General features: G+C 65.7%; 115 protein-coding genes (2 of these 115 cut by a window edge). 84 read left to right on the top strand and 31 right to left on the bottom strand.

The features are described from left to right. The 3 genes from rpoC to QO033_RS13325 all read left to right on the top strand — a co-directional run. Nucleotides 1-547, top strand: the end of a protein-coding gene (rpoC, locus tag QO033_RS13315; RefSeq protein ID WP_284481472.1) for a DNA-directed RNA polymerase subunit beta'. The gene continues 3,695 nt to the left of window position 1, outside the view; only the last 547 of its 4,242 coding nucleotides appear in the window; its start codon lies off the left edge, out of view; the stop codon is at nt 545-547. Between the two features lie 152 nt (nt 548-699). After that, nucleotides 700-1,506, top strand: a complete 807-nt coding sequence (locus tag QO033_RS13320; protein ID WP_284481473.1) for a glycosyltransferase — start codon at nt 700-702, stop codon at nt 1,504-1,506. Nucleotides 1,507-1,511: 5 nt separating this feature from the next. Further along, the gene (locus QO033_RS13325) at nt 1,512-2,393 is read left to right on the top strand and encodes a DMT family transporter (protein ID WP_284481474.1); all 882 of its coding nucleotides are present in this window, start codon (nt 1,512-1,514) and stop codon (nt 2,391-2,393) included. Here the strand turns inward: QO033_RS13325 and QO033_RS13330 are convergent. After that, complete coding sequence (locus QO033_RS13330) at nt 2,360-3,172, bottom strand: putative rhamnosyl transferase (RefSeq protein ID WP_284481475.1); 813 nt, start codon at nt 3,170-3,172, stop codon at nt 2,360-2,362. The genes QO033_RS13325 and QO033_RS13330 overlap by 34 nt on opposite strands. 405 nt (nt 3,173-3,577) lie before the next feature. Here QO033_RS13330 and rpsL point away from each other — a divergent pair, with 405 nt between their 5' ends. The 35 genes from rpsL (at nt 3,578) to rplQ (ending at nt 27,222) form a co-directional block, all read left to right on the top strand. Then, on the top strand, nt 3,578-3,949 hold the full coding sequence (gene rpsL / locus QO033_RS13335) for a 30S ribosomal protein S12 (RefSeq protein ID WP_005621086.1): 372 nt from the start codon (nt 3,578-3,580) through the stop codon (nt 3,947-3,949). A gap of 12 nt (nt 3,950-3,961) precedes the next feature. Continuing rightward, complete coding sequence (gene rpsG, locus QO033_RS13340; RefSeq protein ID WP_284481476.1) at nt 3,962-4,432, top strand: 30S ribosomal protein S7; 471 nt, start codon at nt 3,962-3,964, stop codon at nt 4,430-4,432. 21 nt (nt 4,433-4,453) lie between these two features. Continuing rightward, a complete protein-coding gene (gene fusA / locus QO033_RS13345; protein ID WP_284481477.1) occupies nt 4,454-6,571 on the top strand; it encodes an elongation factor G in 2,118 nt (705 codons plus the stop codon). Nucleotides 6,572-6,641: 70 nt separating this feature from the next. Next, nucleotides 6,642-7,817: an elongation factor Tu gene (tuf, locus tag QO033_RS13350; protein ID WP_284481426.1), complete on the top strand. Its 1,176-nt coding sequence runs from the start codon at nt 6,642-6,644 to the stop codon at nt 7,815-7,817. A 549-nt stretch (nt 7,818-8,366) separates the two neighbouring features. Further along, nucleotides 8,367-8,681 (top strand): 30S ribosomal protein S10, encoded by a 315-nt coding sequence (rpsJ, locus tag QO033_RS13355; RefSeq protein WP_108838874.1) that lies wholly within the window; start codon nt 8,367-8,369, stop codon nt 8,679-8,681. An 18-nt stretch (nt 8,682-8,699) separates the two neighbouring features. Beyond that, nucleotides 8,700-9,422: a 50S ribosomal protein L3 gene (gene rplC / locus QO033_RS13360; protein WP_284481478.1), complete on the top strand. Its 723-nt coding sequence runs from the start codon at nt 8,700-8,702 to the stop codon at nt 9,420-9,422. After that, nucleotides 9,419-10,036 (top strand): 50S ribosomal protein L4, encoded by a 618-nt coding sequence (gene rplD, locus QO033_RS13365; RefSeq protein WP_284481479.1) that lies wholly within the window; start codon nt 9,419-9,421, stop codon nt 10,034-10,036. The genes rplC and rplD overlap by 4 nt, the downstream gene beginning before the upstream one ends. Next, a complete protein-coding gene (locus QO033_RS13370) occupies nt 10,033-10,329 on the top strand; it encodes a 50S ribosomal protein L23 (RefSeq protein WP_028094075.1) in 297 nt (98 codons plus the stop codon). The genes rplD and QO033_RS13370 overlap by 4 nt, the downstream gene beginning before the upstream one ends. Before the next feature lie 594 nt (nt 10,330-10,923). Beyond that, on the top strand, nt 10,924-11,766 hold the full coding sequence (gene rplB, locus QO033_RS13375) for a 50S ribosomal protein L2 (RefSeq protein WP_284481480.1): 843 nt from the start codon (nt 10,924-10,926) through the stop codon (nt 11,764-11,766). 3 nt (nt 11,767-11,769) lie between these two features. Further along, complete coding sequence (gene rpsS / locus QO033_RS13380; protein WP_008554066.1) at nt 11,770-12,048, top strand: 30S ribosomal protein S19; 279 nt, start codon at nt 11,770-11,772, stop codon at nt 12,046-12,048. A 3-nt stretch (nt 12,049-12,051) separates the two neighbouring features. After that, on the top strand, nt 12,052-12,432 hold the full coding sequence (gene rplV / locus QO033_RS13385; protein WP_284481481.1) for a 50S ribosomal protein L22: 381 nt from the start codon (nt 12,052-12,054) through the stop codon (nt 12,430-12,432). Beyond that, nucleotides 12,432-13,148, top strand: coding sequence for a 30S ribosomal protein S3 (gene rpsC / locus QO033_RS13390; RefSeq protein WP_284481482.1), 717 nt, complete (start codon nt 12,432-12,434; stop codon nt 13,146-13,148). The genes rplV and rpsC overlap by 1 nt, the downstream gene beginning before the upstream one ends. A gap of 13 nt (nt 13,149-13,161) precedes the next feature. Continuing rightward, on the top strand, nt 13,162-13,575 hold the full coding sequence (gene rplP / locus QO033_RS13395) for a 50S ribosomal protein L16 (RefSeq protein ID WP_284481483.1): 414 nt from the start codon (nt 13,162-13,164) through the stop codon (nt 13,573-13,575). Between the two features lie 199 nt (nt 13,576-13,774). Beyond that, nucleotides 13,775-14,395 carry a 2OG-Fe(II) oxygenase family protein gene (locus tag QO033_RS13400; RefSeq protein WP_284481484.1) on the top strand — a complete coding sequence of 207 codons (621 nt, stop codon included), beginning with the start codon at nt 13,775-13,777 and terminating at the stop codon, nt 14,393-14,395. 64 nt (nt 14,396-14,459) lie between these two features. After that, a complete protein-coding gene (locus tag QO033_RS13405; RefSeq protein ID WP_284481485.1) occupies nt 14,460-14,933 on the top strand; it encodes an acyl-CoA thioesterase in 474 nt (157 codons plus the stop codon). 182 nt (nt 14,934-15,115) lie between these two features. Continuing rightward, nucleotides 15,116-15,322 carry a 50S ribosomal protein L29 gene (rpmC, locus tag QO033_RS13410; RefSeq protein WP_284481486.1) on the top strand — a complete coding sequence of 69 codons (207 nt, stop codon included), beginning with the start codon at nt 15,116-15,118 and terminating at the stop codon, nt 15,320-15,322. 12 nt (nt 15,323-15,334) lie between these two features. Further along, complete coding sequence (rpsQ, locus tag QO033_RS13415; protein WP_284481487.1) at nt 15,335-15,565, top strand: 30S ribosomal protein S17; 231 nt, start codon at nt 15,335-15,337, stop codon at nt 15,563-15,565. A gap of 77 nt (nt 15,566-15,642) precedes the next feature. After that, nucleotides 15,643-16,011 (top strand): 50S ribosomal protein L14, encoded by a 369-nt coding sequence (gene rplN / locus QO033_RS13420; RefSeq protein ID WP_005621870.1) that lies wholly within the window; start codon nt 15,643-15,645, stop codon nt 16,009-16,011. Nucleotides 16,012-16,013: 2 nt separating this feature from the next. After that, nucleotides 16,014-16,325, top strand: a complete 312-nt coding sequence (gene rplX, locus QO033_RS13425) for a 50S ribosomal protein L24 (protein WP_284481488.1) — start codon at nt 16,014-16,016, stop codon at nt 16,323-16,325. After that, a complete protein-coding gene (gene rplE, locus QO033_RS13430; protein ID WP_284481489.1) occupies nt 16,318-16,881 on the top strand; it encodes a 50S ribosomal protein L5 in 564 nt (187 codons plus the stop codon). Before rplX ends, rplE begins: the two co-directional genes overlap by 8 nt. 18 nt (nt 16,882-16,899) lie before the next feature. Beyond that, a complete protein-coding gene (rpsN, locus tag QO033_RS13435; protein WP_284481490.1) occupies nt 16,900-17,205 on the top strand; it encodes a 30S ribosomal protein S14 in 306 nt (101 codons plus the stop codon). 13 nt (nt 17,206-17,218) lie between these two features. Continuing rightward, nucleotides 17,219-17,611 carry a 30S ribosomal protein S8 gene (gene rpsH / locus QO033_RS13440; protein WP_284481491.1) on the top strand — a complete coding sequence of 131 codons (393 nt, stop codon included), beginning with the start codon at nt 17,219-17,221 and terminating at the stop codon, nt 17,609-17,611. Between the two features lie 12 nt (nt 17,612-17,623). Then, nucleotides 17,624-18,157 carry a 50S ribosomal protein L6 gene (gene rplF, locus QO033_RS13445; RefSeq protein ID WP_284481492.1) on the top strand — a complete coding sequence of 178 codons (534 nt, stop codon included), beginning with the start codon at nt 17,624-17,626 and terminating at the stop codon, nt 18,155-18,157. 11 nt (nt 18,158-18,168) lie between these two features. After that, entirely contained in the window at nt 18,169-18,528 is a 360-nt protein-coding gene (gene rplR, locus QO033_RS13450; protein WP_284481493.1) for a 50S ribosomal protein L18, read from the top strand. Nucleotides 18,529-18,643: 115 nt separating this feature from the next. Then, nucleotides 18,644-19,222, top strand: a complete 579-nt coding sequence (gene rpsE, locus QO033_RS13455; RefSeq protein ID WP_284481494.1) for a 30S ribosomal protein S5 — start codon at nt 18,644-18,646, stop codon at nt 19,220-19,222. Nucleotides 19,223-19,225: 3 nt separating this feature from the next. Next, the gene (gene rpmD / locus QO033_RS13460; RefSeq protein WP_050931352.1) at nt 19,226-19,414 is read left to right on the top strand and encodes a 50S ribosomal protein L30; all 189 of its coding nucleotides are present in this window, start codon (nt 19,226-19,228) and stop codon (nt 19,412-19,414) included. Nucleotides 19,415-19,571: 157 nt separating this feature from the next. After that, the gene (locus QO033_RS13465) at nt 19,572-20,657 is read left to right on the top strand and encodes a calcium-binding protein (protein ID WP_284481495.1); all 1,086 of its coding nucleotides are present in this window, start codon (nt 19,572-19,574) and stop codon (nt 20,655-20,657) included. A 101-nt stretch (nt 20,658-20,758) separates the two neighbouring features. Continuing rightward, a complete protein-coding gene (locus QO033_RS13470) occupies nt 20,759-21,787 on the top strand; it encodes an LLM class flavin-dependent oxidoreductase (protein ID WP_284481496.1) in 1,029 nt (342 codons plus the stop codon). A gap of 209 nt (nt 21,788-21,996) precedes the next feature. After that, entirely contained in the window at nt 21,997-22,470 is a 474-nt protein-coding gene (gene rplO / locus QO033_RS13475) for a 50S ribosomal protein L15 (RefSeq protein ID WP_284481497.1), read from the top strand. A 108-nt stretch (nt 22,471-22,578) separates the two neighbouring features. Further along, nucleotides 22,579-23,949, top strand: coding sequence for a preprotein translocase subunit SecY (gene secY / locus QO033_RS13480; RefSeq protein ID WP_284481498.1), 1,371 nt, complete (start codon nt 22,579-22,581; stop codon nt 23,947-23,949). Between the two features lie 8 nt (nt 23,950-23,957). After that, nucleotides 23,958-24,536 carry an adenylate kinase gene (locus QO033_RS13485; protein WP_284481499.1) on the top strand — a complete coding sequence of 193 codons (579 nt, stop codon included), beginning with the start codon at nt 23,958-23,960 and terminating at the stop codon, nt 24,534-24,536. Between the two features lie 215 nt (nt 24,537-24,751). Continuing rightward, nucleotides 24,752-25,120: a 30S ribosomal protein S13 gene (gene rpsM / locus QO033_RS13490; protein ID WP_284481500.1), complete on the top strand. Its 369-nt coding sequence runs from the start codon at nt 24,752-24,754 to the stop codon at nt 25,118-25,120. A 14-nt stretch (nt 25,121-25,134) separates the two neighbouring features. After that, entirely contained in the window at nt 25,135-25,524 is a 390-nt protein-coding gene (gene rpsK, locus QO033_RS13495) for a 30S ribosomal protein S11 (RefSeq protein WP_284481501.1), read from the top strand. A 113-nt stretch (nt 25,525-25,637) separates the two neighbouring features. Further along, a complete protein-coding gene (locus QO033_RS13500) occupies nt 25,638-26,654 on the top strand; it encodes a DNA-directed RNA polymerase subunit alpha (protein ID WP_284481502.1) in 1,017 nt (338 codons plus the stop codon). A 148-nt stretch (nt 26,655-26,802) separates the two neighbouring features. Next, the gene (gene rplQ, locus QO033_RS13505) at nt 26,803-27,222 is read left to right on the top strand and encodes a 50S ribosomal protein L17 (protein WP_284481503.1); all 420 of its coding nucleotides are present in this window, start codon (nt 26,803-26,805) and stop codon (nt 27,220-27,222) included. An 80-nt stretch (nt 27,223-27,302) separates the two neighbouring features. On the opposite strand, the gene QO033_RS13510 is transcribed toward rplQ, so the two are convergent. Next, a complete protein-coding gene (locus QO033_RS13510) occupies nt 27,303-27,749 on the bottom strand; it encodes a host attachment family protein (RefSeq protein ID WP_284481504.1) in 447 nt (148 codons plus the stop codon). A 154-nt stretch (nt 27,750-27,903) separates the two neighbouring features. On the opposite strand from QO033_RS13510, the gene QO033_RS13515 reads away from it, so the two are divergent. From QO033_RS13515 to QO033_RS13560, 10 genes are all read left to right on the top strand, one after another. Beyond that, nucleotides 27,904-29,286, top strand: coding sequence for a trypsin-like peptidase domain-containing protein (locus QO033_RS13515; protein WP_284481505.1), 1,383 nt, complete (start codon nt 27,904-27,906; stop codon nt 29,284-29,286). A gap of 3 nt (nt 29,287-29,289) precedes the next feature. After that, the gene (locus QO033_RS13520) at nt 29,290-30,606 is read left to right on the top strand and encodes a replication-associated recombination protein A (protein WP_284481506.1); all 1,317 of its coding nucleotides are present in this window, start codon (nt 29,290-29,292) and stop codon (nt 30,604-30,606) included. A 42-nt stretch (nt 30,607-30,648) separates the two neighbouring features. Then, the gene (crcB, locus tag QO033_RS13525) at nt 30,649-31,029 is read left to right on the top strand and encodes a fluoride efflux transporter CrcB (RefSeq protein ID WP_284481507.1); all 381 of its coding nucleotides are present in this window, start codon (nt 30,649-30,651) and stop codon (nt 31,027-31,029) included. Beyond that, nucleotides 31,026-32,072 carry an RluA family pseudouridine synthase gene (locus QO033_RS13530; RefSeq protein WP_284481508.1) on the top strand — a complete coding sequence of 349 codons (1,047 nt, stop codon included), beginning with the start codon at nt 31,026-31,028 and terminating at the stop codon, nt 32,070-32,072. The genes crcB and QO033_RS13530 overlap by 4 nt, the downstream gene beginning before the upstream one ends. Further along, nucleotides 32,069-32,746, top strand: coding sequence for an HAD-IA family hydrolase (locus QO033_RS13535; protein WP_284481509.1), 678 nt, complete (start codon nt 32,069-32,071; stop codon nt 32,744-32,746). The genes QO033_RS13530 and QO033_RS13535 overlap by 4 nt, the downstream gene beginning before the upstream one ends. Next, complete coding sequence (locus QO033_RS13540; protein ID WP_284481510.1) at nt 32,743-33,447, top strand: ATP12 family chaperone protein; 705 nt, start codon at nt 32,743-32,745, stop codon at nt 33,445-33,447. Before QO033_RS13535 ends, QO033_RS13540 begins: the two co-directional genes overlap by 4 nt. 198 nt (nt 33,448-33,645) lie before the next feature. Further along, nucleotides 33,646-34,662 carry an amino acid ABC transporter substrate-binding protein gene (locus tag QO033_RS13545; RefSeq protein ID WP_284481511.1) on the top strand — a complete coding sequence of 339 codons (1,017 nt, stop codon included), beginning with the start codon at nt 33,646-33,648 and terminating at the stop codon, nt 34,660-34,662. A gap of 131 nt (nt 34,663-34,793) precedes the next feature. After that, nucleotides 34,794-36,062, top strand: a complete 1,269-nt coding sequence (locus QO033_RS13550) for an amino acid ABC transporter permease (RefSeq protein ID WP_284481512.1) — start codon at nt 34,794-34,796, stop codon at nt 36,060-36,062. Nucleotide 36,063: 1 nt separating this feature from the next. Continuing rightward, nucleotides 36,064-37,365 (top strand): amino acid ABC transporter permease, encoded by a 1,302-nt coding sequence (locus QO033_RS13555; protein ID WP_284481513.1) that lies wholly within the window; start codon nt 36,064-36,066, stop codon nt 37,363-37,365. A gap of 9 nt (nt 37,366-37,374) precedes the next feature. After that, nucleotides 37,375-38,166, top strand: coding sequence for an amino acid ABC transporter ATP-binding protein (locus QO033_RS13560; RefSeq protein WP_284481514.1), 792 nt, complete (start codon nt 37,375-37,377; stop codon nt 38,164-38,166). A 56-nt stretch (nt 38,167-38,222) separates the two neighbouring features. On the opposite strand, the gene QO033_RS13565 is transcribed toward QO033_RS13560, so the two are convergent. Genes QO033_RS13565 through argB form a run of 3 tightly spaced genes read right to left on the bottom strand, consistent with a single transcriptional unit; the run spans nt 38,223 to nt 40,244 of the window. Then, nucleotides 38,223-38,720, bottom strand: a complete 498-nt coding sequence (locus QO033_RS13565; protein WP_284481515.1) for a SixA phosphatase family protein — start codon at nt 38,718-38,720, stop codon at nt 38,223-38,225. Next, the gene (locus QO033_RS13570) at nt 38,717-39,376 is read right to left on the bottom strand and encodes a ferredoxin (RefSeq protein WP_407682114.1); all 660 of its coding nucleotides are present in this window, start codon (nt 39,374-39,376) and stop codon (nt 38,717-38,719) included. Before QO033_RS13570 ends, QO033_RS13565 begins: the two co-directional genes overlap by 4 nt. A 4-nt stretch (nt 39,377-39,380) precedes the next feature. Continuing rightward, complete coding sequence (gene argB / locus QO033_RS13575) at nt 39,381-40,244, bottom strand: acetylglutamate kinase (RefSeq protein ID WP_284481516.1); 864 nt, start codon at nt 40,242-40,244, stop codon at nt 39,381-39,383. A gap of 119 nt (nt 40,245-40,363) precedes the next feature. Between argB and QO033_RS13580 the strand changes: the two genes are divergently transcribed. Further along, nucleotides 40,364-41,092, top strand: a complete 729-nt coding sequence (locus QO033_RS13580; protein WP_284481517.1) for an SDR family NAD(P)-dependent oxidoreductase — start codon at nt 40,364-40,366, stop codon at nt 41,090-41,092. Nucleotides 41,093-41,116: 24 nt separating this feature from the next. Here QO033_RS13580 and yihA read toward each other — a convergent pair whose 3' ends face one another. The 5 genes from yihA to ttcA all read right to left on the bottom strand — a co-directional run bounded on the left by yihA (nt 41,117) and on the right by ttcA (nt 46,987). Continuing rightward, a complete protein-coding gene (gene yihA / locus QO033_RS13585; RefSeq protein ID WP_284481518.1) occupies nt 41,117-41,770 on the bottom strand; it encodes a ribosome biogenesis GTP-binding protein YihA/YsxC in 654 nt (217 codons plus the stop codon). Further along, nucleotides 41,767-42,528, bottom strand: a complete 762-nt coding sequence (locus QO033_RS13590) for an MOSC domain-containing protein (RefSeq protein ID WP_284481519.1) — start codon at nt 42,526-42,528, stop codon at nt 41,767-41,769. Before QO033_RS13590 ends, yihA begins: the two co-directional genes overlap by 4 nt. Then, nucleotides 42,525-44,348, bottom strand: a complete 1,824-nt coding sequence (yidC, locus tag QO033_RS13595; RefSeq protein ID WP_284481520.1) for a membrane protein insertase YidC — start codon at nt 44,346-44,348, stop codon at nt 42,525-42,527. Before yidC ends, QO033_RS13590 begins: the two co-directional genes overlap by 4 nt. 126 nt (nt 44,349-44,474) lie before the next feature. Beyond that, nucleotides 44,475-46,022 (bottom strand): putative bifunctional diguanylate cyclase/phosphodiesterase, encoded by a 1,548-nt coding sequence (locus tag QO033_RS13600; RefSeq protein WP_284481521.1) that lies wholly within the window; start codon nt 46,020-46,022, stop codon nt 44,475-44,477. A 68-nt stretch (nt 46,023-46,090) separates the two neighbouring features. Further along, nucleotides 46,091-46,987, bottom strand: a complete 897-nt coding sequence (gene ttcA / locus QO033_RS13605; protein ID WP_284481522.1) for a tRNA 2-thiocytidine(32) synthetase TtcA — start codon at nt 46,985-46,987, stop codon at nt 46,091-46,093. 117 nt (nt 46,988-47,104) lie between these two features. On the opposite strand from ttcA, the gene QO033_RS13610 reads away from it, so the two are divergent. Continuing rightward, entirely contained in the window at nt 47,105-47,695 is a 591-nt protein-coding gene (locus QO033_RS13610) for a LysE family translocator (RefSeq protein WP_284481523.1), read from the top strand. Nucleotides 47,696-47,717: 22 nt separating this feature from the next. On the opposite strand, the gene QO033_RS13615 is transcribed toward QO033_RS13610, so the two are convergent. Beyond that, nucleotides 47,718-49,460 (bottom strand): hydantoinase B/oxoprolinase family protein, encoded by a 1,743-nt coding sequence (locus QO033_RS13615; RefSeq protein WP_284481591.1) that lies wholly within the window; start codon nt 49,458-49,460, stop codon nt 47,718-47,720. Continuing rightward, nucleotides 49,457-51,532, bottom strand: a complete 2,076-nt coding sequence (locus tag QO033_RS13620; RefSeq protein WP_284481524.1) for a hydantoinase/oxoprolinase family protein — start codon at nt 51,530-51,532, stop codon at nt 49,457-49,459. The genes QO033_RS13615 and QO033_RS13620 overlap by 4 nt, the downstream gene beginning before the upstream one ends. A 193-nt stretch (nt 51,533-51,725) precedes the next feature. On the opposite strand from QO033_RS13620, the gene QO033_RS13625 reads away from it, so the two are divergent. The 7 genes from QO033_RS13625 (at nt 51,726) to QO033_RS13655 (ending at nt 58,487) form a co-directional block, all read left to right on the top strand. Continuing rightward, on the top strand, nt 51,726-53,177 hold the full coding sequence (locus tag QO033_RS13625; RefSeq protein WP_284481525.1) for a hypothetical protein: 1,452 nt from the start codon (nt 51,726-51,728) through the stop codon (nt 53,175-53,177). A gap of 102 nt (nt 53,178-53,279) precedes the next feature. Continuing rightward, nucleotides 53,280-54,575, top strand: a complete 1,296-nt coding sequence (locus tag QO033_RS13630; protein WP_284481526.1) for an ABC transporter substrate-binding protein — start codon at nt 53,280-53,282, stop codon at nt 54,573-54,575. Continuing rightward, nucleotides 54,575-55,210 (top strand): LysE family translocator, encoded by a 636-nt coding sequence (locus QO033_RS13635; protein ID WP_284481527.1) that lies wholly within the window; start codon nt 54,575-54,577, stop codon nt 55,208-55,210. The genes QO033_RS13630 and QO033_RS13635 overlap by 1 nt, the downstream gene beginning before the upstream one ends. 7 nt (nt 55,211-55,217) lie before the next feature. Continuing rightward, on the top strand, nt 55,218-56,144 hold the full coding sequence (locus QO033_RS13640; protein ID WP_284481528.1) for a branched-chain amino acid ABC transporter permease: 927 nt from the start codon (nt 55,218-55,220) through the stop codon (nt 56,142-56,144). Then, nucleotides 56,141-57,085, top strand: a complete 945-nt coding sequence (locus QO033_RS13645) for a branched-chain amino acid ABC transporter permease (protein ID WP_284481529.1) — start codon at nt 56,141-56,143, stop codon at nt 57,083-57,085. The genes QO033_RS13640 and QO033_RS13645 overlap by 4 nt, the downstream gene beginning before the upstream one ends. Next, on the top strand, nt 57,082-57,792 hold the full coding sequence (locus QO033_RS13650) for an ABC transporter ATP-binding protein (protein ID WP_284481530.1): 711 nt from the start codon (nt 57,082-57,084) through the stop codon (nt 57,790-57,792). The genes QO033_RS13645 and QO033_RS13650 overlap by 4 nt, the downstream gene beginning before the upstream one ends. After that, a complete protein-coding gene (locus QO033_RS13655; protein ID WP_284481531.1) occupies nt 57,792-58,487 on the top strand; it encodes an ABC transporter ATP-binding protein in 696 nt (231 codons plus the stop codon). Before QO033_RS13650 ends, QO033_RS13655 begins: the two co-directional genes overlap by 1 nt. A 171-nt stretch (nt 58,488-58,658) precedes the next feature. On the opposite strand, the gene QO033_RS13660 is transcribed toward QO033_RS13655, so the two are convergent. After that, nucleotides 58,659-59,090, bottom strand: a complete 432-nt coding sequence (locus QO033_RS13660) for a MarR family winged helix-turn-helix transcriptional regulator (protein WP_284481532.1) — start codon at nt 59,088-59,090, stop codon at nt 58,659-58,661. A gap of 103 nt (nt 59,091-59,193) precedes the next feature. Here QO033_RS13660 and QO033_RS13665 point away from each other — a divergent pair, with 103 nt between their 5' ends. The 5 genes from QO033_RS13665 (at nt 59,194) to QO033_RS13685 (ending at nt 65,770) form a co-directional block, all read left to right on the top strand. Beyond that, nucleotides 59,194-60,036 (top strand): FAD binding domain-containing protein, encoded by an 843-nt coding sequence (locus QO033_RS13665; protein WP_284481533.1) that lies wholly within the window; start codon nt 59,194-59,196, stop codon nt 60,034-60,036. Then, nucleotides 60,033-62,768, top strand: a complete 2,736-nt coding sequence (locus QO033_RS13670) for a molybdopterin-dependent oxidoreductase (RefSeq protein ID WP_284481534.1) — start codon at nt 60,033-60,035, stop codon at nt 62,766-62,768. Before QO033_RS13665 ends, QO033_RS13670 begins: the two co-directional genes overlap by 4 nt. A gap of 109 nt (nt 62,769-62,877) precedes the next feature. Beyond that, complete coding sequence (locus tag QO033_RS13675) at nt 62,878-64,338, top strand: 6-hydroxynicotinate reductase (protein WP_284481535.1); 1,461 nt, start codon at nt 62,878-62,880, stop codon at nt 64,336-64,338. Between the two features lie 3 nt (nt 64,339-64,341). After that, the gene (locus QO033_RS13680) at nt 64,342-65,196 is read left to right on the top strand and encodes a UPF0280 family protein (RefSeq protein ID WP_284481536.1); all 855 of its coding nucleotides are present in this window, start codon (nt 64,342-64,344) and stop codon (nt 65,194-65,196) included. Continuing rightward, the gene (locus tag QO033_RS13685) at nt 65,189-65,770 is read left to right on the top strand and encodes an amino acid synthesis family protein (RefSeq protein ID WP_284481537.1); all 582 of its coding nucleotides are present in this window, start codon (nt 65,189-65,191) and stop codon (nt 65,768-65,770) included. The genes QO033_RS13680 and QO033_RS13685 overlap by 8 nt, the downstream gene beginning before the upstream one ends. 111 nt (nt 65,771-65,881) lie before the next feature. Here the strand turns inward: QO033_RS13685 and hemC are convergent, their stop codons facing one another. Then, nucleotides 65,882-66,841, bottom strand: coding sequence for a hydroxymethylbilane synthase (gene hemC, locus QO033_RS13690; protein WP_284481538.1), 960 nt, complete (start codon nt 66,839-66,841; stop codon nt 65,882-65,884). Nucleotides 66,842-66,940: 99 nt separating this feature from the next. On the opposite strand from hemC, the gene hemE reads away from it, so the two are divergent. Next, complete coding sequence (gene hemE, locus QO033_RS13695; protein ID WP_284481539.1) at nt 66,941-67,984, top strand: uroporphyrinogen decarboxylase; 1,044 nt, start codon at nt 66,941-66,943, stop codon at nt 67,982-67,984. A 114-nt stretch (nt 67,985-68,098) separates the two neighbouring features. On the opposite strand, the gene QO033_RS13700 is transcribed toward hemE, so the two are convergent. Beyond that, nucleotides 68,099-68,992: a helix-turn-helix domain-containing protein gene (locus tag QO033_RS13700; protein ID WP_284481540.1), complete on the bottom strand. Its 894-nt coding sequence runs from the start codon at nt 68,990-68,992 to the stop codon at nt 68,099-68,101. An 88-nt stretch (nt 68,993-69,080) separates the two neighbouring features. Here QO033_RS13700 and pobA point away from each other — a divergent pair, with 88 nt between their 5' ends. Continuing rightward, on the top strand, nt 69,081-70,265 hold the full coding sequence (gene pobA, locus QO033_RS13705; RefSeq protein WP_284481541.1) for a 4-hydroxybenzoate 3-monooxygenase: 1,185 nt from the start codon (nt 69,081-69,083) through the stop codon (nt 70,263-70,265). A 107-nt stretch (nt 70,266-70,372) separates the two neighbouring features. Here the strand turns inward: pobA and QO033_RS13710 are convergent, their stop codons facing one another. The 3 genes from QO033_RS13710 to betB all read right to left on the bottom strand — a co-directional run bounded on the left by QO033_RS13710 (nt 70,373) and on the right by betB (nt 73,996). Further along, nucleotides 70,373-70,801, bottom strand: a complete 429-nt coding sequence (locus tag QO033_RS13710; RefSeq protein WP_284481542.1) for a VOC family protein — start codon at nt 70,799-70,801, stop codon at nt 70,373-70,375. 67 nt (nt 70,802-70,868) lie between these two features. Then, on the bottom strand, nt 70,869-72,527 hold the full coding sequence (gene betA / locus QO033_RS13715) for a choline dehydrogenase (RefSeq protein WP_284481543.1): 1,659 nt from the start codon (nt 72,525-72,527) through the stop codon (nt 70,869-70,871). 11 nt (nt 72,528-72,538) lie between these two features. Beyond that, complete coding sequence (betB, locus tag QO033_RS13720; protein ID WP_284481544.1) at nt 72,539-73,996, bottom strand: betaine-aldehyde dehydrogenase; 1,458 nt, start codon at nt 73,994-73,996, stop codon at nt 72,539-72,541. A gap of 161 nt (nt 73,997-74,157) precedes the next feature. Between betB and choX the strand changes: the two genes are divergently transcribed. From choX to QO033_RS13755, 7 genes are all read left to right on the top strand, one after another. After that, nucleotides 74,158-75,081 (top strand): choline ABC transporter substrate-binding protein, encoded by a 924-nt coding sequence (choX, locus tag QO033_RS13725; protein ID WP_284481545.1) that lies wholly within the window; start codon nt 74,158-74,160, stop codon nt 75,079-75,081. A 210-nt stretch (nt 75,082-75,291) separates the two neighbouring features. Further along, on the top strand, nt 75,292-76,122 hold the full coding sequence (choW, locus tag QO033_RS13730; RefSeq protein ID WP_284481546.1) for a choline ABC transporter permease subunit: 831 nt from the start codon (nt 75,292-75,294) through the stop codon (nt 76,120-76,122). A gap of 3 nt (nt 76,123-76,125) precedes the next feature. Continuing rightward, nucleotides 76,126-77,151, top strand: a complete 1,026-nt coding sequence (gene choV / locus QO033_RS13735) for a choline ABC transporter ATP-binding protein (protein WP_284481547.1) — start codon at nt 76,126-76,128, stop codon at nt 77,149-77,151. 192 nt (nt 77,152-77,343) lie between these two features. Then, the gene (locus QO033_RS13740) at nt 77,344-78,774 is read left to right on the top strand and encodes a circularly permuted type 2 ATP-grasp protein (protein ID WP_407682115.1); all 1,431 of its coding nucleotides are present in this window, start codon (nt 77,344-77,346) and stop codon (nt 78,772-78,774) included. 3 nt (nt 78,775-78,777) lie between these two features. Further along, nucleotides 78,778-79,722 carry an alpha-E domain-containing protein gene (locus QO033_RS13745; RefSeq protein ID WP_284481548.1) on the top strand — a complete coding sequence of 315 codons (945 nt, stop codon included), beginning with the start codon at nt 78,778-78,780 and terminating at the stop codon, nt 79,720-79,722. A 4-nt stretch (nt 79,723-79,726) separates the two neighbouring features. Beyond that, entirely contained in the window at nt 79,727-80,533 is an 807-nt protein-coding gene (locus tag QO033_RS13750; RefSeq protein WP_284481549.1) for a transglutaminase family protein, read from the top strand. A gap of 38 nt (nt 80,534-80,571) precedes the next feature. Further along, nucleotides 80,572-81,318, top strand: coding sequence for a proteasome-type protease (locus QO033_RS13755; RefSeq protein ID WP_284481550.1), 747 nt, complete (start codon nt 80,572-80,574; stop codon nt 81,316-81,318). Nucleotides 81,319-81,325: 7 nt separating this feature from the next. On the opposite strand, the gene QO033_RS13760 is transcribed toward QO033_RS13755, so the two are convergent. From QO033_RS13760 to QO033_RS13780, 5 genes are all read right to left on the bottom strand, one after another. Beyond that, on the bottom strand, nt 81,326-82,180 hold the full coding sequence (locus QO033_RS13760) for an alpha/beta hydrolase (RefSeq protein ID WP_284481551.1): 855 nt from the start codon (nt 82,178-82,180) through the stop codon (nt 81,326-81,328). A 208-nt stretch (nt 82,181-82,388) separates the two neighbouring features. Beyond that, the gene (locus QO033_RS13765) at nt 82,389-82,922 is read right to left on the bottom strand and encodes a MarR family winged helix-turn-helix transcriptional regulator (RefSeq protein WP_284481552.1); all 534 of its coding nucleotides are present in this window, start codon (nt 82,920-82,922) and stop codon (nt 82,389-82,391) included. Between the two features lie 24 nt (nt 82,923-82,946). Continuing rightward, the gene (locus tag QO033_RS13770) at nt 82,947-83,429 is read right to left on the bottom strand and encodes an acyl-CoA thioesterase (RefSeq protein ID WP_284481553.1); all 483 of its coding nucleotides are present in this window, start codon (nt 83,427-83,429) and stop codon (nt 82,947-82,949) included. Further along, nucleotides 83,426-84,997, bottom strand: a complete 1,572-nt coding sequence (locus tag QO033_RS13775) for an indolepyruvate oxidoreductase subunit beta family protein (RefSeq protein WP_284481554.1) — start codon at nt 84,995-84,997, stop codon at nt 83,426-83,428. The genes QO033_RS13770 and QO033_RS13775 overlap by 4 nt, the downstream gene beginning before the upstream one ends. Before the next feature lie 6 nt (nt 84,998-85,003). Beyond that, the gene (locus QO033_RS13780; protein WP_284481555.1) at nt 85,004-87,160 is read right to left on the bottom strand and encodes an indolepyruvate ferredoxin oxidoreductase subunit alpha; all 2,157 of its coding nucleotides are present in this window, start codon (nt 87,158-87,160) and stop codon (nt 85,004-85,006) included. A gap of 504 nt (nt 87,161-87,664) precedes the next feature. On the opposite strand from QO033_RS13780, the gene QO033_RS13785 reads away from it, so the two are divergent. Further along, on the top strand, nt 87,665-88,234 hold the full coding sequence (locus QO033_RS13785; protein ID WP_284481556.1) for a TetR/AcrR family transcriptional regulator: 570 nt from the start codon (nt 87,665-87,667) through the stop codon (nt 88,232-88,234). Here QO033_RS13785 and QO033_RS13790 read toward each other — a convergent pair. From QO033_RS13790 to QO033_RS13800, 3 genes are all read right to left on the bottom strand, one after another. After that, nucleotides 88,231-89,172: an NADP-dependent oxidoreductase gene (locus QO033_RS13790; protein WP_284481557.1), complete on the bottom strand. Its 942-nt coding sequence runs from the start codon at nt 89,170-89,172 to the stop codon at nt 88,231-88,233. The genes QO033_RS13785 and QO033_RS13790 overlap by 4 nt on opposite strands. Before the next feature lie 10 nt (nt 89,173-89,182). Next, on the bottom strand, nt 89,183-90,289 hold the full coding sequence (locus QO033_RS13795) for a beta/alpha barrel domain-containing protein (protein WP_284481558.1): 1,107 nt from the start codon (nt 90,287-90,289) through the stop codon (nt 89,183-89,185). A gap of 242 nt (nt 90,290-90,531) precedes the next feature. Next, the gene (locus QO033_RS13800; protein WP_284481559.1) at nt 90,532-91,782 is read right to left on the bottom strand and encodes an MFS transporter; all 1,251 of its coding nucleotides are present in this window, start codon (nt 91,780-91,782) and stop codon (nt 90,532-90,534) included. Nucleotides 91,783-92,124: 342 nt separating this feature from the next. On the opposite strand from QO033_RS13800, the gene QO033_RS13805 reads away from it, so the two are divergent. The 5 genes from QO033_RS13805 to QO033_RS13825 all read left to right on the top strand — a co-directional run bounded on the left by QO033_RS13805 (nt 92,125) and on the right by QO033_RS13825 (nt 98,739). Further along, nucleotides 92,125-94,236 carry a hydantoinase/oxoprolinase family protein gene (locus tag QO033_RS13805; RefSeq protein WP_284481560.1) on the top strand — a complete coding sequence of 704 codons (2,112 nt, stop codon included), beginning with the start codon at nt 92,125-92,127 and terminating at the stop codon, nt 94,234-94,236. Beyond that, on the top strand, nt 94,233-96,083 hold the full coding sequence (locus tag QO033_RS13810; protein WP_284481561.1) for a hydantoinase B/oxoprolinase family protein: 1,851 nt from the start codon (nt 94,233-94,235) through the stop codon (nt 96,081-96,083). The genes QO033_RS13805 and QO033_RS13810 overlap by 4 nt, the downstream gene beginning before the upstream one ends. Nucleotides 96,084-96,203: 120 nt before the next feature. Continuing rightward, on the top strand, nt 96,204-97,478 hold the full coding sequence (locus tag QO033_RS13815; RefSeq protein WP_284481562.1) for an NAD(P)/FAD-dependent oxidoreductase: 1,275 nt from the start codon (nt 96,204-96,206) through the stop codon (nt 97,476-97,478). Nucleotides 97,479-97,517: 39 nt separating this feature from the next. Then, nucleotides 97,518-97,916 (top strand): Rid family detoxifying hydrolase, encoded by a 399-nt coding sequence (locus QO033_RS13820; protein ID WP_284481563.1) that lies wholly within the window; start codon nt 97,518-97,520, stop codon nt 97,914-97,916. A 100-nt stretch (nt 97,917-98,016) separates the two neighbouring features. Next, nucleotides 98,017-98,739: a maleate cis-trans isomerase family protein gene (locus QO033_RS13825; RefSeq protein ID WP_284481564.1), complete on the top strand. Its 723-nt coding sequence runs from the start codon at nt 98,017-98,019 to the stop codon at nt 98,737-98,739. A gap of 49 nt (nt 98,740-98,788) precedes the next feature. Here the strand turns inward: QO033_RS13825 and QO033_RS13830 are convergent, their stop codons facing one another. The 3 genes from QO033_RS13830 to QO033_RS13840 all read right to left on the bottom strand — a co-directional run bounded on the left by QO033_RS13830 (nt 98,789) and on the right by QO033_RS13840 (nt 100,548). Then, nucleotides 98,789-99,295 carry a MarR family winged helix-turn-helix transcriptional regulator gene (locus tag QO033_RS13830; protein WP_284481565.1) on the bottom strand — a complete coding sequence of 169 codons (507 nt, stop codon included), beginning with the start codon at nt 99,293-99,295 and terminating at the stop codon, nt 98,789-98,791. Nucleotides 99,296-99,443: 148 nt separating this feature from the next. Next, on the bottom strand, nt 99,444-99,947 hold the full coding sequence (locus tag QO033_RS13835; protein WP_284481566.1) for a flavin reductase family protein: 504 nt from the start codon (nt 99,945-99,947) through the stop codon (nt 99,444-99,446). Between the two features lie 136 nt (nt 99,948-100,083). Continuing rightward, the gene (locus QO033_RS13840; RefSeq protein WP_284481567.1) at nt 100,084-100,548 is read right to left on the bottom strand and encodes a TIGR02444 family protein; all 465 of its coding nucleotides are present in this window, start codon (nt 100,546-100,548) and stop codon (nt 100,084-100,086) included. A gap of 66 nt (nt 100,549-100,614) precedes the next feature. Here QO033_RS13840 and QO033_RS13845 point away from each other — a divergent pair, with 66 nt between their 5' ends. The 4 genes from QO033_RS13845 to QO033_RS13860 all read left to right on the top strand — a co-directional run bounded on the left by QO033_RS13845 (nt 100,615) and on the right by QO033_RS13860 (nt 104,370). After that, nucleotides 100,615-101,187 carry a UbiX family flavin prenyltransferase gene (locus QO033_RS13845; RefSeq protein WP_284481568.1) on the top strand — a complete coding sequence of 191 codons (573 nt, stop codon included), beginning with the start codon at nt 100,615-100,617 and terminating at the stop codon, nt 101,185-101,187. Between the two features lie 164 nt (nt 101,188-101,351). Further along, on the top strand, nt 101,352-102,746 hold the full coding sequence (locus QO033_RS13850; protein ID WP_284481569.1) for an aldehyde dehydrogenase family protein: 1,395 nt from the start codon (nt 101,352-101,354) through the stop codon (nt 102,744-102,746). A 12-nt stretch (nt 102,747-102,758) separates the two neighbouring features. After that, nucleotides 102,759-103,142 (top strand): Rid family hydrolase, encoded by a 384-nt coding sequence (locus QO033_RS13855; protein ID WP_284481570.1) that lies wholly within the window; start codon nt 102,759-102,761, stop codon nt 103,140-103,142. 112 nt (nt 103,143-103,254) lie between these two features. Beyond that, nucleotides 103,255-104,370, top strand: a complete 1,116-nt coding sequence (locus tag QO033_RS13860) for a helix-turn-helix domain-containing protein (protein WP_284481571.1) — start codon at nt 103,255-103,257, stop codon at nt 104,368-104,370. Here the strand turns inward: QO033_RS13860 and QO033_RS13865 are convergent. Both QO033_RS13865 and QO033_RS13870 read right to left on the bottom strand, forming a co-directional pair. Beyond that, nucleotides 104,367-105,689, bottom strand: a complete 1,323-nt coding sequence (locus tag QO033_RS13865; RefSeq protein WP_284481572.1) for a protoporphyrinogen/coproporphyrinogen oxidase — start codon at nt 105,687-105,689, stop codon at nt 104,367-104,369. The two genes, QO033_RS13860 and QO033_RS13865, sit on opposite strands and share 4 nt — an antisense overlap. Then, nucleotides 105,686-107,362 carry a thiamine pyrophosphate-dependent enzyme gene (locus QO033_RS13870; RefSeq protein ID WP_284481573.1) on the bottom strand — a complete coding sequence of 559 codons (1,677 nt, stop codon included), beginning with the start codon at nt 107,360-107,362 and terminating at the stop codon, nt 105,686-105,688. Before QO033_RS13870 ends, QO033_RS13865 begins: the two co-directional genes overlap by 4 nt. A 277-nt stretch (nt 107,363-107,639) precedes the next feature. Between QO033_RS13870 and QO033_RS13875 the strand changes: the two genes are divergently transcribed. The 3 genes in view from QO033_RS13875 to QO033_RS13885 are tightly spaced (at most 18 nt apart) and all read left to right on the top strand, a layout consistent with a single transcriptional unit that may run on beyond the window. Next, a complete protein-coding gene (locus QO033_RS13875) occupies nt 107,640-109,280 on the top strand; it encodes an ABC transporter substrate-binding protein (protein ID WP_284481574.1) in 1,641 nt (546 codons plus the stop codon). Between the two features lie 7 nt (nt 109,281-109,287). After that, nucleotides 109,288-110,016 (top strand): aspartate/glutamate racemase family protein, encoded by a 729-nt coding sequence (locus QO033_RS13880; protein ID WP_284481575.1) that lies wholly within the window; start codon nt 109,288-109,290, stop codon nt 110,014-110,016. Nucleotides 110,017-110,034: 18 nt separating this feature from the next. Further along, on the top strand, nt 110,035-110,547 hold the 5' portion of the coding sequence (locus tag QO033_RS13885) for an ABC transporter permease (protein WP_284481576.1). It continues 480 nt past the right edge of the window; only the first 513 of its 993 coding nucleotides appear in the window; the start codon lies at nt 110,035-110,037; the stop codon falls past the right edge of the window.

Consider the following 110,547-nt stretch of genomic DNA (forward strand, 5'->3'; position numbering starts at 1 on the left):
GCAGGACGTCTACCGGCTGCAGGGCGTGAAGATCAACGACAAGCACATCGAGGTGATCGTTCGCCAGATGCTGCAGAAGTGGGAGATCTCGGAAAGCGGCGATACCACGCTGCTGAAGGGCGAACACGTCGACAAGCAGGAGTTCGATCAGGCCAACGAGAAAGCCATTGCCAAGGGCGGTCGCCCGGCGCAGGGCGAGCCGATCCTTCTCGGGATCACCAAGGCGTCGCTGCAGACCCGCAGCTTCATCTCGGCGGCCTCCTTCCAGGAAACCACCCGCGTGCTGACCGAGGCCTCGGTTCAGGGCAAGCGCGACAAGCTGGTCGGCCTGAAAGAGAACGTCATCGTGGGTCGTCTGATCCCCGCCGGCACCGGCGGCGCCACCCAGCGTGTGCGCCATATCGCGCAGCAGCGTGACAACGTGGTGATCGAAGCCCGCCGTGAGGAAGCCGAAGCCGCCGCCGCCCTGGCCGCGCCGATGGCCGACGACATCATCGGCGGTGACGAGTTCGACAATCTGGTGGAAACGCCGGAAAGCCGCGATTGATCATCGCTCTGTCACGATAAGACATCAGACCCCCGCGGCCCGTCCGCGGGGGTTTTTCTTTGCTCCGGGCGGCGCCGGTGGCGCCGATTGCCGCTTTCCTTCCGGCGGGCGGCGGTGTTTTCTGGGGGAACGGCAAGACGGAGTGAGCGGGCATGGACCGGAAGGTCAAGACGGTGGGGCTGGTCAGATTTTCGGTGCTGACGCCGACCTATTATTCCGAACGCTTCAAGACACTCGAAGAGACCGCGGCGCATATCTTCGCGCCTGAGCGGATGGAGCTGCGGTTCAACCTGTTCGAAAAGCTCTGCCTGCCGTCGCTGGTGCGCCAGTCCGACCCCGAATTCGACATGGTGGTGCTGACCGCCGAGTCGATGCCGCCGCAGTATCTGGAGCGACTTCTGGACCTGATCGAGCCACTGCCCAATATCCATTGTCTGCCGGTGGGGACCGAGAACCACTACAAGCTCCTGCAGAAGGGCTATAACGCGGTGTCGAAAGAGGGCTATTCCCACCGCATCCTGTTCCGGCTGGATGACGATGACGCGGTGGATATCGATTTCGTCAAGCGGACCAAGAAGATCGCCACGGCGATGCTGAAGCTGCAGGGGCCGAAAACGCCCTTCGTGATCGCCTATAACCGCGGGTTCTATGTGCGGTCCACCGGCGAGACGGCGGAGATCTTCGATGCCTGCGAACGCGCGCCCTTGTCGACGGGCACCACGCTGGTGGCGCCCTCGGGCAGCAGCTACAACCCCTATCGCTTCAACCACCGCAAGCTGGCGCAGCATTTCAACACCTATTCGGATATCTCTGTGCCGGCCTTCATCCGCACCATCCATGGCGACAACAAATCCAACCCGGCGCAGATGGGGTTGACCCACAAGATGGGCGAGGCGCAGATCGCCAAAGCGCTCAAACGCCATTTCGATGTGACGCCGGAGGCGCTGCGCGCGCTCTGATCCCGATGACACCGAATACCCGTGGGGCTGCCCTGATGATGGGCAGCACGGCCGCTTTCACCCTGAACGACACCTGCATCAAGGCCACCGGCGGCGAGGTGCCGCTGATGCAGCTTCTGACCCTGCGCGGCGGGGTGAGCTGCCTGCTGCTCTATCTCCTGGCGCGGTATCTGGGGGCGTTACGGCTGCGGCTGAGCCGGGGAGACCTGGGGCTTCTGGCGCTGCGCTCGGGGACCGAGGTGGTCGCCGCCTATCTGTTCCTGGTGGCCCTGATGACAATGCCGCTGGCCAATGTCACCGCCGTGCTACAGGTGCTGCCGCTGACCGTGACCCTGGGGGCGGCACTGGTCTTCGGTGAACGCATCGGCTGGCGGCGCCTGCTGGCGATCGGTCTTGGCTTTTGCGGCATGCTGCTGATCGTGCGGCCGGGGCCGGAGGGCTTCAGCCCGCACACCGGCTATGTGCTGGCGGCGGTGCTCTGCGTCACGGTGCGCGATCTGGCCACCCGGCGGATGTCGTCGCATGTGCCGACGATGACCGTCACGGTCCTCTCCGCCTTTGCCGTTTTCGCCTGTGCCGGCATCGCCTCGCTATGGGAGGACTGGGCGCCGCTCGACACCGGCCATGTCGCGCTGATCGGCGGCTCGGCCATCTTCGTGATGCTGGGCTATGTGCTCAGCGTCATGGTAATGCGGGTGGGAGAGGTCTCCTTCGTGGCGCCGTTCCGCTATACCGGGCTGATCTGGGCGCTGGTGCTGGGCTGGCTGGTGTTCGGCCACTGGCCGGCGCCGCTGACCCTGCTGGGCGTGGCGGTGGTGGCGGCGGCAGGGCTATTCACGCTCTATCGCGGGCGTCAGGTGGCGGTGGAGAACACCCGCCGCACCTGATCCGCATCGACGTTATAGGTATCGCGAAACGCTGCCTCCTGCTTGCGGGTGAGTGGCGTCAGCGGCACCGGCTTGATTCCTGGCTTCTGCCGCGAATCGTTATAGTCGTTATGACCGCGCAGCAGCATGTCCTCTCCGGTGAAGCTGATCGCCGGCATCATTCGCGGCAGCTTCTCATGGGCGAAGTTCATTACCGTCAGCTTGACCGAGGGCTTGAACATCAGAGCGAGCGCGGCGGTGGTAAAGGGCCGTTGGGTGGGCGCCGCGGCCAGCCCGTCGGGGCCGGGACGGACGATATGACCCTGGTTGAAGTCGATGGCGAGATGGCGATGCCTGCGGCTGAGCTTGCGCAGATCGGCGGCCGCCTCCCGCAGCCGCTCGACATAGACCCGCGCCACCGCGTCGTCGTCGTCCATGCGGAACTGCAGGCAGGGCTCCTTGTCGAACCGGCGGACGGAATTGATGGCCTCCTGCATCACCTGGCGGTGCTGGCCCGGGGCATGGGCCTGGATCACCGCCTGCGGCAGATCGGCGATCAATGCGCTCAGCCGGTCCATATACTGCGGCGGCAGACTGTCGCCGGTGACGATCAGCAGGGTGAAATCGGGATCGGTCTGCGCCCGGAGCGGCGGCAGCGTCAGCGTCTCGAAGGTGCGGAACCGCTCCTCCATCCGGGCGGGATCGTAGAGAAAGGCGGCGCGGTCCTGCAGGGTGTCGTGTTCGACTTGAAAGCCGCCCAGGCCCAGATAGGAAAACCGGCAAATTCCGATGACCTGCATCGCGCTGCGCTCCTTCGGTGCGGGCAGGGGGCGCCACGCTCTTGCACCTTCGCAGCGCCGGGGGTAGATGGCAAGCCGAGGCCGCCGCCCCACGGACCGAGGGGGCAGGGCAGGCGGGGGCCGCGCCGCGCGATCCCCCCCCCGGTGTTGACACCGGACGCGACTCCCCCTATTACGCGCGCTATCTCGGCACCCGGGGGTCGCCCCAACCGCCGATTTCATATTGTAGTGGTCAAGATCCAGGCAATTTTGCAGCCTCGATCCTCTGATAACCCACCGCGTCGTTCACCTCGGAATGGGAACGATTGCGGTTTTTGCGCTTGCGGACGCGTATGCGCACGAAATTGGAACCGCACGCACATGCGTGCATAGACACATGTGTTGCGAAACGGGGAAAGAACCGGAATGCCAACGATCCAACAGCTGATCCGCAAGCCGCGGCAGCCGAAAGTGAAGCGCTCGAAATCCATGCACCTGGAGCAGTGCCCGCAGAAACGCGGCGTCTGCACGCGCGTCTACACCACCACGCCGAAGAAACCGAACTCCGCTATGCGGAAAGTTGCCAAGGTCCGTCTGACCAACGGATTCGAGGTGATCAGCTACATCCCCGGTGAAAGCCATAACCTTCAGGAGCACTCGGTGGTCCTGATCCGTGGCGGCCGGGTCAAAGACCTTCCCGGTGTTCGCTACCACATCCTGCGTGGTGTTCTGGATACCCAGGGCGTCAAAGACCGTAAGCAGCGCCGCTCGAAATACGGCGCGAAGCGTCCCAAGTAAGGAGAGAGCGAGATGTCCCGTCGTCACGCCGCCGAGAAGCGCGAAGTTCTGCCCGACGCCAAATATGGCGACCGCGTTCTGACCAAGTTCATGAACAACCTGATGATCGATGGCAAGAAATCGGTCGCAGAGAAGATCGTCTACAACGCGCTGGATCGCGTTGAGACCAAGATCAAGCGCGCCCCCGTCGAAGTCTTCCACGAAGCGCTCGACAACATCAAACCGGCCGTCGAAGTTCGTTCGCGCCGCGTTGGTGGTGCCACCTACCAGGTTCCGGTCGAAGTGCGCCCCGAGCGCCGTGAAGCGCTGGCGATCCGCTGGCTGATCACCGCAAGCCGTGGCCGTAACGAGAACACCATGGAAGAACGCCTGGCCGGCGAGCTTCTGGATGCCGTGCAATCGCGTGGCTCTGCTGTTAAGAAACGCGAAGACACCCACAAGATGGCAGAGGCCAACAAGGCCTTCTCGCACTATCGCTGGTAACCTTCTCAAGGGCTGAAACCAATGGCACGCGAATATCCCCTCGACCGGTACCGCAACTTCGGTATCATGGCGCATATCGATGCTGGTAAGACCACCACGTCGGAACGCATCCTGTATTACACCGGCAAATCCCACAACATCGGTGAGGTGCACGATGGTGCAGCCACCATGGACTGGATGGAGCAGGAGCAGGAACGCGGCATCACCATCACCTCGGCTGCGACGACCACCTTCTGGGAACGCACCGAAGACGGTGAAACCGCGCAGACCCCGAAGCACCGCTTCAACATCATCGACACCCCCGGTCACGTCGACTTCACCATCGAGGTGGAGCGTTCGCTCGCCGTTCTCGACGGTGCGGTTGCCGTGCTGGACGCCAACGCCGGCGTTGAGCCGCAGACCGAAACCGTGTGGCGTCAGGCCGACCGCTATGAAGTTCCGCGGATCGTCTTCGTCAACAAAATGGACAAGATCGGCGCCGACTTCTTCAACTGCGTGCGCATGATCGAAGACCGCACCGGCGCCCGTCCGGTTCCGGTCGGTATCCCGATCGGCGCCGAGACCGAGCTGGAAGGTCTGCTGGACCTGGTCCTGATGAAGGAATGGCTCTGGAAAGGCGACGACCTCGGCGCATCCTGGGTGCTCGAAGACATCCGTCCCGAGCTGCAGGAGCAGGCCGACGAGTGGCGTGGCAAGATGATCGAAGCCGCCGTCGAAATGGACGACGACGCGATGATGGCCTACCTCGAAGGTGAAGAGCCCGACGTTCCCACCCTGCGCGCTCTGCTGCGCAAGGGCTGCCTGTCGATGACCTTCGTGCCGATGCTGGGTGGCTCCGCCTTCAAGAACAAAGGCGTTCAGCCGCTGCTCAACGCTGTGATCGACTATCTGCCGAGCCCGCTCGACGTGGTTGATTACATGGGCTTCAAACCGGGCGACGAAGAAGAAGTCCGGAACATCGCCCGCCGCGCGGACGACGACATGCCGTTCTCGGGCCTGGCGTTCAAGATCATGAACGACCCCTTCGTCGGCTCGCTCACCTTCACCCGTATCTACTCGGGCAAGATGAACAAAGGCGACACCGTCCTGAACTCCACCAAGGGTAAGAAAGAGCGCATCGGTCGTATGATGATGATGCACTCCAACAACCGTGAGGAGATCGAGGAAGCGTTTGCCGGCGACATCATCGCTCTGGCAGGTCTGAAAGACACCACCACCGGTGACACGCTCTGCGACGTCAAGGAACCGGTTGTGCTGGAAACCATGACCTTCCCCGATCCGGTGATCGAGATCGCGGTCGAGCCGAAGACCAAAGGCGACCAGGAAAAAATGTCGGCGGGTCTGGCCCGTCTGGCAGCCGAGGACCCCTCCTTCCGCGTCGAAACCGACCTCGAGTCCGGTCAGACCATCATGAAGGGCATGGGCGAACTTCACCTGGACATCCTGGTCGACCGCCTGAAGCGCGAATTCAAGGTGGAAGCGAACATCGGTGCGCCGCAGGTGGCCTATCGCGAAACCATCTCGCACAAGGTCGAGCACTCCTACACCCACAAGAAACAGTCGGGTGGTTCGGGTCAGTTCGCTGAGGTCAAGCTGGAAATCACCCCCACCGAGCCGGGCGAAGGTTACTCCTTCGAATCGCGCATCGTGGGTGGTGCCGTGCCGAAGGAATACATCCCCGGCGTGGAAAAAGGCATCAACTCGGTCATGGACTCCGGTCCGCTCGCCGGCTTCCCGGTGATCGACTTCAAAGTGGCGCTGCTCGACGGTAAGTTCCACGACGTCGACTCCAGCGTTCTGGCCTTCGAGATTGCCGCCCGCATGTGCATGCGCGAAGGCATGAAGAAAGCCGGCGCGAAGCTGCTGGAACCGATCATGAAGGTCGAAGTGATCACCCCGGAAGAATACACCGGCGGGATCATCGGCGACCTGACCTCGCGTCGGGGCCAGGTGACCGGTCAGGAAACCCGCGGCAACGCGATCGCGATCAACGCCTTCGTGCCGCTGGCGAACATGTTCGGCTACATCAACACCCTGCGCTCGATGTCCTCGGGCCGCGCGCAGTTCACGATGCAGTTCGATCACTACGATCCGGTGCCGCAGAATATCAGCGACGAAATCCAGGCGAAATACGCCTAAGTCAACACGAGATGCAGCGGGCGCGGGTCTTTGAGGTCCGCGCCACGCTCCAATTTTAAAGGAGGCCATCATGGCAAAGGAAAAGTTTGACCGTTCGAAACCGCACGTGAACATCGGTACGATCGGCCACGTTGACCACGGCAAGACGACGCTGACGGCTGCGATCACGAAGTATTTCGGCGACTTCAAAGCCTACGACCAGATCGACGGCGCCCCGGAAGAGAAAGCGCGCGGGATCACCATCTCGACGGCGCACGTTGAATACGAGACCGAGAGCCGTCACTACGCGCACGTCGACTGCCCCGGCCACGCGGACTACGTGAAGAACATGATCACCGGTGCGGCGCAGATGGACGGCGCGATCCTGGTGGTGAACGCGGCTGACGGCCCGATGCCGCAGACCCGTGAGCACATCCTGCTGGCCCGTCAGGTCGGCGTGCCGGCCCTGGTCGTGTTCATGAACAAGGTTGACCAGGTCGACGACGAAGAGCTGCTCGAGCTCGTCGAAATGGAAATCCGCGAACTGCTGTCGTCCTACGACTTCCCCGGCGACGATATCCCTATCGTTGCAGGCTCGGCGCTGGCCGCGATGGAAGGCCGTGATCCGGAGATCGGCGAAAACAAGATCCGCGAACTGATGGCGGCCGTGGATGAATACATCCCGACCCCGGAACGCGCCGTGGACATGCCGTTCCTGATGCCGATCGAAGACGTGTTCTCGATCTCGGGCCGCGGCACCGTTGTGACCGGTCGTGTGGAACGTGGCGTGATCAACGTCGGCGACACCATCGAGATCGTCGGCATCAAGGACACCCAGACCACCACCTGCACCGGTGTGGAAATGTTCCGCAAGCTGCTGGATCGCGGGGAAGCCGGCGACAACATCGGCGCGCTGCTGCGCGGCATCGACCGTGACGCGGTGGAACGTGGCCAGGTTCTGTGTAAGCCGGGCTCGGTGACTCCGCACACCAAGTTCGAAGCCGAAGCCTACATCCTGACCAAGGAAGAAGGCGGCCGCCACACCCCGTTCTTCGCGAACTACCGTCCGCAGTTCTACTTCCGGACCACCGACGTGACCGGGACCGTGACGCTGCCGGAAGGCACCGAGATGGTGATGCCGGGCGACAACCTGAAGTTCGAAGTCGAACTGATCGCGCCGATCGCGATGGAAGACGGCCTGCGCTTCGCCATCCGTGAAGGCGGCCGCACCGTCGGCGCCGGCGTTGTGTCGAAGATCATCGAATAATCAGCGAAGCTGATGTTCCTACGGAAAGGGCCTCCTTCGGGAGGCCCTTTTTGTTTGGATGCGGTGATCTCGGGACAGGCACATGAGGGTGGTGTCGAAGCTCATCGCATAATCGCGGCGGGTTTCCCCACCCACAGAGAGGTCCTCAGAAAGGGCCGCGCCACTGCCCCCGGTGCGAACCGGCGGTCCGCCGGTGCCTTCGGCGAGAGTATTTGGGCAGAGAAGAAGCGCCGGGTGTACTCTGCTCGAACCGGTGCCCTCCCTCAGGCTCTTTTCTTGGCTGAAAATATCCTCGGGGGTGAATTGGCCCTTCAGGGCCAAGAGGCGGAAGACTGCCCCCCCGCCCGGGGCGGTTCCTTGTGCGGCGGGTAAGGTTTTCTGGGCCTTTTTGCGGTTCCGTCTTGTCCCGTGGGGTTTTGCCGTGTATGTGGCGCGGGTTCGCGACTGCGAATGAAGGCGGGATGATTCCCGCCTTTTGGGTTCGATGAGGGATCGCGATGAGCGCGAGCCCTCCTCTCAACCCCAACGCCTGGATAAAAAGGCAATACGATGCAAAGCCAAAACATCCGTATCCGGCTTAAGGCGTTCGATTACCGCGTGCTCGATGCCAGCACGCAGGAAATCGTCAACACCGCCAAGCGGACCGGCGCCAGTGTGCGCGGCCCGATCCCGCTGCCGAACAAGATCGAGAAGTTCACCGTTCTGCGTGGGCCTCACGTCGACAAGAAATCCCGTGACCAGTTCGAGATCCGCACCCACAAGCGGCTCCTGGACATCGTTGATCCGACCCCGCAGACGGTGGACGCGCTGATGAAGCTCGACCTCGCCGCCGGCGTGGACGTCGAGATCAAGCTGCAGTCGTAAGGTCGGAGGGTAGTAGATATGCGCTCTGGTATTATCGCAAAGAAAGTCGGCATGACCCGGCTGTTCATGGAAGACGGCAAGCAGATCCCTGTGACCGTGCTGCATCTGGACAACCTGCAGGTCGTGGCGCAGCGCACCACCGAGAAAGACGGCTACACCGCCGTTCAGCTCGGCGCAGGCAGCCCGAAAGTGAAACGCGTGAGCAAAGCCATGCGCGGCCATTTCGCCGCCGCCAAGGTCGAGCCCAAGCGCAAGCTGGCCGAATTCCGCGTCGACCCGGACAACCTGATCGAAGTGGGCGCCGAAATCTCGGCCGAGCACTTCCTGGCAGGTCAGAAGGTGGACGTTTCCGGCACCTCGATCGGTAAAGGCTTTGCCGGTGCCATGAAACGGCACAATTTCGGCGGTCTGCGCGCCTCGCACGGTGTGTCGATCTCGCACCGCTCGCACGGCTCCACCGGTCAGTGTCAGGAACCCGGCAAGGTGTTCAAAGGCAAGAAAATGGCCGGCCACATGGGTGCCGCCCGTGTGACCACCCAGAACCTGGAAGTGGTCCGCACCGATGCCGACCGCGGCCTGGTCTTCGTCAAGGGCGCCGTTCCCGGCTCCAAAGGCGGCTGGGTGACGGTCAAGGATGCGGTCAAGAAGAAACTGCCCGAAGGCGTGCCGTTCCCGGCCGGTCTGAAAGCAGCGGCTGCGGCCGAAGCAGCGGAAGCCCCCGCGGAAGGTGGTGAAGCATGAAACTGGACGTGATCAATCTGGACGGCGGTAAAGCCGGCGACATCGAGCTCTCGGAAGAGCTGTTCGGTCTGGAGCCGCGCGCAGACATCCTGCACCGCGTCGTCCGCTGGCAGCGTGCTGCCGCGCAGGCCGGCACCCACAAGGTGAAGACCCGCTCGGAAACCAGCTACTCGACCAAGAAGCTGTATCGCCAGAAAGGCACCGGCGGCGCCCGTCACGGCGACCGCAACGCGCCGATCTACCGTAAGGGTGGTATCTACAAGGGTCCGACCCCGCGCAGCCACGCCCACGACCTGCCGAAGAAATTCCGTAAGCTGGGCCTGCGTCACGCGCTGTCGGCCAAGGCGAAAGCCGGTGAGCTGGTGGTGATCGAGTCGGCCGAGTCGGAAGGCAAGACCGCAGCGCTGGCCAAACAGGTGAAGAACCTGGGCTGGAAGCGCGCCCTGATCATCGATGGCGCTGCCGTGAACGAGGGCTTCGCCCGCGCCGCGCGCAACATCGAAGGGCTGGACGTGCTGCCGACCATCGGCGCAAACGTGTATGACATCCTGAAGCGTGACACCCTGGTGATCACGAAGGCGGGTGTCGAAGCTCTGGAGGCTCGACTGAAATGAGCGCGAAAGCAGAACACTACGATGTGATCCGCAAGCCGGTCATCACCGAGAAGGCCACCATGGCGTCGGAAAACGGCGCGGTCGTCTTCGAGGTCGCCATCGACAGCAACAAGCCGCAGATCAAGGAAGCGGTCGAGGCGCTGTTCGGGGTCAAGGTGAAGGCTGTCAACACCACCGTCACCAAGGGCAAGGTCAAGCGCTTCCGCGGCCAGATGGGCAAGCGGAAAGACGTGAAAAAGGCCTATGTGACCCTGGAAGAGGGCAACACGATCGACGTGTCGACCGGCCTCTGATCAGACCTCAGGTCTGGAAGAATTGGAAAGCCCCTCGCCGTAAGGCGGGGGGCTTTTCGTTATGGGTTGAGGTTATGACCTTCCATTTTCACATGTCGGTGAGTGCTCCTAGCAACTGTATCTATCAGAAGCGACAGGAATGGGAGCCCAGCCGCCTCTGATAGATACAGTTGCTAAGCCGTGGATCGCGCACGTTATTCTAAGGACTGTCGCCGGATGTAGCGAATTGGTGGAGAGCTTGGGGTCGGTGATTGACTTCGGACCTGAGATGTACCCGGAATACAGGGTGTTCCTTTGTGATCATGCGAATTTCGCACTGCTAGACCTTTTAAATGCGGCATCCGACGATGAAGTAGTCGCGACGAAGGCTGCCTTTTGGGAAACTCTCGCGTAGGAAGTTCGCCCCCTAGACACCTCCCCCTAACCCTGCTAAATGCCACCAATCCTGAAGCCCCGGATTCGTTCCGGGGCTGCTTGATTTTGTAACCGGGGACCTTCGGGGCCCTTCAAACTGGCCACCTTCGGGGGGCTTTAACATAGCGGGTCCAAAGACAAGAACCTAAGGACCCGTGTGCTAGACGGAAGACAGAAAGCATGGCACTCAAGTCGTATAAGCCGACGACGCCGGGCCAGCGCGGGCTGGTGCTGATCGACCGTTCGGAGCTGTGGAAAGGACGTCCGGTCAAATCCCTTACCGAGGGTTTGACCAAGTCGGGCGGCCGGAACAACACCGGACGGATCACCTCTCGCCGCCGTGGTGGCGGGGCAAAACGCCTGTACCGGATCGTTGATTTCAAACGCAACAAATTCGACGTGGCGGCCACCGTTGAGCGGATCGAATATGACCCGAACCGGACCGCCTTCATCGCGCTGATCAAATACGAAGATGGCGAACAGGCCTATATCCTGGCGCCGCAGCGTCTGGCCGTGGGCGACAAGGTCGTCGCCGCCGCCAAGGCCGACATCAAGCCTGGTAACGCGATGCCCTTCTCGGGCATGCCGATCGGGACGATCGTTCACAACATCGAAATGAAACCCGGCAAAGGCGGCCAGATCGCCCGTGCCGCCGGCACCTACGCCCAGTTCGTCGGTCGCGACGGCGGCTATGCCCAGATCCGCCTGTCCTCGGGCGAGCTGCGCATGGTGCGTCAGGAATGCATGGCCACCGTCGGTGCCGTGTCGAACCCCGACAACAGCAACCAGAACTACGGTAAGGCCGGCCGTATGCGTCACAAGGGCATCCGCCCCAGCGTGCGCGGCGTCGTCATGAACCCGATCGACCACCCCCACGGCGGTGGTGAAGGCCGGACCTCGGGCGGCCGTCACCCGGTGACCCCCTGGGGTAAGCCGACCAAGGGTGCGCGTACCCGCAACAAGAACAAGGCGTCGCAAAAGCTTATTATCCGCTCGCGTCACGCCAAGAAGAAAGGCCGCTAATCCATGGCTCGTTCTGTTTGGAAAGGCCCCTTTGTTGACGCTTACGTGCTGAAAAAAGCCGAAGCGGCACGCGAAAGCGGGCGCAATGAAGTGATCAAGATCTGGTCGCGTCGTTCCACCATCCTGCCCCAGTTCGTCGGGCTGACCTTTGGTGTGTACAACGGCCAGAAACACATTCCCGTCAACGTCTCGGAAGACATGATCGGTCAGAAGTTCGGTGAGTATTCGCCGACCCGGACCTATTACGGTCACGCCGCCGACAAAAAAGCGAAGCGGAAGTAAGTCATGGGTAAGGAAAAGAATCCCCGCCGCGTGGCCGAGAACGAAGCGATGGCCAAGACCCGTATGCTTCGCACCAGCCCGCAGAAACTGAATCTGGTTGCGGCGATGATCCGTGGCAAGAAGGTCGAAAAGGCTCTGACCGATCTGACCTTCTCGAACAAGCGGATCGCCGAGGACGTGAAGAAATGCCTTCAGTCCGCGATCGCCAACGCTGAGAACAACCACAACCTGGACGTGGACGAGCTGATCGTGGCGGAAGCCTATGTCGGCAAGAACCTGACCATGAAGCGTGGTCGTCCCCGTGCCCGTGGCCGGTTCGGCAAGATCATCAAGCCGTTCTCGGAACTCACGATCAAGGTGCGTCAAGTCGAGGAGCAAGCCTAATGGGTCAGAAAGTCAATCCGATCGGCATGCGCCTTCAGGTCAACCGCACCTGGGACAGCCGCTGGTACGCCGATACCAAGGATTACGGTGATCTTCTGCTGGAAGACATCAAGATCCGCGATTTCATCAAGGACGAGTGCAAGCAGGCCGGCGTGGCCCGCGTGATCATCGAGCGCCCGCACAAGAAGTGCCGCGTGACGATCCACACCGCACGTCCTGGCGTGATCATCGGCAAGAAAGGCGCCGACATCGAGGTTCTGCGCAAGAAGCTGTCGAAAATGACCGACAGCGAACTGCACCTGAACATCGTCGAAGTCCGCAAGCCCGAGCTTGACGCACAGCTGGTCGGCGAGTCCATCGCCCAGCAGCTGGAACGCCGGGTGTCCTTCCGCCGCGCGATGAAACGGGCCGTGCAGAACGCCATGCGCATGGGCGCCCTGGGTATCCGGGTGAACGTGGCTGGCCGTCTGGGCGGTGCGGAAATCGCACGGACCGAATGGTATCGCGAAGGCCGTGTGCCGCTGCACACCCTGCGCGCTGACATCGATTACGCCCATTCCGAAGCCACGACCCCCTATGGGATCATCGGCATCAAGGTCTGGATCTTCAAAGGCGAGATCATGGAACATGATCCGTCCGCGCGGGATCGCAAGGCACAAGAGCTGCAGGACGGCCCGGCCCCGCGTGGTGCCGGTGGCGGCCGCCGCGACCGTTAAGGAGTAGCAGGATATGCTTCAGCCAAAGCGTACAAAATTCCGCAAGATGCACAAAGGCCGGATCAAGGGTCTGGCCAAGGGCGGTAGCGATCTCAACTTCGGTCACTACGGTCTGAAGGCGCTCCAGCCGGAGCGCGTGACGGCCCGGCAGATCGAAGCTGCCCGCCGTGCCATGACGCGCCACATGAAGCGTCAGGGCCGCGTCTGGATCCGCATCTTCCCGGATACCCCGGTGACCTCCAAACCCACCGAGGTCCGGATGGGTAAAGGTAAGGGCTCGGTCGATTACTGGGCCGCCAAGGTCAAACCCGGCCGCGTGATGTTCGAGATCGACGGTGTCAGCGATGAAATCGCCCGCGAGGCCCTGCGCCTGGCCGCGATGAAGCTGCCGATCAAGACCCGCGTCGTGGTCCGCGAGGACTGGTAATCCGGGCGCCGGGCGACGACCCGGTCCCATGAGATCGAAACCCCCGCCGGGCGACCGGCGGGGGTTTTTCTTTGTTGCCGGCCGGGCAGGGGGCTCTGCCCCAATCGCCTGCGGCGATTCCCCCGGGATATTTCTGCCAGATCGAAGGCGGGGCAATGCGCCTCTCGCGCCGGGCGGCGGGGCGCGCTAAGAGATGAGCATGTCACAGATCGAATCTCTCTTCGTCACCCGCCTCTATCGCGCCGCGCTGCGCGAGCATGGGCCTGCCATCGATGCCGCCGAGCTGGAAGCGTCCTGCTACTCCATCGCCGAGGATGACGAGGCGGGACAGGAGTGGTGCGAGCAGAACGGCTATCCCGGCTATACGTCTTACGCGTCGTTGACCGATCTGCCCTGGCGGTTCCCGATCTTCGGCGATCTGGTGAAATCGCTGGATGCGCATGTGGCGGCCTTTGTCGAGGATTTGCAGTTCGATCTGGACGGTCGGGCGCTGCAGTTGGAGGATCTTTGGATCAACATCTTGCCCGAAGGCGGGACCCATGCCTCGCATATCCATCCGCACAGCGTGATCAGCGGCACCACCTACGTGTCGATGCCCGAGGGCGCCAGCGCGATCAAATACGAGGATCCGCGCTCGGCGATGATGATGGCGGCGCCGCCGCGGCGCAAGGAGGCGCGGCGCGAGCTGCAGAGCTTCGTCTATGTCGCCCCCGAGGTGGGGGAGGTGCTGCTGTGGGAAAGCTGGCTGCGCCATGAGGTGCCGCTCAACATGGCGGAAGACGAGCGGATCAGCGTCAGTTTCAACTACAGCTGGGCGTAACGCGCCCGGCGAGGGAGGATGTCTCAGGGGGCTGCGGCCCTCTCTTCTGCATGGGAAAGACCGGATGGATCCTCGCAAGCTTGAAATGACCGTTCTGATGACGCCGGACATGGCGAATTTCAGCGGCAAGGTGCATGGCGGTGCCTTGCTGAACCTCCTGGACCGGGTGGCTTTTTCCTGCGCTTCGCGGTTCTCCAAACAATATGCGGTGACGCTTTCGGTCGATCAGGTGACCTTCAAGCAGCCGATCAACGTGGGTGAACTGGTGACCTTCCGCGCCAGTGTGAACCATGCCGGGCGCACGTCGATGGAGATCGGCATCCGGGTCGAGGCGCAGGACATCCGCGCCGGCACCACCCGGCACACCAATTCGTGCTACTTCACCATGGTTGCGGTGGATGAGGCCGGAGAGCCGACCCCGGTGCCAGAGTTGGCGGTGCTGGACGAGACCGAGGCGCGGCGCCAGCGCGCGGCGGAAATGCGCAGGACCCTGCGGCGCCAGATCTCGGAAGAGATGAAGAAGGCCAGCCAGGGCTGAGCCCCGCAGCGGCGCCTGCAGAAAGCCCAAGTAATCGCTTGCCCCGCGGGTGATCCTCACTTATAGAGCCCCATCTCACGGATTCCCGCCTTGGCGGGATTCGTGTGTCTGCAATTCATCCACCAGGTCCAGGGTGACCCGATCAGCGGGGCCTTCTGGTGTTTTGAGAAAAGGAAAAGGCGATGAACGCCAAAGAACTGCGTGAAAAGACGCCGGACCAGCTGCGTGAAGAGCTGGCCAACCTGAAGAAAGAAAGCTTCAACCTGCGCTTTCAACAGGCCACCGGTCAGCTGGAAAGCACTGCCGGCATCAAAGCGGCCCGCCGCAACGCTGCCCGCGTGAAAACCATTCTGAACGAAAAAGCTGCTGCCGCAGCCGGCGACGCATAAGGAGCCAGATAGATGCCCAAACGTATCCTCTCCGGCACCGTGACCAGCGACGCCAACGCCCAGACCGTGACCGTGCTGGTGGAGCGCCGCTTCACCCACCCGGTTCTGAAGAAGACCATCCGTAAGTCCAAGAAATACCGGGCTCACGATGAGAACAACACCTACAAGGTGGGTGACGCGGTCCGCATCATCGAATGCGCTCCGAAGTCGAAGACGAAACGCTGGGAGGTTCTGGAGGCGTAAGTCTTCCGAACCTTTCGGCCTGATCGAAACCCTGGGGGACAGAAGAACACAAGCCCCCACAGGTCGGGAGAAACCACATGATCCAGATGCAGACCAATCTGGATGTTGCTGACAACTCCGGCGCACGCCGAGTTCAGTGCATCAAGGTCCTGGGTGGTTCCAAGCGGAAATACGCGTCGGTGGGTGACATCATCGTCGTTTCCGTCAAGGAAGCCATTCCGCGCGGTCGCGTGAAAAAAGGGGACGTCCGCAAGGCCGTCGTCGTGCGCACCGCCAAAGAAGTCCGTCGTGAAGACGGTACCGCCATTCGCTTCGACCGCAACGCGGCCGTGATCCTGAACAACAACAACGAGCCGGTCGGTACCCGTATCTTCGGCCCGGTTGTTCGCGAACTGCGTGCGAAGAACTTCATGAAGATCATCTCGCTGGCTCCGGAGGTGCTGTAATCATGGCTGCGAAACTCCGCAAAGGCGACAAGGTCGTCGTGCTGGCCGGTAAGGACAAGGGCAAGGAAGGCACCATCGCCTCCGTTGACCCGAAAGCCGGCAAAGCCGTGGTCGAAGGCATCAACATGGCCATCCGCCACACCCGTCAGACCCAGACCAGCCAGGGTGGTCGCCTGCCCAAGGCCCTGCCGCTCGACCTGAGCAACCTGGCGCTGCTGGATAAGAACGGCAAAGCCACCCGCGTCGGCTTCCGCATGGAAGGCGACAAAAAGGTGCGTTTCGCCAAGACCACGGGGGACGTGATCGATGCTTGATGCTGCAACCTACACCCCGCGCCTCAAGACGCTTTACGCTGACACCATCCGCGCCGCTCTGAAAGAAGAGTTCGGCTACAAGAACGATATGATGATCCCCAAGCTGGAGAAAATCGTTCTGAACATCGGCTGTGGCGCCGAGGCGGTGAAAGACAGCAAGAAGGCGAAATCGGCTCAGGAAGACCTGACCGCCATCGCCGGCCAGCTGGCTGTCGTCACCAAGGCGAAGAAATCCATCGCTGGTTTCCGGGTTCGCGAAGGCATGCCGCTGGGCGCCAAAGTGACCCTGCGCGGCGACCGGATGTATGAATTCCTCGATCGTCTGATCACCGTTGCGATGCCGCGTATCCGCGACTTCCGCGGCGTTTCGGGCAAGTCGTTCGACGGCCGTGGCAACTATGCCACCGGTCTGAAGGAACACATCGTGTTCCCCGAGATCGACTTCGACAAGGTCGATGAGACCTGGGGGATGGATATCATCATCGCCACCACAGCGAACACCGACGCGGAAGCGAAGGCACTGCTGAAGCATTTCAACATGCCGTTCAACAGCTGATCGCGGGAAGGATTGGACATGGCTAAAAAAGCAATGATCGAACGCGAGAAGAAGCGCGAACGGCTGGTGGCGAAATACGCCGAGAAACGTGCCGCGCTGAAAGAGATCGCGAATGACGAGAGCCGCCCGATGGAAGAGCGTTTCAAAGCGCGTCTGAAACTGGCGAAACTGCCGCGCAACAGCTCGGCCACCCGGCTGCACAACCGCTGCCAGCTGACCGGCCGTCCGCATGCTTACTACCGTAAGCTGAAAGTGTCGCGGATCATGCTGCGGGAACTGGGCTCGAACGGCCAGATCCCCGGTCTGGTGAAATCGAGCTGGTAAGGAGAGCATAGAGATGAACGATCCTATCGGCGATATGCTCACCCGTATCCGCAACTCGCAGATGCGTGGCAAAAGCACCGTCCTCACACCGGCGTCGAAACTGCGCGCCTGGGTTCTGGATGTGCTGGCAGACGAAGGCTATATCCGCGGCTACGAAGCGGTGACCGGTGAAAACGGCCACCCGGCTCTGGAAATCAGCCTGAAATACTTCGAAGGCGAACCTGTCATTCGTGAACTGAAGCGGGTCTCCAAACCCGGTCGTCGCGTTTACATGGGCGTCAAGGACATCCCGCAGGTCCGTCAGGGCCTGGGCGTGTCGATTGTCTCCACCCCCAAGGGTGTGATGTCGGACGCAAACGCACGCAGCGCCAATGTTGGCGGTGAAGTGCTCTGCACCGTCTTCTAAGGAGGTCCAGAGATGTCTCGTATTGGTAAGAAACCGGTCGAGCTGCCCAGCGGCGTGACCGCCACGATCTCGGGCCAGACCGTTGAAGTGAAGGGGCCGAAAGGCACCCGCAGCTTCACCGCCACCGACGATGTGACCATCAGCGTCGAAGAAAACGCTGTCAAAGTCGAGCCGCGCGGCAAGTCCAAGCGTGCCCGTCAGCAGTGGGGCATGTCCCGCACCCAGGTCGCCAACCTGGTGACCGGTGTGACCCAGGGCTTCAAGAAAGAGCTGGAGATCCAGGGTGTGGGTTACCGGGCTCAGATGCAGGGCAACGTCCTGAAACTGAACCTGGGCTACAGCCACGATGTCGATTTCCAGATCCCGGACGGTGTCACCGTGACGGCTCCGAAACAAACGGAGATCGTGGTGGAAGGCATCGACCAGCAGCTGGTCGGTCAGGTCGCAGCGAACATCCGCGAATGGCGTGCGCCGGAGCCCTATAAGGGCAAGGGCATCCGTTACAAGGGTGAGTATATCTTCCGCAAGGAAGGCAAGAAGAAGTAAGGACGCTCAAAATGGCAAACAGCAAACGGACCCTGTTTCTGAAACGCCGCCTGCGCGTTCGGAACAAACTTCGCAAGGTCAACGCCGGGCGGCTTCGCCTCTCGGTGCACCGGTCGAACAAGAACATCAGCGTTCAGCTGATCGACGACGTGCGCGGCGTGACCCTGGCCTCGGCCTCCAGCCTGGAAAAAGATCTGGGCGTTGTCGGCAAGAACAACATCGACGCGGCTGCAAAAGTGGGCGCGGCGATTGCCGAGCGCGCCAAGAAGGCCGGTGTCGAAGAGGCATACTTCGATCGGGGTGGCTTCCTCTATCATGGCAAGGTGAAGGCTCTGGCCGACGCCGCGCGTGAAGGTGGCCTGAAGATCTAAGTTCAGCGTGGGCGGTGCCTGCACCGCCCCGATGATCCGGGGGCCTGCCGCCACGGCGGTGGCCCACCAGGATTGGATAAACCGGCGCCTGGCGCCTGGATGAAAGGAATGCCTTATGGCAGAACGTGAAAACCGCCGGGGTAACCGTCGCGAACGCGAGGAAACCCCTGAATTTGCCGATCGTCTCGTCGCGATCAACCGGGTGTCGAAAACCGTCAAGGGCGGTAAGCGCTTCGGTTTCGCCGCGCTGGTCGTCGTCGGTGACCAGAAAGGCCGCGTCGGCTTCGGCAAGGGCAAGGCCAAAGAGGTGCCCGAGGCGATCCGCAAGGCCACCGAGCAGGCCAAGCGTCAGATGATCCGTGTGCCGCTGCGCGAAGGCCGCACGCTGCACCACGACATGCATGGCCGCTGGGGCGCCGGTAAGGTCGTCATGCGCGCCGCTCCGGAAGGGACCGGGATCATCGCCGGTGGTCCGATGCGCGCCGTGTTCGAGATGCTGGGTGTGAAAGACGTCGTTTCGAAGTCGATCGGCTCGCAGAACCCCTACAACATGATCCGCGCCACCCTGGACGGCCTCAAGAAAGAGCAGTCGCCCCGTCTGGTGGCACAGCGCCGCGGCAAGAAAGTCGCAGACATTCTGCCCAAGCACGATCACCACGCGCCGGCCGCTGAGCCGGTCGCAGAGGAGGCGTAATCCATGGCCAAGACCATTGTTGTGAAACAGATCGGTTCGCCGATCCGTCGCCCCGCCAAACAGCGTGCCACGCTGGTCGGCCTGGGCCTGAACAAGATGCACAAGACCCGCGAGCTGGAGGATACCCCCTCGGTCCGCGGCATGGTCAACTCGATCCCGCATCTGGTCGAGATCATCGAAGAGCGCGGCTGAGCCCGACCGGTCTTCGACGGACAGAGAAACGCCCCCGGACACTCCGGGGGCGTTTTTCGTTGGGGTGCGGGAGAAGGCGGTTGACAGAAATGGGGCGCGGGGCGGAGCATCGTGGTGAATTTCCGATTACCCATTTTCTGCGACAGGGCTTCGAACCATGGTCAAAACCACCCTTCTCGGCCGGCCGGATTTCAGCGGCTATCTGCGGGCCAATCCCTTTCACCTGTTCTACAACGACCGCATCTTCGATGCCGATCTCTATGGCGACGGGCTGGCGTCCTATCTGCCGGCGTCGGGTAAATCTGCGGGCCGGATCATCCTGCGCGACACCTATGTCGAACCGGTGTTCGGGGCGGAGGACTTCACCCTGACCGTCAAGGTGATCCTGACCGGCGATTTCAGTCGCAAGGATGGTGAATGGTCCGGCGCGGTCGACAAGATCACCTTCAAAGCCGACGGCGTGATCAAGGGGGCACTGGGCGGTTTCGACGGTGACCTGGAGCTGAGAGATTTTTCCCATCTGCCGCCCGGGGCGGCCTGGGACGCCTTTGCGCTCGACGGGTTCAAGGGGCGCCTTTCGGGCAACAGCGACTACGCGGGGCTTTCGAATGGCGACGATGTGGTCGAGGGTGGCCGGGGCCACGATACGATCAACGGTGGTCAGGGCAACGACCGGCTGTTCGGTGGCCCTGGCGACGATACCCTCTGGGTGTCGAACATCAGCGGTCACAACCTGCTGGACGGCGGTGCCGGGCGCGATCATCTGGCCGGCGGGTTCAACACCGGCAATCTGCTGACGCCGGACATCCTGCGGGGCGGAGGCGGCGCCGATGTTCTCGACATGGGCATGACCGTCACCGCCACCGGCGGGCGCGGCGCGGATACGTTCAAGCTCACCTCGACCAGATTCTACGACAGCTACTATATCCATGAGGCGGGCAGCCCGGCCTATTACGCCGAGGACGTCGGCAGCATCATCACCGATTTCAACCGGCGCCAGGGCGACATGCTGGAGATCGACTCCTTCATCGTCTTCGATCTGCCGGAGGAGGCCCGTTATCGCGCCAGGAAGGATTTCAGCGCCACCGGCCGGTTCGAGGTGCGGATGCAGGATGGCGTGGTTGAGGTCGACGCCGATGGCGACGGAAATACCGATGTCAGTGTCTGGCTCGAAGGGCATGACACCTTTCGCGGCGATCTGTCGGACTGGATGGTGCTTCCCGGCGGGATGGACCTGATCTGACCTCCCCTTCCGTCGGGCGGTCGCACAGGTCTTGTGCGCCCGGTCCTCTGGTCGGTGGCGCGCGGACTGCCTAGCTTTGCCACAGATATGAGGAGACGGTCATGGAAGTGGGTCTTTATACCTTCGGCGATCTTGGCACCGATCCGGTGACCGGCCATCGGGTCGACGCTCAGGAACGGCTGAACAACCTGATGGAGGAGATCGAGCTGGCCGATCAGGTTGGGCTGGATGTCTTCGGTCTCGGCGAACACCACCGGCCGAATTACGCGATCACCGCGCCGGCGGTGGTGCTGGCGGGGGCGGCGCGCACCACCCGGACGATCCGCCTCAGCTCCGCCGTCACCGTCCTGAGCTCGGACGATCCGGTCCGGGTCTATGAGCAGTTCTCCAGCCTCGACAACCTCAGCAACGGCCGGGCCGAGCTGATGGTGGGGCGCGGCAGCTTCATCGAGAGCTTTCCTCTCTTCGGCTACGACCTCGACGATTACGATGCGCTGTTCGAGGAGAAGCTGCAGATGCTTCTGGCCATCGACGAGGCGGAAAAGCTCAGGTGGGCGGGTTCGGATCACACCCAGCGGGTCGAGGGGCTGGGGGTCTATCCGCGCCCGGTTCAGGGCCGGCTGCCGGTCTGGATTGCCGCCGGCGGGACGCCGAACAGCATGATCCGCGCCGGTGTGCTGGGCTGCCCGCTGGCGCTGGCCATCATTGGCGGTGAACCGCGCCGGTTCAAGGCGCTGGCAGACCTCTATCGCCGCGCCGCCGATCAGGCGGGCAACGCCGCCAAGGCCCGGGTGTCGCTGAACGTCCATGGCTTCGTGGGCGAGGATGGCAAGGCCGCCGCCGATCTGTTCTTCCCGGCGCAGAAAGCGGTGATGGATCAGCTGGGTCGCGAACGCGGCTGGCCGCCGCAGAGCCGGGCGCAATACGATGCCGCCATGGGGCCGGAAGGCGCGATGTTCGTCGGCTCCCCGGCGCAGGTGGTCGACAAGATCCTCGGGCTGAGGGAGGATTTGGGGTTCGACCGGGTGTCGATCCAGATGGCGATCGGGGTGATCGATCACAAGGAGATGCTGAAGGCGATCGAGGTGCTGGGCACCAAGGTGGCGCCCGAGCTGAGGAAGGCGGGGTAGGGGCTGCCGTGATCTGTCCCCGGATCGCCTGCGACCCGGTACCCGCCTCGTCGACCGCTCGGGGCAAGGGGCTTTCCACCAAATCCTTGCAACGGGCCGCCCCAGCGTCTATACGCCCCCGGTGGCCTCTCGGCCCGACTCAGCAACAAGCAAGAAACGCCGTGGTCGTCCCATCCGCTTCGGGGGCGCATCCGGCAAGGAGAAGCGATATGAAACTCAACGAACTGCGCGACAATCCCGGCGCCGCCGCCAAACGCAAACGCGTCGCCCGTGGTCCGGGCTCCGGCAAGGGTAAAACCGCCGGTCGCGGTATCAAAGGTCAGAAATCCCGTTCGGGTGTGGCCATCAACGGCTATGAAGGCGGCCAGATGCCGCTCTATCAGCGTCTGCCGAAGCGTGGCTTCAACAAGCCGAACCGCAAGGCCTACGCCGTTGTGAACCTGGGCCTGATCCAGAAATTCATCGAAGCCGGCAAGCTGGACGCCAGCGCTGCGATCACCGAGGATGCGCTGGTCGCCTCCGGTCTGGTGCGCCGCAAGCTGGATGGTGTCCGCGTCCTGGCCAAGGGCGAATTCAACACCAAAGCCACCATCGAAGTCACCGGCGCCTCGCAATCGGCAATTGCTGCCGTCGAGGCAGCGGGCGGCTCGCTGAAGGTCGCAACCGTCGCTGCTGAAGCGTAAGCGGTTGTGAGCGGCGCGCCAGCCGCTTACATAGACCTCAGTTTTCCATGACGCCGCCCGAGCCGGAAAACGGCTCCGGGCGGCGCAGTCATAAGAGAGACCTCTTTCATGGTATCAGCAGCAGAGCAGATGGCGGCCAACACCAGTTGGGCCGCGTTGGGCAAAGCCACCGATCTGCGCAACCGCATTCTCTTCACCCTCGGCCTGTTGATCGTCTACCGGCTTGGCACCTTCATCCCGGTCCCGGGGATCGACGGAACCGCCCTGCGGCAGTTCATGGAGGGTGCAGGCCAGGGCATCGGCGGCATGGTGTCGATGTTCACCGGCGGCGCATTGGGGCGCATGGGGATCTTCGCGCTGGGGATCATGCCTTATATCTCCGCCTCGATCATCGTGCAGCTGCTGACCGCGATGGTTCCGTCGCTGGAACAGATGAAGAAAGAGGGCGAACAGGGCCGCAAGAAGATCAACCAGTACATGCGCTACGGTACCGTGGCGCTGGCGACGGTGCAGGCCTACGGGCTGGCGGTTTCGCTTGAGACCGGCGATCTGGCGACCGACCCGGGGCTCTATTTCCGCTTCTCCACCGTCATCACCCTGGTGGGTGGTACCATGTTCCTGATGTGGCTCGGCGAACAGATCACTTCGCGCGGGATCGGCAACGGCACCTCGCTGATCATCTTCGTCGGCATCATCGCCGAGGTCCCGGCCGCTCTGGCACAGTTTCTGGCTTCCGGTCGCTCCGGCGCGCTGAGCCCGGCGATCATCGTCGGCGTGATCCTGATGGTGATCGTGGCGATCACCTTCGTCGTCTTCATGGAACGCGCGCTGCGTAAGATCCACATCCAGTATCCGCGCCGCCAGGTGGGGATGAAGGTCTACGACGGCGGCTCCAGCCATCTGCCGATCAAGGTGAACCCGGCCGGCGTGATCCCGGCGATCTTCGCCTCGTCGCTGCTGCTGCTGCCGACCACGATCTCGGCCTTCTCCGAAAGCGCCGCCAGCGGCTCGGTGATGTCTTGGCTGCTGGCCTACTTCGGGCCGGGCCAGCCGCTCTATCTGCTGTTCTTCTGCGCGATGATCGTGTTCTTCGCGTATTTCTACACGTTCAACGTGTCGTTCAAACCCGATGACGTGGCTGATAACCTGAAGAGCCAGAACGGCTTTGTTCCCGGTATCCGTCCCGGCAAGAAGACCGCGGAATATCTGGAATATGTGGTCAACCGCATCCTGGTTCTGGGCGCCGCCTATCTGGCGTTCATCTGTCTGATGCCCGAGGTGCTGCGCGGCCAGTTCCACGTGCCCTTCTACTTCGGGGGGACCTCGGTTCTGATCATCGTGTCTGTGACCATGGATACGATCCAGCAGGTCCAGAGCCACCTTCTGGCCCATCAATACGAAGGGCTGATCGAGAAATCGCAGCTGCGTGGGCGCAGCGGCAACAAGAAACGGGCAAAACGAGGGCCGGCACGGCGATGAAAACGGCGATGAACATCATTCTCTTGGGCCCGCCGGGAGCGGGCAAAGGCACCCAGGCAGCACGTCTCGTGGCGGAACGCGGCATGGTGCAACTGTCGACCGGGGACATGCTGCGTGCGGCCCGGACCTCTGGCACGGAAATGGGCCAGAAGGTTGCCGCCATCATGGACGCCGGCCAGCTGGTGACCGATGAGATCGTGATCGGCCTGATCGCCGAGCAGCTGGAAAAGGGGTCTGAAGGCGGGTTCATCTTCGACGGCTTCCCGCGGACCCTGCCGCAGGCCGATGCGCTGGCCGCGCTGCTGGCCGACAAGGGCCAGACCCTCGATGCGGTGATCCAGCTCGAAGTCGATGACGAAACGCTGGTGCAGCGCATCGTCAACCGCGCCAAGGAAGCGGCGGCCGCCGGCCAGCCGGTGCGCGCGGACGACAACGAGGACAGCGTCAAGATCCGCCTGATGGAATACTACAAGAAGACCGCGCCGCTGATCGGCTACTACTATGCCGGCGGCAATCTGACCGCGGTGGATGGTCTGGCCGAGATCGACACGGTGCACGATGCGATCGCGGCCGTGCTCGACGCCTGACCCCGCTTTGGGGCAGGATTTCGATGGCGGGGGTTGACCCAAGGGTCAAAACCCCATATCGACCCGCATCCCTCATGGGAATCACACGCGCGACGGGATTCGCCCGCCGCGCGGATCACCTCGCAAAAGTGTCGGCCACCTGGGGCAGCTCAGCGGTCGCGCGTTGTGAAAAAAGGTTCTGGAGCTACGGAACCGCAACGAAAGGAAAGTGACACGTGGCACGTATTGCCGGCGTAAACATCCCGACCTCCAAACGGGTCCCGATCGCCCTCACCTATATCACCGGTATCGGCCATACTTCGGCCAAAGCCATCTGCGAAGCGGTCGGCATCGACGCCACCCGCCGCGTCAATGAGCTGAGCGATGCCGAAGTTCTGCAGATCCGCGAACACATCGACGCCAACTACACCGTCGAAGGCGACCTGCGCCGCGAAACCCAGATGAACATCAAACGCCTGATGGACCTGGGCTGCTATCGCGGTCTGCGCCATCGTCGCAACCTGCCCGTCCGTGGTCAGCGCACGCACACCAATGCGCGCACCCGCAAAGGCCCGGCGAAACCGATCGCCGGCAAGAAGAAGTAAGGGGAGGCTGATCAATGGCACGTGATAAGACTCGCATGAAGCGCAAAGAGCGTAAGAACATCGCCGCTGGCGTGGCGCATGTGAACAGCTCGTTCAACAACACCAAGATCCTGATCTCCGATGTGCAGGGCAACGCGATCTCCTGGTCGTCCGCCGGCACCATGGGCTTCAAAGGGTCGCGCAAATCGACCCCCTATGCCGCTCAGATGGCCGCCGAAGACGCTGGCCGCAAGGCACAGGAACATGGTGTGAAAACCCTGGAAGTCGAAGTGCAGGGCCCCGGTTCGGGCCGTGAATCGGCGCTGCGCGCTCTGGCCGCCGTCGGCTTCAACATCACTTCGATCCGGGACGTCACCCCGATCGCCCACAACGGCTGCCGCCCTCCGAAGCGCCGCCGCGTCTAAGGGCTGAACGATTTTAACGGGGCTGTGCCTGTGCACGGCCCCGGTACGTCATTTGAAACCTCGGGCGTCTGGGCTTTTCGGACATGGAGCGCAGACAGGAATGGAGGGACTGCATGATCCACAAGAACTGGGCTGAACTGATCAAGCCGACGCAGCTTGAGGTGAAGCCGGGCAACGATCCCGCACGTCAGGCCACTCTGGTCGCCGAACCGCTGGAACGCGGCTTCGGTCTGACTCTGGGCAACGCTCTGCGCCGTATCCTGATGTCGTCGCTGCAAGGCGCCGCCATCACCAGCGTGCAGATCGACAACGTGCTGCACGAATTCTCGAGCGTCGCCGGCGTTCGCGAGGATGTAACCGACATCATCCTGAACCTCAAGGGTGTGTCGCTGCGGATGGAAGTCGAAGGGCCGAAGCGCCTGTCGATCTCCGCCAAAGGCCCGGCCGTGGTCACCGCCGGTGACATCAGCGAGAGCGCAGGGATCGAGATCCTGAACCGCGATCACGTGATCTGCCACCTCGACGACGGTGCCGACCTGTTCATGGAACTGACCGTGAACACCGGCAAGGGCTATGTCTCCGCCGACAAGAACAAGCCGGAAGACGCCCCCATCGGTCTGATCCCGATCGACGCGATCTATTCGCCGATCAAGCGCGTCAGCTACGATGTGCAGCCCACCCGTGAGGGCCAGGTGCTGGACTATGACAAGCTGACCATGAAGATCGAAACCGACGGGTCGGTGACGCCCGATGACGCCGTGGCCTTCGCCGCGCGCATCCTGCAGGACCAGCTGTCGATCTTCGTGAACTTCGACGAGCCGGAGGCCGCCGGTCGCCAGGATGAGGACGACGGGCTGGAATTCAACCCGCTGCTTCTGAAGAAGGTGGACGAACTGGAACTGTCTGTCCGGTCCGCGAACTGCCTGAAGAACGACAACATCGTCTATATCGGCGACCTGATCCAGAAAACCGAAGCCGAGATGCTGCGCACCCCGAACTTCGGCCGCAAGTCGCTGAACGAGATCAAGGAAGTGCTGTCGGGCATGGGCCTGCACCTGGGCATGGATGTCGAGGACTGGCCGCCGGACAACATCGAGGATCTGGCGAAGAAATTCGAAGACAGCTTCTGATCTTCGGAAAGACTTTCGGGGGAGGGCGCCAGCTCTCCCCCAAATTCCCGGGTCTTGCCGGGGACGATCTGGGCAATCCCGCCCCAAGGAGAGCGGCTGACACGCATCGGCCGTCGGACAAAGCAAAACCTGTAGAAGGATTTAGAAAATGCGTCACGCACGTGGTTACCGCCGCCTGAACCGCACGCACGAGCACCGCAAGGCGCTCTTTGCCAACATGGCCGGCTCGCTGATCGAGCATGAGCAGATCAAGACCACCCTGCCCAAAGCCAAAGAACTGCGTCCGATCGTTGAAAAACTGATCACGCTGGCCAAACGCGGCGATCTGCACGCCCGCCGTCAGGCCGCTGCGCGTCTGAAGCAGGATCAGCACGTTGCCAAGCTCTTCGAAGTGCTGGGCCCGCGCTATGCCGAGCGTCAGGGCGGTTACATCCGTGTCCTGAAAGCCGGCTTCCGCTATGGCGACATGGCACCGATGGCGATCATCGAATTCGTCGACCGCGATGTCGACGCCAAAGGCGCAGCCGACAAGGCCCGCGTCGCGGCAGAGGAAGCCGTGGAGGAGTAATCCCCACCGCATCCGGTTCGAATTCAGGGGGCGCGGCCTGCGTGGGCCGCGCCCCTTTTTCGTGGCCGACAGGTCCGCGCCTACATCGCGTCCAGCGCCGCCTTCAGTTCGCTCTCGATCTTCGGGCGGGGGTGGTTGGTCAGCGTCTTGGGGATCTCCGCTACCACGCGGCGGCGAACCTCGCTGTGCAGCTCTTCGCGCAGTTGCCCCAGCAGCTTGGGATCGGCGGCAATGACCAGCCGGTCGAATGCGCCCCGGTGGGCATGGGCATAGAGCAGCGCCGCAAGTTCCTTGGCGAAGCGCTCGCGCACCAGCACATGCCAGTCCGCCGCCTCCATCGCCGACATCTGGTTGGGGCCGCCATCGGCACGGCGTCCGGGGCGGTCGGCGTCCTGCGGCACCTCCGGGTGATCCTCGCGGGCGATGACCTCGAAATTCGGATCGGCGTGATCCGTGAGGTTGCGCATCAGCAGGGCCTTTTCGCCGTCCGCCACCACAACCCAGGTTCCGTTCGTCAGTTCCGGCATATCCGTCTCCCCTCTCTCTATGCTACCCGATCAATGTAGGAATGCGCCGCTGCTCAACCAACCGTCACCGGCCGTGAGCGCTGCGGGGGCGGCGGCCGTCTTGCATTCGCGGAATGCCGGGCGCATATCCGGAGGCAACGGAAAAGGAGGCCCGATGTTCCGCATTCTCCTGATTATGCTGGGCTTGTCGCTGACACAGCCGGCCCTGGCCGAGACCCGCGTTCCCCAATCGCAGAGCGAGATTTCGCTGGGCTTCGCGCCGCTGGTAAAGGCGGCCGCCCCGGCTGTCGTCAACATCTATGCCAAGATCGTGACGCAGGGCTATGACAGCCCCTTTGCCGGCGATCCGTTCTTCCGCGATTTCTTCAAGGGCTTCGGCACGCCGCGGCAAAGGGTGCAGAATTCGCTGGGCTCGGGGGTGATCCTCTCGTCCGACGGGATCGTGGTGTCGAACTATCACGTGGTGGCGGAGGCGACAGAAATCCGCGTCGCCACCAACGACCGCAAGGAATACGACGCCAAGGTGGTGCTGGCCGACAAGGCCGCCGATCTGGCCATCCTGCAGCTGCAGGGGGCGCAGGACCTGCCGCATCTGACCCTGCGCAATTCCGACCGGGTCGAGGTGGGGGAACTGGTGCTGGCGATCGGCAACCCCTTCGGCGTCGGCCAGACTGTCAGCAGCGGCATCGTCTCCGGCCTGGCGCGGACCGGCGGAGCCAGCGGTGGCGGGCTGGGCTATTTCATCCAGACCGATGCGCCGATCAACCCGGGCAACTCCGGTGGTGCGCTGATCGACGTCAACGGCGATCTGATCGGCATCAACTCGCGTATCCTGTCGCGGTCGGGCGGGTCGAACGGCATCGGCTTTGCCATCCCGGCCAATCTGGTGGCGCAATTCGTCAAGCAGGCGCAGGCGGGCGAGCAGAGCTTTCAGCGCCCCTGGGCCGGCATGGCGGGTCAGCCGGTGGATTCCGATCTGGCCCATTCCTTGGGTCTGGACCTGCCCGAGGGCATCGTGATCTCCGATTTGCACCCCGACAGCCCCTTTGCCAAGGCCGGGTTCAGGGTCGGCGACGTGATCACCCAGGTCGACGGGCTGCCGGTGAACTCTGCGCCAGAGATGGTGTTCCGCATGACGGTGACCGGCATCGGCGAGACCGCGAAATTCACCCGCGTCCGCGATGGTCAGCCCGAGGAGATCGCCGTCAGGATGATCCCGGCTCCGAACAAACCGGCGGCAGAGCCGATCACGCTGGGCGACAAGACGGTGCTGCCCGGCCTGTCGGTGGCGCGGATCAATCCGGCGGTGATCACCCGGGTCGACCTGCCGCTCTCGGCCGAGGGGGTGGTGATCACCGACCCCGGCCGATATGGCGCCCGCGCCGGGCTGAGGCCGGGCGATGTGATCGTCAGCATCAACGACGTGGCAATCAGCCGGACCGGGGATGTGAAAAAGGCGCTGACCGATCCGGGCCGATGGCTGAAGATGGATTTGCTGCGCCACGGTCAGCAGGTCAGCCTGCGGTTCCGGCTCTGATCGGTGGCCGATCTCTTTGACAGTCCCGGCGGGGGAGAGGCCCCCGCCGCCCCGAACCGGCCGCTGGCAGACCGCCTGCGGCCGAAAGCGTTGAGCGAGGTGATCGGTCAGGGCCAGATCCTCGACCCTGACGGGCCGCTGGGGGCGATGCTGGCGGCGCATTCGCTGTCGTCGCTGATCCTCTGGGGGCCTCCCGGGGTGGGCAAGACCACCATCGCCCGGTTGCTGGCGGAAAAGAGCGATCTGCATTTCGTCCAGATCAGCGCCATCTTCACCGGTGTCGCCGATCTGAAGAAGGTGTTCGAGGCCGCCAAGTTGCACCGCAGGGCCGGCAAGGGCACGCTGCTCTTCGTCGACGAGATCCACCGCTTCAACAAGGCGCAGCAGGACGGCTTCCTGCCCTATATGGAGGATGGCACCATCCTGCTGATCGGGGCGACCACCGAAAACCCGTCGTTCGAACTGAACGCGGCGCTTCTGTCGCGCGCGCAGGTGCTGGTGCTGGAACGCCTCAGCCTGGCCGACCTGGAACGCCTTGCCCAGCGGGCGGAGAAGGAACTGGGCCGGCCGCTGCCGCTGGACGGTCCGGCGCGCGAGGCGCTGCTGGAGATGGCCGATGGCGATGGGCGGACGCTGCTGAACCTGATCGAACAGGCAATGGCCTGGAAGGTCGAGGGCAAGCTGAACACCGATCAGCTCGCCACCCGGCTGATGCGGCGGGCGGCGAAATACGACAAATCCGGGGATGAGCATTACAACCTGATCTCGGCGCTGCACAAATCGGTGCGCGGGTCGGACCCGGACGCGGCGCTCTACTGGTTCGCGCGGATGCTGGAGGGGGGCGAGGACCCCCGCTATCTGGCCCGCCGGCTGGTGCGCATGGCGGTGGAGGATATCGGTCTGGCCGATCCGCAGGCGCAGACCCATTGCCTGCACGCCTGGGAGACCTATGAACGTATCGGCTCGCCCGAAGGGGAACTGGCGCTGGCGCAGGCGGTGATCTATCTGGCGCTGGCCCCGAAATCCAACGCCGGCTACGTCGCCTACAAGGCCGCGCGCAAGCTTGCCAAACAGAGCGGCAGCGCGCCGCCGCCCAAGCATATCCTGAACGCGCCCACCGCGATGATGAAGGATCAGGGCTATGGCGCCGGCTATGCCTATGATCACGACGCGGAAGAGGGGTTCTCGGGCCAGAACTACTTCCCCGAGGAGATGCGGCGGCCGGTGATCTATTCCCCGGTTGAGCGCGGGTTCGAGCGGGAACTGAAGAAACGGCTCGATTTCTTCACCCGGCTCAGGCTGCAGCGGCAGGGAAACTAGGCTGTGCTTGACTCTGTTGCGCCTGCGCGCGACAGACCGGCCATGATGTATTCGGTTGCACTTGTGGCCGCGGGCGGCGCGATCGGCGCCTCGCTGCGGTATCTGACGGGGCTGGCGGTCACCTGGGCGCTGGATCACCCGACCTTCCCCATGGCGATTATCACCGTCAATATCCTGGGATCCTTCATCATGGGGGTTTTCGTGGTGCTTGCCGCGCATAAGGGGCTGACCCATCTGAGCCCGCTGATCGTGACCGGGTTTCTCGGCGGCTTCACCACCTTCTCCTCCTTCTCGCTGGAGACGGTGAACCTGATCGAACGCGGCGCCGTCGGGCAGGCCGCGCTTTATGTGCTGCTCTCGGTCGGGGTGTCGATCCTGGCGCTGGCCGGCGGCATGCTGCTGACACGGGGGGCCGTCGCATGAGCAGGGTTCAAACCATTACTGTGGCCGAGGGCGATGGCGATCAGCGGCTGGACCGTTGGCTGAAGCGGCAGTTCCCGCATGTCAGCCAGGGCCGGATCGAGAAGATGTGCCGCAAGGGCGAGCTGCGCGTCGACGGTGCCCGCGCCAAGGCCTCGACCCGGGTCGAGGTCGGCCAGCAGGTGCGCGTTCCGCCGCTGCCGGATGCCGATCAGCCGGCGCCGCCGCCGACCCGCACCCGGGTGAGCGAGGCGGATGCGCGGATGATCCGCGACTGCGTGATCTATCGCGACGACGACATCATCGCGCTGAACAAGCCGCCGGGGCTGGCGGTGCAGGGCGGGTCCGGCACCACCAAACATGTCGATGGCCTGGGCGAGGCGCTGCGCTTCGGGCTGGAGGAAAATCCGCGGCTGGTGCACCGTCTGGACAAGGACACCTCTGGCGTGCTGCTGCTGGCGCGGCGGCGCGAGGTGGCGGCAGCGCTGACCGCCTGTTTCCGCCACAAGGCGACGCGCAAGATCTACTGGGCGGTGGTGGCCGGTGTGCCGACCCCCTATCTAGGCGAGATCAAGGCCGGGTTGGTCAAGGCGCCGGGCCATGGGGCCCGCGGCGAGGGGGAGAAGATGATCGCGGTGCATCCGCGCGACATCGACGACACCCCCGGCGCCAAGCGCGCCCACACGCTCTATGCCACGCTCTACCGTGTCGGCAGCCGTGCCGCCTGGGTGGCGCTGGAACCGCTGACCGGGCGGACCCACCAGCTGCGGGTCCATATGGCCGAGATGGGCCATCCGATCGCCGGCGACGGCAAATACGGCGGCTCCGGGCAGGAGAACATGGGGGACGGCTGGGGCGCGCAGATCGGCGGCATCATCAGCAAGAAGCTGCACCTGCATGCCCGCAGCCTGACCTTTGAGCACCCCGTCACCCGCAAGGAGATGACGATCACCGCCGAGCTGCCAGAGCATATGAAACAGACGTTCGAGACCTTCGGCTGGACCGAGGATCTGGCCGAGGACGACCCCTTCGAGGCGATCCGATGAGCCTGCGGCTGGCAATCTTCGACGTCGACGGCACGCTGGTCGACAGCCAGGCCGCCATCGTCGCGGCGATGGAGGGGGCCTTTGGCGGTGCTGGCCTGCCGGTGCCCTCGCGCGCCGCGATCCTGTCAATCGTCGGGCTGTCGCTGGACCACGCGATGCTGCGGCTGGTGCCGGAGGCGGAGGCGACGACCCGCGCCGGTCTGGTCGATGGCTACAAGGCGACCTATCACGCCAACCGTCTGGCCCAGGGCGCGGCCCATTCACCGCTGTTTCCCGGCGCGAGGGAGATGCTGGAGGCGCTGAACGCGCAACCCGACACGCTGCTGGCGGTGGCCACCGGCAAATCGCGCCGCGGTCTGGACGCGCTGATCGAGGCGCATGGGCTGGAGCAGCTCTTCATCTCGCGCCAGGTGGCGGACGATCATCCCTCCAAGCCGCATCCCTCGATGATCGAGGCGGCGCTGGCCGATGCCGGTGTCGGACCGGCAGAGGCGGTGATGATCGGCGACACCACATATGACATGGACATGGCGCGCGCCGCGGGGGTTCCCGGGCTGGGCGTCGGCTGGGGCTATCACCCGGTGGAGGCGCTGGCGCCGACGGCGCGGCGTGTGATCGCGGGGATGGACGATCTGGTCCCGGCGCTGGAAGACATCTGGAAAGACCCGACATGAGCGAATGGAAACGCAAACGGTTCTGGGACGCGGCCACGGTGGAGGCGGCGGAGGACGGCTTTACCGTCCTGCTGGACGGCCGCGCGGTGAAAACCCCGGCCAAGGCCGCGCTGATCCTGCCGACCGCCCGCATGGCCGAGGCCGTCGCCGCCGAATGGGCAGCCCAGGGCGAAGAGATAGATCCGCTTGCGATGCCTTTCACCCGCTCGGCCAATGCGGCGATCGACAAGGTGCGCCCACAGCAGGCCGAGGTCGCCGACATGCTGGCCGATTACGGCGACAGCGATCTGCTGTGCTACCGGGCCGATGCCCCGCGTGAGCTGGCCGACCGGCAGGCAGAGCTCTGGGATCCGGCGCTGGACTGGGCGGCCACGGCATTGGGCGCCCGGCTGGAGCCGCGGGCCGGCATCATGCACCAGCCGCAGGCCCCCAAGGCGCTGGCGCGGCTCAGGGCGCAGGTCCATGCACTGGACCCGTTCCGGCTGGCCGCGTTTCACGATCTGGTGAGCCTGACCGGCTCTCTGGTGCTGGGATTTGCCGCCGCCGAAGGCTGGCGCGACGCCGAGAGCATCTGGCAGCTGTCGCGTCTGGACGAGCTCTGGCAGGAGGAGCAATGGGGCCGCGACGACGAGGCCCATGCCACCGCAGAGCACAAGCGCAGGGCCTTTCTGCACGCCAAGGATTTCTTTGATTTTTCATAAGTGTTCAGCGACTGGGCGCGGCCCGGGGACGGGCCCGTAACCCATTCGTTTGTCTGATCGCGCCCTTGACGTAGCTTGATGAATCCGACCACACTTACGCATGCTGAAGGGGAGCAATCCATTTCGGTTAGGGATCCGGTATGATTTCTGCCGGCAAATCCATCACCGAAGGTGGTGGGAAATCAGGAAGAGGTGAAAATGAAAAAATCCGTATTTTTCGGGGCGCTGACGCTGGCTGGCCTGGCCGCTGGCGCAGCCGCCGCGGGTACGATGGACGACGTCAAGGCGCGCGGTAAGCTGAACTGCGGCGTGTCGACCGGTCTCGTCGGTTTCTCGGCACCCGATGCGAATGGGGAATGGGGTGGTTTCGATGTGGCGGTTTGCCGCGCGGTGGCCGCGGCGGTCCTGAGCGATCCGTCGGCTGTCGAATTCGTTCCGACCACCGGCAAGACCCGCTTTACCGCCCTGGCGTCGGGCGAAATCGATCTGCTGGCGCGGAACACCACCTGGACGTTCTCGCGCGATGTCGATCTGAAGTTCGAATTCGTCGGCGTGAACTACTACGACGGTCAGGGTTTCATGGTTCCCAAGGAACTGGGCGTGAGCTCGGCCAAGGAACTGGACGGCGCCACCGTCTGCATCCAGACCGGCACCACCACCGAGCTGAACCTGGCCGATTTCTTCCGCGCCAACAACATCAGCTATGAGCCGGTGCCGATCGAGACCAATGCAGAAGCGCAGCAGCAGTATCTGGCCGGCGCCTGCGACGTCTACACCACCGATGCCTCCGGCCTGGCCGCGACCCGTGCCACCTTCGAGAACCCGGGCGATCACGTGATCCTGCCCGAGATCATCTCGAAAGAGCCGCTGGGTCCGCTGGTCCGTCACGGCGACAACGAATGGGGCGATGTGGTCCGCTGGACCCTGAACGCGCTGATCGCAGCTGAAGAATATGGCATCACGTCCGCCAATATCGAAGAACTGTCGAAAGGCACCAATAACCCGGAAATCAACCGCCTGCTGGGGACCGAAGGCACCCTGGGCGAAATGCTCGGCCTGGACAAGGAATGGGCCAAGCGCGCGATTTCCGCCGGCGGCAACTATGGCGAAATCTTCGCCAAGACCATCGGCGAAAACACCCCCGTCGGCCTGGCGCGTGGTCTGAACGCGCAGTGGACCAACGGTGGCCTGATGTACTCGCCGCCGTTCCGGTAACCAGAACAGCAATCAGGGCGCGGGGGATCCCGCGCCCTTTTTGCATTTTCATAAAACTGGTCCGGTCTTCCCTGAGCGGGGATCAACTCCGCCTGTGACAGAGACCGTGACGCACGGGGATTGCTACGGTCATGACAACACTTACTGACCCGCCGAAGGATCAATTTCGGCTGTCCATGCTATTGTACGACACGCGCTACCGATCGGCGACGATCCAGGTGATTGCGCTGATCGCCTTCATGCTGCTGGCGGCCTGGCTGATCAGCAACACGGCGCAGAACCTGGCGGCACTGGGCAAGCCGATCGACTTCGGCTTTTTCAAGGAACCCGCCAGCTACGACATCAACCAGCGTCTGCTGGACTATACATCGCGTGACAGTCACCTCAGGGCCGCGCTGATCGGCCTGCTGAACACTCTTGTCGTTGCCGTTCTGGGCTGCGCGACGGCCACGGTGGTCGGGATATTCGTGGGCGTGCTGCGGCTGTCTCACAACTGGCTGATCGCCAGGCTGATGACGGTCTATGTCGAGATGTTCCGCAACGTGCCGGTGCTGCTGTGGATCGTCTTCATCATGGCGATCCTGATCGAGACGCTGCCGGCCCCGCGCGCCTTCCGCGGTGCCGATGCCGAGGCCAGCATGCTGCTGGGCGACAGCGTGGCGCTGACCAATCGCGGTGTCTATATCCCCGAGCCGCTGTTCTCCCGCGGGCTTGGCGATTTGCATTTCCTCGGCGAGTCCAGCCTGCGCTTCAACGTCAGCCTCGACCTGGTCGCGGTGCTGATCGTGCTGGCGGTGGGATTCTGGGTCTCTCACATCATCAAGAAACGCGCCGACCGGCTGCAGGAGGAAACCGGCGTCCGCCCGGCGACCTGGTATCTGCGTCTGGGCGTGGTGCTGGTGCCGCTGCTGATCCTGTTGGCGATCCTGGGCTTTCACCTGGGCTACCCCGAGCTGAAGGGGTTCAACTTCTCCGGTGGCACTCATCTGCGCAATTCGCTGATCGCGCTGTGGCTGGCGCTGTCGCTCTATACCGCCGCCTTCATCGCGGAAATCGTGCGCGCCGGGATCATGGCGATCTCCAAGGGCCAGACCGAGGCCGCCTCGGCGCTGGGGCTGCGCCCCAACCGGGTGATGGGGCTGGTGATCCTGCCGCAGGCGCTGCGCGTCATCGTGCCGCCGCTGATCTCGCAATACCTGAACCTGACCAAGAACTCCTCTCTGGCCATCGCGGTGGGCTATATGGACATCACCGGCACGCTGGGGGGCATCACCATGAACCAGACCGGGCGAGAGCTGGAATGCGTTCTGCTGCTGATGCTGGTCTATCTGGTGATCAGCCTCACCATCTCGGCGGTGATGAACTGGTACAACGAATCCGTGAAGCTGAAGGAGCGCTGAGATGAGCAAGCAAATTGCCTATGTCCGCACCGAAATGCTGCCGCAGCAGGCGCCGCCCTCCACGTCGGTCGGGGCGATCGGCTGGATGCGGGCCAATCTGTTCTCCGGCTGGCTCAACACGGCGATCACGCTGGTGTCGCTGCTGGTCATCCTCACCATCGCGGTCGAGATCCTGCCTTGGGTGCTGTCGCCGACTTGGGGTGGCACCTCGCTGAACGAATGCCGCGAACTGCTGGCCGCCGCCGATCACGGCAGCGGCGCCTGCTGGGGCGTCATCCGGGAGCGCTGGATCCAGCTGCTGTTCGGGTTCTATCCGCCGGAGCTCTACTGGCGGCCGATCCTGGCCTTTGTCCTGCTGGCGCTGGCGCTGGCGCCGATCCTCTTCGCCGACAAGGTCCCGGCGAAGCTGTTGGTGTTCTCCGCCGCCTATCCCTTCATCTTCCCCTGGCTTCTGTGGGGCGGGATGATCTGGGGGCCGCTGGCCGCCGCCGCCGGCTTCGTGCTGGGGGCCATCGCCTATCGCGTCGTCTCCGGCGCCTTCAGCAGCCTGCTGGGGGTGATCGCCGGGGTCGTGGTGGCGCTGTTGTGGTGGCTGCTGCTGTCCGGTTTCATCACCGGTCTGCTCGACAGTATCCTGCCCATTGGCCTCGAGCCGGTGGAAAGCCGCAAGTTCGGCGGCTTCATGCTGTCGATCACCATTGGCGTGGTGGCCATCGCCTGTTCGCTGCCGCTCGGCATCGTCTTGGCGCTGGGGCGGCAGTCCGATCTGATGATCGTCAAATACCTCTGCGTCGGCTTTATCGAGTTCATTCGCGGGGTGCCGCTGATCACGCTGCTGTTTGTCGCCTCGACGCTGCTGAACATCTTCATGCCGCCGGGGACCAACTTCGACATCATCCTGCGGGTTCTGATCATGGTGACGCTGTTCGCCTCCGCCTATATGGCCGAGGTGATCCGCGGCGGTCTCGCTGCCCTGCCCAAGGGGCAGTACGAGGGCGCCGATTCGCTGGGGCTGAACTACTGGCAGGCACAGCGGCTGATCATCATGCCGCAGGCGCTGAAGATCTCGATTCCCGGTATCGTGTCGACCTTCATCGGTGTCTTCAAGGACACCACGCTGGTGTCGATCATCGGTCTTCTCGACCCTCTGGGGCTCAGCAACGCGATCCGGGCCGATGCCAACTGGAACGGCATCGTCTGGGAGCTTTACGGCTTCATCGCGCTGATCTTCTTCTTCTTCTGCTTCGGCATGTCCCGCTACTCCATGTATCTGGAGCGCAAGCTTCAGACCGGTCACAGATAAGGAAACGCTATGTCTGAACTTGCTATCGACCGCGAAATCGACCGTTCGAAAATGAAGGTCTCCGACGAGGTTTCGATCGAGATCATCAATATGAACAAGTGGTACGGGACCTTTCACGTGCTGCGCGACATCAACCTGACGGTGAATTCCGGCGAGCGGATCGTGATCGCCGGGCCTTCCGGGTCGGGGAAATCGACGCTGATCCGCTGCATCAACCGGCTGGAGGAACACCAGTCGGGGCGGATTCTTGTCGACGGGACCGAGCTGACTTCGGATCTGAAGAATATCGACAAGATCCGCTCGGACGTGGGCATGTGCTTTCAGCACTTCAACCTGTTCCCGCATCTGACCATTCTGGAAAACTGCACGCTGGCGCCGATCTGGGTGCGCAAGACTCCGCGCAAAGAGGCGATCGACACCGCGATGCATTTTCTGGAAAAGGTGAAGATCCCCGACCAGGCCAACAAATACCCCGGCCAGCTGTCGGGCGGTCAGCAGCAGCGGGTGGCGATCGCCCGCTCGCTCTGCATGCGACCGCGTATCATGCTGTTCGACGAACCGACCTCGGCGCTGGACCCGGAGATGATCAAGGAGGTGCTCGACACCATGATCGAGCTCGCCGAAGAGGGGATGACCATGCTTTGCGTTACCCACGAGATGGGCTTCGCCCGTCAGGTGGCGAACCGGGTGATCTTCATGGACCAGGGCCAGATCGTCGAACAGAACGAACCCGAGGAGTTCTTTAACAACCCGCAGAGCGAACGCACCAAGCTGTTCCTCAGCCAGATCCTCGGGCACTGAGACCGGGGACATGCAAGGTAAGGGCCGGGCAGAGCGCCCGGCCTTTTTCTATCGGCTCAGCTCTCCACCAGTTCGCGCGGCACGACGAAATCCACCGCCTCGCCGCCGCGCCAGGCGGCCTGCGCCCAGTCGTCGATATCGAAATCCACCACCAGCGTGGCTCCGGTGGGATAGACGTGGAATTTCGGGTGCGTTGGCGGCTCCGCTAGGATTTCATGAGCGAATTGCGCGATCCCAGGGTTGTGGCCCAGCAGCAGGACGGTGTCGCCATGCGCCTGCGACAGCACCCGCAGGATCTGATTGGCGGTCACCAGATAGAGATGTTCGGTCACATCCGGCACCACATCGAGCTGCATGCGCCGCAGGGTGTCCTGGGTGCGCCGCGCGGAAGAGGTCAGCACCTGATCGGGCAGATAGCCGTTCCGGCGCAGCCAGTCCCCCAGTGCCTCGGCAGCGCGCTTGCCGCGTTTGTTCAACGGGCGGTCATGATCGGGCAGCCCGGGTTTGTCCCAGGCGGATTTCGCGTGGCGGGTCAGGATCAGGCGGCGGGTCATCGGTGAAAGGACCTCATGTGAAGGGCGGATTGCGCCGTGCGCCGTCCCGCGCCACGGCTGACCGGGCAGGCGCGGCGGACCGCGCACCCCTCCATCATACAGGATTTTCCGGCGCTGCGGTCCAGAAAGGCGTGACATCTTGGCACGTCGTAGGGGCCGCTGCCCGACAGCGCGCTCACCGGGCAGGCGCTGAGGCAGGGGCGGTCGGCGCAGCTGTCGCAGGGGCTGGCTGCGGCTGGGGCGGGCAGGGCGATCGCTTGCGGCAGATGCAGCGCCCCGCGATAGGAGATCATCATACCGACGCGATCGTGCACCAGCATGCCGGTCGGGCTGGAAAAGGCGCGGCCGGATTTCAGTGCCCAGTCGATGAACGGGGTATAGGGTGGCCCGCCGAAGGGGAAATGCGCGGCCCCGTCGAACTCTGCCGCCAGGGCGCCCACGACGCGTTGTGACCAGCGATCCACCGGATCGGGGGCGCCATCGGCCCATTCGGGGGAGGCGGTGAAGACCGGCCAGAATGCCGCCGCGGTGCCGAAGAGGATCAGCGTGCCGCCGGTCAGCCCCTTTGGCCGGTCGCGCGCGACATCGAGCGCGCCCATGACGATCAGCCCGGCGGTGTCCGCCGCCGCCGCGATGCGGTCATAGGCGGCGGTCACAGGCTCAGCCCTTGCGGATCAGAGAGCCCGCGCCATGTTCGGTGAACAGCTCCAGCAGCACGGCGTTGGGGGCGCGACCGTCCAGGATCGCAACCGCCCGCACGCCGCCGGAAATGGCATCCAGCGCGGTTTCGGTCTTGGGAATCATGCCCCCGGCGATGACGCCGTCGCGGGTCATCTCGCGGATATGCTCGGCCGTCAGCTCGGTCACCACATCGCCTTCGGCATTCTTCACGCCGGCCACGTCGGTCAGCAGCAGCAGCCGGTCGGCCTTCAGCGCGGCGGCGATGGCGCCGGCGGCAGTATCGCCGTTGACGTTGAAGGTCTCGCCATTGCGGCCAGCGCCGATCGGGGCGATCACCGGGATGATGTCATGGGCAAAGAGGTCGCGCAGGATGGTCGGGTTCACATCCGCCGGGGTGCCGACGAAGCCGAGCGCCGCATCGGTCTGGTCGCAGACCATCAGGTTGGCATCCTTGCCGGACAGCCCCACGGCCATGCCACCCTGAGCATTCACCGCCTGCACGATGCGCTTGTTGACCCGGCCGGAGAGCACCATCTCGACCACCTCGACGGTGGCCTGATCGGTGACGCGCTTGCCGTTGACGAATTCCGAGGTCACGCCGAGCTTGTCCAGCATGGCGTTGATCATCGGCCCGCCGCCATGGACGATCACCGGGTTCACACCGACTTGTCGCATCAGCACCACATCGCGGGCGAAGCTGTCCATCGCCGCGTCGCTGCCCATGGCGTGACCGCCCAGCTTGATAACAACAATTGCGTCGTCATAGCGCTGCAGATAGGGCAGCGCGCTCGACAGCGTCTCGGCGGTGGCAATCCAGTCGCGGTTCATGTCCTGTGTCTTCATGGCGAATGTCCCTTTGGCGGCCTGTGTTACGCGGTTCTGCCGCTGCTGCCAAGTGGCGCGTTGCCGTTGGCGGGCGACCTGCTAGGCTGTGGCGCGGATTCTCCGCCAAAGGGACGATCATGACACAGAAAACCCTGCTTCTGACCGGCGCCAGCCGGGGCATCGGCCATGCGACCGTGCAGCGTTTCAGCGCTGAGGGCTGGCGGGTGATCACCTGCTCGCGCCAGCCGTTTTCGGACAAATGCCCCTGGCCGGGCGGTCGTGACAACCATGTGCAGCTGGATCTCTCCGACCCCGCCGACACCATCAACGCGGTGGGGGTGATTCAGGAGATGTTGAATGGCCGGCTGGACGCATTGGTCAACAACGCCGGTATCTCGCCCAAGGGGCCGGATGGTGAGCGGCTGAATACGCTCGACACCGATCTCATGACCTGGGGCAAGGTGTTTCACGTCAATTTCTTCGCCTCCGTGGTTCTGGCGCGCGGGCTGAAGGACGAACTGGCTGCCGCAAAGGGATCGGTGGTCAATGTCACCTCGATCGCGGGCAGCCGGGTGCATCCCTTCGCCGGGGCGGCCTATGCGACGTCAAAGGCGGCGCTGGCGGCGCTGACACGGGAGATGGCACATGATTTCGGCCCGCTTGGGGTACGGGTCAATGCCATCGCGCCGGGGGAGGTGGAGACCTCGATCCTCAGCCCCGGAACGGAAAAGATCGTCGAACAGCTGCCGCTGCGTCGGCTGGGCCAGCCGGCAGAGGTCGCCGCGGCGATCTATTTCCTCTGCTCGCAGGAAAGCTCCTACATCTCCGGGACGGAGATCGAGGTGAACGGCGCCCAGCACGTCTGAGCGCCGGCCGCCGGTGGGCGAAGGTCAGAGCAGGCCGTTGATGATCGCCCGCAGGGTGGCGATGCCATCGCCCTTCTCAGAGGAGGTCAGGACGATCTCCGGATAGGCGGCGGGGTGTTTGGCCAGCGCTCCGCGCACCTGGGTCAGGATCTTCTCGCGGTCGGAGGCCTTCACCTTGTCGGCCTTGGTCAGCACGCACTGGAAGGTCACAGCCGCGCTGTCGAGCAGCTTCATGATCTCCTCGTCGACGGGTTTGACCCCGTGGCGGGTGTCGATCAGCACGAAGGCGCGGCGTAGCGTCTGGCGGCCCGAGAGATACTGTTTCAGCAGCTTCTGCCATTTCTCCACCACCTTGAGCGGCGCATTGGCATAGCCATAGCCGGGCAGGTCGACCAGATAGAGCTCGGGCCCCTGGGTGAAGAAGTTGATTTCCTGTGTGCGGCCGGGGGTGTTCGATGCGCGCGCCAGCCCTTTGGTGCCAGTCAGCGCATTGATCAGGCTGGACTTGCCGACATTGGAGCGGCCGGCAAAGCAGACCTCGATCCGGTCGGCGGCGGGCAGGCCGGACATGGCGACCACGCCCTTGACGAATTCCGACGGGCCGGCGAACAGCAACCGGCCGTTTTCGGCGGCCTGCGGATCCGGCTCTTCGGCCAGGGGGAAGGGAAGCTGGGTCACGGCCGCACCTCAATGGGGTCGCCGGCACGGATCGTCCCGGCCTGGGTGACAACGGCATAGACGCCGCAGATCTGATGGCCCCAACCGCGTTTCAGCGCGCCGAGCGTGTCGGCATCGCGTTCGCCGGTAACGGGATTGGCGGTGGTCGCCATGCAGCGGACGATGGGTTCCACCACCTCCAGCTCGGCGCTGCCGATCTGCAGCCGCTTGCCGGGCCAGTCCATCTCGGCCCAGGGGGCCAGCCCCTCCAGCAGCAGGTTGCCGCGCCAGCGCAGCGGCGACAGCTCCTGCCCGACCTCCGCCGCCACGGCGGCGTGGGTGGCCAGGTTGATCAGCGAGATCGAGGGGAAATCGGTATCGGTCATCGCCTGATCCGGTGCCCGGACCAGCCGTGCCGGCTGTGGCCGGTCGGGATTGGTGATCGGGCCCGCCCAGGCGATGAACCGCGCCGCATCGGCGGGATCGGCCGGGTCGATGCTGATTTCCGGCCGGTCCGGATGGGTCAGCCGGATACGCCCGCTTGCCTCGTCGACCTCGGCCTCGATCGCCATCAGCGACGGCGATCCGGCGGCGCGGGTGAAATTGCGGCAATGCGCCCAGGCGGGCGCGGCGTCGTCAAACCTGGCCGCCTCATGCGCCACCGCCCAGACCCGGTCCCAGGGCAGGGCGGCGCCGACGGTCAGGTCGACCTGCGCCAGCCGCTCGCGCCCGTGGGCCTTGATCGGGTGGCGCCAGATGTCCCTGACCGCGGCCGTCACTTCTTGTCCTCGGCGGGGGCCTTCTTGAAGGTCTGTTTGATGTTGCCGAAGACGTCGGGCTTATAGCCCTGGGTGCGCATGATCAGATACTGCTGGGTGAAGGTGATCGTGTTGTTGGTGATCCAGTAGACCACCAGCCCGCTGGCAAAGCGGCCCAGCATGAACATGAAGACCCAAGGCATCCAGGCGAAGATCATCTTCTGCGTCGGATCGGCGGGCGCCGGGTTCAGCTTCTGCTGCAGGAACATCGAGATGCCCAGCAGGATCGGCAGGATCCCCACCATCACGGTGGCCAGCATGGTGCCCGGCTCCGGACCGGCCCAGGGGGCCCAGCCGAAGAAGTTCATGATCGAGGTCGGATCGGGCGTGCTGAGGTCCTGGAACGGGCCGAACCAGGCGGTCTGGCGCAGCTCGATGGTGACGAAGATCACCTTGTAGAGCGAGAAGAAGATCGGGATCTGCAGCAGGATCGGCAGACAGCCGGCGGCCGGGTTCACCTTTTCCTTCTTGTAGAGCTCCATCATCCCCTGTTGCAGCTTCTGGCGGTCGTCGCCGGCGGCTTCCTTCAGCGCCTCCATCTGCGGCTGCAGCTCCTTCATCTTCGCCATCGAGACGTAGGATTTGAAGGCCAGCGGGAACAGGATCGCCTTGAGGATCAGGGTCAGGCCGATGATCGACCAGCCCATGTTGCCGATCAGGTTGTGAATGTTGTGCAGCAGCCAGAAGATCGGCTTGGTCAGGAAGAAGAACCAGCCCCAGTCGATCGAGTCGATGAAACCCTTGATGCCGGAATGCTCATAGGCGCGGATGGTCTCCCATTCCTTGGCGCCGGCGAACAGCTGGGTGGTGACGGAGGCGGATTGCCCGTCGCTGAGCGTTTCGGTCGGCAGCACGGCCTCGGTCTGATAGATGTCGCGGCGGTCGTCGTATTTCGCAACCTGCTTGAAGGCGCTGCCCGGGGCCGGGATCAGCGTCGTCATCCAGTAGTGGTCGGTAAAGCCGATCCAGCCGTTTTCCTGCACCTGATGCACTTCGGCCCGGGCGCCTTCGCGGTCGGAATAGTCGAAGTCGGGCATCTTGGTGTAATCGGTCTCGGTCAGCTCCCCGTCGGCCATGGAGACGACGCCCTCATGCAGGATGAAGAACTTCTTGCGGCCGGCCGGTTCGCCGTGGCGGGCCAGCACCCCATAGGGGGCGAGCCCGACGGTGCCGCCGGAGCTGTTGGTGACCGACTGGGTGATCGAGAACATGTAATTCTCGTCCACCGAAATCTCGCGGTGGAATTCCAGGCCCTTGCCGTTCGACCAGCTCAGGGTGACCGGGCTGTCGGTGCTCAGGGTCTGGCCGGCGCTCAGGCTCCAGCGGGTGTTGGGGCCGGGCACGTCGTCGGGGCCGAGCCCGGTGCCGGGCGCCCAGCCGTAGAGCGCGTAGTAGGCGCCGTCGTTGCCGACCGGCTGCAGCACCTGGACGATCGGCGAATCAGGCTCGACGGTCTCGCGGTAATCCTTCAGCGACAGCTCATCGATGCGTCCGCCCAGCAGCGAGATGCTGCCCGAAAGCCGCGGCGTGTCGATGGCGACGCGCGGCGCCTCGGCGACCGAGGCTTCCGGCGTGGTGGCAGCCTGCGTGCTGGTGGCATCGCTCGCAGCCGCGCTCGGGGTGGTGGCCATCTCGCCCTGGCCCTCGGTCGTCTCGGTGCTTTGCTGCGCCGTCTCAGGCACGGCTTCCGGTTCGGGGGGCGGGAAAAAGAAGAACCACCCGAGGATGACCAGGAAGCTAAGGACCGTAGCGAGGATGAGGTTCTTGTTCTGATTGTCCATAGGGGACTGCCACCTTGTGCTGTCTATGACAGGGTGGGTTCAACATCAGTAGCGCCCCAAAGGTCAAGCGGATTCCGGGAGGTTTTCCGGGCGCGGGAACCCTCTGTGGCCCGGAAAGCCGTTCCCTCAGCCGGTTTCACGGCCGATCCGGGGGGCGTCACGCAATTTTGCGTGATGGGTGGCGATCCAGTCGAGCGTTTGTTCGAAGGGCATCGGACGGCCGATGCCGAAGCCCTGGACGTGATCGCAGCCCAACTGCGCCAGCAGCGCGTGTTCGCCGACGGTCTCGACTCCCTCGGCCAGGGTTTCCAGCTCCAGCCGCTCGGCCATAGTGAGGATGGCGGCGATCATCCGCTGCTGTTCCGGATCACGGTCGGATTTCATCACGAAGGAACGGTCGATCTTGATCCGTGACACGGCAAAGCGGCGGATCGAGGAGAAGGAGGCGTGGCCGGTGCCGAAATCGTCCAGATCGATGCCGCAGCCCAGCTTGGCCAGACCGGCGATGTTATGGGCGATGGTGTCGTCGGGATCGGTGCTGACCACGGATTCCAGGATCTCCACCGACAGCCGGTCGGCGGTCAGGTCGAAGCGGTCCAGTTCCCAGCGGATACGGTCCACCAGGCCGGGGTTACGCAGCTCTTCAGTGGCGAAGTTGACCCCGACGCTGGGCACGTCGACGCCGGCGCTGTCCCAGGCCTTGATCGCGGTCAGCGCGTGATAGAGGATCACTTGCCCCAGCCGTTCCAGTAGGCCGGCCTGTTCCAGCGCCGGCAGGAAATTGTCGGGCGTCAGCACGCCATGCACCGGGTGCACCCAGCGGGCCAGCGCCTCGAACCCGGTGATCTTGCCGGTGTCGGTGGAAATCTGCGGCTGATACCAGGGCTGGATCTGGCCGTTTTCCAGGGCAAAGGCGGCCTCTTCGCGCAGATCGTTGCGCGCTTGCGACCGGCGATGGGTATCGGCGCTGTAGACCCGGATGCCGGAGGGGCCGCTGCGCTGCGCCTCGGCCAGCGCCTCGGTCGCGGCCTGCAGCCAGGCGGCGGCATCCTGCCCGGGGGCGCGGCGGCGCATGCACAGGCCGACAGAGGCGGTCATGTAGACGGTGCTGGCGTCGAGAGAGATCGGATCCTCGACCGCCGCCTGCATCCGGCCGGCCAGCTGGATGCAAAGCTCCAGATCCAGCACCCGCACCGGTGACAGGCAAACGGCGAAGCGGCTGTCGCCGATCCGCGCCACCACATCGTCGTTGCGCAGCGCGGCGCAGATGCGCTCGCCGGTCTGCTGCGCCACCAGATCGGCGGCGGCAATGCCATGGCGTTCGGTCAGGTCCTTGTAATCGTCGAGATCCAGCACGAAGCAGGCCGACCGCATGCCGGAGCGCTGGGTGTCGGCATAGGTCCGTTCCAGCGCGGTTTCGAAGCCTTCGCGCAGCATCAGCCCGGTCACCGCGTCGCGCGGGATCGATGGCTGGCGGGCGCGATCGTCGAAGGCGCCGATGAAGGCGAACAGCAGCGGCAGGCCGAGAGAGGTGATGACCAGAGCGGCCTCGCCCCACAACCAGAAGGCCCCGAGGGTGAGCGCGGGCAGAAAAGCCAGAATCGGCGGCCCCATCAGGACCGGCAGGATCCTGTTGCGCAGCCGGGTCAGGGGGCTGGAATTCGGCAGTTGCATCACGAGGCCTTTCACCTTTTGCGAGTAGTCCGCAACGGTGACCCTAGCTGGATGTTCTGACCGGGATGTTAACGCAGACGCGGAATTTCGTCCTCAGTGCCGTTTTCCATGGCATTTTCGGGCAATTTCAGCCCGGCGAAGTCGAAAAGCTTGGGGTCGAGCATGTGCGAGGGGCGCACATTGGTCAGCGCCCGGAACATCACCTGGCGGCGTCCGGGGCTGTTTTTCTCCCATTGATCGAGGATTTGCTTCACCTGCTGGCGTTGCAGCCCGTCCTGCGATCCGCAGAGGTCGCAGGGAATGATGGGATAGTTCATCGCCCGCGCGAACTTCTCGCAATCGGCTTCGGCGACATGCGCCAGCGGCCGGTAAACGAACAGATCGCCCTCTTCGTTAACCAGCTTCGGCGGCATCGTCGCCAGCCGTCCGCCGTGGAAAAGATTCATGAAGAAGGTTTCCAGGATGTCATCGCGATGATGCCCCAGCACCACTGCGGAACAGCCCTCTTCCCGGGCGATTCGATACAGGTTGCCACGCCGCAGCCGCGAGCAGAGCGCGCAATAGGTCCGGCCAGCGGGAACCTTGTCCATCACCACAGAATAGGTGTCCTGATATTCGATCCGGTGTGGCACACCCATCCGCTCTAGGAACTCCGGCAGCACCGTGGCTGGGAAGCCGGGCTGGCCCTGATCGAGGTTGCAGGCCAGCAGGTCGACCGGCAGAAGCCCGCGCCATTTCAGCTCGTAAAGCACGGCAAGCAGGGTGTAGCTGTCCTTGCCGCCCGACAGGCAGACCAGCCAGCGCGGCGGCCTGGCGTCCTTGTCGTGGGCGGCGGGGTCGATCATGCCGTAATGCTCGATCGCCTCGCGCGTGGCCCGCACGATGCGTTTGCGCAGCTTCTTGAACTCGGTGGTCGAGGGCGCCCCGGCAAAAAGCGGATGGATATCGTCGGACTCGTCAAGCATGCGCCGGCTTTAGTGGAAACCGGCTGCCCGGGCAAGCGGCGGCAATGCGCAGGAATCGGGTCGCGCGGCCGGGTGGCGATCGGCGATCAAGGCCGGGTCACACCCCGGAGACCCCAGATGGCCGACCTCACCCTGCCGCTGCTCGCCTTCCTGTTCCCGCTGGCCTACAGCCCGGGACCCGGCAACATGCTCTTCGCCGCTACCGGCGCCCGCTTCGGCCTGCGGGCCACCGCGCCGGCCAGCCTGGGCTATCACCTCGCCACCTGGATCGTCACCGCCGGGCTCGGCTTCGGGATCGCCACCGCCCTGGCGCAGGCGCCGCTGCTGTTTGCGCTGCTGAAATGGGCCGGGGCGGCCTATGTGCTCTGGCTGGCGCTGGGGCTTTGGCGCGCCGGGGCGCTGGACGCGGCGCAGGAGGCCCGGCCGATGGGCGCGCGCGACGGCGTGGTGCTGTTGCTGCTCAATCCCAAGGCCTATGTGATCATCCTGCTGATGTTCAGCCAGTTCCTTGGCCCCGCCACAGGGCCTGCCGATGTCGTCTGGATCACCACCGTCTTCACCCTGAACAACGCGATCGCCTTCGCGGTCTGGGCGCTGATCGGCGACCGGCTGGCGCTCCGCTTCCGCGATCCGCATCAGGCGCGGCGGCTCAATCGCGGGCTGGGCGTGCTCCTCGCCGGGGTGGCGGTCTGGATGGCGCTGGGATGAGGCCGGGCCTGCGGGTAGGGCGCTATGCCTCTCCCCGCAGCCTCGCGGTTTCCGCCGCATCCACCTGCGGCGGGCTGCCGGTCACCGCCACGCCGAACAGCCGGGCCGCCTGTTTCGGTGTATAGCGTCCCATTTCCACGTCATAGCGTACCGCCTCCGGCGGACGCCGGAACGGATCGCCATAGCCGCCGCCGCCGGGGGTGCGCACGTGCACCCGGTCACCGGGGCCCAGCGGGATATCCTGATCCTTGGAAAGATGCGGCGGCACATAGGCCTCGCCATCGCGCCAGACGGTGACATGGTTGACCGCCCCGTCGCCGCCGCCGAGCGCGCCCTGCGGTCCGGTCCGGCCGTGATCCATGACGAAGCTCGCCCGCGCCTCGCCGCGCCGCAGCTCCACCTCGTAATCCAGACCGAAACCGCCGCGGTGCAGTCCGGCCCCGCCAGAGCCCTCATGCAGCGCATAGCGGTGGTAGAGCACCGGATAGGCCTGCTCCATGATCTCGATCGGCGGTGCCTTGGAGATGCCGATGGTCGAACAGCCGTTCGACAGCCCGTCGTGATCGGCGTTGCCGCCATAACCGCCGCCGGAGATCTGATACATCACGTAATCCCGTCCCCGCGCCGGATCGTGGCCGCCCAGGGCGAAATTGCCGCTGGTGCCCGCTGGTGCCGCCGTCACCCGGTCGGGAAGGGGGGCGACGAGGGCGGCAAAGACCGCCTCGGCGATCCGTTGCGATACCTCCGCCGCGCAGCCGGAGACCGGGCGGGGATATTGCGCATCGAGGAAGGTGCCTTCGATCCCTGTCACCTCCAGCGGTTCAAACGCCCCGGCGCTCATCGGTACTTCGGGGAAGATATGGCGGATCGCCAGGTAGACGGCGCTGAGCGTGGTGGCGCGGACCGAGTTCATCGGCCCGGCGCAGGGGGCGCTGGAGCCGTTGAAATCGAAGATCAGCCGGTCCTCCACCCGGGTTACTGCCAGCCGGATCGTCAGCGGCTCGTTCACCACTCCGTCGCTGTCGATCAGCGCCGTCGCTTCATACCGCCCCTCGGGGATATCGGCGATGAAGGCGCGCATCTGGGTGGCGGCGCGGCGGCGCAGTTCCCCGATCGCCTCGCTGACCGTGTCGTCGCCATAGCGGTCGAGCAGCGCGTTCAGTCGCTCCTCCCCCACCAGCAGGGCGGCGGCCTGCGCCTTGACGTCGCCGATCCGCTGGTCGGCCACCCGGATGTTGGAGCAGATGATGGCATAGATTTCCTGATCCAGTTCACCCTGCTTGAACAGCCGCACCGGCGGCAGCCGCAGCCCCTCCTGTTCGACGGCGGTGGCAGAGGCGGAAAAGCCGCCGGGCACCGAGCCGCCGGTATCGGGCCAGTGGCCGGTATTCGACAGCCAGCAATAAAGCGCGCCGCCCCGATAGAACGGCATGGCAAAGCGCACGTCCATCAGATGGGTGCCGCCCAGATAGGGATCATTAACGATATAGATATCGCCGGGGGAGGGCGCGGGCGTCACTCCGCGCCGGATGCGGTCGATCAGCTGCCGGGTCGAATCCTGCATGGTGCCGACAAAGACCGGCAACCCCTGTGCGCCCTGCGCGATCAGCGCGCCGTCCTCGGCCGCATAGATACCATCGGAGCGGTCGTTCGCCTCGGCGATCACGGGGGAAAAGGCGGCGCGGGAAAAGCTCAGGTCCATCTCGTCGCAGACCTGTTGCAGGCCGGCCTGGATGACTGAGAGGGTGACGGGATCAAGCATCAGGCGGCGCCTCCGATTTCGACGATGATATTGCCGTCGGCGTCGCCGGTGGCGCGGTCGCCCGGGTCGATCAGCAGGGTGGTGTCCATCTGCTGGACGATGGCGGGGCCGGTGATCTCGAAGCCTTCGGGCAAATAATCGCGCCAATAGACGGGCGTGTCGTGCCAGCCGCCGCCGGCGTCGCTGTCGGCGAACCAGACCGGGCGCCGCGATTTCTCGGCCTCTGCCAGCGTTGCCTTCCGCTCCGCCGGGTCGATCAGCGACGACAGATCGAGTTCGGCCCGCGCGCCGATGACCGAGCAATTGGCATTGACCACATTGGCGCGGATATCGTCCAGCGCCACGCGGAAGCGTTTGTAATAGGCGGCTTCGAACAGCTCCTGCAGGGTCTCGACCGCCACATCCGGACGGTCGAGCGGCACCCGCAGCAGATGGGTTTGTCCCTGGAACTGCATATCGACGCTGTAGAGCCGGCGGATCCCGCGGATTTCGATATTCTCCTTACCGATCAGCGCCTCACCTTCCGCCGTCTGAAGGGCGAAGACCCGCGCCAGGTGGTCGGGGTCGAGCGTGTCGAGCGGTCTGTTCACCGTGGTCACGAAATCGTGGCGCAGGTCGGCGACCACGCAGCCCAAAGCGTTGGTGATGCCGGGGCGGGCCGGCACCAGCACACGCGGGATCGACAGCTCCCGCGCCAGCGCCGTGGCATGCAACGGCCCGGCGCCGCCGAAGGCGAAGAGCGCGAAATCGCGCGGGTCGGCGCCCAGCGACACCGACACCATGCGGATGGCGCCGGCCATCTTGGTGTTGGCCATGCGGATCACGGCGGCGGCGGCCTCGGTCGCCTCCAGTCCCAGCGGCGCGCCCAGGTTGCGGGCGAAGACGTCGCGCACATGGTCGATGGAGATGCCGCCCTCCACCGCGTTCAGCCCGGCCGGATCCAGCCGGCCCAGCAACAGGTTGGCATCGGAAATCGTCGGGCGCTCACCGCCGCGGCCATAGCAGATCGGCCCCGGCCGGGCGCCGGCGCTTTCCGGTCCGACCTCCAGTAGCCCGGCCGGATTGACCTGCGCGATGGAACCTCCGCCGGCCCCCACGGTGCGCACATCGACCATCGGCACATGGATCGGCATGGCATATTCGATCTCGATCTCGTTCGACACGGTGGGTTCTGCCCCGCGGATCAGCGCCACATCGGTGGAGGTGCCGCCCATGTCATAGGTGATCAGGTTTTCGTGCCCCGACCGCCGCCCGGTATAGGCCGCCGCCATCACGCCGGAGGCGGGGCCGGACATCACCGTCTTGGCAGCCTCCAGCGCCACGCGCCGGGCCGAGACCATGCCGCCGTTGCCGTTCATCACCAGAACCTCGCCCCCATAGCCGCCTGCGGCCAGATGATCGGTGAGCCGGCGGATATAGCGATCCAGCAACGGCTGGACCGAGGCGTTGACCGCCGCCGTCACCCCGCGTTCGAACTCGCGGCTTTCGGACAGCAGCGCATGGCCCAGGGTGATGTGGTCGTTGGGCCAGAGATCGCGCAGGATCTCGGCGGCGCGCAGCTCATGTGCCGGATTGGCGTAGGCGTGGAGGAAATGGATCACCACCGCCTCGCAGCCCTGATCCAGCAGCGCTTGACCGGCGGCGCGCAACCCCGCCTCGTCCAGGGGCACCAGCACGGTGCCTGCGGCATCCATCCGCTCGGCCACCTCAAGCCGCAGGTTGCGCGGGATCAGCGGAGTGAAATCGCCCTTCATCCCATAGGCCTGCGGCCGGGTGCGGCGGCCCAGTTCCAGCACGTCGCGGAAGCCGGCGGTGGTGATCAGCCCGGTTTTCGACAACTTGCGTTCCAGCACCGCGTTGGTGGTCGTGGTGGTCCCATGCACGATCAGGTCGAGCGCGGCCAGATCGCAGCCCGCCTCGGTCAGCGCGGTCAGCACCCCATGGGCCTGATTGTCCAGTGTGCTCGCCACCTTGGCCAGCCGCACCCGGCCGGTGCCGGGGTCAAGCTCGATCAGATCCGTGAAGGTGCCGCCGACATCGACGCCGACCACCGCGCCCGAGGGGGATTTCGCCATGCCCATCCGCTCACACTATATATATTGTTCGTACACAAATGATCTGCGCAAGCGGGGGCCGCTGTCAACGCCGCTGAGGGGCAGGCGCCGACCGCCGCGCCGGCGCTGCCGAAAGCGGCAGCGGTTGCGGCGAATTGGGCAGGGCGCGGACAAGGTTCTTTCCCTGTCCGGGCGCCCGGCTAAGATCGCGGCCATGAGAGCGTTTTCCTCCCCGCGCCGGATCGGCGCCGTGATTCTGTCCGCCGCCGTCCCGATCCTCGGGGCGCGGCAGGCGCTGGCCCATGCCTCGGAACAGGGGCTGGTGCTGCTCCTGCCCACGGATGTCTACATCGCCTCCGGCGCGGCGGCGGTGGCGCTGACGGTGCTGCTGATGGCGGTGCTGCCGGAACGGGTGCTGAGGGTGATCTTCGCCGCCATCCGGCTGGTGGTCCTGCCGAAAAGCCGGTTGCCGCTGGTTACCTCCACCCTGTCGGCGCTGATCTTCCTGGCGCTGGTGGTCGGCGGCCTCACCGGGCCGCGCGATCCAATGGAAAATCCGCTGACCCTGGCGGTCTGGACGGTGTTCTGGATCTGCGTTCTCGCCGTGCAGGGGCTGGTCTTCGATATCTGGCGCTGGATTTCCCCCTGGCGCGGGCCGGCGGCGCTGATCATGCGGGCCACCGGCGGCCGGCCGTTGCTACGGCTGTCGCCGCGGCTGGGGGCGGCGCCGGCGATCCTGACCTTTCTGGGGGTCGCGCTGTTCCTGATGGCCGATCCCGCGCCGGCCGATCCGGCCCGGCTGGCGGTCGTCGCCGGCGGCTACTGGCTGGCGACGCTGGTAGCGATCGGTCTTTTCGGGCCGCGCTGGCTGCTGCGGGGCGAAGGGCTGAGCGTGCTGCTGCGCTGCTATGGCCGGATGTCGCTGCTGGCGCGCCGCGGCGGCCGGCTGCACCTGGGGCTCTGGGGGTGGCAGGTCCTGAAGACACGGGCGCCGCAGGGTGGGCTGGCGCTCTTCATGCTGGCGATTCTCGGCTCAGGCAGCTTCGACGGGGTGAATGAAACCTTCTGGTGGCTTCAGGTCCTGGGGATCAACCCGCTGGAGTTTCCCGGTCGCTCCGCGGTGGTCTGGCAGAACACCTTGGGGCTGTTGGCGGCCAATGCGCTGCTGGTGGCGGTCTTCGCGCTGACCCTGAAGTTGGGGCTGATGCTGAACCGGTCGGACCTCGGGCTGGGGCAGGCGGTGCGGGTCTTCGCCCCCACCGTCCTGCCGATCGCCCTGGGCTATCACATCGCGCATTACTACACCGCGCTGCTGGTCGACGGCCAATATGTGCTGGAGCTGCTGCGCGACTGGGCGGGGGCGCTGAGCCATGGGCTGGAGCACGGGCTGAGCCACGATCACCAGGGTCATGTCGAGCCTTTGGCGCATCTCTCCGTCACCACCGGGTTCTTCAACGCGCCCGATACGATGCGGGCGATCTGGCTGACCCAGGCCGGGGCGGTGGTGCTGGGGCATGTCGTTGCGGTGATGCTGGCGCATGCGGTGGCCTTGCGGGTTTTCGGCACCAACCGAAGGGCGTTGCTCAGTCAGGCGCCGCTGGCCCTCTTCATGATTGGCTATACATTTTTTGGGCTCTGGTTGCTCGCATCCCCCCGTGGCGTGTAGGAATTACGCGAATCAACTGGACCGGATACCAGATCGTTTGCACACTAACAATCTAAGAAGCCGGAAAGCGGACGACCTTTTTTGTCGCATGGGGGATCAGCCATGACCATCAAGACACCGAAATCCACAGGAACGACGCGCCGGGGCGCGCTGAAGACTCTGGCCGGCGGCGCCGCCGCGGCCACCAGCCTGCCGCTCTGGGCGCGCTATGCACAGGCGCAGACCTCCGAGCCGATCCGGGTCGGCTTCCAGATGCACCGCACCGGCATCGGCGCCGCCTATGGCCGTTGGTACGGCCGCACCACCGAGGCCGCCGCGCGGATCATCAACGAGGCGGGCGGCATCAATGGCCGACCGCTGGAAATCGTGGCCGAGGACGATGGCACCGATCCCAAGCGTGGCGCCGAGGTGGTCGAGAAATTCGCCACCCAGCTTAAATGCGATATCGGCTACGGCACGCTGTTCAGCCATGTGGTCGCTGGCTCCGCCCCCCGCGCGGGGGAGCTGAAACTGCCCTATTTCATCGTTTCCGAAGGCCATCAGCTGGCCTCCGGCGGGCTCAACCGCTATACCGTGCAACCCGGCATCACCGATGTGAAAAGCCAGGTGAAGGCGATGGCGCCCTTCGTCGCCTCGACGCTGGGCAAGAAGGTCACGATGATCTTCCCCGACTATGCCTTCGGCCACGATCACCGCGATTTCTTCTCCGAGGCGATCGAGGCGCAGGGCGGCGAAGTGGTGGCCAAGCTGGCGATCCCGCCGACCGAGACCTCCTTCACCAAGTATTTCCCCAAGATCCCGCGCGAGACCGAGGTGATCTATCACGTCATGGTCGGCCCCGCCGTGCTGACCTTCGTCAAGGAGATGGGCGAATTCTTCGGGCCGAGCCGGCCGGAGATGTTCGGCTTCATCGACAGTCTGGAGGCGGTCGACATCTCCAGCCCGGGGCTGGAGTTCCTCGAAGGCACCTATTTCTGGGAAGGCATGCCGCGCTATGCGCAGGCCGATCAGACGCCTTATGACAAGTTCTTCCGCGAACAGGTCGGTGTCGATGCCAATGGCGCCTCGGTGGCCGATCCCAAGGACGTGGCGACCTATGCGCATATGTTCGCCTGCTGGGAGACGCTCTTCGTCATCAAGGCGGGGATGGAGGCCGCGGGCTATCAGTCCTTCAAGGATCGCCCGGCGCTGATCGAGGCGGTCGAGGCGATGACCGAGATGCCGCAGTCGAACGAGCACCCGCAGGGGGCCAAGCTGTTCAACGGCAAGACCCACCAGGTGTTCGGGCCGCAGTACATCAGCCAGGTCACGGACGGTAAGCTGGTGGTGAAACACACGGCCTCGATCGAGGATACGCTCTATCCCGACGAGACCGACTACACCACGCAGTCGTTCTGATGGAGGTCCTGAGCCTCGCGCATCTGGTCTTTTTCGTGCCGGCGGCCATTCTGGTCGCCGCCACGCCGGGGGCCAATAACATGCTGTCGCTGGTCAACGGCATCCGCTCCGGGGCCGGGGCAACGGTGCTGAGCCTGTCTGGCCGCATGGCGGCATTCCTGCTGTTGCTGCTGGGGGTGTCTCTGGGGCTCGGGACGCTGTTTGAGACCTCGGCGCTGCTGTTCAGCGCCGTGAAATGGGCCGGGGTCGCCTATCTGGGATGGATGGGCGTCGCCATGATCCGCCGCGGTTCTCTCGGTCTGGCGCAGGCCGGGGCCGTCGGCGCGCGCAGCGCCGGGCGGATGGCGCGGCATGAGTTTCTGGTGGCGATCACCAACCCCAAGGCGGTGCTGCTGTTCACCGCCTTTCTGCCGCAGTTCGTGCTGCCGGGGGCGGCGTTTGCAGGCCAGCTCTGGGCGCTGGGGCTGATTTATCTGGCGATCGAATTCTCGGTGGCGAGCCTTTATGCCGCCACCGGCGCCCGGATGGGGCGGGTGGTGACCTCGCCCAGGCGTGAAACCTGGATGGCGCGGACCAGCGGCGCGGTGCTGCTGGCCATGGCCGGCCTGTTGGCCACGGCACGACGGGGCAGCTAGCAGACAGATGGATTTCGGACCTTACCTTTTGCTCGCCTCGCTTGAGGGCGCGGTGACCGCTGCTGTGCTGGCGCTGACCGCCGTCGGGCTCAGCCTTGTCTTCGGCGTCATGCGGGTGGTCAATGTCGCCCATGGCGAATTCTTCATGCTGGGCGCGGTTCTGGCCTGGTGGATCGCCAGCCATATCGGCGGCGATCCGGCGCTGGGTTTCATCGCCGCGCTGATCCTGGCGCCGCTGGCGGTGGGCGCGCTGGCGGCGCTGGCCGATATGACGATCCTGCGGCGGGTGAACTACGACCCCGAACGCACCATCGTGGCCACCATCGGCATTCTCTATATCCTGCAGCAGGTCACCCTGATGACCTATGGCCCCGAGGCCCGGCCGGTCGAGCCGCCGTTCAACAGCCGTCTGGCGCTGCCCTGGTTCGAATGGGGCGAGACCGGGTTGCAGATGTATTTCCCCTGGGGGCTGAGCACCACCAGCTACAAGCTCTTCGTCATTGCCGCCGCGGCGGCGGTTCTGATGGGCGTCTGGGCGCTGATGGCGCGCACCCGGATCGGCCTGCTGATGCGGGCCACCCAGCTGGATCGCGACATGGCGCTGGCCTTCGGCATCCCGGTCGAGCGGGTCTATGCCATGGTCTTCGGTCTCGGCGGGGCGCTGGCGGCGCTGGGAGCGGTGCTGATCGTGCCGATCCAGCAGGCGCATTACCTGATGGGGGGCGATCCGCTGCTGCTGTCCTTTATCGTGGTGATCATCGGCGGCCTGGGCAGCCTGCCCGGCACGGTGGTCGCCGCCATCCTGATCGGCCTCTCCGACGGGATCATCTCGGTCTTCTTCTCGCCGACGCTGGCCAAGATCCTTGCCACCCTGCTGGTAGCGCTGGTTCTGGTGTTCCGGCCCGAGGGCCTTTTCGGGATGAAAACACGATGAGCGAGACCACCAAGATCGTTGCCCTGCACGGTGGGCTGCTGGTGCTGCTGGTGACGCTGCAGTTCCTGCTGCCGGCCTATCACCACGGCAACCTGGCCCGCATCATGGTGCTGGCGAGCTTCGCCATCGGCTATAACGTGATGTTCGGCTATACCGGTCTGCTCAGCCTCGGCCATGCGCTGTTCTTCGCCGCCGGCATGTACGGCATGGGGCTGGCGGTGCAATATGCCGGCGCCGGTCCGGTGGTGGCGCTGCTGGCGGGGCTCGCCGTCTCGGTCGTGGTGGCGCTGGTCGTGGGTCTGCTGGCGCTGCGCACTGCCGGGGTCGGCTTCATGATCGTGACGCTGATGTTCGCCCAGGCCGGCTATCTGACCATCCTCTATTTCACCACCTGGACTCGCGGCGACGAGGGGCTGGTGCTGCAGCAGGCGCAGCGGACGATCGGAAGCCTCGACCTGTCGCAGCCGGGGCCGCGCTATTTCGCGGCGCTGCTGCTGTTCGCGATCTGCTTTCTGGTGACGCTGTGGATGGTGCGGGCGCCCTTCGGCAAGGTGCTGATCGCCATCCGCGAGAACGAGGAACGCGCCCGCATGCTGGGCTATGACGTGTTCCGCTACAAACTCGCGGCGGTGGTGATCTCCGGCACGCTTTGCGGATTGTCCGGGGCCGCCTACGGGCTTCTCTTCGGCTATGTCGGGGCGACCTTCGCCTCGGTGCAATATTCGATCTTCCCGCTGCTCTGGGTGCTGCTGGGGGGCGCCGGCACGGTGATCGGGCCGCTGGTCGGGACGCTCTTCATGTTCTACCTGATCGATCTCTCCAGTTCGGTGACCAGTGCCTATATGCTGGTGGCCGGCGTGGTGCTGGTGCTGCTGACGCTCTTCGCGCCGCAGGGGCTGGTGGGCGAGCTGCGTGCCCGGGTCTGGAGGTGGCTGCCATGAGCCTGCTGTCCACCCGCGGCCTGTCGCGCAGCTTTTCCGGCCTGCGCGCGGTGCATGAGGTCGATTTCGCCCTGCCCGAGGGCGAAATCCGCGCCCTGATCGGCCCGAACGGCGCCGGCAAGACCACTTTCGTCAGCCTGCTCTGCGGTCGCATCCCGCCCAGCTCGGGCCAGGTGATCTTCGACGGGCAGGACATCTCTGCCCTGCCGGCGCACCGGCGCATCGCACTGGGTATGGCCTATACCTTCCAGATCACCTCGGTGTTCTCACGGCTCAGCGTCTATGAAAACGTCGCCTTGGCGGCGCGGCGCCGGGTGGCCGGCCGCGCTGCGGTCGATCGGGCGGTGATGCGGGCGCTGGAGCAGGCGGGCTTGCACGATCGCCCCGATCAGGCCGCCGGCGATCTGAGCTATGGTCACCAGCGTCTGCTGGAAATCGCCATGGGGCTGGCGCAGGCGCCGCGCCTGCTGATCCTCGACGAGCCGACCCAGGGCCTGGCCGACAGCGAAGTCGCCGCTTTCAAGGCGCTGATCCGCGAGCTCAAGGCGACCACCACCATTCTGCTGATCGAACATAACATGAGCGTGGTGATGGAGACCGCCGACCGGGTCACGGTGCTGAACTTCGGTGAAATCCTGGCCGAGGGCACGCCGCAGCAGATCCACGCCAACGCGGAGGTTCAGGCCGCTTATCTGGGGACCGGATGATGCTGGAACTCGACAAGATCAACGCCGGCTACGGTCGCGCCCAGATCCTGCGCGACCTGAGCCTGACCGTCGCGCCCGGTGAAATCCTGTGCCTGCTGGGCCGCAACGGCGCCGGCAAGACCACGACGATGAAGGCGATCATGGGTCTGTTGCCGCTGATGTCGGGGACGGTCCGGCTGGCGGGGGCCGAGATCAGCGCGCTGCCCGCCCATAAGGTGGCGGGGCGGGGCATCGGCTATATCCCGCAGGGCCGCCGGCTTTTCGGCGAGCTGACGGTGGCGCAGAACCTTGAGATCGGGCTGCGCGCCGGCGCCTCGGGCCCCGAGGTGCTGGAAGATGCGCTGCAGCTGTTCCCGCGGCTGCGCGAGCGGCTGGCCCAGCGGGCGCAGACACTGTCGGGGGGCGAGCAGCAGATGCTGGCCACCGCCCGCGCGCTCTGCCTGCAGCCGCGCATCCTGCTGCTGGACGAGCCGACCGAGGGGCTGCAGCCGTCGATGATCGCGGCGATCCGCGATGTCACCACGCTGATGCGCGACCGTGGCGTCGGCATCCTGCTGGTCGAACAGGGGGTCGACGCGGTGCTTTCGGTCGCCGACCGGGTGGCCTTCATCGAGAACGGCCGCAATCTGGAAACGCTGGAGGCGGAGGCGCTGCGGCGCGATCCCAGGCTGATCTCGAAGCATCTCGGCGTGTGAAATGCGCCTGCCCGGGGCCAGGCCGGGGCAGGGGGCTCCGCCCCCCGCGCTGCGCGCTCCCCCCGGAGTATTTTCGCAGAGAAGAACTGCGGGGCGCCGGGTTTTCGCCCCGGGCCTTCTTCTCTGTCCAAATACTCCCGCCGGAGGCATGGCGCGGAGCGCCATTGAGGCTCAGGTCAGTTTTTCGAGCAGGCGCAGGAAAGTCGCGCGCTCGTCCTCGTCCAGCGGCTCCAGCGTCGCGGCGGTGATCTCATGCGCGGCGGGCACCAGCCGGGCATAGAGCGCGCGGCCCTCCGCGGTGGGGGTCAGGGTGCGGCGGCGCTGATCCTCCGGGTCGGGGGCGGCATCCACCAGGTCACGTTTGCGCAGCCGGTCGATCACCCCTTTGATGGTGGCTGCGTCCATCGCGGTGGCGCGGCCGAGGGCGTTCTGAGTCGCCTGCCCCAGCTCGCAGAGCTTCGCCAGCGCGGCGAATTGGGTCGAGGTCAGATCGGGGATGCCGCGGGCGAACAGCGCCAGATGCCGCTGGTTGGCGCGGCGCAGCAGAAAGCCCACCTGGGGATCGAGCCGGTAGCTGGGCAGATTGTCATCGCTCGGGCTCATCCGGCACCGCCTTTCGGGCACGTTTTGTTGACAGCGTGGGGCTGCTGCCCCAAAATCCGTTTGTATACTAACAATAATCCTGTCCAACAGCGAGGGTGTGGCCATGAGCCTGTATCTGCGCCCCAGCGAATTGCAAGAGGCGCTCGCCGCTTTGGCGGAGGCGCCAGTGACGATTGCGGCCGGTTGCACGGATCTGTTCCCGGCGACCGAGGCGCCGGCGCTGTCCGGGCCGGTGCTGGATATCACCGCGATCGGCGCACTGCGCGGCATCGTCCGGACGGCGGCGGGCTGGCGGATCGGTGCCACCACCAGCTGGACCGAGATCGCCGGGGCCGATCTGCCTGCCGGATTCGACATGCTGCGGCAGGCGGCGCGGCAGGTCGGCGCACTGCAAATCCAGAATGCCGGGACCATCGCCGGAAACCTCTGCAATGCCTCTCCTGCCGCCGACGGGGTGCCGCCGCTGCTGGCGCTCGGGGCGGAGGTGGAGCTGGCCTCCGCCCGGGGAACGCGGCGGTTGCCATTAGCGGCCTTTCTTCAGGGGCCGCGGCGCACCGCCCGGCAGGCCGATGAGCTGATGGTCGCGGTTCATGTGCCGGCAGAGGCCGGGCAGGGCGCCAGCCGGTTCCTCAAGCTCGGCGCGCGGAACTCTCTGGTCATCTCCATCGCCATGGTGGCGGTACGGGTGGCGGCGGCGGAGGGGCGCGCCACCGAAGTCGCGCTGGCTGTCGGTGCCTGCGGGCCGCTGGCGGTCCGGCTGCCCGGGGCAGAGGCGGCGCTGCACGGGGTGTCGCTGGCCGATCTGGCGGCGGCCCTGCCGGCGGCGGAGGTGGCGGCGGCCCTGGCGCCGATCGACGATATCCGTGCTGACGCGGCGTATCGGGTGACAGCGGCGGACGAGTTGCTGCGCCGGGGTTTGGCAGAGGTCGCGGAGGCTTTGGCATGAAGGATGCAGCGGGCATCACGGTGACGGTGAACGGCACCCCCACGGTTCTGGGGGTTGCCCCGGGGCGGCGGCTGTCCGAGGCGCTGCGCGAGGAGCTGGGTCTGCGCGGCACCAAGGTCGGCTGCGACGCCGGCGATTGCGGCGCCTGTACCGTTCTGCTGGACGGTGCCCCGGTCTGCGCCTGCCTGACCCCGTCGGTTCAGGCCGAGGGGCGCGATCTGCGCACCGTCGAGGGGCTTGCGGAGATCCGGTCAGAGTTGCAGGCGGCCTTCCTGCGTCATGGTGCGGCGCAATGCGGCATCTGCACGCCGGGCATGCTGATGGCGGCGGCGGCGCTTTTGCAGGCCAATGCGGCGCCGACCCGGGCCGAGGTGGAAACCGCGCTGGGGGGCGTGCTCTGCCGTTGCACCGGCTATGCCAAGATCGTCACCGCGATCCTGGATGCCGCCGGTCAGGGGCTGCGACCGGCGCCGCAGGCGGCGCCGGCGGCGGGCCAGGCGGTGGGGGCGCGGATCGAACGGTTGGACGGCGGTCCCAAGGTCGATGGGCGCGAGGCCTTCGGCGCGGATATCGCGCCGGAGCGGGCGCTCTGGGTCCGGGCGGTGCGGGCGCCGCATTTCGCCGCGCGCTTCAGCCTCGGCGATGTCACCGGTTGGGCAGCGGCCAGGGGGGTGATGGTCTTCACCGCGGCGGATATGCCGGGGCGTAACCTCTTCGGGGTCATCCCCGATTGTGCCGATCAGCCGGCGCTGGCCGCAGGGCGGATCCGGATGCGGGGGGAGGCCGTCGCCGCGATCGCCGGAGAGCGGGCGCGGGTCGAGGCGCTGTCCTTCGACGATTTCCCGGTGGACTGGCAGGAGGAGACTGCGCTGCTCGACCCCGCGGCGGCGCGGGCGGGTGGGGCGGCGCTGCTGCATGCCGACCGGCCGGAGAATATCCTGATCGGCGGGCTGGTTCACAGCGGCGATCCCGAGGCGGGGCTGGCCGCCGCGGCGCATGTGGCCGAAGGCGCGGCGGAGACCCCCTTTGTCGAACATGCCTATATCGAGCCTGAGGCCGGTGCCGCCTGGATGGAGGCCGGCACGCTGGTCATTCAGGCCTGCACCCAGGCGCCGGTGATGGATCGCGACGATATTGCCGGGCTGATGGGGTTGCCGCCGGAGCAGGTTCGGGTGATCCCTTCGGCCATCGGCGGCGGCTTCGGATCGAAGCTCGACCTGTCGTTGCAGCCGCTGATCGGGCTGGTGGCGCTGAAGACCGGGCGGCCGGCGCGGATGATCTATTCCCGCCGCGAGAGCATGGCCACGACCACCAAACGGCACCCGGCGCGGATGACCGCGCGGGCGGGGGTCGATGCGGCGGGCCGGTTGCTGGCGATGGAGTTCGACGGCGACTTCGACACCGGCGCCTATGCCAGCTGGGGCCCGACCGTGGCGGTACGGGTGCCGGTGCATGCCTCCGGCCCCTACCGGATCCCGAATTACCATGCCGAGGCACGGGCGGTGCACACCAACGGGCCGCCTTCGGGTGCGTTTCGCGGCTTCGGGGTGCCGCAGGCGGGTATTCTGCAGGAAACCCTGTTCGACGATCTGGCGGAGCGGGCGGGCATGGACCGGCTGGCCTTTCGCCGTCTCAACGCGCTTCGGGACGGTGATCGCAGCGTTTGCGGGCAGGAGATGCAGGGCGTCGGCATCGGCGATTGTCTGGAGGCGCTGCAACAGCCCTGGGACGAGGCGCTGGCGGCGGCCGAGGCCTTCAATGCCGCGCATGAAGGGCTGCGCCGGGGCGTCGGCGTCGCCTCCTGCTGGTATGGCTGTGGCAACACCGGCATGCCGAACCCCTCGACCATGCGGCTGGGGATCACCGTGGGCGGCCGGCTGCGGTTGCACCAGGGGGCGACAGATATTGGCCAGGGATCGAATACGGTGATCCCGCAGATCTGTGCCGATGCGTTGGGGGTGCCGCTGGACCAGTTCGATTTCGTCGGCCCCGATACCGCGCTGACGCCGGATGCCGGCAAGACCTCGGCCTCGCGCCAGACGGTGGTGTCGGGCAATGCGGCGCTGAAGGCGGGGCAGGCGTTGCGGGCCAGGCTGCTGGCGATGACCAATATGGGGGCGGCGGCGGAGATCGGTTTCGCCCCCGGGGTGGTCATCGTCTCCGACGGGGCGCAGCGGCGGCAGATCGACCTCAAGGCGCTGCCGGTCGATGCCCATGGCTATGCGATCGCGGTGGAGGAAAGCTACGACCCGCCGACCGAGGCGCTGGACGAGAATGGTCAGGGCCGTCCCTATGCCGTCTATGGCTATGGTGCCCATCTGGCGGAGGTCGAGGTGGATATGACCCTGGGCACCGTCCGGGTGATCCGGCTGACCGCGGCGCATGATCTGGGCCAGGTGATCAACCCGCTGCTGGCCGAGGGGCAGATCGAGGGCGGCGTGGCGCAGGGGCTGGGTCTGGCGCTGATGGAGGAATTCATTCCGGGCCGGACCGAGAACCTGCACGATTACCTGATCCCCACGGTTGGCGACATGCCGGAGATCCGACCGATCCTGATCGAAACGCCGGACCCCGAGGGCCCCTATGGCGCCAAGGGTCTGGGCGAACACGCGCTGATCCCCACCGCGCCGGCGATCCTGAACGCGATCCGCCATGCCAGCGGCGCCAAGGTTACCCGGCTGCCGGCGCTGCCGCATCGGGTTCTGGCGGCCATCCGGGAGGCGCGGGGATGAGCGGGAGACTCACCAACACAGGCAGAGAAGGAAGGTCGGGCGCGGCCCGGCGTAACCGCCGGGCGGAGCAGTTGATCAGCGTGCCCCCGGTTTCTCAGGAGGTGCACCCATGACGGAGCGCGCCGAACGCCCCCGTGAGGAGAAGATCCGCTGCGATGCCTGCCCGGTGATGTGCTATATCGCTGAGGGCCGCGCCGGCGCCTGTGACCGCTATGCCAATCAGGGCGGCCGCATTGTCCGCTGCGATCCGCTCACCGTGCTGGACCGCCGTATCGCCAAGGGCGATGAAATCCGCCCCTTCCTCAAGGCCGAATGGGACGGGGCGCTGCTGAAGGATGACGATCTTTTCGTCACCGCGGTGGGCGCCGGCACCACCTATCCCGATTACAAGCCCGCCCCCTTCATCGTCTCGCGCGCGGTCGATGGGGCCGATTTCGTCACCGTGGTGACCGAGGCGATCTTTTCCTACTGCGGGGTGAAGGTGAAGATCGACACCGACCGTCACCTGGGCCACGAGGGCGCGGTGATCCGCGCCGGGGGTGAGGTGGTGGGGCTGATGATCACCTCGGAATACGGCTCGCAGATGATGTCCCTGGGCGGGGTCGATCACCTCACTGGCGGGTCGAAACCGGAAGGGCGCGTCACCTGCGACACCCTCATGCGGCTCTGTAACCGCGAGGCGGTGGAGCTGGAGGTCGAGGGCGGCGCCACCGTCGTCGTGCAGGCCGGCCAGCCGCCCATCGTCGATGGCCACCGCGAGGAAAGGATGCGGGTCGGCTGCGGTTCTGCCACCATCGGCATGTTCGCATCGCAATGGCAGGGGCTGGTCGATGAGGTGGTGGTGGTCGACGATCACATCACCGGCGTGGTCAGCGAACATCAGGCAGGCAAGGTGCTGGGCTGGCCGGACACCGGCATCAAGATCAACGGCCGCCGGTCCACGCCGGGGCGCTATTTCCAGGTGGCCGATCCTGGGCTGGGCTGGGGCGGCACCGATATCACCGATCCGCTGACCATCCTCGGCGTCTGGAACCCGAAGAAGGGTGCGCGCCCGGGGCTGAGCCTGCTGATGGTCTCCACCACCGGGGAGCAATACGGATACTACGTGCTCGACGCCGAGCTGGTGCCGCAGCCGCAACCGCTGCCCGAGACACTGAAACCCTCGGTCGATCTGATCGCCGAGAATTGCGAACCCGCGCTCTGCACGGTGATGTTCATGGGGGGTGCCGGCGGTTCCCTGCGCTCGGGGGTGACGAAGAACCCGGTGCGGCTGACCCGCTCGGTTCAGGCGGACCGTACCCGGGTGACGGTGGGCGGTGCGCCCGCCTATGTCTGGCCTGGCGGCGGTATCACCATCATGGCCGATGTGACCCGGATGCCGGATAACGCCTTTGGCTATGTGCCCACCCCGGCCATCGTGGCACCGCTGGAATTCACCCTGTCGCGCGCCGAATACCGGGCGCTTGGCGGCCACGATGATCGCGCCCGCGCGGTGGAGGATATCCTTGAGCACGGCGGCGACTACGGTGCCGATGTCCGGGCGGTGCCCCCCGGCGACAAGGCGGGCTGAACGGTGAGCGGCCCGCAGATCGCCTTTCTGCCCGACGGGCGGCGGCTGCACCTGCAGCACGGGCCGATCGACCTGATCATCGATGCCGAAGGGCCGGGACGCGCCGCCGCGCTGCGCGCCGCGGCGACCCGGTTCGAGACGGTGCTGGAGGAGCTGGTGGCGGAACTTTCCCTTCTGCGCGCCCCGGTCGGCCCCCGCCCCGGGGGGGAGATCGCCCGCGTCATGCAGGCCGCCACGCATCCCTTCGCCGCCGAGGTGATCACCCCGATGGCCGCCGTCGCCGGGGCGGTGGCCGAGGCGGTGCTGGCGGCGATGACCGGGGCCGGCGCGCTGACCCGCGCCTATGTCAACAACGGCGGCGATATCGCCCTGCACCTCGCCCCGGGTCAGAGCTTTGCCGCCGCCATCGTCTCCGACAGGTCCGGCGCGGTGCCGGCCCGGGCGCGGATCCCGGCGGCGAGCCCGGTGCGCGGCATCGCCACCTCCGGCCGTCACGGCCGCAGCCATTCCCTCGGTATCGCCGACAGTGTCACCGTGCTGGCGGCCACTGCCGCCGCCGCCGATGCCGCCGCCACCATGATCGCCAATGCGGTGGACCTGCCGGGCAACCCGAAAGTCCGGCGTTGCCCGGCCCGCGCGCTTGCTCCGGACAGCGATCTGGGCGATCGGCTGGTGACCACCGGCCTCGATCCCCTGACCCCGGCGGAGGTGGCCCGGGCGCTGGCCCGGGGGCGTGGCTTTGCCGCGTACTGCCTTGAGCGGGGGTTGATCCACGCCGCGCTGCTCCACCTCGCCGGCCAGAGCCTGACGCTCGGCGCGGCTGACCTCATCTCATCGAAGGACCCCTGCCATGCCTGAGTTTCCGCTGCGCAAGACGATGATCTTCATCGAGGATATCCACCACGATGGCGGCCCGCCCCCGGCACTGCCCCGCCGCCGCGCCGCCATCGTCGCAGTGGTGAAGAACCCCTTTGCCGGCCGCTACGTCGCCGATCTGCAACCGGCGATGGAGGATCTCAAACCCCTGGGCCTGATGATGACCGACCGGCTGATCGAGGCGATGGGCGGGGTCGAGGGCATCGACGGCTACGGCAAGGCCGGGCTCGCCGGCGAGGCGGGAGAGCTGGAGCATACCGCGCTCTGGCATGTGCCGGGCGGCTACGCCATGCGCGCCAGGCTGGGCGAGGCCAAGGCGATCGTGCCCTCGGCGATGAAGGTGGGCGGCACCGGCACCCGGATCGACGTGCCGCTCGGCCATATCAACGCGGCTTACGTGCGCAGTCATTTCGACGCGATGGAGGTCGGTGTGCCGGACGGCCCGCGCGCCGATGAACTTCTCTTTGCCCTGGCGATGAGCCGGGGCGGCCGCATCCATGACCGGATGGGCGGGCTCACCGTGGCGGAGGTCAGGGGCGAAGACGGGTTGCGCTGAGCCGCCGCCCGACAGATTCCGCTCCGCCACGGTCTTTTTCTGGCCGGAAATATCCTGGGGGACTCGCCGCAGGCGAGGGGGGCAGCGCCCCCGTTCCTCCGGTGGCCGGTGTCAGCTGCGCCAGTCGAAGAAGCCCCGCCCGGCCCGCTCCAGCAGTTCGCGGGCCAGTGCCTCGCCAAGGGCGGCGCCATCGGCGACCGGCCCGCTGCGCTCTCCGGCGATCGCCTCGGAACCATCGGGACGCAGGATCTCGCCGCGCAGCCGCAAGCCGCCCTCCACCAGGTCCGCCAGCCCGGCAATCGGGGTTTCGCAGGAACCGTCCAGGGTGGCGAGAAAGGCGCGCTCGGCGCCCAGCCGCGCCGCGGTCGGGGCATCGTGGATCGCCGCCAGCATCCCGGCCACCCGGCTGTCTTCGGCGCGCCGCTCGATGCCGATGGCACCCTGGGCCACCGCCGGCAGCATGTCCTCGGTGGCGATCGGGGTGGCGGGCACGTCGCTGCGGCCCAGCCGGTTCAGCCCGGCCATGGCGAGGAAGGTGCAATCAGCGACACCGTCGCCGAGCTTCTTCAGCCGGGTTTGCACATTGCCACGGAACTCCACCACTCTCAGATCGGGCCGCCGGTTCAGGAGCTGGGCCCGGCGCCGGAGGCTGGAGGTGCCGGCCACCGCGCCCTGCGGCAGATCGGCCCAGCCGCGGAGCCCGGGCGAGACGAAGGCGTCGCGCACGTCCTCGCGCGGCAGGTAGCAGTCCAGCAGCAGCCCCTCCGGCTGCGCCACCGGCATGTCCTTCATCGAATGCACCGCGATGTCGATGCCGCCGGCGATCAGCTGCTCCTCGATCTCCTTGGTGAACAGCCCCTTGCCCCCCAGCGTCTTCAGCGCGGTATCCCGGGCGATCAGCGCGGCATCGTCGCCGGTGGTCTTGATCACCACGATCTCGAAGGCGGCCTGCGGCAGATCGAAGGCTGCGGCCAGCCGGTCGCGGGTTTCATGGGCCTGGGCCAGCGCCAGGGGCGAGCCGCGGGTGCCGATCCGGAGCGGCGCGGCGGGAGAGGGCAGATCGATTTTCATGTCTTCCCCTTTAATCTCGGGGTCGCAGGCTGACAACCGCGGGGTTGACAATCGGGCGCCTGACAGGGACCGGTAGCCCAGTTGCGAGAGAGGACGACCATGGCCACGGAAAAGACATTGCTGCGCGCGCTGAAGGGCGAGGTGCTGGAGGTGCCGCCGATCTGGATGATGCGGCAGGCCGGACGCTATCTGCCGGAATACCGTGCCACCCGGGCCAAGGCCGGGGATTTCCTGTCGCTCTGTTATACCCCCGATCTGGCGGCAGAGGTGACGCTGCAGCCGATCCGCCGCTATGGCTTCGACGCGGCGATTCTCTTCGCCGATATCCTGCTGGTGCCGCAGGCGCTGGGGGCGGATCTGTGGTTCGTGACCGGCGAGGGGCCACGGCTGTCGACGATCACCGCTGCGGCGGATTTCGAGGCGCTGAAACCGGCCGATGCGATTCACGAGACGCTGGCGCCGGTCTATGAAACCGTCCGCATCCTGGCGCGTGAGCTGCCTGCGGAAACCACGCTGATCGGTTTCGCCGGTGCGCCCTGGACGGTGGCCACCTATATGATCGCCGGTCGTGGCACCCCGGCGCAGGAACCGGCGCATGCGCTGCGCGAGGCCAACCCGGCGCTCTTCGACGCTCTGATCGCGCGGATCACCGAGGCGACGATCGAATACCTCTCGGCGCAGATCGAGGCCGGTGCGGAGGTGGTGAAGCTTTTCGACAGCTGGGCCGGATCGCTGACCGGCGCGGCTTTCGACAAATACGCGGTGGAGCCGGCGCGGGCGATCACCGCGGCGCTGAAGGCACGCCATCCACAGGTGCCGGTGATCGGCTTCCCGCGCGGCGCCGGCGAGAAATACGCGGGCTTCGCCCGTACCACCGGCGTCGATTGCGTCGCGCTGGATCAGGCGGTGGATGCGACCTGGGCTGCGGCCCATGTGCAGATCGACGGCTGCGTCCAGGGCAACCTGGCGCCCGAGCATATGGTGACCGGTGGTGCTGCCCTGGTGGCGGAGACCCGGCGCATCGTCGAGGCTTTCTCTGGCGGGCCGCATATCTTCAACCTCGGCCATGGCATCACCCCGGACGCCGATCCGGAGAACGTGGCGCTGATGGTGGAGACGGTGCGGAGCACGCGTCGCGGCTGATCCCGGATTTGCCGGCCGCTCGCGGAAGAGACCCGCGGGAGCCTCCGGCGGGAGTATTTGCAGCAGAGAAGAAGGGCACGCGCGCCTGCTTCTTCTCTGCCCAAATACTCAATGTCAGACCTCGGGGCCGGGCGCAGCGTCGGTGCCGTCCTCGATCCGCTGGCGGAAGGCGCGCGGTGGCAGGCCGGTGCCGCGGGTGAAGACGCGGGAGAAATGCGCCGGGTCCGAATATCCAAGTTCATAGCCGATCTGTGCGGCGCTGAGAGTGGTGTAGATCAGCAGCCGCCGCGCCTCGCGCAGGCTGCGTTCGGCGATCAGGGCCGAGGCCGGACGGCCGGTGGCCCGGCGGATCACCCGGTTCAGATGAGTGGGCGAGACGGCGAGGCGGGCGGCATAGTCCGCCACCGGCAGGCGCTGGCGATAGTGCTGTTCGACGAGCGCCTCGAACCGGCGCAGGAGCGGTGTTTCGGCATGCGGATCGGGAGGCGCCTGATCAGCATGGATCGCCCGCGCCACCAGCCCCAGCAGTGCCCCGGCCTGCGAGCGCAGGATCTGCGCCCGGGCGAAATCGCGGTTGTGATATTCGGTCAGGATCCGCCGCGCCAGTGTGGCCAGTTCCGGCGGCAGCTGCACCGCGCGCGGGCTGGAGAGCGGCTGGCGCAGGCCTTCGCGGTCATGCAGCGCCTCATCCATCAGATCGGCGCTGAGCGTGATCACCCAGCCCTCGGTGCCCTGCTGGAAGCGGAAGCCGTGGACAAAGCCGCGCGGCATGTTGAGGAGCACCGGCGGAGTGAGGGGCAGGGTCCGGTCCTCGATCCGGGCGCTGCCGCCGCCGGACTGCAGCATCAGCACCTGATGCAACCGGGCGTGGCGGTGCGGCCGCAGTTCCCAGCCGTAGAGCTGGGAGCGTTCGTGAATCGTCTCGCAATGCACCACATCGGGCACTTCGGCGGTTTCGCCGAACAGATTGTAATTTCGGATCGCGGTGTTGTCGATGGGCGCGGACATGTTCGAAATGTACAAGAAGTTGCGCAGTGGATCCATTCCGCATTGCGCCTTTCGAGGGCATGCTCCGGCCAGAGAAGGAGGAGCACCCATGACACAATCCCGGAAAACCAAGGTCGGTATCATTGGCGGCGGCCCGTCGGGTCTGCTGCTGTCGCAGCTGCTGGACCTGAAGGGAATCGACAATGTCGTGCTGGAAAAGCACAGCCGCGATTACGTGCTGGGGCGGATTCGGGCAGGCGTTCTGGAGCATGGTTTCGCCGCGCTGATGCGCGAGGCGCAATGCGGCGAGCGGATGGATCGCGAGGGCGAGATTCACGAGGGTTTCTTCATCGCCCATGACGGGGTGAAGGACCGGGTCGATCTGCACAAGCATACCGGTGGCAACTCCGTGATGGTCTATGGCCAGACCGAGCTGACCCGCGATCTTTACGAGGCGCGCGACAAGATGGGCGGCGAGGTGATCCACGAGGCGCTGGATGTGACGCCGCACGATCTGACCTCGGACGCGCCCTGGCTGACCTATCGGCTGGGCGACGATCAGTACCGGATCGATTGTGACTACATCGTCGGCGCCGACGGGTTCCACGGGGTCAGCCGCAAGTCGATTCCGAAAGAGGTGCTGACCGAATACGAGAAGGTCTATCCCTTCGGTTGGCTGGGGGTGTTGTCGCGCACCAAGCCGGTGTCGCCCGAACTGATCTATGCCAAGACGGAGCGGGGCTTCGCGCTCTGTTCGCTGCGCAGCCAGGTGCTGAGCCGCTATTACATCCAGGTGCCCTTGACCGACCGGGTCGAGGACTGGTCGGACGAGGCCTTCTGGGCCGAACTGAAGGCGCGGCTGCCGCAGGATGTGGCGGAGGCCTTGATCACCGGGCCGAGTATCGAGAAATCCATCGCGCCGCTGAGAAGCTTCGTGGCCGAACCGATGCGCTATGGCAATCTGTTCCTGGCGGGCGACGCCGCCCATATCGTGCCGCCGACCGGCGCGCGCGGGCTGAATTCGGCGGCCTCGGATATCTATTACCTCTACCACGCGCTGATGGATCACTACCTGAAGGGCGATGACGCGGGGCTGGAGAGCTACTCCGAAAAGGCGCTGGCGCGGGTCTGGAAGGCGCAGCGGTTCTCCTGGTGGATGACCTCGATGCTGCACAGCTTTCCGGAGAATTCCACCTATGACCGGCGGCTGCAGCAGACCGAGCTGGAGTATCTGATGTCCTCCGAGGCGGCGATGACCTCGCTGGCGGAGAATTACGTCGGGCTGCCGTTCTGAGGCGGGTGGGGGAGGGGGCGCTGCCCCCCTCGCCTGCGGCGAGTCCCCCGGGATATTTGGCTCCAGGTCGAAGCGGGCAGCGGGACCTTCGCGGGCCCGTTGCGGCGTCACTTGGCGAAGAGCTGGCCGAGGTCGCGGAACGCCTTGAGTTCGATGGCATTGCCGGCGGGGTCGGTGAAGAACATCGTGGCCTGTTCGCCCGGCTCGCCCTTGAAGCGGATGTAGGGGGCGATGACGAATTCGGTGCCGGCGGCGGTCAGCCGGTCGGCGGCGGCCTGCCAGTCCTCCATCGTCATCACCAGGCCGAAGTGGCGCACCGGGACACCATGGCCGTCGACCGCATTGGTCTGGGCGGCGCCGACCTCTGCCGGGGCGAGATGGGCGACGATCTGATGGCCGAAGAAGTCGAAATCGACCCAGTCGGGGGAGCTGCGGCCCTCACCGCAGCCGAGGACGCCCTTGTAGAAGGCGCGGGCGGCCTCGAGGTCATCGACCGGGAAGGCGAGGTGAAAGGGGCGCAGCGGCTGGTCGGTCATGGGAAAGCTCCGTCAGGTGGTCTGCGCCTGCCATAGCCGCTTTGGCCGGGCGGGGGAACGGGGTGTCTCAGCGTTGTGACAGGGCCCAGTTCGGGTTGATCCAGGGTTCGGCATTCTCGGGGGCCAGTGGTGCCCGGCCGAGGATGTGATCGGCGGCCTTCTCGCCGACCATGATCGAGGGGCCGTTGAGGTTGCCGTTGGTGATCTGCGGGAACACCGAACTGTCGGCCAGGCGGAGCCCGTCGACCCCGATCACCCGGGCCTGCGGATCGACCACCGCCATCGGATCGTCGGCCCGGCCCATCCGCGCGGTGCCGCAGGGATGATAGGCGCTTTCGGCGTGTTCGCGGATGAAATCGTTCAGCGCGGCATCGGTCTCGACCTGGGCGCCGGGCTGGATTTCGTGACCGGCGAAGGGCTTGAAGGCTTCCTGCGCGAAGATTTCCCGGGTCAGCCTGATGCAGGCGCGGAAATCGGTCCAGTCGTCCTCGTGGCTCATGTAGTTGAAGACGATCTTCGGCGCTGCCATCGGATCGGCAGAGGCGAGGCTGACGGCGCCGCGGCTTTTCGAACGCATCGGGCCGACATGGGCCTGGAAGCCATGACCCTCGGCGGCGGCCTGACCGTCATAGCGTACGGCGATGGGCAGGAAGTGGTACTGGATATCGGGGTATTTCACCCCGGCGCGCGAGCGGATGAAGCCGGCGCTTTCGAACTGGTTGGAGGCGCCGGGCCCCTTTTTGGTCAGCATCCACTGAGCGCCGACCCAGGCCTTGCCTAGGGGATTCCAGTATTTGTAGAGGCTCACCGGCTGAGTCGCGGCCATCTGCAGATAGAGCTCAAGATGATCCTGCAGGTTCTGGCCGACGCCGGGGCGATCGGCCAGAACCGGGATGCCGTGTTCGGCCAGATGCGCCGCCGGGCCGATCCCCGACAGCATCAGGAGTTTCGGCGAGTTGATCGAGGAGGCGGCGAGGATCACCTCCCGCCGGGCGGTGATCACCTCGACCCGGCCCTTGCGGAGTACCTCGACGCCGGTGGCGCGGCCGTTCTCGATCACCACGCGGCGGGCGAAAGCGCGGATCAGATCGCAGGTGTCGCGCTGCAGGGCGGGCTTCAGATAGGCCTCTGCCGCGGACCAGCGGCGGCCCTGCCAGATGGTCGCCTCCATCGGGCCGAAGCCTTCCTGCTGCTCGCCGTTGTAGTCGTCGGTGACCGGGTAGCCGGCCTGCTGCCCGGCTTCGACAAAGGCACGGGTCAGCGGGTTGTCGCGCTTGCCGCGGGTGACATGCAGCGGGCCGGACCGGCCGCGCCAGGCGGGATCGCCGCCATGATCGCCGTCATGCCAGCTTTCCATCCGCTTGAAATATGGCAGCACATCGGCATAGGACCAGCCCTGCGCTCCCATTTCGGCCCAGGTGTCGTAGTCGCAGGCATGGCCACGGACATAGACCATGCCGTTGATCGAGGACGATCCACCGATCACCTTGCCACGCGGGGTGGCGAGCCGGCGGTTGCCCAGGAACGGTTCCGGCTCGGACCGATAGCCCCAGTCATAGGTCTTCATGTTCATCGGGTAGGAGAGCGCGCCGGGCATTCGGATGAAGGGGCCGGCGTCGCTGCCGCCGTGTTCGATGACGAGAACCGAGGCGCCGGCCTCGGACAGCCGGTAGGCCATGGCACAGCCGGCAGAGCCGGCGCCGACGATGACGAAATCCGCTTCCATCGGTCTGCTCCTCAGTAGGGGGCTTCGGTGGCGCCGAGCGCGACGTAGACGGATTTGAGCTGCGAATAATGTTCGATCGCCGCCCAGCCGTTTTCGCGCCCGAAGCCCGAGGCCTTGACGCCGCCAAAGGGCATTTCCACCGGCGTCAGGTTGTAGGTGTTGATCCAGGTGGTGCCGGCCTTCAGTTGCCCGATCACCCGGTGGGCGCGGCTCAGATCGGCGGTGAACACACCGGCGGCTAGGCCGAACTGGGTGTCGTTGGCGCGCGCGATCACCTCTTCCTCCGCCTCGAAGTCGAGAACCGCCATGACCGGGCCGAAGATCTCTTCTCGCGCGATGGTCATCTGGTCGGTGACATCAGCGAAGACGGTAGGTTCGACGAAACAGCCGTTCAGATCGGCGCGGTGGCCGCCGGTGATCAGGCGGGCGCCTTCGGTCTTGCCGATCTCGATATAGGAAAGCACCTTTTCCATCTGGGCGGTGCTGATCAGCGGGCCGAAATTCACCGCCTCGTCCAGCGGATCGCCCATTACCACGCCCTGCAGCCGTTCGGTCAGCCGGGCCAGGAATTTCTCCTTGATGCCCTTCTGCACGAAGACGCGGGTGCCGTTGGAACAGATCTGGCCGGAGGAATAGAAATTCCCCAGGATCGCGCCGGAGATGGCGTTTTCGATATCGGCGTCGTCGAAGACGATCAGCGGGGATTTGCCGCCCAGTTCCATCGTCACATGCTTCAACCCCTCGGCGGCTGCGGTATAGACCCGGCGGCCGGTGGGGACGGAACCGGTAAGGGAGACCTTGGCGACCCGGGCGTCGGTGGAGAGCGCGGCCCCGACCGGCCCCATGCCCTGAACCACGTTGAAGAGGCCCGCGGGCGCTCCGGCCTCGATCAGGATTTCAGCCAGTTTCAGCGCCGAAAGCGGCGTCATTTCAGAGGGTTTGAACACCATGGCATTGCCGCAGGCCAGCGCCGGAGCGGCCTTCCAGCTGGCGATCTGGATCGGGTAGTTCCAGGCGCCGATGCCGACGCAGACACCCAGCGGCTCCCGCACGGTGAAGGCGAAATCGCCCCCCAGCGGAATATGCTCTCCGGTCAGCCCGGCAGCGATGGAGCCGAAATGCTCCAGCGCATCGGCGCCGCTGGCGGCATCGGCGACCAGGGTTTCCTGCAGCGGCTTGCCGGTGTCCTGGGTTTCCAGAACGGACAGATCGCGGTTGCGGGCGCGCATGATCTCGGCGGCGCGGCGCAGCACCCGGCCACGCTCCTTTCCGCTGCGCGCGGCCCAGTCGGTCTGGGCCCGGGTCGCGGCCTCCAGCGCCTGATCGATCAGCGCCGGTGTCGCGGCATGGAGCCGGGCGATTTCGGCACCGGTCACCGGCGAGATGACGGCAATGGGATCGCCTGCGGTATCCTCGACATAGCGTCCGTCGATGAAATGGCTGGCGGGCGGTTGGCAGGATGCGGTCATGGCAAACGGGGTCTTTCTGCTGGGGCAGGGAGGGCTGCCCGGAATTTGAGGCGTTGGACTCCTTTAGACCGCAAATTGATTGACTGGTCAATCAATAGCGTTGCGAGAATCTGAAAACTATGGTTCTTAGACGTAATCACAGCAAAACGGGGAGTATTCAGATGTTCAAACAAACACTCTCGGCCTTCGCGCTGACCGCCGTGGCGAGCCTGGCTCAGGCCGATTGCGGCGAGGTGCGGTTTTCCGATGTGGGCTGGACCGATATCACCGCCACCACCGCGGCGACCACCACGGTGCTTGAGGCGCTGGGCTACAAGACCGACGTCAAGGTTCTGTCGGTGCCGGTGACCTACACCTCGCTCGCCAAGGGCGATATCGATGTCTTCCTGGGCAACTGGATGCCGACGATGGAGGCCGATATCGCGCCCTATCGCGAGGCCGGCACCGTCGATACCGTGCGTGCCAACCTCAAGGGCGCCAAATACACGCTGGCCACCAACAAGGCCGGCGCCGATATGGGGATCACCTCCTTCGCGGCGATCGCAGATCATGGCGACGCGCTGGACGATACCATCTATGGCATCGAGCCGGGCAATGACGGCAACCGGCTGATCATGGACATGATTGCGGCCGATGCCTTCGGTCTGAAGGACTTCGACGTCAAGGAGAGCTCGGAGCAGGGGATGCTGGCGCAGGTTGCGCGGGCCGATCGCAAGGGCGAGCCGATCGTCTTTCTGGGTTGGGAACCGCATCCGATGAACGCCAACTTCGCCATGACCTATCTGTCGGGTGGTGACGACTGGTTCGGTCCCGATTTCGGCGGTGCGACGGTTTATACCAACACCTCCGCCGGCTATGTCGAAAGCTGCCCGAACGTTGGCAAGCTGCTGACCAACCTCGAATTTTCCCTCGCCATGGAAAACGAGATCATGGGCGCGATCCTGAACGACGGCGCCAAGCCTGAGGCCGCCGCCAAGACCTGGTTGGCGGCGCACCCCGACGTGCTGGGCCCCTGGCTGGATGGTGTGACGACCCAGGATGGCGGCGACGCCATGGCCGCGGTGAAATCGGCGCTGGGGCTCTAATCCCGCACTGACGTTCCCTCAACGCGACGCGGCGGCGCCCGGGCGGGCCGCGTCGCACACCGACCCGGCTGCGCGAGGCCCTCGTCCAGAGGGCGGACCGGCCGACAGCCGCCCGGCGGCGCATCGGTGGCCACTGGGGCAGGGCCCCCGGGACAGCAGCCGCGGCCTTCGCGCGGCGCGAGACAGATATCACGAGACAAGGCGACCTGAATGGACTGGCTGACAGAGCGAAAGATACCGATTGGCGACGCGGCAGAGGGGTTCTTCCTCTGGCTTCAGGATCATGGCAGCTGGTTCTTCGACGGGCTGGCCTCGGGGATCGAGGGGCTGATCGAGGGGATCCTCTGGGTGCTGCAGACGCCGCCGCCGCTGCTGGTCATCGCGGTCTTCGTGGCGATCACCTGGGGGCTTCAGCGCAACTGGAAGACCTGCCTGTTCGTCGCGCTGGGATTTCTGTTCATTCTCAATCAGGATTACTGGGAGGAGACCACCGAAAGCTTGACGCTGGTGCTGTCGGGCTGTGTCTTCTGCATGGCGCTGGGGGTGCCCATCGGCATCGCTGCGGCGCATCGACCCGGGCTCTATCGCGTGCTGCGGCCGATTCTCGACCTGATGCAGACGCTGCCCACCTTCGTCTATCTGATCCCGGCCATCGTGTTCTTCGGCATCGGCATGGTGCCGGGGCTGATCGCCACGGTGATCTTCGTGGTGCCGGCGCCGATCCGGTTGACCCATCTCGGCATCTCCTCGACCCCGAAGGCGCTGCTGGAGGCGGCGCAGGCCTTTGGCGCGACCAACCGCCAGACGCTCTATAAGGTCGAACTGCCCTATGCGCTGCCGCAGATCATGGCCGGGCTGAACCAGACCATCATGCTGTCGCTGTCGATGGTGGTGATCGCGGCGCTGGTGGGCGCCGACGGGCTGGGTGTGCCGGTGCTGCGGGCGATCAACACGGTCAATATCTCCCTTGGGTTCGAAAGCGGATTCATCATCGTGGTGCTGGCGATCATGCTGGACCGCATCCTGCGGATGGAGCGCTGAGCCATGACCACTGCTGTGAAATTCGACAATGTTTCCATCGTCTTCGGCGAGATGCCGCAGCGCGCGCTGCCGTTGATGGATGCGATGAAATCCCGCGCCGAGGTGCAGGAGGAAACCGGTCAGGTGCTGGGCGTGCACGATTGTTCGCTGGAGGTCGAGGGGGGCGAAATCCTCGTGCTGATGGGGCTGTCGGGGTCCGGCAAATCGACCCTGCTCAGGGCCGTCAACGCGCTGAACCCGGTGGTGCGCGGCGCGGTTCAGGTGCGCGACGGCGACCGGATGGTCAACGTCAGCGATGCCGATGCCGCCACGCTGCGCCACATCCGTCAGAGCCAGGTGGCGATGGTGTTCCAGCAATTCGGCCTGTTGCCCTGGCGCACGGTGCGCGAGAATGTCGGCCTGGGGCTGGAGCTCTCCGGCGTGGCAAAGGCCGAGCGGGCCGCGCGGGTAGACCGCCAGCTGGCGCTGGTGGGGCTGTCGGACTGGGGCGATCGCCGGGTGGGAGAGCTGTCGGGCGGCATGCAGCAGCGGGTGGGGCTGGCCCGCGCCTTTGCCACCGAAGCGCCGATCCTGCTGATGGATGAGCCGTTTTCCGCGCTCGATCCGCTGATCCGCACCCGGCTGCAGGACGAGTTGCTCGACCTGCAGAAGGAGCTCAAGCGCACCATCATCTTCGTCAGCCACGATCTGGACGAGGCGTTCAAGATCGGCAACCGGATCGCCATCATGGAGGGCGGGCGTATCGTCCAATGCGGCACGCCGCAGCAGATCTTCTCGCAGCCGGCAGATGACTATGTGTCTGATTTCGTGGCGCATATGAACCCGCTCGGGGTGTTGCGCGCGCGCGATTTGATGCAGCCCGCCGCCACCCCGCCGGCCCGGGTCATCGACCCCGATACGCCGGTGCGCGAGGTGATGGCCGAGGTCGTCGCCAGCGGCGATCCGATCGGCGTGGCCAGGAATGGCGAAATCCTGGGCGAGGTGACCCGCGAGACGCTTTTGTCAAAGCTTCTGGACCCGCGCGGCTGACTGTGCTGTCCTTGGGCATGCCTGCATCAAGACGGGTCATGACGGGGAGAATTCGGTGCTTCAGACAAGAAACGCCTCACATTTGTGCGGAGCGCATGGTTTTTCAGCAATGCATTTGGCCGCGCCTGATGCGACGGCGCGGCCTTCAGTCGATCCCTTGCTGTTCGGTTAACGAGGGAGGCTGATCATTCCATGGGCCATACCGATACACAGTTTGATGAAATGCTTGCCGGCCTCGACCAGGCCCGGCCGCCTTACGAAGGCTATTACAATTGGTTTTGCGGCGAAGACCTGAAAGGGCTCCGGCGCAAATCGGCAGAGGCCGAGGCGTTCTTTCGCCGCATCGGCATCACCTTCAACGTCTATGGGCAGGAAGAGGCCGACGAACGGCTGATCCCCTTCGACATCGTGCCGCGGATCATCGCGGCGCGCGAATGGGCCAAGCTGGAACGCGGCATCGAACAGCGCGTGCGCGCGATCAACGCCTTTCTCCATGACATCTATCACCGCCAGGAAATCCTGCGCGCGGGCCGCATCCCGGAACATCTGATCGCCGGCAACGATGCCTTTCTGCCGCAGATGATCGGGGTCAACCCGCCCGGTGGCGTCTATACCCATATCGTCGGCGTCGATCTGGTGCGCACCGGCGAGGATGAGTTCTTCGTGCTGGAAGACAACGCCCGCACGCCCTCCGGCGTCTCCTACATGCTGGAGAACCGCGAGACGATGGTGCAGATGTTCCCGGAGCTTTTCACCAAGCTCAAGGTGCGTCCGGTCAGCGCCTATCCGCAGCTGTTGCGCCGGTCGTTGTCGGACAGCGCGCCGCAGAACTCGCCCAACGACAAGCCGGTGGTGGCGGTGCTGACGCCAGGCATCCACAACTCCGCCTATTTCGAACATGCCTTCCTGGCCGACCGGATGGGGGCGGAACTGGTCGAGGCGCATGACCTCAGGGTCGAGAACGGCCGCGTGGCGATGCGCACGACGCGCGGTTACAAGCCGATCGACGTGCTTTATCGCCGGGTCGACGACGATTACCTCGACCCGTTGACCTTCAACCCGGAAAGCGTGCTGGGGGTGCCGGGGATCATGGATGTCTACCGCGCCGGCAATATCACCCTGGCCAATGCGCCGGGCACCGGAATCGCCGACGACAAGGCGCTCTATTCCTACATGCCCGACATCATCGAATTCTACACCGGCGAAAAGGCGATCCTGCCCAACGTGCCGACCTGGCGCTGTTCCGAACCCGATGCGCTGGCCTATGTGCTGGAGCATCTTTCGGAACTGGTGGTGAAGGAGGTTCACGGCTCGGGCGGCTACGGCATGCTGGTCGGCCCGGTAGCGAGCAAGAAGGAAATCGCCGCTTTCGAGAAGAAGCTGCGCGCCAAGCCGGCCAATTACATCGCGCAGCCGACGCTGTCGCTGTCGACGGTGCCGATCCTGACCAAGGCGGGGCTGGCGCCGCGCCATGTGGATCTGCGGCCCTTCGTGCTGGTGTCGCCCAACCGGATCGACATGACCCCGGGAGGGCTGACGCGGGTGGCGCTGAAGAAAGGGTCGCTGGTGGTGAACTCGTCTCAGGGCGGGGGCACCAAGGATACCTGGGTTCTGGGGGACTGACGCATGACGCTCGGAAAGAACGCCGGCGGACTGTATTGGATGTTCCGCTATCTGGAGCGGGCAGAGAATACCGCCCGTCTTCTTGAGGCCGGGTGGTATATCGCCCTGACCCACGCCAACAACGGCACGAACGAATGGGAATCGATCCTGACCACGGCCGGGATGAACGAGGCCTATCTGGAAAAACACGAGAGCTTCGAGGCCGCCAGCGCGATCAACTTCCTGCTGCGCGACAAGTCGAACTCCTCCTCGGTGATGAGCGCGATCGAGGCCGCCCGCTCGAATGCCCGCATGGTGCGCACCGCGCTGTCCGGCGAGGTCTGGGAAGCGGTGAACGAATGCTGGATGGAGCTGAAGGCGGCGCTGGCGCGGCCGGTCACCGAGCGCAACCTGCATGAAACGCTGATGATGGTGCGCAACCGGACCTCGGTGGTGCGGGGCGCGCTGCACGGCACCATGCTGCGCAACGACATCTATGCCTTCTCGCGGCTGGGCACCTTTCTCGAACGCGCCGACAACACGGCGCGGATCCTGGACGTGAAATATTATGTCCTGCTGCCCTCGGCCTCTTTCGTCGGCTCCAGCATCGACAACGTGCAGTGGGAGGTGATCCTGCGGTCGGTATCGGCGGAGCGGTCCTATCACTGGCTGAACGGTGGCGATCTGACGCCGCAGGGGATTGCGGAATTCCTGATCCTCGACAAGCGGATGCCGCGGTCGCTGGCCTTCTGCTGCACCAAGATCAGCCAGTATCTGGGTCTGCTGGAAGAGGAATACGGCCAGCGTCAGGAAAGCCAGATCCAGGCGGAGCGCATTTGCGCGCGGGTCAGCTCGGCGTCGGTGGAGGCCATTTTCGACGAGGGGCTGCACGAGTTCCTGGCCGAATTCCTCGCCGATGCGGCGCGGCTGTCCGGCCTGATCGAGACCGATTTCAAATTCTACGGGTAGGCAGATGCGGCTGAAGATCACCCATACCACCACCTATACCTATGACGAGCCGGCCTATTACGCGCTGCAGCAGCTGCGGCTGGTGCCACGCACCGGGCCGGGACAGGAGGTGCTGGAGTGGTCCTCGACGGTGCAGGGCGGCACCAAGCAACTGACTTTCGACGACCAGTTCGGCAATCACACCGAACTGGTGATCGCGGATCCTGCGACCCGGACCCTGGAAATCCTGACCGAGGGCTGTGTCGAGGTCAGCGATCTGAACGGGGTGATCGGGCCGCACAAGGGCTATGCGCCGCTCTGGCTGTTTCGGGGCAGCACGCCGCTGACCGCGCCGGGGCCGCAACTGCGCCAGCTGGCCGCCCGGGTGCGGAGCGAGGGGCGGGAGCCGGGCGGTGTCGAGCCGCTGCATGCACTGTCGGCGATGATCGGCGAGGCCGTCGCCTACGAGGCCGGCCACACCGACAGCACCACCACAGCCGAGGCAGCGTTGGCCGCGGGGCACGGCGTCTGCCAGGACCATGCGCAGATCATGATCGCGGTGGCGCGGCTTCTGGGCTATCCTGCACGTTATGTCAGCGGTTACCTGCTGCTGGACGGGCAGGTGGAACAGGATGCCGCCCATGCCTGGGCCGAGGTCTGGACCGCCGGGCTGGGTTGGGTCGGCTTCGACGTGTCGAACGGGATTTGTCCGGACGCGCGCTATGTCCGGGTGGCGACGGGCCGCGATTATCGCGATGCCGCGCCGATCCACGGCTTACGTCAGGGCGCGGGGGACGAGGCGTTACATGTGACCTTGCAAGTTCAGCAATAGGCTGCTTGATAAGCGCGTCGTGGAAGAGGTGCCGTCAAATGACCTATTGTGTGGGACTCATGCTGAACAAGGGGCTGGTGTTCATGTCGGACACCCGCACCAATTCCGGTATCGATAACATCTCGACCTTCCGCAAGATGTTCACCTGGGAGGTGCCGGGAGAGCGCGCTATCACCCTGATGACCGCCGGCAATCTGGCGACCACGCAATCGGTGGTCAGCCTGCTGGAGGAGCGCAGCAAGGAGCCCGCCGCGCGCCAGCCCGGTATCCTTGAGGCGAAATCGATGTTTCAGGTGGCGACCTTGGTGGGCAACACGCTGAAAGAGGTCATCGCCACCCATGCGGAGGTCGGTCAGCGCGCCGATGCGACCTTCAATGCCACCATGATCCTTGGCGGTCAGGTCGCGGGCGGCGAGCCCCGGCTGTTCCTGATCTACCCCGAGGGTAATTTCATCGAGGCGAGCTTCGACACCCCTTATTTCCAGATCGGCGAGACCAAATACGGCCGGCCGATCCTGGTGCGCGCCTATGAGCCCGACCTCAGCTTCGAGGCGGCGATCAAGCTGTTGCTGGTGTCCTTCGATTCCACCATCAAGGCCAACCTGTCGGTGAGCCTGCCGCTCGATGTGCATGTCTACCGGCGCGACGGGCTGAAGATCGGGCGCCAGTTCCGCATCCAGCAGAACGATCCCTATTTCGAAGAGGTCTCAAGCGGCTGGGGCATCGCCTTGCGCGACGCCTTCGGCCATCTGCCCGATTTCACCTTCCCCGAAGAGACGGATTAGGCGCCGTTCAGGCGCCGGCGATCTGCCTGAGCGCCAGATCCGCCAGCAGCCCGCCAGCGTCGCCCAGGGTGAAGCTGATCTCGAAATGATCCATGTTGCGGCCGACGTGCAGCGGCAGCCCGCCGGCGGCAGCCATGGCGACGGACTGGCGGGTGAAGTCGTCCGATTCCGCATCGCCCACCGCCAGCGCCAGCGGGCATCCCAGCCGGTCGAGGTGGCGGTTCGGGCTCAGTTCGGCGACCATGGCATCATCGAGCTGCATGTAATCGTTGCGGGCGCTCAGCTGCACCGGGCCGAGGTCATAGCCGCCGCTGCAACAGAGCGCCCCCTTGAGGAGATCGGCGGGCAGACCGAAGGCGCCGGCCCAGTCGGTGACCGCGACACAGGCCGCCAGATGCCCACCCGAGGAATGGCCGGAGACAAAGATCCGCTCGGGATTGCCGCCGAAGCGGGCCGCGTTGCGATAGACCCAGGCCAGCCCGCGGCGGGTCTGGACGACCATCTCGCGCAGATCGACCGCCGGCAACAGGCCGAAGTCCAGCGCGACGAAATGGATGCCACGGCTGACGAAGAGCTCCGCCGCGAAACCGCTGTCGGCTTTGCTCATGCTGCGCCAGGCGCCGCCGTGGATAAAGACATGAACCGGCGCCTCGCTTGCGGCGGCGCGGTAGACGTCGAGCGTTTCGGCAGGGCTGTCGCCATAGGCGTAGGCGGTCGGCGCGCCGAGAGCGGCCTTTGCGGCATCGGTCCGCGCCCGGTATTCTGCCGCATAGGCGGCGGGCGGCCGGCGGGACCACTTGCTCTGATCGTACTGGCGATCCAGCGCCGCCTGAGAATAGTCGCGAAAGACCGGATCGGACATCGGGGAAGCTCCAGAATTTATTTTATGACTTTAGTATCTCCGGAGGGGATGTCAAAGCGTGGCCGGCGGGCCCGCCCTGCGGGGGCGGGCGCGGCAGCGCAGGTGCCTGTCTTTGGGGCAGGCCACAGACGCCCCAATTCCATCTTTTGAAAAAGTCGAAACAGATCGCCAATTCCCGGATGCGGAAATGGGATTTCGGCGTTTGGGATCAGCCCTTTTCCGCGTCTTCGGCTTCGGCGTTTCTGATTTCTTCGGCGAGATGGCGCATGCTGTTGGCCATGTCCTCGATCTCCTGCAGGGAGATGTTGCGCAATTTGCGCGAGGTTTCGCCCCGGTGCAGCTGCACCGCCTTCTGAAACACCGCGATGCCTTCGTCGGTGATGGTGGCGCGGAACGACCGCCGGTCGGTTTCGGCCACCGTCTTGCTGACATATCCGTCCTTCTGCAGCCGCGCGATCAGGCCGGAGACATTGCCGTTGGTGACCTTGAGATTGGTCGACAGCTCGCTCATCGAAAGACCGTCGCGAAACCGGTAAAGCTGTGCCAGCACATCGAATTTCGCGATGCTGAGACCGGCGCCGGCGATCAGGGCAGAGTTCAGATCGTCGAAGATCAGCCGGTGGACCTTCAGCACCTGCAGCCAGAACCGGGTTTCGGCCTGCTGTCGTTCTGTCAGCGACGCCTCCCCTTCGACAAAAACCTGTTTATCGTCATCGACCAAGGGCAGGGAGGGTAAGCTCATCCGAAAGTCCCGCGTTCTCTATTATTATTGGGTTTCGTTGTAATAGGCTGTCAGGGCGGTCTTGATATCCTCGGGAATGGGAATGGGGCGATGCGTCTCCAGAGATGTGGTCACCGTCGTATAGTCTCCGCGCAAGGCTTCGCCTTCCCCCAGCATGGCGTGCAGCACCAGGCTGTATGAACTCTTCCCAATTTTGACCACCCGAACAAAGATATCGACTTCGTCTCCCATCCTGCAAGGGGAAAAGAAGCTGGCCGACGCATGGACATATCCCAGCCCGGTGCGGCGCTCACCGATCAGCTCGTAGTAGTTCAGGCCGAGGCAGTCGCAGAACCAGGCCTCGATGGCCTGGTTGAAGACGTCGAAGAATTTCGGCGTATAGACGATCCCCGCCGGATCGCATTGCCCGTGGCGGAAGGTGACCCGATGGGACCACATCCCCTGGGGCAGCTGGTCGCGGGTCATGGGCCGGGGACGCGGCGCGGCGGGGGTGTCGTCTGGGGTCATACGAAGGTCTCGACGGTCTGGATGGTCTCATCAAGGCTCTGGTGAGAGGAGTCCTTGACGGCGGAGGTCAGCAGGATCCTGGCCCATTGCGCGGCATCCTCGCGTCCGGTCAGGCGGCGGGCGGTGGCCATCACCTTGTCGAACTTCGATTTGCCGCGATCATGGGTGTCGGAATAGCCCTTGATCAGCCGGCGGAAGCGCAGCACCTCCACCCCCAGATCGTAATCCCGGTCCAGCGCCTCGGTGGCCTGGTCCAGCCAGGCGCCGCGATGGGCGATCTCGTCACGGTGGCGCAGCGACAGCCGGCGCATCCGCCGATACCCTGCCAGCGCATAGAGCACGACGAAGCCCGACAGCGAATAGGTCTTCACCCGCCGCCCCTTGTTGAACCGCCGGTCCAGCCAGGCATAGAGCCGGGGCCGGGCGATAATCGCCGCCGCCAGTCTCGCCGGCAGGATCGAGGTGAGCTCCTCCATCCGGGGGTGCATGAACTCAGTGGTCTGCAGGGTCTGATCGCCCTTCAGGCCCAGGTCCTGTTCGATCCGCTGGCGCCGCGCCTGCCGGGTCTTGGCATCCGCCACCCGCATGATGTCGTCATAGGCCATGGCATTGGCCAGGTATTTCGCCGCCTCGCGGGTGAAGAGCCAGCCGCGGGCGGTGCCGCCGGCGGCGGCGTCCCTGGCCTGCAGATCGCGCAGAAGGTCGAGGTATTCGCGGCCATAGGCGGCATCCTGGAAATCGACCACCTTCTTCAGGCCGAGAAAGGCGATCTCCTGCACCTCGGCGGGCTGTTCCTTCAGCAATTGCTGCAGCAGCCGGTTGGCCTTGCGGGAGCGGACCTGCGTCGGCACCGTCACGGTTTCTGCATCCTCGGTCGCCGGTGCGAGGGTCTCGGCGGCAGGGCCGTTCACCGCGCGGTCAAAGGCGGCGTCGAAGGTACGGATGCTGGCTTCGACCCCTTTGCCGCCTTTGCGGATCACCTCGTAAAACGCGTCGCGGGGAAACGGCAGGGTGCCGGAGGCCGCCAGCGCGCCGAACATCGCCGAGGAGATGACGCTGCCGTTGCGGGTGGCCAGGTCGTTCATGTCGAAGATGAACTCTTGCTGTGCCGTCACCCCGATGGCGTCGAAGACCGCGCCGCTGTCGGCGATGCCCTCGCCGGGCGCCATCTTCTCGGTCACCGCCAGGGCGCGGTGGTCCGAGGCGATCAGCGTGGTGCGGTCCGGGGTGACGATGCCGCGCAGGATCGACCTGCCGGCCTCCATGAACTCAGAGGCGATCACCACATCGACATCGCCCGGGGTCGGCATCTGCGCCAGGATTGGCGCCCGCCCTTCGGGGTCATGCGGCATCATCTCGACATAGTAGATCGTCGCGCCGGTCCGCTGGGCGACACCCGGGACAGAGGTGGATTGCGCCACCCAGCCCTGGGTTTCAGCCAGATCGACGATCCAGTTGGTCAGCACGCCGCCCCCCTGACCGCCCATGGCGACGATGGCAACGGAAATCGGCCGTTCGGTGGCCGGGCCGACCGCTTCGAGGTTCAGTTTCACAGTATCGGATTTCATCTTGGATCACGCATCGAAAGAGACGGCGGCGCGTTCGCGGCGCTTTTGCAGGAACCCGATCGCGCCCATGGTCACGCGCGATCTGAACCGGTCCCAGCCAGTGGGGTTGTTGACGACATCGGCGCGGTAGAAACTGGGGCAGAGGACGGCGGCATCGGCCACCTCGCCACAGTTGCCGCAGGCGACGCAGGTGTTGTCGATGGCGGCGACCGGATCGTCGCGCAGCGGATCGTCCAGCTCCTTGACCGACAGCGACGGGCAGCCCGACAGCCGGATACAGGCATGATCGCCGGTGCAGACATCCTCGTCGACGCCGAACCGCTGGGTCACGGTGCGCGCGCCCGACTGGATCGCCTTGCGGATCTGCGGCTTCACCCGGCGCTGCTTGTTCAGCATGCATTCGGAGGAGGCGACGATCACCTTCGGCCCCTCGGCATCGGTGGTCAGCGCCTCGCGCAGCACGTCGCGCATCTGGTTGACGTCATAGGTGCGGTCGATCTGGCGAACCCAGGTGACCCCGATCCCCTTCACCGCGGTGACGATGGAATTGTTGGTCTTCCGGCGCTTGTTGAAGGCGCGGGATGACAGGATGTCCTGACCGCCGGTGGCGGAGGAATAATAGTTGTCGATGATCAGGAAGACGCCGTCGTGCTTGTTGAACACGGCGTTGCCGATGCCGCTGGTCAGCCCGTTGTGCCAGAAGCCGCCGTCGCCCATGATCGCGATCGACCGTTTCGCCCCCTTGACGTTGAAGGCCGAAGCCGAGGCCGCGCCCAGCCCGTAGCCCATCGTCGTGGTGCCGAGGTCGAAGGGCGGCAGGATCGAGAACAGGTGACAGCCGATGTCGGCTGAGACATGGTGTTCGCCCAGCTCTTCGTGCACCAGCTTCATGGCGGCGAAGATCGGCCGTTCCGGGCAGCCGGTACAGAGCCCGGGCGGCCGCGAGGGGACCACGTCCTTGAGCTTTTCCACCGCCGGCTGGGTCAGGATCGGTACCGGATCGGGCAGCGGCGGCCGGTTGCCCAGCTGGACCGGATCGTGATCTTCCAGGAACCGCTCGATACCCCCCATCAGCACCGCGGCGGTGTAATCGCCGCCCATCGGCAGGTAATCCTTGCCGTGCACGGTCACCGGTGTCTTGCGCCGGGCGGTGACGGTGGAGATCGACTGTTCGATGAATTCCGGCTGGCCTTCCTCCACGACCAGAACGTGGTCGAGCCCGTCGCAGAACTCCGCCACCTCGCTGTCGATGGTCGGGTAGGCCACGTTCATCACATAGAGCGGCACCTGGGTGTTGCCGTAGGCATCGCTGAGGCCGAGGAACTGCAGCGCCCGGATGGTGCTGTTGTACAGGCCGCCCTGGACGATGATCCCGGTCTTGCTGCCGGCTTTGTCGCCGAAGAATTCGTTCAGCCTGTGGGTCTTGATGAAGTCGATCGCGGCGGGGAAGCGTTGTTTGATCTTCTCCTGTTCCTGCACATAGGCGGCCGGCGGCAGCACGATGCGGCTAAGGTCGCGCCTGGGCGTGTTCAACGCGTCCTTCAGGGTGAACTCGGGGCGCTTGTTGTCCTTGCAGACGAAGCTGCCGTGCATGTGGCACGACCGGACGCGGACCTGCAGCAGGACCGGCGTGTTGGAAGCTTCCGACAGCTCGAAGCCCTTCTCGATCAGGTTGACCATGCACTCCTGCTCGGGGCGCGGGTCCAGAAGCCACATCTGCGATTTCATTGCAAATGCATGTGTTCGCTCCTGCATGATCGAGGAGCCCTCGCCATAGTCCTCGCCGACGATGACCATGGCGCCGCCGGTCACCCCGCCCGAGGCGAGGTTCGCCAGCGCGTCGGAGGCGACGTTGGTGCCGACCGTCGATTTCCAGGCGACGGCCCCGCGCAGCGGGTACATCACCGAGGCCGAGAGCATGGCGCCCGCAGTCGCTTCGCTGGCGGAGGCCTGATAGTTGACGCCGAGGTCCTCCAGCAGGTCGTTGGCGTCGGCCAGAACATCCATCAAATGCGAGATCGGCGAGCCCTGATAGCCGCCGACGTAAGAGATCCCCGACTGCAGCAGCGCCTTGGTGATGGCCAGAATCCCTTCGCCCCGGAAGATATCCCCGTCGCCCAGCTTGAGGTCTTCGACCTCCTTCGCGAATGATCGTTCAGCCATGGATCTCTCCTTCTCGCTGAGGTCTGAATTAATTTTATATGTAAAATAGGTCAAGACTTTGTGGCCTGGAGGAGGGGGAAACCTCTTCCCTCTGGTCGAAATTTGAGCGGTCGACGCTGCGGCCCAGGCCTGACTTTGTCTCGCCTTATTACATGCAAAATCATGTAACAGGATACTGCGTGAATTGCAAAACCAGACTTGGGGTCGTGCTGCGGACAAGGGCGCCGTGCCAGGGCGGGGCTAGTGAAACAGGTACAAACCGGGCCCGTCACCGCCGTCCGCGGCTGGTTTTTCCCGTGGTTCCGGACAGCCGGGAATCAATGCCCAAATTTTGCGCAGCGTCTGGGGTGGCGGGTGCATCCGGCGGGAATGGATGCTTTATGGCTCAAGTATTCCCGGTCTCCGGCGTGGTTGCCGTTGCGGTTATGTTGATTGGTCCGCCAATTCATGCCCAGATCGGGGGATGGGCCGGGGTAGCGAAAGGGCAGGGCGAAGATGGTGCAGGTGAAGAAGGAATCCGTTCACAACGCCATTCTCGATGCGGCCTATCACCTGTTTTCCGAGCAGGGCTATCACAAGACCACGCTCAGCCAGATCGCCCGGTCCGCCAATGTCGGGGTCGGCAGCGTCTACTCCTACTTCGATTCCAAGCTGCACCTGCTCTATGCCGCCTATGAACCCTGGCAGAGCGGTTGTTTCGAGGATCTGGAGCATCAGCTCGAAGCGGATGCGCCGCCGCGCGACAGGTTGCGGACCCTGTTGCTGGGGGTGTGGCGGGATATCCCGATGCGCAACGTGGGGCTGGCCAACAGCCTGATGGAGGCGCTGTCCTCGGCGGATCGCGGCGCCGGCAAGCCGGGCGCGCTGCTGAAATCGACGGAGGCACGTCTGCGGGCGATGCTGGAACGGGTGCTGCCTGCACCGGTTGCGCAGCAGGCCGATCTTGAGGTTTTGCCGAACCTGATCCTGATGGCCTATGACGGTTTCGTCATCAACCGGCACCTGAACGATATTGCCGATCTGGAACAGGCGGCGGAGGTCATGTGCCGGTTGATCCTGGGGCCGGAGGGTTAGGGGCGCGGCGGGATATCCAGCACGATCCGTCCGCGCGAAATCCGGCCCTCCTGCATCAGCCGATGCGCCTCGGCGGCTCTCTCCAGCGGCAACCGCAGCGCCACCTGCGGCCGCAATACCCGTTGATCGGCCAGCGCGACCACCCGGCGCAGCGTTTCCGGCCGGTCGTGGATTTCGGCCAGGGTGAGCCGTACCGCATGTTCGGCAGAGCGGTCCTGAAACGGTGCCGCCCGCAGGCAGACCATATGGCCGCCGGGGGCCAGCACGCTGTAGGAACGCTGGTGGACCTCGCCGCCGATCAGGTCGAGAACGATGTCGAAGGGGGCGGCGATCCGGGTGAAATCCTCCCGGTCGTAGGCGATGGCCTGATCGGCCCCCATGGCGCGCAGATGGGCGGCGTTCTCGGCGCGGGCGGTGGCGGCGACGAAGGCACCGGCGTGATGGGCAAGCTGTACCGCAAGGCTGCCGATCGCCCCGGCGCCGCCCTGGATCAGCACCCGCTGGCGGGGTCTCACCCGGGCGATCTCCTCGATACAGATCACGGCGCAGACGCCGGCATGCATCAGCGCGGCGGCCTCGGCCGGCGCCAGGGTCACAGGCGCCGGGGTCAGGCTGTCGCGGTCGCGCAGAATCGATTGGGCATAGGTGCCGTTCTCGCCATGCTGTGCGATGACGCAGACCCGGTCGCCGAGGCGGGCATAGTCCACACCGGGACCGATGGCGCTGACCACCCCGGCACCGTCGCGACCGGGGATTTTCGGGAACTGCACGGTGAAGAGATCGGTCAGCCGTCCGGCGCGCAGCTTCCAGTCGGCGGGGATGACGCTGGCGGCCTCCAGATCGACACGGACCTGACCGGGGCCGGGCACCGGATCGGGCCGCTCGGACAGCCTCAGGACCTCCGGTCCGCCGAAGCGGTCATAGGTGATCGCGCGCACCGCCCTTGCCTCAGAAATCGGGATGCAGCTGTTTCGACCGGATCGCCAGATAGGGATCCCAGACCGCGCCGGAGGCCGCCAGCACCGCATAGGCGCCGGCCTCGAACAGGCCGGCGATCCGCTCCGGCGTGGTGACGCCGCCCACCGCCAGGATGCGGCAGTCAATGCCGTCGCGCGCGACGATGGTGGTGGCCATCTCGACGCAGGCGCGGGCGATCTGGTAATTGACGCCGCCCATCATGCCGGCGGTGCGGCGGTTCTCTCCAAACGCGGGGGCGCCGTCGGCATCCAGCAGTTCACGGCTGGGGGCGTTGATCATGGTGATGCCGTCGACCACCGGGCCAAGGGCGTGCAACAGCTCGGTCATCCGGGCCGCGTCCGACACGGCGCCGATCTTGACCAGAAGCGGCGTGTCGCCGATGGCGGCCCGCACCGCGGTGGCGATCCGCGTGGCCAGCGGCGTGTCGAGATAGAGCTCGCCCTCGCTCTTGGTCACATTGGGGCAGGAGAAATTGGTTTCGATCACCTGGGCGCCGGCGGCCTTGGCTTCGCGGGCGAGCTGGCAGAAATCCTCGACGAAGGCCTCGGGACTCAGTCCGGGCAGCGCAGTCCCCACCACCGAGACGATGAAGACCTGCCCGGGGCGCAGCGCGGCGCGGCAGGCCCGGATGTCCTCGCGCCAGAAGGCGGGATCGGACGAGGGCATGCCGACCGAGCCGACGGCGGTGGCCCGAAGCGGGTCGGCGGGCAGGGCGCCATCGCCCAGGCGCAGCACTGCGCCCGGATCGGCGGACACGCTGGCGGGATCGGGATAGACCCAGTTCGGTGCCGGATGGGCGATCTTCTTGCGGCTGCGGATGGTCTTGTAGGTCAGGATGTCGAAGCCGAGCCGGCTGAAGCAGTCGAACCAGCGCTCGTTCAGCACCAGGCTGGCGGCGAGCCCGACACGGGAGGCGACAGGCAGGCCGAAGAATTCCTTCATCGGGGTGTCCGGCACCGCGGGGAAGGGGCCAGCGAAGTCCGGGCCGGCGGCGGCGTTCTCCTCAAAGCTCCGGTCGAAGCGGAACAGCGGTTTGTCCAGAACCGGCGGCAGGTCGGTGAGAAAGGGGGCATTCATGGCGTCGGCGTCCTCGGGGCGGTGGGGCGAGACGGGGCGGCGGCGGGGGCGCGGCCTCTTCCGTTCCGGTGCCCGCGCCATCGTTGTGGCGCAGGGTCGGCGCGCGCGGTACCGGCGTGACCGGGTCTCTGAATTTTATTTAGTTGTAAAGTAACTCTCGCCCGATCCCCGGGTCGCTGTCAACGGCCCTGGTGTTGTGGCGGGCCGGGCAGTGGCGGGATGCGCTGTCATTGCATGTCGTTTCAGCGCAGCGTGCCGGCGGGATCGCCCTTGCCGCGCAGGATCAGGAGGCAGCCGAAGGACAGCGCGCCGATGATGATGTAGAGCAGGATCAGCGGCCCGGGCGTCGCCTGCAGGGTGATCAGGGGCGCCGCGATCTGCACGCCGATGGCGGCCAGCGCGAATTGCAGGAACCCGGCGAGACCCGAGGCGCTGCCAAAGGACCGGCCAAGCGCGCCGGTGGCCCCGACCAGTGCGCTCGGCACCAGGATGCCCTGTGCCAGGCTGATCAGCGACACGAACCCGAACAGTGCCCCGAGGTTGATCAGCCCGGCGAGATGCCCCAGTCCGAACAGCAGCGAGGCGGCGGCCAGCAGCCCGGTGCCGAGGCCGACCATCCGGTCGACCCCCAGCCGTTCAGCCAGCCGCCCGGACAGAAACGCCCCGGCCATGAAGCCGAAGGCCGGCAGGGTGAAGAGCGTGCCATAGACCGCCGCATCGAGGTGGTAGTGCCGCTCCATCACGAAGGGGGCAGTGGCGAAAAAGCACTGGGTGACCGTCGCCGCCAGCACCACGTGCCAGATATATCGGTGAAACGGCGGGGCCTTCAGCAGCGCGATATAGGTGCCCACGGGGGGCGCCGTGGCGGCGCTGGGGGCGGTGCCGTTCCGCCGGGGCAGGGCCACGGCAGAGGCCGCCAGAAGCAGCAGCGCAATCGCCACCAGCAGCGCGAAATTGCTGTGCCAGCCGATGCTGGCCTGGATCTGCCCGCCGATGGCCGGGGCGAACATCGGGATCACCATCATGCAGATGGAGACATAGCCCAGCATCGCCGCGGCGCGGTCTGCGGCATAGATTTCATGGACCAGCGCGCGGGAGGTCACCAGACCCGAGGCCGCGCCCACCGCCTGCAGCAGCCGCCCGGACAGCAGCATGCCGAAGCTCTGTGCCGACAGGCACAGCAGGCTGCCCAGCATGAACAGCAGCAGCCCCGCCATCAGTGTCTTGCGGTGGCCGAAGCGGTCGGCCAGCGTGCCGAACACCAGTTGTGGCAGGGCAATGCCGGCCAGAAAGACCGATTGGGTGATCCCCAGCGCAGTGGCACTGATGCCCAGGTCGGTGCCGATGGCGGGCAGCGACGGGATCACCAGCGTCAGGCTGGCGGTTCCGATCCCGGCGCAGAGCCCCAGTGTCGCCACGATCAGCGCGGACCGTCTGCGGCTGAGCGGTGGCTTGCCGGCCTGGCCTGCGGCCCGCTCCTCGGTCTGTGACATCCCTGCTCCTTGTCGCCTCTGTGCCTGTCTGTTGCCCTTGCGGGCGACCGGGGACACCGGCGCAGGTCTGTTCGGGTAAAAATTTTACATATGAAGGAAAGCGGGGCAACCGGGATTGCGCCCGCTTCGGCCCCAACTCAGGGGCGGTTGGGTCCCGGGGTGCCTGCGGAGAGATCAATGGGTGAAAATTCACGCTAAAATTATGGGCAGCCCGCGAACCGAGGCGGGAAAATCGGGGATTCATTTGATATGTGAAAATTCACATAGTAGCGTCAAGACAGGCCAGCCCCGCCGATTCTTCCGGCAGGGCGTACTGAGGGCCAGCAACATAGGACGTTCGTTTTGACCGCTTCAGAGAAATTTCGCATCGGGATCGACGTCGGCGGAACCTTCACCGATCTGGTGTTCACAGGCGACCGCGGCGCGCTTTATACCCGCAAGGTTCCGACCACCCCCGACAACTACGGCCGCGGCATCACCGAGGGCATCAGCCAGCTCATGCAGATGCAGGCGATCGGTCCCGACCGGATCGAGGCGGTGATCCATGCCACCACCGTGGCGACCAACACCATCCTGGAGATCCGTGGCGCCAAGGCCGGCCTGATCACCACCAAGGGCTTCCGCGACGTGCTGGAGTTCCGCCGCCTGCGCATCCCGGAGATGTACACGCTGACCTTCAAGCGTCCGGAGCCGCTGGTGCCGCGCAACCTGCGGTTCGAACTGGACGAGCGTCTGGGCGCCGACGGGCGGGTGATCGCGCCGCTGCAGATGGCGGAAATCGACGCGCTGGCCGAACGGCTCACCGCCGCAGGCGTGGAATCCGTGGCGATCTGCCTGATCAACTCCTACGCCAACAAATCGCATGAGGTGGCGGTGGCCGAACGCTTGGCCGAGAAGATGCCCGAAGGCACCTTCATCACCTATTCGGCCGATCTGCTGCCGGAAATCCGTGAATACGAACGCACCTCGACCACGGTGATCAACGCCTATCTCGGCCCGGTGCTGAAGCGGTATTTCGAGTCGCTGGTGACCGAGCTGAAGGGCATCGGCATCCATGCGCCGGTGCAGGTGATGAAATCCGACGGCGGTGTCATGTCGGTGACCCAGGCGGCGATGAAGCCGGCCTATATCGTCGAATCCGGTCCCTCGGCCGGGGTGATCGGTGCGGCCGATCTGGCCAAGACCGCCGATCTGCCCGACCTGATCACGCTGGATATGGGCGGCACCACCGCCAAGGCAGCGATGGTCGAGGGCGGGCAGGTCGCCAAGACCTCGGATTACGAGGTCGGCGCCGGCATCAACCTGTCCTCCCGTCTGGTGATGGGCGGCGGCCACGCGTTGAAGCTGCCGGTGATCGATATCTCGGAAATCGGCGCCGGGGGTGGTTCCATCGTCGGTTTCGATGGTGCCGGGGTGATGACCGTCGGGCCGCAAAGCGCCGGCGCGGCGCCGGGGCCGGTGGCCTATGACGCCGGCGGCGAGGATCCGACGCTGACCGATGCGATGATCATGCTCGGCTATATCAACCCCGATTATCTGGTCGGTGGCGAGCTGAAGCTGAACAAGCCCAAGGCCCAGGCGGTGCTGCAGGGGCAGGTGGCCGATCGCGTCGGCAAGTCGCTGACCGAAACCTGTCATGGCATCTTCCAGGTGGCGGCGGGCACCATGGTGCGCGCGGTCAAGGCGGTGTCGACCTATCGCGGCCGCGATCCGCGCGACTTCACGCTCTTCGCGATGGGCGGCAACGGCCCGGTGCTGGCGACCGAGATCGCCACTACGTTGGAGATGACCCGTGTGGTGGTGCCGCTGAACCCCGGTGTCTTCAGCGCCTACGGTCTGCTGCGCACCCCGATTCAGCATGAGCTGGCGCAGAGCTTTATCGGCATCCTCGGGGATGCCGGCGACGACGGCATGGACCGCATCTTCGCCGATCTGGAGAAGCGGCTGCGCGATCTGATGGCGGAAGAGGGCTGCAACCCAGATACCGTCCGGATCGCCCGTTTCGCCGACCTGCGTTATTACGGTCAGGCGCATGAGCTGACGGTGCCGGTCGCGCTCGGGGCGGATGGCACCAGCGATCGGGCGCAGATGCGCGAGGCCTTCAGCGCTGAACATGAGGCGACCTATGGGCATCGCACCGACGAGGCCCCGGTGCAGAGCGTGAACCTGCGGGTCGTCGGCACCGTGGCGATGGAGGCGGAGGCCGACATCGATCTCAAGTCCGCGCTGACCCCGCCGGAGGTCGCGAGCCGCAGCCGCGAGGTCTATTTCGGCGCCGCCCACGGCACCTGCCAGACCCCGATCCTGCGCCGCAGCGATCTGGGCGCGGCCCCGCGCAGTGGCCCGATGATCGTCGAGGAATACGACACCACCTGCGTCGTGCCGCCGGAGTGGACGGCGACGCTGGATATCCACGGAAATATTATCCTGACCGCGCAGGAGGATGCAGAATGACCGCCAGTACCGATCCGATCACCGCACAGGTGATCCGCAACGCGCTGTCCTCGATCGCCGATGAGATGGCGCTGGTGATCATGCGCACCGCGCATTCGGCCATCGTGCGCGACTCGATGGATTACTCCACCGGGCTCTGCGACCGCGAAGGCCGGGTGATCGCCCATGGCATGACCATGGCGCTGCACCTGGGCTCCTTCCCCGATGCGATGCAGAAGCTGGTGGCGAAGACCCGGGACGATACCCGACCGGGCGATATCTTCGTCTTCAACGATCCTTACGTCGCCGGCGGCATGCATTTGCCCGACGTCTATATCGTCAAGCCGATGTTCGTTGCCGGAGAGCTGGAAGGTTACGCCTGTTCGCTGGTGCACCAGACCGACATGGGCGGGCTCGCGCCGGGCTCTACCGCCGTCTATGCACAGGAGATCTATCAGGAAGGCGTGCGAATCCCGATCCTCAAGCTCTATGATCAGGGCCAGCCGAACGAGACGTTCTTTGAGATCATGGCGCTGAACAACCGCCTGCCCGAGATGGTCTCGGGCGATATGCGCTCGCAGATCGCCGCGGTCACCAATGCCGACCGGGCCTTCGTCCGGCTGCTGGAGAAATACGGCTCCGCCACCTTCCGGGCCTTCGTCGAGGAGATGCACGACCGCTCCGAGGCGATGATGCGCGAGGAGATCGCCAAGATCCCCGATGGCGATTACAGCTTCACCGATTTCGTCGACGGTCTCGGCGAGACGCCGGAAGAGATCGTGCTGCAGCTCACCCTGCGGGTGGCCGGCGACGAGATCACCATCGACTGGACCGGCACCTCGGGCGAGGTGAAGGGCGCGATCAACTGCCCGATCCCCTTCACCAAGGCCGCCGGCTACATGGCGATCAAATGCGTGCTCGACAGCGATATCCCGAATTTCGAGGGCTTCACCCGGCCGATCAAGACCATCGCGCCCGAGGGCTGCATCGTCAATCCGCGGCCGCCGGCGGCCTGCGCGGCGCGGGCGCTGATGGGCTGGCGGATGCTCGATACCCTGTTCGGGGCACTGGGCCGGATTCTGCCCGACAACACCCCGGCGGCGGGCGAGGGCGGGGTGACCTTCCCGGTGATCGCCGGCCGTCACAATGGCCAGGCCTTCGTCTGCACCGAGACGCTGGCCGGGGCCGGCGGTGCGCTGAACTGGCGCGACGGTGAGCACGGCATCCCCAACCCGGGCGGCAACGGCACCAACCAGCCGGTGGAGATGATCGAGGCGCAGTTCCCGGTGCTGATCACCCGCTACGGTCTGGTGCAGAACTCCGGCGGTCCGGGCAAATACCGTGGCGCCCCGGCCTTCGTGCGCGAATACCGGCTGCTGGCGGATGATGCCGGGCTGATCATGCGCTCCGACCGGCGGCGGCACCTGCCCTATGGGGTCGATGGCGGCTATCCGGGGACGCCCTGCTACAACATCCTGAACCCGGGGCCGGATCAGCAGGTGCTGCCGGTGATGCCGATGATCCAGGTGCCGATCCAGTCGGGGGATATCTTCTGCCATATCTCCGCCGGCGGCGCCGGCAATGGCGATCCGCTCGACCGCGATCCGGAGCTGGTGGCGCAGGACGTGTACCTGGACATCCTCACCACCGATTACGTGGCCGATGTCTATGGCGTGATCCTGACTGCCGAAGGGGCGGTCGATGCCGCGGCAACGGAGGCCAAGCGCGCCGAGCTCGCCGCGGCGCGGGCGGCGATGAGCGGACCCGATACCGGCTATCTTTCGCATTATCTGGCGCCGCTCAATCTGGGCCAGCCGGTGATCGAGGACGAGCGGCTGTTCAGCTGCAGCCCGCTGGCGGCGGAATGATCGCCGGCGCCCGCCCGGTGAAAGCCATGATCCGGGCCGCCCGTCGTGGCGGCCCGATGAAACCGATGACCCGGGTCGCCCGTCGTGGCGGCCCGGAGCAAGCTGTTGCAGGGAAACGCCATGGCTGTTGCATTGTCTGAACCGGCCGCCGGGGGCGGCGATGTGATCGTTCTGGGGGCCGGTATCGTCGGCCTGTCCACCGCGCTGTCGCTGCGCCGGCGCGGCTTCGGTGTGCGGCTGCTGGATGCCGGCCGGCCCGGGGCGGGCTGTTCCTTCGGCAATGCCGGGATGATCCAGGTCGGCTCCTCCCTGCCGCTGGCGATGCCGGGGCTTCTGTCGCAGCTGCCGCGCATGCTGACCGATCCCGAAGGGCCGTTGTCGCTGCGCTGGGGGCATCTGCCGGCGCTGCTGCCCTGGGGGCGCAAGCTGGTTCGCAACATGCGCCCCGAGGCGGTGGCCCGCAACGAAGCCGCTCTTGCCGCGCTGCTCAGGCAGGCGCAGGCGGCTTACCGCCGGCTGACCGGCGATACCCCGGCGGCGGAGGTCTTCCGCCCGCGCGGAGAGCTTTACGTGGTGCGCAGCGCCGCCGCCTTCGCGGGCTACAGCACCAAGATCGAGATCTGCCGGCGCAATGGCGTTGCCGTCGAGGTGCTGGGCCGCGAGGATATTCACGCGCTCGAACCGTTGCTGGCACCGGATTACAGCCATGGCATCTATCTGCCCGGCAGCTCCTATGTGGTCGATCCACAATTGCTGTCGACCCGTCTGTTTGAACAATTCCTGGCCGAGGGCGGCGATTTCGAAACGGTGGAGATCCGTCGCGGCGGCCGCGATGCCGAAGGCCGACCGCAGCTGACTGGTGCCGATGGCCGCCGCTTCGGCGCCGACCGGCTGGTGGTGGCCACCGGGGCGGCGGCCCGCTCGGTCTCGGGCTGGTTCGGCCGGCCCCTGCCGATCGAGCCGATGCGCGGATATCACGTCACCCTGCCGCTGGGCGATCAGGCGGTCTCCGGCCCGGTGATCGAGGGCGAGATGAACATCGCCGTCACCCCGATGCTGACCGGCAACCGGATCGCCGGCACGCTGGAATTCGCCGGCAGCGGCGGCGCGCCGAACTGGCGCCGGGCGGAGATGCTGATGCCGATGGCCTGCCGGATGATCCCCTCGCTGACCGCGCGGATCGAGACACGCTGGAGCGGCGACCGCCCGGGCACCCCGGACAGCGTGCCGGTGATCGGCCCGCGCGCCGGCGACGACCGCATCTGGTATGCCTGCGGCCACGGCATGCTGGGCCTGACGCTGGGCGCCCGCACCGGAGAGCTGATTGCCGCGGCGATGGCCGGCGATGCCCAGGCGGCCGCAGCGCTGGCCGCGACCTCTCCCGACCGTTTCTGACCCCAAGACCCAACCGATCCCAAGCAAAGGAGACGACCCATGAGCGACGATCTCGAAATGATCCGGGTTCCGAATATCTCGGATTTCCTCGAAGGCAACAAAGTGCCGATCTCGCCCGCGATCCGGGCCAACGGCTTTCTCTTCATCTCGGGCGCGCCGCCCATCGATCCGGAGACCGGAGAGCTGGTGCGCGGCGATATCGCCACCCAGACCGATGTGGTGATGCGCCATATCGGGGCGATCCTGAAGGCCTCGGATTCCTCCTTCGACAAGGTGGTGAAGGTGACGATCTACTGCACCAACTCCGCCTATTTCCGCATCGTGAACGAGGTCTACATGAAGTATTTCGGCGATCACAAGCCGACCCGGACCTTTGTCACGGTTGCCTCCTGGCCGATGGAATTCGATATCGAAATAGAATGCATGGCGGTGGCCTGAGGCGGATCGCGCCTGAGCTGACAGGACCTGCGGGGCCGGGGCGGCAGGCCTCCGGCCCCGGGGCAACGATCACAGGCCCCTGGGGGCAGAGGAGACGACGATGTATCTGGGCTATGGATGGCGCGCCAAGATCGCGCAGCTTTACCCCTCGGGCGGGCAATGCGATTTCGAGGTGCAGCGGATGTCGCCCGAAGGTGTGCAATGGCTGACCACCCGGCTGACCTTCACCAAATCGGGGCTCGAGGACGACCACGCGCTGGTCGACGATATCGAGGTGCACGCCCAGCTGGGCGCCGATGCCGGTGTGCAGCTGATGCTGCTGAACTGCACCGCGGCCAGCGCTGTCGTCGGCCCCGATGTCATCAACGGGCGGGTGGAGGCGGCGACCGGCGTGCCCTCCACCACCACCTTCGAAGCGGTGCTGGAGGCGTTGCGCGCCGCCGGGCTGAAGCGCATCGCGCTGATGACCGCCTATGTCGACGAGGTCAACGCCGCCGAGATCGAGGTGCTGAAGGCCGAAGGTTTCGAGGTGGTCGCCTGCGGCGGTATCCCCTGCACCAACCCACTGGATCAGGGCGCGATTCCGCCGGAGCGCTGGTACGAGACCGCCATGAGCCTGAAGGATGTCGCCGCCGACGGGCTGCTGATCAGTTGCGCCGGTATCCAGATCAGCCCGGTGCTGGCCCGGATCGAGGCGGAATTCGGCCGTCCGGTGATCGCCAGCAACCAGGCCGTGGTCTGGCATTGCCTGCGCCGGCTGGGGATCGAGGATCGCTATCCCGGCTACGGCGCCCTGCTGGAAGGGACGTTCGACCCCGCCTGAGGGGGCGAAAGGGCCGGATTGCGCTTGATCCGGCCTGTCCCCACGGATGCTATTTCGGCGGTTGCGACTCCTGAGCCTTGCGGCCGGCCTTGCGCGGCCGGGGCGGCGGGGCGGCGGCGCTCAGGTTATCGATCAGCTTGTGCAGCGTCCCCATCATCGCCTGCAGCTCTTCCGGGCTGACCCCATCGGTGGCGCGGCGGAACACCGCGCGGCGGATCGGCAGCATATGGGCGAAGGTCTCCCGTCCCCGGGGCAGGATATGCACCTCGAAGATCCGCTTGTCGCCCTCGCGCGGCCGGCGTTCGACCATCTCCTGGCTTTCCATCAGCGTCAGCAGATGGCTCAGCGCGGTGCGTTCGATCTGGGTGTGTCGGGACAGTTCCGAAATCGTCAGCCCGCTCAGTTCCGACAGGATCGACAGCGTCCGCCAGATCGACACATCCGATTTGCCGCCGCCGATTTCCTGCACGAACTGCTGGTTCGACATCTGCTCAAGAACGCCGATCCAGTAGAGGATGGAGGTGCGGAAGGAGTCTTCCTCGAGATGATCCGTCATCAGGGCTCTCTGCGGCTGGGGCGGCGGGGACCCTGGGGCGCCCGTCGCGATCCGGAATGATCCGCCAGGCCACATGTTCCGGGGCCGGCAGAGCAGGGATGCGATTTTTTTACCGTTCGATCAACCCTGGGGCGACGGCGGCGCGCGATCACTCCGACAGGAACTTGCCGCGGAAGAAGACCAGCGGCTCGCCCGCGCCGGCGGCTTTCACCCCCTCCACCAGGCCGATGACGATGGCGACAGTGCCGCGGTCGATCACCTGATCCAGCCGACAGTCGAACACGCCGAGCGCCTCGGCATGGACCGGGGCGCCGGTGGCCAAGGTGCCCCAGGCGTCGCCGGCGAAGCGCGCGGCGCGGTCCTCCTCGCCCTTGCCGCCGAAGGCGGTGGCCAGCGCGGCGGTGCCGGCGGGCAGGAAGTTCACCGCGAAGGCGCCGCTTTCCTCGATGCCCTGCAGCGCGCTGGTTTTCTTGTCGACGGAGACCAGCATGGTCGGCGGATTGGCGCAGACATGGGCCGCCGACAGGCCGAGAAAGCCGTTCGGCCCGTCCGAGCCGGCAGTGGTGACCACGGTGGCACCGATGGCGCGTTCGCCCAACGTGCGCCAGAATGCTCCGATATCGACGGCGTCGCCCTTGGCTTCGAAACCCATCGCAAGTTCTCCTTCATAGTGGTCCGCTGCGCATAGCAGAGCCGGGCAGCGCCTGCATCCTCGGGTGGCGCGTGCGGCGGGTCAATCCCGGCCCCGTCCGGGCGGCTGCCTGCGAGAGCGGCAGCCTGTCGCCCGCCTATGGGGCGCAGAAGGCCGCCACCCGCGCCGCATCGACCCCGAGGCGGGCGAGATAGCGGGGCGCCGCCGCCCCGGCCGTGCCGCCGCCGGGCGGCAGGCTGAGGAACTGGCGGCAGAGCTGGTCGAGCTCCAGCCGCTCGGCCTCGAGCTCGAGCGTCTTCAGCTTTTCGCGAAATTCCGCCTGGGCGTCATCGGCGACGCGCGGTTTCAGCCAGCGGCGGACCGCGCGCAGCTCGCGCACCACATGACCGCGCCAGTCGGCGATTCCGGCCTCCAGCATCCCGAGGGCTTCGGGATCGGGCGACAGCCCGGCGTCATCGGCGGCCCAGAGGAACAGTGCCAGGGGGATGTCGGCGTCGAATTGGTCCTGCAGCTCCAGGCAGAGCGGTTGCAGATCCGGCGTCTCGACATAGCGGGCGACGATCCGGGTCCAGACCGAGGCGGCGAATTCTTCTCTTGTCATTCCGGAGCGACATCTCATTTTAGGGACCTCGTGACGATAGGCCAGACAGGACGGGGCGGACAGGGCATGCAGCAGAAAAAGGTGATCGTCGGCATTTCCGGCGCATCCGGCGCGATCTATGGCCTGCGGTGTCTGGAGATGCTGAAGGCGGCGGGCTGCGAGACCCACGCGGTGGTGTCGCGCGCTGGCGAGCTGACCCTGCGTTCGGAATGCGGGCTGGGGCTGGCCGATCTCCGGCCGCTCTGCGACGCGCTGCACCCGATTGGCAATGTCGGCGCGTCGATCGCCAGCGGGTCGTTCCGCACGGCGGGGATGATCATCGCGCCCTGTTCGGTTCGCACCCTGGGCGAGATCGTGACCGGGGTGACCTCGACGTTGCTGACCCGCGCCGCGGATGTGGTGCTGAAGGAGCGCCGCAGGCTGGTGCTGATGGTGCGCGAGACGCCGTTGCATCTGGGCCACCTGCGGACGATGACGGCGGCGGCGGAAATGGGCGCGGTGATCGCGCCGCCGGTGCCGGCTTTCTATACCAACCCGGAAACGCTGGAAGATGTGGTGCGCCATTCGGTCGGCCGGGTGCTGGATCAGTTCGACCTGCAGAGTGATATTCCCCGCTGGGACGGCATGTCCCCGCGCTGAGCGGCAGGGTTCCCGGCCCGAGTTTCGCATCAGGGCGTTTGTTTTTCGATTTCGGACGCCTTCGCCGCCGGCCCCTTTTCCAGCCGCGGCGGGGCCGACACTGTGTCGGCCGACAGCCCGGTCCGGCGGATCGGGACGGTGAACCCCGAGGAGTGGAACGAGCGATGAGCCGGACAATCGACGTGCGCAATCCGCGCAGCGGCAAGACGGATTACCAGATCGAGGTGCCCGATCTGCCGCAGATGCAGCAGGAGGCCGCGCGGCTGCGCGCCGGCCAGGCGACATGGGCCGATATCGGGCTGGAGGGGCGCAAGGCCGCCATGCTGGAGATGTGCGAGGCGGTCGACCGGCATTACGACGCGATCCTCGACGCGCTCTGCGCCGATACCGGCCGGTATGAGATGTCGGTGGCCGAGATCGAGGGGCTTAAGGGCATCACCCGGATGCGGGTCGCCACCGCCGATGCGGCGCTGCAGGCGGTCACCGGCGCCTCGGGCGATGCCAGCCTGACGTTCCGGCAGCAATATGTGCCCTACCAGCTGGTGGGGATCATCTCGCCCTGGAATTACCCGCTGATCCTGTCGATGATCGACGCGATCACCGCGCTGCTGGCCGGCTCCGCCGTGCTGGCCAAGCCTTCGGAAGTGACGCCGCGTTTCGTCAAACCGTTTCTTGCCGCGATTGCCGAGGTGCCGCATCTGCGCGACGTTCTGGGCTATTGCGAGGGCGATGGCGAAACCGGCGGCCAGGTGATCGACCTGACCGATATGGTGGTCTTCACCGGCTCCGTGCCGACCGGCCGCAAGGTGCAGGAACGCGCCGCCGGCCAGTTCAAGACCGCCTTTCTGGAACTGGGCGGCAACGATCCCGCGGTGGTGCTCGACAGCGCCGATGCGGCTGTGGCGGCAGAGATCATCGTCCGCGGCGCGATGGAGAACAGCGGCCAGCTTTGCTGTTCGATCGAGCGGGTCTATGCCGGGCCGGAGATCTTCGAGCCGCTGCTGCAGGAGGTGACCGAGCGTACCGCGGCGATGACCCTGAACACCGAGGGGCTGCAATCCGGAGAGCTGGGGCCGATCATCTTCGCGCGTCAGGCCGAGGTGCTGCAGGCGCAGCTGGACGATGCCGTGGCCAAGGGCGCCCGCATCGTCACCGGCGGCAACATCGTCGAGAAGGACGGCGGCCTCTGGTGCGAGCCGACGGTTCTGGTCGATGTCACCCAGGACATGGCGATCATGCAGGAGGAGACCTTCGGCCCGATCATCCCGATTGCCCGTTTCTCCGATCCCGCCGAGGCGGTGCGGCTGGCCAACGATACCGGCTTCGGCCTCTCCGCCACCGTCATCGGCGCCGAGCAGGCGGCGACCGAGATCGGCGAACAGATCAACGCCGGCGGTGTCTGGATCAATGATTTCGACACCATGGGCGGGGTCGGAGATCAGGCGGAGAAGACCGCGTTCGGGGTCTCCGGCCTGGGCGGCACCCGTTATGGGCCCGGCGGCTTCTTCCGCTTCCTGCGCAAGAAGGCGCTGGTGGTGCGCAAACCGGCATCGGCATAAGAGGGCAGGCAGATGAAAGATCGTATTTTCTCCGGCGCCTCGGCCGAGGACTTCGCGGGCTTCGCCAAGGCGGTGATCGACGGGCGCCATATCCATGTCTCCGGCACGCTGGGACAGGACCCCGAGACCGGTGCGCTGCCCGAGGCGGTGGATGCCCAGCTGGAAAACGCGCTCGCCTCGGTCGAAAAGACCCTGGCCGAAGCCGGTTTCGCCATGGCGGAGGTCAAGCAGGCGCGGGTCTTCATCACCGATGCGGCCTATCTGAAGGACGTGGCCATGGTTCTGGGCAGGACCTTCGGCGACATCCGCCCGACCAACACGCTGCTGGTCTGCCAGATCCCCACCCCGGGCGCCAAGGTGGAGATCGAGATCTCCGCCGCGCACCCGGCGGGTTGACGCCCGGCTTTCCCCGCCGCCCGGCGATGGCTTCCCATTGATCTGCCTCCTCCGGTACAAGGGAGGCAGTATCGGCGGCGGATCGGGGGAAGAGGGCGGAGTGTCTGAACAGATGGCATCCTTGGCGCCTTTCAAGGGACTGTGGCGGCAGGAGCTCGGCGGCGAGGCCCGCACCCTGCGCAACACCTTCCGCGCGCTCGCCGCCGCGCCGGAGATCCATGCGCCGCTGTCGGATGCGTCCCAGGGGCTGTTCTCGGTCCGGGTCGATATCGATCCGGCGGACGGTCAGGGGTTCTGGCGGTTCCTGTCGCTCGGCGATCAGATCTATTGCGTCATCACCGAATGCAACTACGCCCAGCCGCGGCTGGAAGAGGTGCGCGACGAGGGGTTCGTCGAATTCCACTTCCTGCTGGAGGGGCCGGTCAACCTCGGTCTGCCCGACCCGCAGGACCGGGATGACGCGGCCGTCGGTGCCCCCAACAATGCCGCCAACGGCGCGGCGGCCCTGGCGGTCTCCGAGGCGACGCTGATCGCCTGCCGCAGCGCATCGGACGTCAATTACACGGTGCAATGCCCGCGCGGCCCCTTCCGCATGATCGGCATCTATGTCGATCCGGCGCTGCTGCGCGAAAGCTATGCCTTCACCTCGGCCACGGCGGCGCAGCTGACCGGGCCGCAACCGGGCCAGATCTCGATCATCGAGAAAAGCCTCGATGTCGATTTCGTTCGCGCGATCCAGGAATTGCGGCTGAATCCCTTCGAGACCCGCCGCGACCTGATGCGCGCCCTGGCCAAGCTGCAGGAACTGCTCTGCCTCAGCGCCGATGCGCTCGACAGCGGCGCGGCGCAGGACAGCTCTCAGGTCTTTTCCCAGCGCGAGCTGGAGATGTTCGAAGAGGCGCGCGATCTTCTGGCGACGGATTTCACCACCTATTACACCGTCAGCACCCTGTCACGCCGTTTGGGAACCAATGCGACCAAGCTGAAGGCCGGGTTCAAGTTTCTCTATGGCAAGACCATCTTCGATTTCCGCAAGGCGCATCGGATGGATCACGCGATGATGCTGCTGAGCGAACGCAACATGACCATCGCCGAGGTGGCGGCGAGCGTCGGCTACGCCCGCCAGGCCAGCTTCACCGCCGCCTTCAAGGCGCATTTCGGGTTCCTGCCAAAGGTCGCCCGGCAGATGCAGGCGGGCAGCCGCCCCGAGGCTGCGGGCCGCGACTAGAGATCGCGCAGCAGCGTGCGGGCGGCGCGGGTGCCGCTGGCGGCGGCCCCGGTCAGCAGCGACTGCGTCAGGTAGTCGCCACAGAAAAAGACGGTTTGCGGAGCCGCGTCACGCCGATCCAGAAACGCCCGGAGCCGGGCCGCATAGCCGGGATAGAACACCGGCAGCTTGTGTTCGATCCATTGTTCGTGCCGGTCGGTCACGGCGGTGTCGAAAGCGGGATAGAGCGTGCGCATCCGGTCGGCGATCATCGGGTGCAGGTCGGCCTGCCGGCCCTCCGCCTTCGCCCGGGCGACCGCTTCGGGTGAGAGTTGCGCATAAAGCTGTGGCGCCTGGCCGGTGGCGGCGTTCCCCGGCAGCTGCTGATAGGTGGCGATGGGGCCGGCGACGTCAGCCGCGAAGAAATTCATCCGCGCCGGCAGGTCGCGGTTCAGTCGGTAATGCACGATGCCGAGTGAGTTGTAGCGCACCGCCTCGAAAAACGTCCGGTCGGCAGTTTCCAGCCCGGGCATCAGGGCGGGGACGCGGCTGCCTTCCACCGCCATCACCAGCCGGGTGCCGCGCAGGATCAGCGGGCCGTCGGGGCCATCGGCTCGGACCTTGGCGCTGCCGTCGGGGTCGATCTCGACCCGGCGTACCGGGGTGGCGCAGGAGATATCGAGATCGCGGGCCAGCGCCCGGGGCAATTGCCCCATGCCGCCCTTGAGCACCCAGATATGGCTGCCGCCCAGCAGATGCGGCGTGGTGGAGGCGAAGAAGGCGCCGGAGATATCGTCGGTGTTCCAGGCCCGGGTGCCGCGAAACACCGGCGCGACCATCCGTGCCAGCACCCGCGGGCCCAGCCGGCGGCGGATATGATCGCTGAGCGTTTCACCATCCGCAGCCATCGCGCTGGTGGCGTCGTCGGGATCGGTGCGCAACCGCGCTAGCATCATCGCGGCGGCATAGGGCAGGAATCTCAGCCGGTCGCCCAGCGTCAGCCCGGGGGTCAGCAGGCTTTTGGGGCCGGGCATCAGCTCGACGGTCCAGTGGTCCGACGCGCCGATGCAGTCGGCGCTGAGGTGACGCACCTCGATCAGCTGGTCCTTGAGCCCGAGCTCGTCCAGAAGGGCGTTGAACGGTTTCGAGAATGGATAGATCAGCCGCGCGCCGGTGTTGAAGCGGATACCGCGCACCTCCATGTCGCCGACCCGGCCGCCGGGCACCGCGCCGGCCTCCAGCACCTTGACCGAAAGCCCGGCGCGCTGCAGCGCCCGCGCCGCCACCAGGCCGGAGATACCGGCGCCGACAACGATGACATCGTAATCCGTTCCGCTCATGGTTTGAGGGCCTCTTCCGTGGTGATGAGTTCGATCAGCGCCGGGCCGTCGCCGGTCAGTGCGCGGGCCAGCGCCGGGGCGAATTCCTCCGTCCGGGTGACCTTGAAGCCGCGGGCGCCGTGGGCGGCGGCGAGGGCGGTGAAATCGATCGGCGCCAGTGCCGTGCCGCTGCGGCGCCCGAAGCTGCGCGACTGGGTGGCGGCGATGGCGCCGTAAAGGCTGTTGTTGAAGATCAGCGTCACGATCGGCAGCCGGTAGAGCACGGCGGTCGCCAGTTCCTCACCCTGCATGGTGAAACAGCCGTCTCCCGCCAGTGCCACCACGCGGCGGCCGGGCTGGCTGGCCTGCACCCCGATGGCTGCAGGCAGTCCGTAGCCCATGGCGCCGCTTTTCGGGCCGAGCTGGGTGCCGGCGCGTTCATGCGGCAGATAGCGCTGCGCCCAATGGGCGTAGGCACCGGCGCCGGTGGTGATCATCGCATCCTCCGGCAGCGCGACGCGCAGCTGTTGCATCACCCGCCGCAGATCGATCGGGCCCCGGCCGGGCGCTCCGGTGGTGAAGGCTTGCCGCGCCCGTCGCAGCCCGTCGCACCAGCCCGGTTCTGGCCGGCAGGCCGGCGGCTCGGCCAGCAGCGCCCGCAGCACCGGGCCGGGGTCGGCGCAGATCGGCAGATCGGGACGATAGACCGCGGTCAGCTCGTCCGGGTCGGGGTGCACATGGATCAGCGGGTGATCGGGTTTCGGCACCGGGATCAGGCTGTAGCCTTCGAAATCCTTGCCGCCGAAGGTGTTGATCTCGCCCAGCCGCATGCCCAGCACCAGCACCAGATCGGCGGCGCCGATCTGCCGGGCGAGGGCCGGATCGGCGCCGATGCCGATCTCGCCGGCGAACCCCGGATGGCTGGCCGGCATCAGGTCACGCCGCCGGTAGGAGGTGGCCACCGGCAGGCCGGTGGTACTGGCGAGATCGCGCAGCGCCGCGACATCGGCCGCCGCCCAACCGGTGCCGCCGGCCAGCAGGATCGGCCGCCGCGCAGCGGTCAGCATCCGGCGCAGCGCCGCGAGCTCGGAGGGGGCCGGGGTCAGTGCCGGTCGGGGCGGCGGGCTGGCGGGCAGCGCCGCGATCGGCAGGTTCTCGTGCCAGACCTCTTCGTGGATCGCCAGGACGACGGGGCCGCGCTGTCCCGCCATCGCCCGCGCCCAGGCGGTGGCGAAGAGCTCGGGCAGCCGGGCGGCCTCGGTGCAGACCCCGGTCCATTTGGCGATCGGGCCGAAGCTCCGGGCGAAATCGTCGCCCAGAAAGGGTTCGCGCCCCATGATCCGGCGCGATGGCTGGCCGACGATGGTGATCAGCGGCGCCGCATCGGTGCGCGCGGTGTGCAGCGCCAGCGTCGCGTTCAGCGCCCCCGGCGCCCGCCCGGCCAGAAAGATCCCGGGCCGGCCGGTGACATGGCCCGCCGCCTGCGCCGCGACCGCCGCGCCGGCCTCGTGCCGGCAGGAGATCATCGCGCTGCCCTGCGCCTCCAGGGCGTCGATCAGCTCCAGAATGCCTTCGCCGGGAACATGGAACACCGGCGCGGGCGGCTGTGGGCCGCTGCCGCCCCACAGCGCGATCATCCGGGCCAGCGCCTCGGCGCCGTTCATCGTCGCGGGATGCGGGCGGTCTTCTGTCATCTCGGGGGCGCCTCCGGTCGGTCTGGTTGGTCTGGGCTGGCTGATCTGATCGTTTCCCTGTTTGACCGCCGCGGCGGCGGCGATGCAATGTCCCGGATCGGCGGTGCCGGGCGGATCGGGTGGAAACGTCTGAAAAGAGAAAAATTGCACCCGGAATGTGAAACCCCGCCACTGGCATGACCGGAGAGGGGCTGAATAATGATCCCATGCCGCAACCGGCATATCAGCAGATCAGAACAATGACTCCCGCGCGCCGGGGGCGAACAGGGATCCAGACATGACACAGATTTTCGGGACGCAGGTCGGTCGGACGGACGGCGCGGGCTTTGCGATCGACCGGCGCGGCCTGCTGGCGGCGGGCGGCGCGGCGGGGCTTCTGGGCGGGCTGATGCCCTTCGCTGCGGCGAAGGCCGCACGCGCAGGCGGCACCCTGGCGATGACGATCAATCCCGAACCGAACGCCATGGTCTCGGCCTTCAATACCGCCTCTCCGGTGGCGGTGATCTCGGCCAAGATGACCGAGGGTCTGCTGCATTACGATTTCGACCTGAACGCCCATCCGGCGCTGGCCACCGGCTGGGAGATGGCCGAAGACGGGCTGTCGATCCGCTTCGACCTGCGCCCGGGGGTGAAATGGCACGATGGTGTTGATTTCACCTCGGCCGATGTCGCCTATTCGATCCTGCAGATCCTCAGGAAACACCATCCGCGTGGCAAATCGGTCTTCGCCAAGGTCACCGATGTGGAGACCCCCGATGCGTTGACCGCGATCCTGCGGCTCAGCGAACCGGCGCCGGCGCTGATGTATGCGCTGTCTGGCTGGGAATCCCCGATCGTACCCAAGCACATCTATGACGGCACCGACGTGCTGACCAACCCGGCCAATAACGCGCCGGTCGGTACCGGCCCGTTCAAATTCGTCGCCTGGGAGCGCGGCAGCCATATCATCCTGGAGGCCAACCGGGATTACTGGGGCAGCGCCGCGCCGGTACTCGACCGTCTGGTGGTGCGCATCATCACCGATCCTTCCGCCCGGGTGGCGGCCTTCGAGGCGGGAGAGCTGCATCTGGGCGGCGACGGCCCGATCCCGGTCAGCGAGGTGAAACGCTTCACCGAGAGCCCGAAGTTCCAGGTCGAGACCCGGGGCACCGAGCTGAACAACAGTCTCGACGTGGTGGAGCTGAACCTGCGCAACGAAATTCTCGCCAAGCCGGAGGTGCGCCAGGCGCTGATGCATGCGCTGAACCGCGACCTGATGATGCAGGTGGTCTATTATGGCCTGGCAGAGCAGCTGACCGGTCCGATCCCGCAGTCGTTGCCGCATCTCTATACCGCCGATGTGCCGGCCTATCCCTACGATCCGGATCGGGCACGGGCGCTGCTCGATGCCGCAGGCCATGCCGCGGGATCGGATGGCATGCGGTTCGGCCTCAGGCTGATCGCGCCGGCGATCGGCGACACCTATGACCGGGCCGCCCAGTTCATGCGCCAGCAGTTCAAGGCAGTGGGTATCGATCTGGAGCTGGTCTCGGCCGATGTGCCGACCTTCATCCGCTCGGTCTATGGCGAATACGACTTCGACCTCAGCATGTTCCCGGCCTCGGTCACCGCCGATCCGACCATCGGGTCGCAGCGGTTCTACTGGTCGAAGGCGATCGCGCAGGGCACCCCCTTCGTCAATGCCTCGGGCTATTCCAGTCCGGAGATGGACATGTTGCTGGAGGCGGCGGCGGTCGAGCCCGATCCGGCGCGGCGCAGGCAGTTCTTCATCGAGTTCCAGCAGCGAGCGATGGCGGATTTGCCGATCCTGCCGCTGGCCCGGCCGATCTATGTGACAGTCGCCAGCGCCGATGTCGAGAACTTCGTGGTGGGACCCGAGGGCGTGCGCGCCAGCTACGGGTCGCTGGCCTTCGCCTGATCCGGTCATGACGGTTCCTCTGCCCCGCATCGGTGTGATCATGCTGGATACGGCGTTTCCGCGTCCGCCGGGCGATATCGGTGCGCCCGAGAGTTTTGCCGAGAGCTGCGCCGGCGGGGTGATCTATGACCGGGTGCCGGCCGCCACAATCGCCCGCGTGGCCGCGGGCGATCCGCGCGATCCGTCGCTGATCTCGGGCTTCATCGCCGCCCGCGACCGGCTGGTCGCCGCCGGGGCGGAGCTGATCACCACCTCCTGCGGGCTGCTGGTGTTCCATCAGGCGCGGCTGGCAGCGGGCTGCCCGGTGCCGGTCACCGCCTCGGCGCTGCTGCAGCTGCGGTTGCGGCTGGCAGAGCTTGGCGGGCCGGTCGGAGTGATCGGGCTGCAGGCGGCCGGGATCAGCGCCGATCATCTGCGCGCGGCCGGGGCGCCGCCGGATCTGCCGCTGGCCGGTTTCGCCGGCGACAGTCACCTGCTGTCGGTGCTCCGCCGCAACCGCGCGGATGTCGCCGCCGATCCCGCCCGCGCCGGGGCGGAGCTCCTGGCGCTGGGGCGCGGCCTGCGCGACCGGGTGCCGGACCTGCGCGGCATCGTTCTCGAATGCACCAACTTGCCGCCCTACAAGGCGGCGCTGGTGGCGGCGCTGGATATCCCGGTGTTCGATTTCATGGACTGGCTGCGCGATGTCGCGGCCGGGCGGGCGGCGCCTGATGGCACGCCCCGCATCGCGTCCTGACCGCGGAAGGAGGACCGGATGACCGCAAGCCCCCCTCGAATTCCCCTTTCCTTCGTCGGCAAGCGGCTGCTCTACGGGATGATGACCGTCTTCGCGATCGCGGTGATCAACTTTTTCCTGCTGCAGCTCGCCCCCGGCGACGCGGCCGAGGCGCTGGCCGGCGAGGCAGGCACCGCCAGTCCCGAGTATATCGCGGAGCTGCGGGCGCAGTTCGGGCTGGACCAGCCGCTGATGCTGCAGCTCTGGGCCTTCGTGTCGCGGCTCTTCACCCTCGATCTGGGCTATTCCTTCCGCTACGGCGCCGATGTCGCCGATCTGATCTTCGCCCGGCTGCCGGCGACGCTTCTGCTGATGACGACCAGCGTGGTCTTTGCGGTGATCGGTGGCATCGTGCTGGGGGTGACGGCCGCGCGTTTCGCCAACCGGCTGCCCGACCGGCTGATCTCCTTCACCGGGTTGCTGTTCTATGCGACGCCGCCATTCTGGATCGGGCTGATGATGATCCTCGTCTTCTCGGTCTGGTTCGGATGG

This window comes from Pseudodonghicola flavimaris, assembly GCF_030164425.1.
GTDB classification, from domain to species: domain Bacteria; phylum Pseudomonadota; class Alphaproteobacteria; order Rhodobacterales; family Rhodobacteraceae; genus Pseudodonghicola; species Pseudodonghicola flavimaris.

Excerpts from the sequence above, each read along its gene's own strand:
- QO033_RS13320 (WP_284481473.1), top strand. The coding sequence starts at position 700 with ATGGACCGGAAGGTCAAGACGGTGGGGCTGGTCAGATTTTCGGTGCTG.
- QO033_RS13325 (WP_284481474.1), top strand. The coding sequence starts at position 1,512 with ATGACACCGAATACCCGTGGGGCTGCCCTGATGATGGGCAGCACGGCC.
- QO033_RS13330 (WP_284481475.1), bottom strand. The coding sequence starts at position 3,172 with ATGCAGGTCATCGGAATTTGCCGGTTTTCCTATCTGGGCCTGGGCGGC.
- rpsL (WP_005621086.1), top strand. The coding sequence starts at position 3,578 with ATGCCAACGATCCAACAGCTGATCCGCAAGCCGCGGCAGCCGAAAGTG.
- rpsG (WP_284481476.1), top strand. The coding sequence starts at position 3,962 with ATGTCCCGTCGTCACGCCGCCGAGAAGCGCGAAGTTCTGCCCGACGCC.
- fusA (WP_284481477.1), top strand. The coding sequence starts at position 4,454 with ATGGCACGCGAATATCCCCTCGACCGGTACCGCAACTTCGGTATCATG.
- tuf (WP_284481426.1), top strand. The coding sequence starts at position 6,642 with ATGGCAAAGGAAAAGTTTGACCGTTCGAAACCGCACGTGAACATCGGT.
- rpsJ (WP_108838874.1), top strand. The coding sequence starts at position 8,367 with ATGCAAAGCCAAAACATCCGTATCCGGCTTAAGGCGTTCGATTACCGC.
- rplC (WP_284481478.1), top strand. The coding sequence starts at position 8,700 with ATGCGCTCTGGTATTATCGCAAAGAAAGTCGGCATGACCCGGCTGTTC.
- rplD (WP_284481479.1), top strand. The coding sequence starts at position 9,419 with ATGAAACTGGACGTGATCAATCTGGACGGCGGTAAAGCCGGCGACATC.
- QO033_RS13370 (WP_028094075.1), top strand. The coding sequence starts at position 10,033 with ATGAGCGCGAAAGCAGAACACTACGATGTGATCCGCAAGCCGGTCATC.
- rplB (WP_284481480.1), top strand. The coding sequence starts at position 10,924 with ATGGCACTCAAGTCGTATAAGCCGACGACGCCGGGCCAGCGCGGGCTG.
- rpsS (WP_008554066.1), top strand. The coding sequence starts at position 11,770 with ATGGCTCGTTCTGTTTGGAAAGGCCCCTTTGTTGACGCTTACGTGCTG.
- rplV (WP_284481481.1), top strand. The coding sequence starts at position 12,052 with ATGGGTAAGGAAAAGAATCCCCGCCGCGTGGCCGAGAACGAAGCGATG.
- rpsC (WP_284481482.1), top strand. The coding sequence starts at position 12,432 with ATGGGTCAGAAAGTCAATCCGATCGGCATGCGCCTTCAGGTCAACCGC.
- rplP (WP_284481483.1), top strand. The coding sequence starts at position 13,162 with ATGCTTCAGCCAAAGCGTACAAAATTCCGCAAGATGCACAAAGGCCGG.
- QO033_RS13400 (WP_284481484.1), top strand. The coding sequence starts at position 13,775 with ATGTCACAGATCGAATCTCTCTTCGTCACCCGCCTCTATCGCGCCGCG.
- QO033_RS13405 (WP_284481485.1), top strand. The coding sequence starts at position 14,460 with ATGGATCCTCGCAAGCTTGAAATGACCGTTCTGATGACGCCGGACATG.
- rpmC (WP_284481486.1), top strand. The coding sequence starts at position 15,116 with ATGAACGCCAAAGAACTGCGTGAAAAGACGCCGGACCAGCTGCGTGAA.
- rpsQ (WP_284481487.1), top strand. The coding sequence starts at position 15,335 with ATGCCCAAACGTATCCTCTCCGGCACCGTGACCAGCGACGCCAACGCC.
- rplN (WP_005621870.1), top strand. The coding sequence starts at position 15,643 with ATGATCCAGATGCAGACCAATCTGGATGTTGCTGACAACTCCGGCGCA.
- rplX (WP_284481488.1), top strand. The coding sequence starts at position 16,014 with ATGGCTGCGAAACTCCGCAAAGGCGACAAGGTCGTCGTGCTGGCCGGT.
- rplE (WP_284481489.1), top strand. The coding sequence starts at position 16,318 with ATGCTTGATGCTGCAACCTACACCCCGCGCCTCAAGACGCTTTACGCT.
- rpsN (WP_284481490.1), top strand. The coding sequence starts at position 16,900 with ATGGCTAAAAAAGCAATGATCGAACGCGAGAAGAAGCGCGAACGGCTG.
- rpsH (WP_284481491.1), top strand. The coding sequence starts at position 17,219 with ATGAACGATCCTATCGGCGATATGCTCACCCGTATCCGCAACTCGCAG.
- rplF (WP_284481492.1), top strand. The coding sequence starts at position 17,624 with ATGTCTCGTATTGGTAAGAAACCGGTCGAGCTGCCCAGCGGCGTGACC.
- rplR (WP_284481493.1), top strand. The coding sequence starts at position 18,169 with ATGGCAAACAGCAAACGGACCCTGTTTCTGAAACGCCGCCTGCGCGTT.
- rpsE (WP_284481494.1), top strand. The coding sequence starts at position 18,644 with ATGGCAGAACGTGAAAACCGCCGGGGTAACCGTCGCGAACGCGAGGAA.
- rpmD (WP_050931352.1), top strand. The coding sequence starts at position 19,226 with ATGGCCAAGACCATTGTTGTGAAACAGATCGGTTCGCCGATCCGTCGC.
- QO033_RS13465 (WP_284481495.1), top strand. The coding sequence starts at position 19,572 with ATGGTCAAAACCACCCTTCTCGGCCGGCCGGATTTCAGCGGCTATCTG.
- QO033_RS13470 (WP_284481496.1), top strand. The coding sequence starts at position 20,759 with ATGGAAGTGGGTCTTTATACCTTCGGCGATCTTGGCACCGATCCGGTG.
- rplO (WP_284481497.1), top strand. The coding sequence starts at position 21,997 with ATGAAACTCAACGAACTGCGCGACAATCCCGGCGCCGCCGCCAAACGC.
- secY (WP_284481498.1), top strand. The coding sequence starts at position 22,579 with ATGGTATCAGCAGCAGAGCAGATGGCGGCCAACACCAGTTGGGCCGCG.
- QO033_RS13485 (WP_284481499.1), top strand. The coding sequence starts at position 23,958 with ATGAACATCATTCTCTTGGGCCCGCCGGGAGCGGGCAAAGGCACCCAG.
- rpsK (WP_284481501.1), top strand. The coding sequence starts at position 25,135 with ATGGCACGTGATAAGACTCGCATGAAGCGCAAAGAGCGTAAGAACATC.
- QO033_RS13500 (WP_284481502.1), top strand. The coding sequence starts at position 25,638 with ATGATCCACAAGAACTGGGCTGAACTGATCAAGCCGACGCAGCTTGAG.
- rplQ (WP_284481503.1), top strand. The coding sequence starts at position 26,803 with ATGCGTCACGCACGTGGTTACCGCCGCCTGAACCGCACGCACGAGCAC.
- QO033_RS13510 (WP_284481504.1), bottom strand. The coding sequence starts at position 27,749 with ATGCCGGAACTGACGAACGGAACCTGGGTTGTGGTGGCGGACGGCGAA.
- QO033_RS13515 (WP_284481505.1), top strand. The coding sequence starts at position 27,904 with ATGTTCCGCATTCTCCTGATTATGCTGGGCTTGTCGCTGACACAGCCG.
- crcB (WP_284481507.1), top strand. The coding sequence starts at position 30,649 with ATGATGTATTCGGTTGCACTTGTGGCCGCGGGCGGCGCGATCGGCGCC.
- QO033_RS13530 (WP_284481508.1), top strand. The coding sequence starts at position 31,026 with ATGAGCAGGGTTCAAACCATTACTGTGGCCGAGGGCGATGGCGATCAG.
- QO033_RS13535 (WP_284481509.1), top strand. The coding sequence starts at position 32,069 with ATGAGCCTGCGGCTGGCAATCTTCGACGTCGACGGCACGCTGGTCGAC.
- QO033_RS13540 (WP_284481510.1), top strand. The coding sequence starts at position 32,743 with ATGAGCGAATGGAAACGCAAACGGTTCTGGGACGCGGCCACGGTGGAG.
- QO033_RS13545 (WP_284481511.1), top strand. The coding sequence starts at position 33,646 with ATGAAAAAATCCGTATTTTTCGGGGCGCTGACGCTGGCTGGCCTGGCC.
- QO033_RS13550 (WP_284481512.1), top strand. The coding sequence starts at position 34,794 with ATGACAACACTTACTGACCCGCCGAAGGATCAATTTCGGCTGTCCATG.
- QO033_RS13555 (WP_284481513.1), top strand. The coding sequence starts at position 36,064 with ATGAGCAAGCAAATTGCCTATGTCCGCACCGAAATGCTGCCGCAGCAG.
- QO033_RS13560 (WP_284481514.1), top strand. The coding sequence starts at position 37,375 with ATGTCTGAACTTGCTATCGACCGCGAAATCGACCGTTCGAAAATGAAG.
- QO033_RS13565 (WP_284481515.1), bottom strand. The coding sequence starts at position 38,720 with ATGACCCGCCGCCTGATCCTGACCCGCCACGCGAAATCCGCCTGGGAC.
- argB (WP_284481516.1), bottom strand. The coding sequence starts at position 40,244 with ATGAAGACACAGGACATGAACCGCGACTGGATTGCCACCGCCGAGACG.
- QO033_RS13580 (WP_284481517.1), top strand. The coding sequence starts at position 40,364 with ATGACACAGAAAACCCTGCTTCTGACCGGCGCCAGCCGGGGCATCGGC.
- yidC (WP_284481520.1), bottom strand. The coding sequence starts at position 44,348 with ATGGACAATCAGAACAAGAACCTCATCCTCGCTACGGTCCTTAGCTTC.
- QO033_RS13600 (WP_284481521.1), bottom strand. The coding sequence starts at position 46,022 with ATGCAACTGCCGAATTCCAGCCCCCTGACCCGGCTGCGCAACAGGATC.
- ttcA (WP_284481522.1), bottom strand. The coding sequence starts at position 46,987 with ATGCTTGACGAGTCCGACGATATCCATCCGCTTTTTGCCGGGGCGCCC.
- QO033_RS13610 (WP_284481523.1), top strand. The coding sequence starts at position 47,105 with ATGGCCGACCTCACCCTGCCGCTGCTCGCCTTCCTGTTCCCGCTGGCC.
- QO033_RS13620 (WP_284481524.1), bottom strand. The coding sequence starts at position 51,532 with ATGGCGAAATCCCCCTCGGGCGCGGTGGTCGGCGTCGATGTCGGCGGC.
- QO033_RS13625 (WP_284481525.1), top strand. The coding sequence starts at position 51,726 with ATGAGAGCGTTTTCCTCCCCGCGCCGGATCGGCGCCGTGATTCTGTCC.
- QO033_RS13630 (WP_284481526.1), top strand. The coding sequence starts at position 53,280 with ATGACCATCAAGACACCGAAATCCACAGGAACGACGCGCCGGGGCGCG.
- QO033_RS13635 (WP_284481527.1), top strand. The coding sequence starts at position 54,575 with ATGGAGGTCCTGAGCCTCGCGCATCTGGTCTTTTTCGTGCCGGCGGCC.
- QO033_RS13640 (WP_284481528.1), top strand. The coding sequence starts at position 55,218 with ATGGATTTCGGACCTTACCTTTTGCTCGCCTCGCTTGAGGGCGCGGTG.
- QO033_RS13645 (WP_284481529.1), top strand. The coding sequence starts at position 56,141 with ATGAGCGAGACCACCAAGATCGTTGCCCTGCACGGTGGGCTGCTGGTG.
- QO033_RS13650 (WP_284481530.1), top strand. The coding sequence starts at position 57,082 with ATGAGCCTGCTGTCCACCCGCGGCCTGTCGCGCAGCTTTTCCGGCCTG.
- QO033_RS13655 (WP_284481531.1), top strand. The coding sequence starts at position 57,792 with ATGCTGGAACTCGACAAGATCAACGCCGGCTACGGTCGCGCCCAGATC.
- QO033_RS13660 (WP_284481532.1), bottom strand. The coding sequence starts at position 59,090 with ATGAGCCCGAGCGATGACAATCTGCCCAGCTACCGGCTCGATCCCCAG.
- QO033_RS13665 (WP_284481533.1), top strand. The coding sequence starts at position 59,194 with ATGAGCCTGTATCTGCGCCCCAGCGAATTGCAAGAGGCGCTCGCCGCT.
- QO033_RS13670 (WP_284481534.1), top strand. The coding sequence starts at position 60,033 with ATGAAGGATGCAGCGGGCATCACGGTGACGGTGAACGGCACCCCCACG.
- QO033_RS13675 (WP_284481535.1), top strand. The coding sequence starts at position 62,878 with ATGACGGAGCGCGCCGAACGCCCCCGTGAGGAGAAGATCCGCTGCGAT.
- QO033_RS13685 (WP_284481537.1), top strand. The coding sequence starts at position 65,189 with ATGCCTGAGTTTCCGCTGCGCAAGACGATGATCTTCATCGAGGATATC.
- hemC (WP_284481538.1), bottom strand. The coding sequence starts at position 66,841 with ATGAAAATCGATCTGCCCTCTCCCGCCGCGCCGCTCCGGATCGGCACC.
- hemE (WP_284481539.1), top strand. The coding sequence starts at position 66,941 with ATGGCCACGGAAAAGACATTGCTGCGCGCGCTGAAGGGCGAGGTGCTG.
- QO033_RS13700 (WP_284481540.1), bottom strand. The coding sequence starts at position 68,992 with ATGTCCGCGCCCATCGACAACACCGCGATCCGAAATTACAATCTGTTC.
- pobA (WP_284481541.1), top strand. The coding sequence starts at position 69,081 with ATGACACAATCCCGGAAAACCAAGGTCGGTATCATTGGCGGCGGCCCG.
- QO033_RS13710 (WP_284481542.1), bottom strand. The coding sequence starts at position 70,801 with ATGACCGACCAGCCGCTGCGCCCCTTTCACCTCGCCTTCCCGGTCGAT.
- betA (WP_284481543.1), bottom strand. The coding sequence starts at position 72,527 with ATGGAAGCGGATTTCGTCATCGTCGGCGCCGGCTCTGCCGGCTGTGCC.
- betB (WP_284481544.1), bottom strand. The coding sequence starts at position 73,996 with ATGACCGCATCCTGCCAACCGCCCGCCAGCCATTTCATCGACGGACGC.
- choX (WP_284481545.1), top strand. The coding sequence starts at position 74,158 with ATGTTCAAACAAACACTCTCGGCCTTCGCGCTGACCGCCGTGGCGAGC.
- choW (WP_284481546.1), top strand. The coding sequence starts at position 75,292 with ATGGACTGGCTGACAGAGCGAAAGATACCGATTGGCGACGCGGCAGAG.
- choV (WP_284481547.1), top strand. The coding sequence starts at position 76,126 with ATGACCACTGCTGTGAAATTCGACAATGTTTCCATCGTCTTCGGCGAG.
- QO033_RS13740 (WP_407682115.1), top strand. The coding sequence starts at position 77,344 with ATGGGCCATACCGATACACAGTTTGATGAAATGCTTGCCGGCCTCGAC.
- QO033_RS13745 (WP_284481548.1), top strand. The coding sequence starts at position 78,778 with ATGACGCTCGGAAAGAACGCCGGCGGACTGTATTGGATGTTCCGCTAT.
- QO033_RS13750 (WP_284481549.1), top strand. The coding sequence starts at position 79,727 with ATGCGGCTGAAGATCACCCATACCACCACCTATACCTATGACGAGCCG.
- QO033_RS13755 (WP_284481550.1), top strand. The coding sequence starts at position 80,572 with ATGACCTATTGTGTGGGACTCATGCTGAACAAGGGGCTGGTGTTCATG.
- QO033_RS13760 (WP_284481551.1), bottom strand. The coding sequence starts at position 82,180 with ATGTCCGATCCGGTCTTTCGCGACTATTCTCAGGCGGCGCTGGATCGC.
- QO033_RS13765 (WP_284481552.1), bottom strand. The coding sequence starts at position 82,922 with ATGAGCTTACCCTCCCTGCCCTTGGTCGATGACGATAAACAGGTTTTT.
- QO033_RS13770 (WP_284481553.1), bottom strand. The coding sequence starts at position 83,429 with ATGACCCCAGACGACACCCCCGCCGCGCCGCGTCCCCGGCCCATGACC.
- QO033_RS13775 (WP_284481554.1), bottom strand. The coding sequence starts at position 84,997 with ATGAAATCCGATACTGTGAAACTGAACCTCGAAGCGGTCGGCCCGGCC.
- QO033_RS13780 (WP_284481555.1), bottom strand. The coding sequence starts at position 87,160 with ATGGCTGAACGATCATTCGCGAAGGAGGTCGAAGACCTCAAGCTGGGC.
- QO033_RS13795 (WP_284481558.1), bottom strand. The coding sequence starts at position 90,289 with ATGAATGCCCCCTTTCTCACCGACCTGCCGCCGGTTCTGGACAAACCG.
- QO033_RS13800 (WP_284481559.1), bottom strand. The coding sequence starts at position 91,782 with ATGTCACAGACCGAGGAGCGGGCCGCAGGCCAGGCCGGCAAGCCACCG.
- QO033_RS13810 (WP_284481561.1), top strand. The coding sequence starts at position 94,233 with ATGACCGCCAGTACCGATCCGATCACCGCACAGGTGATCCGCAACGCG.
- QO033_RS13815 (WP_284481562.1), top strand. The coding sequence starts at position 96,204 with ATGGCTGTTGCATTGTCTGAACCGGCCGCCGGGGGCGGCGATGTGATC.
- QO033_RS13820 (WP_284481563.1), top strand. The coding sequence starts at position 97,518 with ATGAGCGACGATCTCGAAATGATCCGGGTTCCGAATATCTCGGATTTC.
- QO033_RS13825 (WP_284481564.1), top strand. The coding sequence starts at position 98,017 with ATGTATCTGGGCTATGGATGGCGCGCCAAGATCGCGCAGCTTTACCCC.
- QO033_RS13830 (WP_284481565.1), bottom strand. The coding sequence starts at position 99,295 with ATGACGGATCATCTCGAGGAAGACTCCTTCCGCACCTCCATCCTCTAC.
- QO033_RS13835 (WP_284481566.1), bottom strand. The coding sequence starts at position 99,947 with ATGGGTTTCGAAGCCAAGGGCGACGCCGTCGATATCGGAGCATTCTGG.
- QO033_RS13840 (WP_284481567.1), bottom strand. The coding sequence starts at position 100,548 with ATGACAAGAGAAGAATTCGCCGCCTCGGTCTGGACCCGGATCGTCGCC.
- QO033_RS13845 (WP_284481568.1), top strand. The coding sequence starts at position 100,615 with ATGCAGCAGAAAAAGGTGATCGTCGGCATTTCCGGCGCATCCGGCGCG.
- QO033_RS13850 (WP_284481569.1), top strand. The coding sequence starts at position 101,352 with ATGAGCCGGACAATCGACGTGCGCAATCCGCGCAGCGGCAAGACGGAT.
- QO033_RS13855 (WP_284481570.1), top strand. The coding sequence starts at position 102,759 with ATGAAAGATCGTATTTTCTCCGGCGCCTCGGCCGAGGACTTCGCGGGC.
- QO033_RS13860 (WP_284481571.1), top strand. The coding sequence starts at position 103,255 with ATGGCATCCTTGGCGCCTTTCAAGGGACTGTGGCGGCAGGAGCTCGGC.
- QO033_RS13865 (WP_284481572.1), bottom strand. The coding sequence starts at position 105,689 with ATGAGCGGAACGGATTACGATGTCATCGTTGTCGGCGCCGGTATCTCC.
- QO033_RS13870 (WP_284481573.1), bottom strand. The coding sequence starts at position 107,362 with ATGACAGAAGACCGCCCGCATCCCGCGACGATGAACGGCGCCGAGGCG.
- QO033_RS13875 (WP_284481574.1), top strand. The coding sequence starts at position 107,640 with ATGACACAGATTTTCGGGACGCAGGTCGGTCGGACGGACGGCGCGGGC.
- QO033_RS13880 (WP_284481575.1), top strand. The coding sequence starts at position 109,288 with ATGACGGTTCCTCTGCCCCGCATCGGTGTGATCATGCTGGATACGGCG.